This is a genomic window from Oceanobacillus sp. FSL K6-3682 (assembly GCF_037976165.1).
Lineage (GTDB): Bacteria > Bacillota > Bacilli > Bacillales > Amphibacillaceae > Oceanobacillus > Oceanobacillus sojae.
Map to the genome: position 1 here is coordinate 57,672 of NZ_CP150263.1, position 115,343 is coordinate 173,014.

Here is a 115,343-nt window from a genome sequence, read left to right on the forward strand (position 1 = left end):
GTAACAGAGGGGTCATCTGTAAGTATCAACTACGTTTCCGGATCGTCCCGAAAAATACAGACAATGGTATTGCCAAAACGAAGCTTGCCTGATGGAGCCAATGTATGTATTATTGATGATTTCATGAAAGCTGGAGGAACCATTACAGGTATAAAGAGTCTTTTAGAAGAGTTTTCTGCAACGGTACAAGCTGTCGGCGTGTTAGCAGAAGCAGATGATGAAGAAGATGAAAGAGTAATTACAGATTATATTTCATTATTAAAAATCTCTCCGGTTGATATACAGAATCATCAAGTTTCTGTACAGCCGGGAAATTATCAAATGGAAACCTGATATAGAAATGTCAGATAAAAACAGATCTTCAACTGTCTATCAGTCAAGGATCTGTTTTTATTTTTTGGAAGGATAATGTATTTCATTGGGAATAATACATTCGTAATTAGTTAAATTGTAATAATATATTCATATAAATTATAAATGATAATAATATCCAATACCTGGGATATTTGATTTTTCTTACAAAGGCTAAAATCTGATTGTTTTCGTCACTGTAAGAAAAAGGTGGATAATAATGACTAGATATGTCGAAAGGAAATGTAATTATAGGTACATGGAAGAATAAATTTAAAATATTTTATTTTTTTGGTATTTTTAAGAAGGATTTTTGTAATTTATGTTGAAGTACATAAGTATGAATAATGATTTTTGATTAGGACAAAGGTGGTGAAACATCATGGAGGTAACAGACGTAAGATTACGCCGCGTAAAAACAGATGGAAGGATGCAGGCTATTGCTTCAATCACATTAGATAATGAATTTGTAGTCCATGATATCCGTGTCATTGACGGGAATAATGGACTATTTGTTGCGATGCCTTCAAAGCGGACGCCAGATGGGGAGTTCCGAGATATTGCTCACCCAATTAATTCTGGAACACGCTCAAAAATTCAAGAGGCTGTTTTAGGGGAGTATCAACGTGAAAAAGAAGAAGGACTAGACTATAAAGAAGAAGCAGGCGTTTCCTGAAGTGACACTAGAGGGCGATTAGACGAGAAGGCAGAAATCTGGATAAAGATTTGCCTTCTTTTTCTGTGCATCAGACTATTTCAGGTATCATGCAGAATAATTTAGCGGCAGGGTCAACTATCTGCTGGCCGGGAAAAGTATTAAGCAGGATTAGCAGGATGTAGAAGCAGGTGTATTAGATGTTTATCTTTTTTGGTGGATTACCAATCAGGATAAATGTATGGACCTGGGAATCTTTTTTTATTTATTGCTAAAATCTGGAAATTAATATTGTAATAAATTCAGTGAAAGCTGAGGTTTCATGGAGTAAAAAATGGAGCCTCAGTTTTTTTGTTCGAAGTTATAAAGCTAATGGTCAAGCACTAGTTATTCAAAAGAAAGTATTAAATTGTTACTATAAATCAATTTCTGTTTACAGTTGTGTTTCGTATCAAACCACTAGAAACAAGCTCTATACAACAAGCTTTTCTACAAACCTTCTCCATTTCAAATATCCTTTCCTTATCAGGTTTTCATTAAATGCCCAAACCAGGACTGAATATTATGAAAGGCCCAGCGGCACAGTGTAAAAGGTCTGAACTTTCTATGTAAAATTTGGAATAATTTATCATATTAAAATGAATATATAAAAAACAGATTGCCAAAATAGAATCCTTAATCTATAATGAAAATGATTCTCATTATCAATTAGGTGGATGGGAGGTGGGAGGTGAAAATTTGAATACGGAAAAAGGCAGCAGTGTCAGACAAAAGCAAGTTTTTTATGTGTTTGCGTTGATTTTTCTTATCTGCGCTATCGCAATTACTGCAGTTTATTCGGTCTCCATTGGACAGGTTTCCATTCCGTTTCAGCAATCTATGCAGATTGTACTACATACCATTACTAACGGGCATTTGGGATCTTTAGATCAGGTGGAGAGTGATTCATATACCAATATTATTATGCAAGTGCGTATGCCTCGCGTTGTCTTCGCCTTACTCATTGGTATGGGTCTTTCTTTGTGCGGAGTGGTAATGCAGGCTATCGTGCAGAATCCGCTGGCTGACCCCTACATACTCGGGATTTCATCAGGAGGTTCATTGGGAGCTACCTTTGCTATCCTTGTAGGGTTTGGCAGCGGAACTGTATTGTCACAGTTTGGTGTGGCATTTGGTGCCTTTGCCGGAGCGATGGCTACTTCTATTCTTGTTCTTGTATTGTCAAGTATTGGCGGCAAGGTGACTTCCATAAAATTAGTATTGTCCGGTGTAGTTATCGGTGCTTTGTGCAGCTCCTTATCCAGCCTTGTTATTTTCTTCGCTAATGATGCAGAAGGAATCAAGAGTGTGACTTTCTGGACAATGGGAAGTCTGGCATCCTCAAGCTGGAGCAAGGTACCAATTATGGCGATTATTGTCCTGGCCGGCTGTTTTCTCTTTCTTTTCCAGCATCGTGTCTTAAATACGATGTTATTAGGTGACGAATCAGCGATAACTTTAGGGATTAACTTAAGTGTGTTTCGTAAATTATATATGATCATCGCAGCGTTGATTACCGGTACAATGGTTGCCTACTCTGGGATGATAGGGTTTGTCGGTTTGATCATTCCGCACATATGCAGGGGTTTGTTTGGCTCAGATCATAAACGGCTAATGCCGGCATCATTGCTCTTAGGCGGTCTTTTCCTTATGTGGGCAGATGTACTGTCAAGAGTGCTGGTAGAAAATGTAGAGCTTCCTATCGGGATTCTCACTTCGGTGATTGGGTCTCCGTTATTTATCTATATGATTGTGAAAAAAGGCTATAATTTTGGAGGGTAGTATATGCAGCTGGTAGTAGAAAGTCTGGAGACAAAATTGGGAAAAAAGGAAATTGTTAAAAATATTTCACTGCTCGTCGATAATCAGAAGTTTGTAGGCGTTGTAGGACCGAATGGCTGCGGGAAATCAACCATGCTGAAAAGTATTTATAAAAGTCTCCCTCCACATAAAGGGACAGTTGTTTTAGGAGATATTGACGTTTTAAAAACATCTCAAAAGAAGATTTCTCAAAAGCTTGGTGTGGTTGGCCAGTTTAATGAAATGCATTTTGATTTAACAGTAGAGCAAATGGTGCTGCTGGGGAGAACACCTCATAAGAGATTATTAGAGGTGGATAATCAAGTGGATATAGATATTGTTGAAGATGCGTTGAGACAAACCAACTTGTTGGATTATAAAGATAGAAGTTATTTGTCCTTATCAGGCGGGGAGAAGCAGCGAACGATTTTGGCCCGTACGATTGCACAGCAGCCACAATTTATGATTCTGGACGAACCAACCAATCATCTGGATATTCGTTATCAACTGGAAATTTTACAATGTGTTAAGAAATTAAATATAGGTGTCCTGGCGGCTTTGCATGATTTAGAGACAGCGGCCCAATATTGCGATTATCTCTATGCGATGAAGGACGGCAGAATCTATACGTCTGGAACACCGGAAGAGGTATTAACACCAGAAACGATCAGTGAATTATACCAAATCAAATGTGAAACATATAAAAATCCGATAACAAATCAGCTTGGATTTGTTTATCAAATATAACAGGAGGCCGGAACATGAAAAAATATTTACTTTTATTGACAGTTTTTTCTGTCATCACTATATTAGCAGCTTGCGGCAACAACACGAAGGGTAACGCAGTGGAAGAAGGGGAAGCAGCGGAGGATTATCCAGTAACAATCGGTAACTATTCTCTGCCTGAAGGCGGTTCGGCTTGGGAAGAAAAGGATCAAGTTTTTGAACAGGCCCCCGAACGGGTAATGGCAAATACAAGACCCGCAGCTGAGCTATTATTGCATTTAGGCTTAAAGGATAAAATTGCTGGTGTTGGTGCCAGTTTTGGTGCGCCAGATCCAACTGTAGAAGAGGATTATAATGACTTGAACATTTTAAGTGATTCTTATGTAGGCAAAGAAGTGGCCTTAGGAACAGATCCAGATTTAGTCTTTGGACGCGGCGGCTTATTTTCAAACGATGATTGGGGTGTTGGAACGGTAGATTCCTTAAATGAAATGGATGTGAATACCTATGTACTGGAATCTTCCATAGATGGAGCAACCTATGAATCTATCTATAAAGATATTGAGAATTTAGGAAGGATTTTTAACGTACAGGAAGAGGCAGAAGCATTTAGTTCGCAATTAAAAGAGCAGGAACAGTCTATCATTGATAATTTATCGAGTATTGAAGAAAACAAAACATTTGTCTATTTACACATGACGGATCCGAATGAGGTCTCTGTATATGCTGCAGGTGGTGAGAATTTCTTTAATGATGTATTTAGTAAAATAAAGCTTACAAATGCCTTTGAAGGTGAAACAGGAGAGGTAAGCATTGAGACATTAATTGAAACAGATCCGGATGTATTGATTATTCCTACCTGGATAGACAATGATCCTGAAAATGCAGAAAAAATAAAGGAAGGCTTATATAATAATCAGAAGCTTTCAAGTATGAAGGCCATTCAGAATGAACAGGTTTATGCAGTAGATTACAACTACATGTTTGGATATAGCTACAATGCGCTTGATGGAATGGAAATATTGGCGGAAGAAATGTATCCGGAATTATTTAAATAAATTTGATTGAAAAAGGAGAGGAAGCAAGCTCTCTTTCCTTTTACTATCTATTTTATTTTGAAAAGCACACAAGGAGGTTATCTGATGAAAAGTCCAGAGATTTATGATGTAACCATTATTGGAGCGGGCCCGGCAGGTCTCTTCTCTGCTTTTTACAGCGGATTGCGGGAAATGAAGACGAAAGTGATTGAATATCAGGAGCATCTGGGTGGAAAGGTTCATGTATATCCGGAAAAAATGATCTGGGATATTGGAGCGTTAACACCGGTTTCTGGTGAGCAGCTGATTGAGCAAATGATCGAACAGGCTAAAACCTTTCATCCAACGATTGTCTGTAATGAAAAAGTAACTGCAATCTCCAAGGATGAACAAGGGATATTTATACTTGATACTTCCTCAGGAGAAAAGCACTGTTCCAAGACAGTCATTCTTGCTATTGGCGGCGGTATTCTGAACCCGCAAAAACTGGAAATTGACGGAGCAGAGAAATTTGAGATTTCAAACTTGAGCTATACGATTAAATCACTGAAACGATTTAAGGATAAGACGGTGCTTATTTCAGGTGGAGGACATACAGCAGTGGATTGGGCAAATGAACTGGAGCCGATTGCACGAAAGGTTTATTTGGTGTATCGGAAAAATGAACTCAATGCCCACGAGGCGCATGTAACGCAATTAATGAATAGTTCCGTAGATTGTTTATTTGATACGGATATCCAGCGTTTAGTTGCCAACGAGACACGTGAGTATATCCAGCAGGTTGAATTAAAGCACAGTTTGACAAATCAATTATCCCATATTGAAATTGACGAATTAGTAGTTAATCACGGGTTTGTCCGGGAGAAGAAATTGCTGGAGGAAAGCGAGTTGCAGATTGAAATGGCTAATGAATATTTTATTGCCGGCAGCCCATTCAGCGAGACTTCTATACCAGGTATATATGGAGCTGGAGATGTGATTATGTACGATGGCAAGGTTCATTTAATTGCAGGAGCTTTTCAGGATGCCGTAAATGCAGTAAATAAAGCAAAACAGTTTGTAGAGCCTGATGCATTTGAATCAGGGATGGTATCTTCACACAACGATATATTTAAAAAACGTAATAAAAAATTAGTTGCTGAGCTGATAAAGTAAAGCTCTTTGCAGGGGGAGTTCTTTTCATCCCTACTATACTAAAGAAAAAGGCTAAGCTCGTGATGGACTTGGGCCGGGTCTGTAGTTACTCGCCTCTCAAAAAACGTTGTCGTAACATCTTTAAAAATTGCAGCCAGCTGCACAGTGATAAATTAAATAATGTAATCAGCTGATAAAAAGAGAATCAGAACTGGAAGGAGGTTCGTTCCTATGGAATATATTAAACGTTTCTTTTCTTATTATAAGCCTTACAAAGGGCTTTTTATTTTAGATTTTACTTGTGCTATTTTAGTCGGTTTATTAGAACTTGCTTTTCCGTTGGCGGTTAATCGGGTAATTGATCGGCTTTTGCCACAGGGGGATTGGTCGCTTATTATTTGGGCGTGTGTTGCCCTCCTGATGATTTATGGAATTAATACGTTCCTGCATTATGTTGTGACGTATTGGGGACACAGACTGGGGATTAATATAGAAACAGATATGCGTCAGAAGCTGTTTAGCCATATGCAGAAGCTGTCATTCGGTCATTTCGATAATAATAAAACAGGTCATTCCATTTCGCGTTTAACAAAGGACTTAGAAGAAATTGGAGAGATGGCTCACCATGGCCCGGAGGATGCCTTTGTTGCTATCATGACTTTGATAGGTGCTTTTATGATTATGATTGGTATCAATTGGCCGCTGGCAGTCATTTCCTTTATTGTTATTCCTTTATTGATGATCTTTGCGATTTATTTTAATAAATTGATGACGGGAACATTCCGTATGATGTTCAACGATATTGCAGATATAAACTCCAGAGTGGAAGACAGTATTGGCGGAATTCGTGTTGTTCAGGCCTTTGCTAATGAAGAATATGAACAGGATAAATTTGCGGAGAACAATGAGCGGTATCGTCAAACCAAGCTGGCTTCTTACAAGATTATGGCGAAGAATATTATGTCTAATTATTTTTTGATGCGTGTTGTTACTTTATTTACGTTACTGTTCGGAACCTGGTTTGTCATCAATGGTTCCATGACCTACGGTGAATTTGTTGCCTTTTTACTTTTATCGAATATTTTGTTAGCTCCTATACAGAAGATAAATGCAATTATTGAAAGTTATCCAAAGGGCTTCGCCGGCTTCAAGCGCTATACAGAAGTAATGGATATGAACCCTGACATTGCGGACAGCCCTGAAGCGAAGGATATTCCGGTTCATGGAGAGGTTCGTTATGAAAATGTATCTTTTGGTTATCATCCAGCAGAGCATATTCTCCATCGTATAAATCTGCAGATTCAGCCGGGAGAAACAGTTGCCTTTGTTGGTCCTTCAGGTGCAGGGAAAACAACGTTATGCAGTTTACTGCCACGTTTTTACGAGGTAATGGAAGGACATATTTATATAGACGGCCATGATATCCAGGACTTTACCCTGCATTCTCTGAGGAATCAGATTGGCATCGTACAGCAGGATGTATTTCTGTTCTCTGGTACGATCCGGGAGAATATCGCTTATGGCAGGCTTGATGCAACCGATGAAGAAATTATAGAGGCTGCAGAAAAAGCCCAGTTAAAAACATTTATTGATACACAGCCAGATGGTTTAGATACGGTAATTGGCGAGAGAGGCGTTAAATTGTCGGGCGGTCAAAAGCAGCGCTTATCAATTGCACGTATGTTTTTGAAGAATCCGCCTATTTTAATTCTGGATGAAGCTACTTCGGCTCTGGATACAGAAACAGAGCTGGCTATTCAGCAATCACTGGCAGAACTTTCTAAAGGACGGACAACATTATTCATTGCTCACCGGTTAGCAACTATAAAGAACGCAGATCGTATTATTGTGTTAACAAAAGATGGAATTGAGGAGCAGGGAGAACATCAAGAGCTATTGCAGCAGAAAGGGATGTACAGCCGCCTTCATCAGGCTCAGCTTGGCTAATGAATAATGCTTGAATAAAAACATCATATAGCATGTGATTTAAACAGTTAAAATAGACATGTTTAGTCAAAGCAGCAATGGAAGTTAATTAACTTCCATTGCTTTTTTATGTAGTATGAAGATACGAATTCCGGTTATAGTATTTTACTTTATCTGTAATTGGAATTTTTTTCAGGGTTTTTGACTTATTAATTTGTGAATCAATTACCACGAAAAAAATAAAATATGATAACATAGATAATAGAGGATGTTCAAAAAATCCAATAAAGATGACACGGCGAATTTCTTCGTTGACTAGCTTTTTCCGATACTCACGTATTATAATGCATACGCTCCGTTCGTAAAAAGCTAGTCGCCTTGAACTTCTTGGTCCTATTTATCGAATTTTTTGAACACGCACTAATAGAGATTAAATCTACAATTTTATTGAAATAAGGTTTTTTTTACGATATATTTTTAAATGGATATTTAGAGATGATGGAGGTTTCCGAATGGCGAATCGATTTGCTGTAATTTTAGCAGCAGGACAAGGAACAAGGATGAAATCAAAGTTATATAAAGTACTTCATCCTGTAGTTGGAAAACCAATGGTACAGCATGTTGTGGATCAATTGCAACAGACACAATTAGATAAGATAGTTACCATTGTTGGGTTTGGAGCAGATCAGGTAAAAACACAGCTTGGAGATTCGAGTGACTTTGTAGTACAGGAAGAGCAGCTGGGTACGGGACATGCTGTGATGCAGGCTGAACAACTGTTGCAGGATAAAGAAGGTGTAACCATTGTGGCTTGCGGGGATACCCCTTTGATCCGGGCAGAGACATTCCGAAAATTGTTTGAGCATCATGAACAAACGGGCTCTAAAGCAAGTATATTGACAGCTGTCGCAGATGATCCATCCGGATACGGACGAGTTATTCGAAATCAAGCGGGAGAAGTAGAGAAAATTGTCGAGCATAAGGATGCTACAGAAGCTGAATTAGAGGTTGAAGAAATTAATACAGGAACCTATTGCTTTGACAATAAAGCATTATTTGAAGCTTTAAAATCAGTTTCTAATGACAACGCACAAGGTGAATACTACTTACCAGATGTTATAAAAATCTTAGGTGACCAGGGTGAGCGCATCAGCGCTTATGTAGCAGCTGATTTTAATGAGACAATCGGTATTAATGACCGTGTAGCGTTAAGTGAAGCTGAAAAAATTATGAAAAGACGTATTAATGAGCTGCATATGCGTAATGGTGTAACCATCGCGGATCCTGATAATACGTATATTGGCCCTGATGTAAAGATTGCTTCTGATGTGTACCTCCACCCGGGAACGATTCTAACAGGTGAAACATCCATTGAGACCGGTTCGGAAATTGGCCCGCATACAGAAATTAAAGATTGTGAAATTGGAGAAGACACAAATATCCGATTTAGTGTTGCTGCGGACAGCCGCATAGGCAATCGGGTTAATATTGGCCCGTATGCACATATCCGTCCAGCGTCCAATGTCGGTAATGATACGAAAATCGGTAACTTTGTAGAGCTTAAGAAAACAAACCTCGGTGATAACAGCAAAGTTTCTCATCTTAGTTATATTGGCGATGCTAATGTGGGTGAGCGCGTAAATGTCGGCTGTGGTACAATTACAGTAAATTATGATGGTAAAAATAAATTCCTGACAACAATTGAAGATGATTCGTTTATTGGATGTAACTCAAATTTAATTGCACCAGTCACAGTTGGAAAAGGTGCTTACGTTGCAGCAGGATCGACAATTACAAAAGATGTGCCGGATGAGGCATTATCCATTGCAAGATCGAAGCAGGAAAACAAAGAAGGATATGCTAAAAAGTTTAAAAAATAAACTATAAAATCATGGAGGTTAATTGAATGTCATCCAGTTATAAGGATTCATCGTTGAAAGTATTTTCGTTAAATTCGAATGAAGCATTAGCAGAAAAAATCGCAGCTCAAATCGGCACAAAATTAGGGAAATGTACGGTAACACAATTTAGTGACGGAGAAGTACAAATTAATATTGAAGAAAGTGTCCGTGGATCTGACGTTTATGTCATCCAATCTACTTCTGCTCCGGTAAACCAGCATATTATGGAGCTGCTTATTATGATTGATGCTTTGAAACGCGCTTCTGCCAAATCAATTAATATTGTGATGCCATACTACGGTTATGCACGTCAAGATCGTAAAGCGAGAGCGCGTGAGCCAATTACAGCAAAATTAATAGCGGATTTAATTGAAAAAGCAGGAGCAAATCGTATGATTACGCTTGATTTGCATGCACCTCAAATTCAAGGCTTCTTCGATATTCCTATTGACCACTTACAGGGTGTACCAATCTTAGCTACTTATTTTGAGAAGAAAAATTTAGAAGATGTAATTGTTGTTTCACCGGACCATGGCGGTGTTGTCCGTGCCAGAAAAATGGCCGATCGCTTAAAAGCACCTATCGGTATTATTGATAAACGCCGTCCGCGTCCGAATGTTTCAGAAGTTATGAACATTATTGGTAATATTGAAGGAAAAACGGCTATTTTAATTGACGATCTGATTGATACTGCAGGAACAATTACTTTGGCAGCAAACGCATTAATTGAAAGTGGCGCCAAAGAAGTATATGCTTGCTGTACACATCCGGTACTTTCTGGTCCTGCAATTGAGCGGATTAATAACTCACAAATTAAAGAGCTTGTCATCACAGATTCGATTCCTTTACCAGAAGAAAAGTGTATTGATAAAATTACTGAACTATCGGTCGCTTCTCTTCTCAGCGAGGCAATTATCCGTGTTCATGAAATGCAATCTGTAAGTATTCTTTTTGATTAATAAATAAAATATGTTGTTTAGCAGAGGGAATTTCTTCGGCTGGAAATAGAGCTGTCCAGCTCCAAGCGCCAAAAACTAGGAGATTTCACGTCACGCCCTACGATAAGTCAACATCGGTTCGTTACCTCACCGTGTTTCCTTTATCTCAGTTGTGCCGCTCCAATCTCTACGTTTTTAACCAGGCGCTTTCCGCTTTTCTAAATTTAATGTTTAAGTTGTTCCATTTTGGGGTATGTATTATACTGACCGTTTATTTTATTGAGAAAAAGAAATGATGCAAAATCGCAATAAATGACGATGTTTCATATTATTTTTTTAATCAACTTGGAGGGTGATACGAATGGCAGTAAAATTAAACGCACAAAAAAGAGAAGATCTTGCAAAATCAGCAACAAACGAAATTAGAAACAACGGTAGAATCCCGGCGGTTGTTTATGGGAAAAATAAAGATCCCAAGACAGTTTCTGTGGATAGTGTAGATTTAGTCAAAACAGTTCGGGATGAAGGAAGGAATGCAGTCATTTCTCTTCAAGTCGAAGGCAGTGATTCTGTTGATGTTATGCTGCACGATTATCAAATTGATCCGATAAAGGATGATTTACTTCATGCCGATTTCTATATCGTAAATATGTCTGAAGAAATGGACGTTGAGGTTTCTCTTCGCCTGGAGGGTGAATCGAAAGGCGAAAAAGAAGGTGGCGTATTACAGCAGCCATTTTATGAAGTCCAAGTCCGTGCAAAACCAAACGATATTCCAGAGGAAATCGTAGTAGATGTCTCTGAACTGGATGTGAACGACAGCTTATCTATTTCTGACTTGAAAGTAACTGGAAACTATGAGTTTTTAGATGATCCAGATACAACAATCGCTTCAGTTGTACCTCCAACTACGGAAGAAGATTTAGAAACAGATACAGATGAGAATGCAGAACCGGAAGTTATTAAAGAGAAAGACGAAGCAGAGGAAGAATAATTTCTTTCATTTAACAATATATAGAATGTATAAGTAATAACTCCCTTCTTTACTCATATGATACAAATATGTGTAAAGAAGGGTTGTTGTGTTTTCAAGAAAATGTGTTTTTAGAAGTGAGGGCAAGGTAATGAAGTTAATCGTAGGGCTTGGGAATCCCGGCAGAAAATATAAAAAAACACGTCATAATATTGGTTTTTGTGCAATTGATGAGTTATTACAAAGACATGGCTGGAAATTAAACAATTCCAAGTTTCATGGAGAATATGCGATAGAACATTTCAACGGAGAAAAGATTGTATTATTACAGCCGCAAACCTATATGAACTTATCCGGAGAATCAATTCGGCCATTGATGGATTATTATAATATAGATACAGATGATGTTGTTGTGATTTACGATGATTTGGACTTACCCGCCGGCAAAATCAGACTGCGGCAAAAAGGCGGTCATGGCGGGCATAATGGTGTGCGTTCGACCATTGATCATTTAGGCACGAAGGAATTTAAGCGTGTGCGGTTAGGAGTAGGAAGGCCGGTAAATGCAATGCCTGTCGTGGATTATGTATTAGGGAAGTTTCCAAAGGATGAAAAAGAGGCTGTCAGCCAAAGTATCCAACAAGCAGCTGATGCTGTTGAAGCCTGGGTAAATGGTAAACCTTTTATAGAAGTGATGAATGATTTTAATCAATAAAGCATACCTTTGTTTTAAGCAAGGTATATTCTTATTCCCCTCGGTTAAAACTAAATAAAAAGTACAGAGATCCTTTCCAATAAGGAATATCCTGTGCTTTAAAACTTCTTAGTTTTAATCGAGGTGAATGAGATGGTTATCTACTATGGTTGCCGGCATTGCGGAAAAGAACTGGGTGTGTTGAATCATACAGAAATTGATCTGTCCTTACGTTTTCTTGACCTTATAGAAGAGCAGGATATATCAGAAATGATAGTCTTTGAAAAAGACGGTGATTTCCGTTTGGAAGTCATTTGCGAACACTGCCAACAGGCTCTTGAAACGCATCCGGATTATCATGAATTAGATCATTTCTTACAATAGATGAGTGATTATATTTATGATATTTTTAACATAAGCTGATTTTTATTCAGAAATAGCCACATTCAGCTTCAGCAAATAAAGCCTTGGAGCCGACAAGTGAAAGTTTGCAAGGGCTCTGCATTTCGGTTCTTGTAATCATTTTATGAATAAATATATGACCATATATACCATTTTCTTAAAAATTTTTATTATGTTTTTTTGATGATTATACGCAATCAGCGTTTTTTACGAATAGGAGGGGTAAAACCCTTCTTATTTGCATAGATTAAACGATTTTAACTGGCTGGTTAATCCCTAAAAGTCGGTCAATTCTGCGTCTTTTAAGGATTAACGGATGCCAAATTTTCTAAAAATACTTTAACAATTTAGAGGGGAAATACGAATGAAAGCAATTCATAGTTATTTAAAATCACAGGAAGATATACAGTCAATTATGGATGGATTGCTTGCAGGCATGAAAGAGCAGATGGTTGCCGGTTTAAGCGGTTCTGCCAGAAGTCTGCTCCTGTCCACTATATATCAATCAATGAATCGTCCTTTATTAATTGTTACGCATCAATTAGCTCAGGCTCAGCAGCTATATGATGACTTGGCGGAGCTGACAAATGATGAAGGTGTTTATCTTTATCCTGTTAATGAGTTAATAGCCTCTGAAATGGCTGTAGCCAGTCCGGAACTGCGTGCACAGCGAATTGAAGCATTAACAGCTTGGACGCGTAAAGATAAAGGGATATTAATTGCACCTGTTGCAGCATTAAAAAGGATGCTGCCTCCAAAATCATATTGGAATAAATATCAGCTTCTATTTCAAGTTGGCAAGGATATTGAAATGGAGGTTTACTTGCGTTCTCTGGTAGAGATGGGATATGAAAGCACCTCTATGGTTACTGCTCCCGGTGAATTCAGTCAGCGCGGGGGGATTATTGATATCTATCCAATCACGGAAAAGCATCCGATTCGTATTGAATTGTTTGACGAGGAGGTTGACTCTATCCGCTTTTTTGATGCGGAATCACAACGCTCTTTAGATAAGGTGGAAGAGGTAACCATCAATCCTGCCACGGAATTACTAATAGATAGACAAGAAATGTTGAAAGTGGCAGAAAGACTGGAAGATGCACTTTCAGATACATTGAAAAAAGTCAAAAAACCTGCTGATCGTGAAGATCTTGTTGAGATAATTGGTCAGGATATTGAACAATTTAAACAATTGACTCGTTTTCAGGGGATGTATAAATACATCGGCTATTTATATGACGAGCCCGCTAGTTTATTAGACTATTTGCCAAAGAATGGCGTTGTCTTTTTTGACGAAATGAGCCGTATTCAGGAAACAGCAACAAACTTAGATCATGAGGAACTGGAATGGTATACAGGGCTGTTGGAAGGAAATAAAATGGTCCGGGGCAGCCAGTTTTCTTTCGCGTGGAATACACTGATAGATGACATTTCGCATCCGCGTGTATATATGTCTGTATTTATGCGGCATATCCCGAATACCAATCCGCAAAACGTTATTAATCTATCGACCAGAACGATGCAGGAATTTCATGGACAGATGCCTTTATTTAAAAATGAATTAAAGCGTTGGGAAAAAGGAGATTATTCTGTTATTATTCTCACGCCAAGTGAACAGCGTGCCGAAAAAGTGCATTCCATTTTAGAAGATTATGATATTGAAACACAAGTGGAGAAAGAATTAAAACTCCCTATACAAAAGCCGACAATTATCGTTGGCCATCTGCACGGGGGTATTGAATTCCCGATGCATAAGCTGGCAATTATTACAGAAAATGAGCTATTCAAAAAGCGTATGAAACGCTCCAGAAAACAGCCGAAGATTTCGAATGCGGAAAGAATTAAAAACTATCAGGAGTTAAAAGTCGGCGACTATGTTGTGCATGCAAATCATGGTGTCGGGAAATACCTGGGAATTGAAACCTTAGAGGTTAATAAGCTGCATAAGGATTATATGCTGATTCGTTACTCTGGAGATGATAAGCTGTTCGTGCCGATTGACCAGATTGACTTAGTTCAGAAATTTGTTGGTTCAGAAGGAAAAGAACCGAAGCTTTACAAATTGGGCGGTACGGAATGGACAAAGGTAAAACGGAAGGTACAAAGCTCTGTCGAGGATATTGCCGATGATTTAATCAAGCTGTATTCGGAACGTGAATCCCGGAAAGGGTACGCTTTTTCACCTGATTCTGAATTACAACGGGAATTTGAAGCTTCCTTCGCTTATCAGGAAACAGAGGATCAGCTCCGTTGTATTGCAGAAATTAAAGAAGATATGGAAAAAGAAAGGCCAATGGATCGTTTACTTTGCGGAGATGTAGGTTACGGGAAAACGGAGGTAGCTATCCGTGCAGCTTTCAAAGCAGTAGCAGATGGAAAACAGGTAGCTATCCTTGTGCCAACAACAATTCTGGCGCAGCAGCATTATGAGACAATCCGTGAAAGATTTCAGGATTTTCCGATTAATATTGGCTTATTAAGCCGTTTTCGTACACGTAAGCAGTCAAACGATACAGTAAAAGGTCTGGCGGATGGAAATATGGATGTTGTTGTAGGAACGCATCGTCTCTTATCAAAGGATGTCCAATATAAGGATTTAGGTTTACTTGTTGTCGATGAGGAGCAGCGATTTGGTGTAAAGCATAAAGAAAAAATTAAACAGCTGAAAACTAATGTAGATGTTTTAACACTGACAGCAACCCCTATTCCGAGAACATTGCATATGTCTATGCTCGGTGTGAGGGATTTATCTGTTATTGAGACACCACCGGAAAATAGATTCCCGATTCAAACATATGTGATGGAATATAATCCATCCTTTATCCGTGAGGCAGTGGATCGGGAAATGTCCAGAGGCGGCCAGGTGTTCTTCCTGCATAACCGGGTGGAAAATATTGAAAAAATGGCTCGTGATATTGGGATGCTTGTGCCAAATGCGCGAGTGGCTATTGCCCATGGGCAAATGAATGAATCAGAACTGGAGAATGTTATTATCGGCTTCATTGAAGGAGAATATGACATTTTAGTCAGTACAACCATTATTGAAACAGGTGTCGATATTCCAAATGTGAATACATTAATTGTCAATCATGCTGATCATATGGGATTGAGTCAGCTTTATCAGTTAAGAGGGCGTGTCGGACGTTCCAATCGCGTAGCCTACGCTTACTTCACATATCAGCGTGATAAAGTATTAACAGAGGTTGCTGAGAAAAGATTGCAGGCAATTAAAGAATTTACGGAGCTCGGGTCTGGATTTAAAATTGCAATGCGTGATTTATCTATTCGTGGTGCCGGGAATTTATTAGGTGCGCAGCAGCATGGCTTTATTGATTCTGTAGGGTTTGATATGTACTCTCAAATGTTGAAGGATGCAATCGATGCCCGTAAAGAAGGAAAAGAAGTAGAGGATATCAAGCCGTTTGAGCCGGAAATCTCCTTGAAAATTGATGCGTATATTCCGGATGAGTACTTAAAGGATGAGAAGCAGAAAATTGAAATGTATAAGCAGTTCCAAAACTTGGATAGTCCAGAAGCAGTACAGGATCTGAGAGATGAATTAATTGACCGCTTTGGAGATTATCCTGCAGAGGTTGAAAATTTATTCACCGTGAGCATTATGAGAATGCACGCTAAACAACAGCGTGTCCAATCTATCACAGAGGCTCCAAAGAAAATTACGATGCTGATTGATGAAGGAAGAAGTCAGGAAATTGATGGCTCTAAATTATTTGAAGTGGCTAATCAATTTGATCGTCAAATCAGCCTGGGCACAGAAAATCAAAACTTAAAAGCAGGTATTAAATGGAGTAATGACAAGGCCTATAAACGTCACGATGTTGTGGTCGAATTTATTAAACAGTTAAGTAATGTAACTCGGTAAAAATATGGTTTACCAGTGAAAAGCTGCTCTCTATTCCAGGGAGCAGCTTTTTTAATACCTTCTCAAGAAAATATTGATTTTTTATTATCAAATGATTTAAGAGGTGTAAGCAAGGAAGAAGTAGAGCACTACTTGATAATCCGACCAGTATAGAGGGAACCTAATATACTTATTACATGGGGGACAGCGAGAGGCTATCAAGTAATTATGAATAAATAAGGTTTTAAAATTCTATTTTTGGCTTTCTTTTTCATCTCCTCCAAAAAAATAACAAAAATTTCATTTGGAATGTATAGTTATTTCTGGTTGATTAATACTATTACAACAACCGGTGATGAATTATGGAGGGAAGACTTTCCATCCAAGTCAGAATCGTCATTTAGAAAGGGAGGATACTTAGATGAAAGCAACAGGAATAGTGCGACGTATTGATGATTTAGGGAGAGTAGTGGTGCCAAAGGAAATTCGGAGAACCCTGCGTATCCGTGAAGGAGATCCCCTTGAAATTTTCGTTGATCGTGAGGGAGAGGTTATTTTAAAAAAATATTCACCAATCAGTGAGTTAGGCCATTTTGCTAAAGAATATGCAGAGGCATTGTTTCAATCTTTACAATCGCCGGTTATTATTACAGATCGCGATGAAATTATTGCAGTAGCAGGAGAGTCTAAAAAAGAGTACGCAAATAAATCATTAAGCAGCTATATTACTAATATTATTGAAGGACGTTCACCCGTTTATGAAGGTGATAAGTCTCAGGTAGAAATTGTAGATGGAAATGAGCAGGAGCTGCACTCTTATTCGGTTCATCCTATTATTGCCAACGGTGATCCAATTGGCTGTGTGATGATTTTCTCTAAAGAAGATAAACTGAGTAAGGTAGAGCAGAAGGCAGCAGAGACTGCATCTGTTTTTCTGGCTAAACAAATGGAATAGACCGCCCCTCATTCATACTTTTTCAAAAAGAAGCTTTCTCTAGGTTACCCTCCAATCTAGAGTACAAGCTTCTTTTTTGTAGGCAGATCCGAAAATATAGCAGAGAGATTGAGGTAGGCATCTTAGTGATTAGAATGTCAGGGTTTTAAAGACCAAGTGCTTTTCTCCCTGATATGATATACTGAGATAAATTCATTTGGAAAAGGAAAAATTCGTCATGTCAGATAATGAAACAAGCCGGTTGGTTAAAGGTGCGCTTTTACTGAGTATCGCCGGTTTGATAAGTAAAGTGTTTAGTGCCGTTTATCGTATTGTATTGCAAAACCTGACAGGGGATATTGGATTTTATATGTATCAACAGCTCTATCCGTTGTTAGGAATTGCGACGATGCTTGCATTATATGGATTCCCTTCAGCAATTTCTTCGTTGACGGCGACAGAAATCGAAAAGGGAAAAGTATTAACCTGGAAAGGCTTTTATCGCCCTATTCTTCTAATCCTTGGGAGTTTTCATATCATACTTACAGCAGTAATTTATGTTTCTGCACCATTATTAGCTGAAATGGCTGGTGATGAGCATTTTATTGGGTTATATCAGTTGGCTGCAATATTATTTTTGGTTGTTCCGGCTGTGGCAATACTCAGAGGAATACAGCAGGGCAGGTATGAGATGGCCCCTACTGCCCTTTCTCAAATTGGAGAACAGCTGATTCGTGTATGTATAATTATTGTGGGGGCGTGGCTGGTCGGCCAAGGAGTTTTGCAAATTTATGCTATTGGAATAACAGCGGTGCTGGCATCCTTGCTGGGAGGCTTTAGTGCACTCGCCATTCTTTTATTTTTAAACTATAAAAATCAAAATGATTCACATGAAGTGGTAGGCATACCTTCCTTGGAAGAAGCAGTTCCATGGAAGAACTATTTAAGAATCCTCCTGCTGTTTGGGATAGCTGCTGCGATGAATCATATGACACTTTTATTAATGCAATTAGCGGACGCGTTTACGTTTGTGCCGAAATTAATAGCAAGTGGAGCAGGAGAAATAGAGGCCAAGGAGATGAAGGGCGTATTTGACCGGGGACAGCCGCTTATACAGATGGTGACAATTATTGGGTCATCTATTGCCCTGGCAATTATACCGGCAATCAGTCACCAGAAATTAAAAGATCAGAAAAAACAGGTAACCAACTATATTCAGACAGCAATGCATGTTGGTATTTTTATCGCTGCAGGTGCGGTTTTGGGCTTATTTATTATTTTTCCAGAGGTCAATCAACTACTTTATAAGAATACGCAGGGAACGAGTGAACTAAGGTTATTAATTGTGGCTATTGTAATGTCTACCATCTCTATTATCGGTGCATCTATTTTACAGAGCCTGGGCATGATTGTGCGGACAGCCGTATTTATCGGCATCTCATTTGTGGTAAAGGTATGCAGCAACTTGATTCTAATACCGATTTATGGTGTCTATGGAGCGAGTATAGCCACGGTCTCCAGTCTGGGTGTGTTATTGTTGCTTGTAATTATAGAGCTATACCGGAAACTGCCAGGCATGCCATTATACCGTTCGATTTCCTGGAGAAGTTTAGCCGCGGCGAGCTTAGCGATGATAATTTATCTGTTGGTGGTACAAGGAATATTCTCTTCACATGTAATGGATGTAAGAATCCTGCTGCTTGTATATGTAATCTTTATCTCCATATCAGGAGCAGGCCTATTCCTCTTTGTCTTGCTTAAGACTGGCGGATTAACTGAAAATCAGATTAAGATTTTACCGAAATCAGAGTACTTGTTACGTATTTACAAAGGGAGGAAACAACCTTGAAGCAAATAGAAGTCATTGGACTGGGGGCAGGAGATTTAGAGCAGCTGCCGCTTGGTGTATATAGAAAATTAATAAAGACACAGCAGACGATTTATGCAAGAACATTAGATCATCCCGTAATTGAAGCATTGGAAGCAGAAGGAGTTTCTTTTACGTCCTTTGATCAGCTTTACGAAGAGGAAGAGCAGTTTGGAATGGTGTATGAGCGTATTACAGAAAAGCTGATAGAAGCCGCGAAAACAAGTGAGAATAATGTAATTTATGCTGTTCCAGGTCATCCCATGCTGGCGGAGAAAACCGTTCAACTTTTGCTGAGTCAACAGGAAATTAAAGTGTCAATTGCCGGTGGGCAAAGTTATTTGGATGATTTGTTCACAGCGATGAAGATTGATCCTATCGAAGGCTTTCAGTTCGTAGATGGAACAGATTTCAAACGTAATCAGCTTAATTTGCGAAATCATCTATTTGTTTGCCAGGTGTATGATACATTTATCGCGTCTGAGGTCAAGCTGACTTTATTAGAAGAATTGCCATCCGATTATGAAATTTATATCGTAGAGGCAGCTGGGAGCAACACAGAAAAAATTGAAAAAGTCTCATTGGAAGAGTTGGATCACCGGATGGAAATAAGTAATTTAACCACGCTCTATATTCCGCCAGCTCCAGAAGGATATCTTCATCATACGTTTGCATTTTTACGAGAGGTGATGGCGATTTTACGTGGTCCTGACGGATGCCCCTGGGATAAGAAGCAGACACATGAATCCCTCCGTCATCATACCATTGAAGAAGTTTATGAGCTGATTGAAGCGATTGATGAAGAGGATGATGAACATATTGTTGAGGAGCTTGGCGATTTGCTGATGCATATTTTATTGCATAGTCAGATTGGCGAGGATAATGGTTATTTTACGATAGATGATGTGATTCAGTCGATTTCTGATAAAATGGTTTATCGCCATCCGCATGTCTTTTCATCAACAGTAGCAGATACAGAAGAAGCGGTTCTGCAGAACTGGGAAGAGCTGAAGAAACAGGAAAAGGGAAAAGAAAGAGAATCTATATTGGATGGTATCCCGGCAAATCTTCCTTCCTTGGCAAAAGCATATAAACTTACCTCCAAAGCAGGGAAGGTCGGCTTTGAATGGGGACGTGTAGAGGAAGTTTGGGAGAAGCTGAAGGAAGAAATAAATGAGGTTATCGAGGCGGTCGAGGAAAAGGAATTTACGGATGTAGAAGAGGAGCTTGGGGATGTTTTATTTGTCTTAGCGAATATTTCCAGATACTATAAAGTAAATCCTGAGGTGGCATTAGAGCGTGCCAACCGGAAATTCATCAGCCGGTTTCAATATATAGAGGAAAAACTGAAAGAAAACCATCAAACACCTAAAACAGCCTCTCTGCAGGAAATGGATGCTTACTGGGAAGAAGCGAAGAAAAAACAAAAGCTAACAGAGGAGAATTGATGATGAGATTAGATAAATTTTTAAAAATATCCCGGATAATTAAGCGGCGTACTCTAGCAAAGGAAGTAGCGGATCAAGGAAGAATTACTGTGAACGGTAATGCGGCGAAAGCTTCTACTGTTCTTTCTGAAGGAGACGAGCTTATCATCCGGTTTGGTCAAAAACTCGTTACTATACAAGTGAACGCTTTGCGGGAAAATGTCCGTAAAGACGAAGCAGATACGCTTTATAAGATTGTTAAAGAAGAGAAATTAGAGCAGTAGAAATATAGTTCTATACTTGTCCCTCCCATCATAAGCTATTAACGATAGGGAGGGTTTTTATATGAATTATTATGAGAATAAAGATGTAAGAAATCATATTGAACAAGAGCATACCGTAAAAATAGACAAACGAAAAAACCTTGAAATTACAGGCGTTAAAGAAGTAGACAGCTTTGATAACGAAGCATTTCTGTTAGAAACAGTGATGGGGTATTTAATTATCCGCGGACAAAATTTACAGTTAAAGAATTTAGACGTGACAGAAGGGATTGTCACTATTAAAGGAAAAATATATGAGCTTTCCTATGTAGATGACCAGCAGCAGGAGAAAGCTAAAGGGTTCTTTAGCAAGTTATTCCGATGACTTTATCTACGCAATTTCTAACACTTATCACGATGGCTTTAAGCGGTTTTTATTTAGGTATTGCTCAGGAAACCTTCCGTCGCTTCACAGTTTACTGGAAGGGGCGGTTATTTTTAACGTACTTTTTAGAAATATTATTTTGGATGATGCAGGCGGGCATTTTATTTTATATATTATACCGGGTGAATCAAGGAGAGCTCAGAATCTATATTGTACTAGCAAGCCTCTTTGGTTTTTCTGCTTATCAGGCATTGGCAAAACAAGTATACAAAAGGTTATTAGAACGTTTGATCCGAATTTTTAAAGCAATTTATCAGGGAATAGAAAAATTGATAAAAATATTGCTTATTTCTCCTTTGCGGTGGATATTCTTCACGTTCTATCGTATGATAAAAGCAATACTAATCGGAGTTATGAAAATAATTATATGGTTGTTTCTTTTTTTATTTACTCCTTTGCGGTGGATAGGGACAGGCCTTTTTCGCCTTTTTCCAAAACCAATTCAAAATTTCTTTCTGCAAATTGCAGGATTTTATAGTAAAATACAGAATATAGTTTATAAATACGTGTTTAAAAAGTCCGATTAAAAGGATCAAGAAGTTTGAGGCAGCGAAGTATTGAGTAACGGAACGTATGCTTTTAAATACGTGAGTAATGGAGATGCAAGCTAACGAAGAAATTCGCCGTGTCATTTTAATTGGACTTTTTAAACGTCACTTAGATGGATTCAGTCTTATCGGAGGAGGTAACAGCTGTGGAAGAAAGAAAGAAGAAAGTAACAAAACTTCATTCTAAGTCCGTACACCAGTACGATGCGTACATAGAGCGACAGAATAGAAAAAAACAGCGCCTTACCAGAAGGTTGGTACTGTATGCATTAGTTGTTGCGGTGATCATAGGAAGTATGTCAGTCTATCATTTCAGTCAGCGGTCGATTAAAGCGGATAAAATGGACGAGTATGAACAGTTAGAGCAGCAGCTTGCAGATTTAAAGCAGGAAGAATCGGATTTAAATAATGAAATTGAGCTCCTGAAGGACGAAGATTATGTTCTTGAGATTGCCAGAACTAATTATTTCTTCTCAAATGAAGGAGAATTAATATTTAAATTGCCTGATGAAGACCCATCATATTGACACTTTTTATTTTGATTAATATACTATATATTGAAGAACATTTAATCTTTTAAGGAGGAGCATTTCTTTTATGTCAATTGAAGTAGGCAGCAAGCTGCAAGGAAAAGTAACCGGAATCACTAATTTTGGGGCTTTTGTGGAGTTAGAAGAAGGAAAAACAGGTCTGGTTCATATTAGTGAGGTTGCAGACAACTATGTCAAAGATATTAATGAACATTTAACGGTTGGAGATGAAGTAAAGGTTAAAGTCATTAATGTTGAAAAGGATGGCAAAATCGGCCTGTCCATTAGAAAGGCGAAAGATCGCCCGCAAGTACGTCAAAAGAGTCAAAAAGAACGCACGGAGAACTTCGAGTCCAAAATGAATCGTTTCCTAAAGGATTCCGAGGATCGTTTAGCCTCTTTGAAAAAGCACACTGAATCCAAGCGTGGTGGACGGGGTGCTAGAAGAGGATAGTGGTTGCTGTCTATTAATAATGCTCTATGGATAGATCAAAGCAGATGCTTCTTAAATTAAGGAGGCATCTGCTTTTTTAATATGTTTGGCAGGGCTGGGACAAGAGGAAAAGAGTTTAACCCCAATAACGGAGAATGTGTAAAAAATGCAGGAAATATATACGGGCTTTAGAAGAAAGTAAAGTATATATTCCTAATCGGTTATTCACATAATTTATGTTCGTTATAATTTGCTGGGTTAAAAGACTTCTACTGTCCTGGCTTTTTTGTGTTGGTTAATAATTTGTTAAATATTATTTCAATAAATTATAAATAATATTTAACTTTGTTTTAACTTTATTTAAAACTATGTTAAAATAAAATTAAATATTGAGGAGTGAGGCTATATGGATATCAAAAATGTACCAGATTGGATTTTATCCTTAGACGAGGAAGATTTAGAGTTCATTAAAAAATTCGTGATGAACTCCGGCTCATTAAAGGAGGTTGCGAAAATTTATGCTGTCTCTTATCCCACAGTAAGAATTAAGCTGGATAGGCTGATTGAAAAGATAAAATTAAATGATGCCAAGGATAATGAAGAGTTTATAAAATTTATTAAACAGCTTTCCATCGATGATCGTATCAATCTTGAAGAAGCAAAATTAATTATTGAAAAGTATAAACAGGAAAAGGAGGAAAAATAATGTTTGGATTTGGTATTTATGATGCGTTTATAATTGCAGGATTTCTGGCAATACAGTATTTTCTCTCAACCAGAAATAGTGTTTATTGGGGAGCGATTATTCCTGTTCTCCTTGTTTTCTGGTTAACATGGAGCTTATATATAGGAAGAATAGAAAGTGTCCTTGCCTATGCGCTGATTCTTTTAGTTGGGATGATTGTTCTGGCTATGGAATGGCATGAAGGAAGAGTAGCTCTTAGTAAACGTAGAAATAAAGAATTAGATAAAATGAAATCACAGGACATACAGTAAAACGACAGCATGGATAATCTCAAATGGATATAATCTAGACTATCAAATGAATATATTATGGTTAGATGTAATAAGTGGGGAACTTCATCGAAACATTTGATTTTATAAAATCAAATGATACTTAAAGTGAGAGTTTGCACCCACTGAGAACATTTGTAATTATTCACTTCCAATAATACTGTTGCATAATAACAAAAAAGCTTATTTCCTCGGTAAGGGAAATAAGCTTTTTTCAGGATAGCGGCGGAGGGGATCGAACCCACGACCTCACGGGTATGAACCGTACGCTCTCGCCAGCTGAGCTACGCCGCCATTAAAACCAACAAGAAAAATCATACAACAGACAATACAAAGTGTCAATAGTTTCCACGCATATTTTATAAGCTGATTTGTAAAAGCCCCGGAATATATAGCGGTCAATCTGAAAAAATACGTTTTCTGCTCTATTTTTTTAAGGATCGCCTATCTTGTCGAGCTTATAGAAAAGAACAGCTTTTCTCCCACCTTTTTCTACAAATGATGAAGCAATATCTAAAAAGCTGCGCAGATTTTAAATGATGGAAATGTATCAAACAGTAGCTTCAAATTAGCTGTATTCCCATCACTATAAACAAAAATTTATTGTTCGCCAGGTATACACCCTTTTTGTAAAACGATGTTAACTTACCAAAATTAAGTCGAACGATTTTTAGAAGCTGCCATGTTTTTTTGACAAAAAAAGAATACAACCTGTGTTTTACTAGTTGGAAAGATGGGAGTGGATAAAATGATAGGTTCAATTCCAAGGGTGGATTCGGGAAGCATTGCAATCGAGAAAGCACATAAAAAGAGAAAATGGAGAGAACAAATTATGGCGAAGATTAATCATGTATTGATCGCGCAAGGCTGGTTATTTTACATTACCGGTTTCTTATTAGGACGGGCTGTCATCCTGCAGGCGGTTTCTCCATTTGCTGTTGCGTTTATTGCCAGTATGTGGCTTGTCCATCGTGATAAATCATTCCGGTCTATGATTGCTGTTATTTTAGGAGCACTAACTTATTCCATGCAGCATGTTGTTTTTATCTTTCTTGCTTTTATCTTATTTATTTTCATATCGGCAGCAACAAAGTCTATCAAAAACCAGCAGTGGATGCTGCCTGTCACGGTTTTTTTAGCTACCAGCCTGCCGAGAATGTTTCTATATTCTATCCAGGATACAATATCGTCCTTCCAATGGATGATGTTAGCCATAGAAGGAGTACTTGGAGCAATTCTTGTACTTATATTTATGCAAAGCATTCCGCTATTATCACCAAAACGGTATAAACCTGCTTTAAAAAGTGAAGAAATTGTCTGCCTGATTATTCTTATTGCCTCTGTATTAACAGGATTCATTGGCTGGGAGGTGTATGGAGCCTCTTTAGAGCAGGTCTTTTCAAGATATTTTGTGTTAGTATTTGCTTTTGTCGGTGGAGCGGCAATCGGATCGACTGTCGGTGTTGTAGCAGGAATGATTTTATCATTAGCCAATGTTGCTAACCTCTATCAAATGAGTCTGCTTGCCTTTTCAGGAGTACTCGGTGGATTATTGAAGGAGGGAAAGAAGGCAGGGACGGCGCTTGGCCTCTTAATCGGGACAGGCTTAATTGGTGTCTATGGTGAAAATGTTGCTTTATTGCCGTCGTTAATAGAATCGCTTATGGCAGTGATGCTATTTATACTTACTCCGGCATCATGGTTTGAGCAAATTGCCCGCTATATACCGGGGACAGAAGCATATACAAATGAACAAGAGCAGTATTCGCAAAAGGTTCGAAACGTTACTGCAAAGCGAGTGGAGCAATTTTCAGATGTTTTTCAAGCACTCTCAAAAAGTTTTGCGGTAACAGACAGGACATTAAGTGATGAAAAGAGGGACGAGAAGAGAGATACAGATTACTTTTTAAGCCAGGTGACGGAAAAAACATGCCAGGGGTGTTTTCTAAAGAATAAATGCTGGCAAAAGGAATTTGATAAAACCTATTCTTTGATGGAGGACATGAAGCAGGATATAACTGCCGGACAGGATCCAAATCGGAATGTTATGAAGGATTTTGAGAATCATTGTGTGAAATCACGCCAGGTGGTGGAGGCAATGCGATCAGAAATGAGCTTTCACGAAGCAAATCAACAGCTCAGACAGCAGGTAACAGAAAGTAAGCGCTTAGTTTCTGATCAGCTCCAGGGTGTTTCTGAAGTAATGAATGATTTTGCTAAAGAAATACTAAAGGAGCGGCAGCACCACGAGCTGCAGGAATCGCAAATTATCCATGCTTTAAAGCAGATGGGAATAGAATTAGTCCGCTTAGACATTTATCACTTGGAAAAAGGAAATGTAGATATTGAATTGACAACAAGCTTTTATGAATATCATGGAGAGGGTGAAAAGCTGATTGCTCCTATTCTTTCAGAGCTGCTCGATGAAATGATTGTGGTGAAAACGGAGGATATTTCCTCTTTCCCGTACGGATATAGCCACTTCGTCTTCGGCTCAGCAAGAGATTTTGCGATTGAGACAGGAGCGGCAAATGCAGCAAAAGGAGGTGGACTTGTATCTGGAGACAGCTTTACAACCATTGAGCTTGGCGCAGGAAAGTTTGCCATGGCTATCAGTGATGGGATGGGGAATGGAAAACGCGCGAAAGAAGAAAGTACAGAAACATTGCGCTTATTGCAGCAAATTTTACAGACAGGGATACGGGAAAAGGTTGCCATCAAAACCATCAATTCGATTCTCGCTTTGCGTACTACTGATGAGATGTTTGCAACGCTTGATTTAGCAGTCGTTGATCTGCATAACGCATCTGCAGAATTTTTAAAGATTGGTTCGACACCGAGCTTTGTCCGCAGAGGAAACGCGATGCTGAAAATTGAGGCCAGTAATCTTCCGATGGGGATTATTAAAGAGTTTGACGTAGATATTGTCAGTGAACAGCTAAAGCCGGATGATTTATTAATTATGATGAGTGATGGAATTTTTGATGGGCCAAAAGACGTGGAGAATATCGATATTTGGATAAAACGTAAAATTAAAGAAATGGACACGGAGGATCCGCAAGAGATTGCTGATCTGTTATTAGAAGAGGTGATTCGGACAAGATCAGGAGATATTAATGATGATATGACAGTATTGGTTGCCAAGGTAAAGAAAAACACACCAAGGTGGGCAAATGTTCCAATTCATCATGGGAAGGTTCTTTCTATGTAGAGCGGGAAATATCTATCTATATATATAAACGGATGTTTTACTTAAAGAGAACCCTCTCTCTTCCTTTAAGTGTGAGTTCAAAAAGTAGCTAAATTAGAAGCAAGAAGGTCAAAGACACGTCAACGCAGAGATTCGCCGCTTATCATTTTGAGACTTTTTGAACATCCTCGTTAAGCAAATCTATCAAATATATGTATACAGAAAGTATTATTTGGTGATGATGGTAATGGAAGATGAGGGAGGTATACATCAAATGAATGCGGGAACGTTAAAACAAATTCTGCTGTTAACAGACGGCTGCTCTAACAAAGGTGAAGATCCTGCTGTTGTTGCCAGCTTAGCTAACCAGCAGGGAATTACCGTAAATGTAATTGGTATTTTAGATGATGATCAGACAGAACAGCCGGAAGGGCTCCGGGAAGTGGAGGATATAGCAGTGTCCGGCGGAGGTGTCAGTCAAATTGTCTATAGTGAACGCCTGTCACAAACAGTGCAGATGGTAACAAGGCAGGCTATGACGCAAACATTGCAGGGATTTGTGAATAAAGAGCTGCGCAGTATTTTAGGAAAAGATCAGTCAATGGAAGAGCTGGATCCTGAAAAACGCGGTGAAATTATGGAAGTTGTTGAGGATTTAGGTGAAACGAGCGATTTGGAAGTAGTTGTACTCGTCGATAGCAGTGCAAGTATGCGTGATAAATTAGAAACGGTGAAGGAAGCACTTTTTGATTTATCGATGAGCTTAAACGCACGTGTCGGGAAAAACCGTTTTTGTATTTACCGTTTTCCAGGCAGGCGGAGTGATATTGAGCTTGTACTTGATTGGTCGCCAAGGCTGGATGGTATTTCTAAAGTATTTCCAAAGCTGACAAGCGGCGGAATAACTCCAACTGGACCAGCATTACGTGCGGCGATGTACCAATTCAGTAAAAAGCAGCTGCGGAGGAATTCGGATGAAGAACCATTCGACATTGAAGAAACCGGCTATTAATTTACATGCTCAGCAAAAAGTGACTGGAAAATGGCATTATAAATCCTACACCGTAGTCAGAAAAATTGGCCAGGGTGCGATAGGATCTGTTTATCTCTGCATGTATAATGGACGGCCTGTTGCCTTGAAAATGAGTGAACAGGATGCAGCTGTAACAGTGGAAGTCAATGTGCTCAAAGCGCTGAAAAAGGTTCAAGGATACCGCCTTGGGCCTTCTTTATTGGATGTGGACGATTGGACAGCACCGAATGGAAGAGTGTATTCCTTTTATGTGATGGAATATATGGAGGGCCAAACGTTAGGTGCGTTTATTCAGGCGAGGGGTAAGAAATGGCTTGGCGTATTGATGGTTCAATTATTAGAGGATTTGGACCAGCTTCATCAGGCTGGCTGGACTTTTGGTGATTTAAAAACGGACAATATTCTTGTTGAATCGAATCCACCTAGAATTCGATTGGTGGATGTAGGCGGTACAACAAGGATGGGACGGTCTATTAAAGAGTATACTGAGTTTTTTGATCGCGGGTATTGGGGCTTGGGGACGCGTAAGGCAGAGCCAAGCTATGATTTGTTTGCTGTTGCGATGGTGTTTCTCCATATTTATTATCCGAGACGGTTTGAACGTATGACAGGGGAGCCTTCAGAGAAATTGTTGGAAAAAAAGCTGTATCGTGCAACTGACCTGCAATTACTTCACCCCATTTTAAGAAAAGCATTGAAAGGAAAGTATCATACAGCAGCAGAAATGAAAACGGAAGTTATGGACAAAATAAAACAGGTACAGCGCCGGCGCAGTCAATATCGTAAAAAGGTACAGCAAAAGAAAGCTTACCCTGTTAAAGAATCGTTTAGCATCTCTCTGATTGCTTCTGTTTTTTGGATTATTTCACTGCTGTTACCTTAATGAGGATATTTAAAAATGAAAATATGCTTTTTTGGCATCCTCTCTTTTGAACCGTTTCTTAAAAAGGAGTATGATAGAAGTGTAGTCAAAATACGGTTATTTTCTAATTTAGAATAACCGTATGACGCGGCAGAGAATTCGGATGGAGGAAGAATGAGATGGAGCAGAAGGTGTATGCGTTTATTCAGAGACATCAATTAATTCAAAAGCATACAACGATTCTTGTCGGAGTTTCAGGAGGACCAGATTCTATTGCCCTGTTACATTTTTTTAAAAAGCTTTCCTCCAATTGGGATTTAAATCTTGTGGCAGTAACAGTAGATCATCAGCTGCGTAAAGAAGAATCTGCTGAAGATTGCCATTTCGTTAAAGAAATTTGTCGGGATTGGGAAATTCCCTGTGTGACAAGAGCAGTAGATGTAAGGCAATACCAAAAAGAAAAAAGCGTTAGTGAAGAGGTTGCTGCACGCGAATTAAGATACAGTGTTTATCAAGAATTGATGCATGCAGAAAATGCAGATGTACTTGCCCTTGGACATCATGCTGATGACCAGATTGAAACGCTGGTTATGCGGATGGCCAGAATTGCGACATCCAATGCCTTAAAGGGGATTCCTGTACGGCGGAATTTTGCCGGCGGAGAAATCATCCGTCCTTTATTAGGTGTGACAAAGAATAATATTCTTGCTTATTTGGAAAAATATCAATTGAGCTATCGGGTAGATAAAACAAATGCAGATGAAGCTTATACAAGAAACTATTACAGGAAAAATGTCGTGCCATTGCTGAAGGAGAAAAATCCGGGTATTCATGAGACAATACAAACCCTCAGCGAGACGTTATCACAGGATGAACAATACTTGCAGGCACAAGCTGCGGAAATGGTAGAAAAAATAGTGGAATTCCGTGAAAATAACCGGGAAATTTGTTTTGCTGCAGAAGCTTTTTTAGAGCTTCCTCAGGCTTTACAAAGAAGGGCCTTTCATCTAATATTAAACTATCTATATGGAACCTTACCTAAAGACCTATCCTATATCCACGAAGTAAACTTTTTTGACCTGTTAAGGCGCCGGAATGGGAGCTCAAGTTTGGATTTTCCCTTGCGGCTCCAAATGACAAATATATATGGACAAATTTATCTGCAATTTGGTCATCAGCCATCCACGAAGTTAGCACATTCCTCTTTATTGACAGTACCGGGCGAAGTGCTGCTGTCGGACGGAACAAAGATCGAGGCATCAATGGTCAAAGAAACTCCGGCAGAGAATGAAGCTATTTTTGTCTTTCCGTCAGATTCTATTTCATTACCACTACATATCCGAGTAAGAAAAGCGGGAGATCGTATGTCTGTCAGAGGACTCAATGGTTCAAAAAAGCTTAAGGATATTTTTATAAACGCTAAAATACCAAAAAGTCTACGGGATAATTGGCCAATTATAGTGGATGATAAAGGAGTCATCCTTTGGGTTGTCGGTCTAAAAAAAGCAGAGACTGCACAGAATGGTAAAGGATTGAATATAAAGCTGGAATATAGTTCGAGAAGATAATTAGGAGGAGAAAACATGGCGCAAGGAACGATTCATGATGAGATTGAGAAGATTTTGGTAAGTGAGGAAGAGATTCAGGAGAAATGCAAGGAGCTTGGCGCTGTATTAACAGAGGAATACAAGGGCAAGTTTCCACTGGCTATCGGTGTATTAAAAGGCGCGTTGCCGTTTATGTCAGATATTCTTCGTCATACAGAAACACATCTGGAAATGGATTTTATGGATGTGTCCAGTTATGACGGCGGAACATCCTCGACAGGAGAGGTGAAAATTCTAAAAGATTTGAATACAAAAGTAGAAGGCCGCGATATTATCATTGTGGAAGATATCATTGATAGCGGACTTACCTTGAGCTACTTAGTGGATTTATTTAAATATCGTAAAGCTAACTCAATTAAAATCGTGACGCTTCTCGATAAACCGGCCGGAAGAACAGCAGATATCAAAGCGGACCTTATCGGCTTTGAAGTTCCGGATGAATTTGTTGTGGGCTATGGTTTGGATTATGCAGAAAAATATCGAAATCTTTCTTATATTGGTGTTCTGAAACCAGAAATTTATGGCGGATGATGAATACATTTAAAAGTGGGCAAGACAGTGGCTTAATTGGGACAGGCTGCAATGGAAATTGCTGAAAATATAGCTTTTCTCAGAAGCAGCATTACATGTATTTTAAAGAATAATCCTAGACGATTTGATTAGGAATTTTGCAATATTTCATTTCATAAAAAATAATTCGTCAAAAATGGTTAAATTATTTGTATAAAGCGATTTTACTATGATACGATTTACTATAGTTTTTCCCCATTTGGGAGGAGGTAAGCAATGAATCAGATATTTCGTAAGGTCTTCGTCTGGATGCTCTTATTTATTATCATTATTGGAGTAATCGGAGTGTTCAATGGACCAAGTGAAGATCAGGAGCAGTATGATGTACAGCAATTTATGAATGCTTTAAATAATGGTGAAATTAAGGAACTGACCTTTCAGCCGTCACATGGCATCATTCGTTTGACGGGTACGTTAACAGACGATGATGAGACAGAATTTGTTGCTCAGGTACCGGATAATGAAGCAATTGTCTCACAAATTACAAATAGAGCAAGCCAACAAAGTCAATTAACGGTAGAGGAAGAAGAACAGCCTAGTCCTTGGCTTACATTCTTAACTGGAATTATTCCATTCTTATTGATTGGTCTATTCTTATTATTCATCCTTAGTCAGGCACAAGGCGGCGGTGGCGGCGGCCGTGTTATGAACTTCGGTAAGAGTAAGGCGAAAATGTACTCTGAAGATAAGAAAAAAGTCCGCTTTAAAGATGTCGCTGGTGCTGATGAAGAGAAACAAGAACTTGTTGAGGTCGTGGAATTTTTAAAAGATCCGCGTAAATTCTCGCAGGTAGGCGCACGTATTCCAAAAGGTGTCCTTCTTGTCGGCCCTCCGGGTACAGGTAAAACATTACTGGCGAAAGCAGTCGCAGGTGAAGCAGGAACACCATTCTTCTCCATCAGTGGTTCTGACTTCGTAGAAATGTTTGTAGGGGTCGGTGCCTCCCGTGTACGTGATTTATTTGAAAATGCGAAGAAAAATGCGCCGTGTATCATCTTTATTGATGAGATTGATGCAGTCGGCCGTCAGCGTGGAGCAGGACTAGGCGGTGGACATGACGAACGTGAACAGACACTAAACCAGCTATTGGTTGAGATGGACGGATTTGGAGCAAATGAAGGAATTATTATGATTGCTGCAACGAACCGTGCTGATATACTTGACCCTGCTTTATTACGTCCAGGACGTTTTGATAGACAAATCATGGTAGACCGTCCAGATGTGAAAGGCCGTGAAGCTGTTCTGGAAGTACATGCAAGAAATAAACCGCTTGAAGATACAGTTGATTTAAAAACAATTGCAATGCGTACTCCGGGATTCTCTGGTGCCGATTTGGAGAACTTGCTGAATGAAGCGGCGTTAGTTGCAGCTCGTGCTGATCGTAAGAAAATTGGCCAGTTAGATATTGACGAAGCAATTGACCGTGTTATTGCGGGACCTGCGAAGAAGAGCAGAGTTATTTCCGAAAAAGAAAGAAATATTGTTGCCTATCACGAGAGTGGTCATACGGTCATCGGTATGGTCTTAGATGATGCTGATGTCGTTCACAAAGTTACCATTGTTCCCCGTGGTCAAGCCGGTGGTTATGCGGTAATGCTTCCAAGAGAAGACCGCTACTTCATGACAAAACCGGAGCTGTTTGATAAGATTACCGGTTTACTGGGTGGACGTGTCGCAGAAGAAATCATTTTTGGTGAAGTAAGCACAGGGGCTTCCAATGACTTCCAACGTGCGACAGGTATTGCGCATAAGATGATCACCGAATTTGGTATGAGTGATAAGATTGGTCCGCTTCAATTCAGTAATGGCGGTGGAGGTAATGTATTCCTTGGCCGTGATATTCAAAATGAACAAACATATTCTGATGCAATTGCACACGACATTGATCAGGAAATGCAGAATTTCATTAATTACTGTTATGACCGTGCAAAAACAATTCTTACAGAGCATAAAGCACAGTTAGAATTAATTGCTAAGACATTATTAGAAGTGGAAACACTAGATGCAAAACAAATCAAATCTCTTTTTGAAGATGGAAAGCTTCCTGAACCGGAAGAAGGTTCAGATGATTTGAAGGTAAGCATTCAATCAAAAGAAGATGATGAGGAAAAAAGAGGACTTTCTTTTGAAGAAGCAAAAGAAAAAGCCGAAAAGAAATCCGATTCTTATATAAACGATCCTATTATGAATAATGATTATGAGGAAAAAGAAACGCATAACTCTGACGAAAATACAGAGGACAACTCAGATTCAGATCGTAAAAATTAAGAAGTTGGGAAGTATATACATGAAGCAGCCTAAGATTGGAAAGGCTGCTTCTTTTTTTTGCAGACAGGCGAGTGTTTGCGCACGTGACACTGTAAACTTCTCAATTGTACTATGAAGCGATTGTCTCAAGAGCGTTTGAATAAGATTTTTGCATGGTTGTAATGCTTTTTTGGTTTTTCCTTAAAAAAAGTATGTTATATTAATTTTTAGGTAAAGAAGAAAGTTTCCTGTTTGCATAAATACAGCAATAATTAATAGGGCGGGCAGCCACAATGATTTTCGGTGGGGCGAGTAATCGCAGTCCCAGCCCCAGCCCCAGATCTCAACGAAGGTGACTTATTCTACGCTTTTAAGGCTTGGTTTGCCGAGTTTTCTTAAGAAACGAAGGAAGGTATGATGATAGATGTTATTTGTTCTTGACGTAGGGAATACTAATACAGTCTTGGGTGTTTTTGATAATGATATATTAATTCATGATTGGCGTATAAAAACAGACCGTTATAAAACAGAAGATGAATTTGGTATGTTAATTCATTCATTATTTGAATATAAAGGGTTAAGCTTCCAAGACATTACCGGGGTGATTATTTCTTCTGTAGTACCACCTATTATGTTTGCATTAGAGAAAATGAGCCGCGATTATTTTCATTTAGAAGCAGTTGTTATTGGAAAAACATCCTACGACAAGATGATTAAGATGAATTATCCAAATCCGTCTGAAATTGGAGCGGACCGGATCGTTAATGCAATAGCAGGTATTCATAAATACGGCGCACCATTAATTATTATTGATTTTGGTACAGCTACCACCTATTGCTACGTTGATGAAGAAGCGAGATATGCTGGAGGAATTATTACCCCAGGCGTCAATATTTCAATGGAAGCATTAAATACAAGAGCTTCAAAGCTGCCAAAAATCGAGATTCAAAAACCCCAGCAGGTTATTGGTTCTTCTACTGTTGAGGCGATGACATCCGGTGTCTTTTATGGTTATATTGGTCAGATTGATGGCTTGGTAAAACGGATTAAACAGGAAAAAAGGACAGACCCTACCGTTATCGCAACAGGCGGCTTGTCTAAACTGATTGCACATGAATCAGAGACAATAGATGCTGTGGAGCCGTATTTAACGTTGAATGGGCTGTATCTCATTTATAAAAAGTATTATCAATAAAATGGAGGAATGATGATTGTGAACGATTATTTAATTAAGGCTACAACATATAATGGCATGATTCGTGCATATGCAATTTCCTCAACAGAAACAGTGGAGGAAGCGCGCAGAAGACAAGACACATGGGCAACAGCTTCTGCTGCACTTGGCCGTACAGTTACAGTTACAGCAATGATGGGAGCGATGCTGAAGGGAGATGACTCTGTTACCGTAAAAGTAATGGGGAATGGACCGATGGGTGCTATTGTTGCAGACGGAGATGCAAAAGGTCATGTACGTGGATATGTAACAAATCCGCATGTTGATTTTGATTTAAATGAAAAAGGTAAGCTGGATGTAGCCAGAGCAGTCGGCACAGAAGGAAATATCAGTGTTATCAAGGATTTAGGGATGAGAGACTATTTTACAGGTGAGACACCTATTGTATCCGGCGAGATAAGCGAAGATTTCACATATTATTTTGCAACTTCCGAGCAAGTTCCGTCAGCAGTCGGTGCAGGGGTTCTCGTCAATCCGGATTTGAGTATTTTAGCTGCCGGCGGTTTTATTGTACAAGTTATGCCGGGTGCAGATGAAGCGATTATTGAGCGGTTAGAGGACCGTATCCAATCCTTCCCTGCTATTTCTTCACTTATCCGTGAAGGAAAGACACCTGAAGAGATTCTATACACATTGTTTGATAAAGATAATGTAAATATATTGGAGAAAATGCCGATAGAATTTCAATGCAAATGTTCGAAAGAAAGACTTGCGAATGCTATTATTGGATTAGGTGATGAAGAAATCCAGAAAATGATTGATGAAGATCATGGAGCAGAAGCAACCTGTCATTTTTGTAATGAGCGCTATATCTTTACAGAAGAAGAGCTAAAAGAGCTTAAACAATCATAAAAAATGTGTAAATAGCGGAGTCATGATACAAAATAGAAGTATGATGGGCCGCTTTTTTATATAGATGGAAATAGATGATGAATTCGGATTTGCTTCAGATTAGAAAAATGGGCATTTTTTTAACCTTTAGGATTGACATTTTTTCAATAAAGAAATACATTATATATAAATCATATAAAAATACTTGGCATTAGGAGGGGTTATATGACAGTTGCAAATAATATTGCAGGTCTAATTGGTGGAACACCTATTGTAAAGCTCCATAATATTACTGACGAGAATAGTGCAGATGTATATGTAAAATTAGAATTTATGAACCCAGGAAGTTCGGTAAAGGACCGTATCGCAGCAGCAATGGTCGAAGCTGCAGAGAAATCAGGAGATTTGAAGCCCGGGGATACGATTATTGAACCGACCAGTGGTAATACAGGAATTGGTTTAGCAATGGTTGCTACTGCTAAGGGGTATCAGGCAATTCTTGTTATGCCTGACACGATGAGTCAAGAACGCCGTAATTTACTGAAAGCCTATGGAGCGAAGCTTGTATTAACTCCTGGAGCTGAAGGAATGAAGGGTGCGATTGCTAAAGCGAAAGAATTGCAAGAAGAGAATGGTTATTTTATGCCACAGCAATTTAACAATCCCGCTAACCCGGAAATTCATGAAAAAACAACTGGTAAAGAAATCGTGGAACAAATGTCAGACGGTTTAGATGCTTTTGTTTCCGGGATAGGAACAGGCGGAACAATTACCGGTGCTGGGAAAGTGCTGAAGGAAAATTTCGATGGTGTTAAAATTTATGCTGTGGAGCCAAAGGATTCACCAGTGCTTTCAGGCGGAAATCCTGGACCGCATAAGATTCAGGGAATTGGAGCAGGCTTCAAACCTGAAGTACTTGATACATCCATTTATGATGAAGTTCTGCAGATTGGAAATGAAGAAGCTTTTGAAGCAGCACGAAAGGTCGCTACGACAAATGGAATCCTGGGTGGTATTTCTTCAGGAGCAGCAGTTGCAGCGGCAGTGAAAGTCGCAAAAGAATTAGGTAAAGGTAAAAAGGTTCTGGCGATTCTTCCTGATAATGGAGAACGTTACCTTTCTACAGCTCTTTATCAATTTGATGAAGAAAACTAAAAGTCGAAATGAAAAAGGAATCAGCTATCTTAAGGCTGGTTCCTTTTTTTATCTTTTTTAACCAGCGCTTTCCACTTTTTTTCTTTAACGTCTTAAGGTAGGATGTAGAATAGATGCGATTGATTTGATACGATGCTATATAAGAATAAACACATTCTTTAGGCGGCGAAGAGGAGGCGAAATAAGTGATACAGGCAAAAGAATTTCAATTAGACTTAACTAAGCGCACGCATATTATGGGAATATTAAATGTCACTCCTGATTCTTTCTCAGACGGCGGGCATTATACAAATATTGAAAAGGCAGTTGCCCAAGGAAAAAAAATGGCGGCAGATGGAGCGGATATAATTGATATTGGCGGAGAATCTACTCGCCCAGGACATACGCCTGTCAGTGCGGAAGAAGAGGCAGGTAGGATTATCCCGGTTATTGAGGCTTTAAAAGAGTCCTTACAAATCCCTATTTCAGTGGATACATTTAAGGCCTCTGTAGCGGAGCAGGCTGTACAAGCTGGTGCTTCTATCATAAATGACATTTGGGGAGCGAAAAGAGAACCGAAAATTGCAGAGGTTGCTGCCCGTTATCAAGTACCGATTATATTGATGCATAATCGAAAAGGTATGGATTATAGGGACTTTATTCAGGACTTAAAATCAGATTTACTTGAGAGTATAACGATTGCTAAAGATGCAGGTGTAGAGGACAGCCAGATTATTCTCGACCCGGGTATTGGGTTTGCAAAAACGATGGAACAGAATCAATATATAATTAAAGAACTTCAAGAATTAACATCATTCGGTTATCCGCTGCTTTTGGCAGCCTCTCGAAAAAGATTTATAGGCGATATTTTAGATGTTCCTGCAGATCAAAGAGATATTGGAACAGCGGCGACAACAATAATTGGAATTGCCAAAGGTGCACGCATTGTTCGTGTACATGATGTGAAAACCAACCTGGAAGCAGCTAAAGTAGCAGATGCAATTTATCAAACAAAGCTGTAGCTAAATAAAAAAACATGTTCAGAAGAAAAGGGGAACAACAATGGATAAAATTGTTTTAAAACGGATGCAGTTTTATGGATATCATGGGCTGTTACCTGAAGAAAATACTTTGGGACAACGTTTTTATGTTGATGCTGACCTGTACCTGTCTTTAAAGAAAGCTGGGGGATCAGATGCAATGGAGAATTCTATACATTACGGGAAAGCTTATGAAAAGATAAAACATGTCGTGGAAGAGAAACGCTTTAACCTTATTGAAGCAGTAGCTGAAGCAATTGCAGATGAGCTTTTTATTTCTTTTGAATTGCTGGAGGCGTGTACCATTCATGTAACAAAACCGGATCCGCCCATTCCGGGATATTATGAGTCGGTTGCTGTAGAAATTTATAGGGAGAGAACGAAATGAATCAAGCATTTATCGCACTGGGAACAAATATTGAACCGAGAAAAGAACATCTGAGACAGGCATTAGAAATACTGGAAGCAAATGAAGCTGTCAGGATTCAGAAAAGATCCTCTGTGTACGAAACTGCCCCGGTTGGATATCAGGATCAATCAGACTTCTTAAATATGGTATTAGAGATCCAAACAAGCTTATCAGCAATGGATTTACTTTTTTTTTGCCAGCAGATTGAAAAGGAACTTGGCAGAAAACGGAATATCCGGTTTGGCCCCCGAACCATTGACCTTGACATTTTGACATTTAATCATGAAAATAGTACAGTAGAAAGATTGATTATACCGCATCCTCGCATGCATGAGCGTGCTTTTGTATTAATTCCATTAGCAGAGATTGCTCCTGGTTTTATTATACCTGTACGTGAAAAATCTGTAGAAGCCTATTTAAAAGAACTTCCAGAGTCAGATAAAGCTGATGTAAGATTATTGGAGACAGAGATATAAGAGAAAACAACGAAGTTTTATTCTTCGTAGGATAAAGTAGTAATTGTCTTAACGCCCAGGTTAGAAGATATCATATTAACTATTTAAGAAGCGGAGTGGTAGAAGTGTCAGAAGAATTGAATGAACATATGCAGGTAAGACGTGATAAGCTCGCAGGATACATTGAAAAAGGATTGGATCCATTCGGCGGAAAATTTGAGCGTACCCATCTGGCGGCAGATTTAGTTGAAAAATACGATCAGTTTTCAAAAGAAGAGCTGGAAGACATTACAGATGAGGTAACGATAGCCGGACGTTTAATGACAAAACGCGGAAAAGGAAAAGCCGGGTTTGCGCATATGCAGGATTTAAGCGGACAAATCCAATTATATGTTCGTAAGGATGCAATTGGTGAAGAAGCATATGAAATCTTTAAATCAACAGATCTGGGCGATATTGTAGGTGTTACAGGCGTAATGTTCAAAACCAATGTCGGAGAATTGTCTGTTAAAGCAAAAGAATTTCATCTGCTATCCAAATCATTACGTCCTTTACCGGAAAAATATCACGGGTTGAAAGACATCGAGCAACGCTATCGTCAGCGCTATTTAGATTTAATCACAAATCCGGAAAGCAGAGATACGTTTGTAGCCCGCAGTAAAATTATTCAATCAATGCGTGAGTATTTAAACAAACAAGGCTACTTAGAAGTAGAAACACCAATGATGCACAGTATTCCGGGCGGCGCATCAGCACGTCCTTTTATAACCCATCATAATGCATTAGATACTGAACTATACATGCGTATTGCCATTGAATTACATTTAAAACGTCTTATTGTCGGCGGTCTGGAGAAGGTATATGAAATTGGGCGTGTATTCCGTAATGAAGGGGTATCAACAAGACATAACCCTGAATTTACAATGATTGAGCTATATGAAGCATATGCTGATTATCATGATATAATGAATCTTACTGAAAACTTAATTGCCCATATTGCGCAAGAAGTTTATGGAAAGACAACTATTCAATATGGTGATTATGAAGTAAATCTTGAGCCTCAATGGACAAGACTGCATATGGTGGATGCTATTAAACAGGAGACAGGTGTAGATTTCTGGCAGCACTTATCTGATGATGAAGCACGTGCGTTAGCGAAAGAACATAATATTGAAATAACAGATGCAATGACATTTGGGCATATTGTAAATGAATTCTTTGAGCAGAGGGTAGAAGAAACATTAATTCAGCCTACATTTATTTTTGGGCATCCTGTAGAAATCTCCCCACTGGCTAAAAAGAATAAAGAAGATGAGCGTTTTACAGATCGTTTTGAGTTGTTTATCGTAGGAAGAGAACATGCTAATGCCTTCAGCGAATTGAATGATCCAATTGATCAGCGTCAGCGTTTTGAAGCGCAGGTAAAAGAAAGAGCGCAAGGCAATGATGAAGCTCATTATATGGATGAGGACTTTTTAGAAGCATTAGAGTATGGTATGCCTCCAACTGGCGGATTAGGAATTGGAGTAGACCGTTTGGTAATGTTATTAACGAACTCTCCTTCTATTCGTGATGTATTGTTATTTCCGCAAATGAAAAATCGTTAATTGCATATGTCATAGAGAGCAAAGCCCTGAAGGAAGATTGTCTTCCTTCAGGGCTTTGCGTTTTAGTGAATGTGAAAAATGGCGGAAAAGCTTTGTAAACAGGGATTTATAAAAGGTTTATCAAACTGCTTCAATAAAATGAATTATAGAAATATTTGTCTTCTGTAATTTTATTTCAAAAAAGACTTGCTTTCATTTTGGAATCATGATAAATTAATTATCGTTGCATAACGCAATGTGCATCACATGAACGGTTCAACAAGATAACAACAAAATAAATTAAAAAAAGTTGTTGACAATGAATTGTAAATGTGATAAATTAATAAAGTCGCCAATTTGAAACGACGACAAAGAAATTGCTCTTTGAAAACTGAACAAAACAACCAGTACGAAAGAAGAAAAACACCTCGTTTTTCTTGAATATTTAAGTCAGAAGTTGACTTCTGAAAGCTAAAGAAACAAACACTTTTATGGAGAGTTTGATCTTGGCTCAGGACGAACGCTGGCGGCGTGCCTAATACATGCAAGTCGAGCGCGGGAAGCGGACAGAACTCTTCGGAGGGACGTTCGTGGAACGAGCGGCGGACGGGTGAGTAACACGTAGGCAACCTGCCTGTAAGACTGGGATAACTCGCGGAAACGCGAGCTAATACCGGATAATACTTATCATCTCCTGATGGTAAGTTGAAAGGCGGCTTTTGCTGTCACTTACAGATGGGCCTGCGGCGCATTAGCTAGTTGGTGAGGTAATGGCTCACCAAGGCGACGATGCGTAGCCGACCTGAGAGGGTGATCGGCCACACTGGGACTGAGACACGGCCCAGACTCCTACGGGAGGCAGCAGTAGGGAATCTTCCGCAATGGACGAAAGTCTGACGGAGCAACGCCGCGTGAGTGATGAAGGTTTTCGGATCGTAAAACTCTGTTGTCGGGGAAGAACAAGTATGATAGTAACTGATCGTACCTTGACGGTACCCGACCAGAAAGCCACGGCTAACTACGTGCCAGCAGCCGCGGTAATACGTAGGTGGCAAGCGTTGTCCGGAATTATTGGGCGTAAAGCGCTCGCAGGCGGTTCTTTAAGTCTGATGTGAAATCTTGCGGCTCAACCGTAAACGTGCATTGGAAACTGGAGGACTTGAGTGCAGAAGAGGAGAGTGGAATTCCACGTGTAGCGGTGAAATGCGTAGAGATGTGGAGGAACACCAGTGGCGAAGGCGACTCTCTGGTCTGTAACTGACGCTGAGGAGCGAAAGCGTGGGGAGCGAACAGGATTAGATACCCTGGTAGTCCACGCCGTAAACGATGAGTGCTAGGTGTTAGGGGGTTTCCGCCCCTTAGTGCTGAAGTTAACGCATTAAGCACTCCGCCTGGGGAGTACGGCCGCAAGGCTGAAACTCAAAAGAATTGACGGGGACCCGCACAAGCGGTGGAGCATGTGGTTTAATTCGAAGCAACGCGAAGAACCTTACCAGGTCTTGACATCCTTTGACCGCTCTGGAGACAGAGTTTTCCCTTCGGGGACAAAGTGACAGGTGGTGCATGGTTGTCGTCAGCTCGTGTCGTGAGATGTTGGGTTAAGTCCCGCAACGAGCGCAACCCTTGATCTTAGTTGCCAGCATTTAGTTGGGCACTCTAAGGTGACTGCCGGTGACAAACCGGAGGAAGGTGGGGATGACGTCAAATCATCATGCCCCTTATGACCTGGGCTACACACGTGCTACAATGGACGGAACAAAGGGAAGCAAGCCCGCGAGGTCAAGCAAATCCCATAAAACCGTTCTCAGTTCGGATTGTAGGCTGCAACTCGCCTACATGAAGCCGGAATCGCTAGTAATCGCGGATCAGCATGCCGCGGTGAATACGTTCCCGGGTCTTGTACACACCGCCCGTCACACCACGAGAGTTCGTAACACCCGAAGTCGGTGAGGTAACCTTTTTGGAGCCAGCCGCCGAAGGTGGGACGAATGATTGGGGTGAAGTCGTAACAAGGTAGCCGTATCGGAAGGTGCGGCTGGATCACCTCCTTTCTAAGGATATATAACGGAATTTTGTACTTGGTTGTTTGGTTCAGTTTTGAGAGAGCAATCTCTCTTTTTGTACCTTGAAAACTAAATAAGAGTAACAACGACATCAAACTTTAGAAATAAGGCAAAAAAGCTATTGATATAGCAACACAACTGATTACGAAGTAATCAGCAAACTTATTCCAAAACTTTAGTTAAGTGAATAAGGGCGCACGGTGGATGCCTTGGCACTAGGAGCCGATGAAGGACGGGACTAACACCGATATGCCTCGGGGAGTTGTAAGTAAACTTTGATCCGGGGATTTCCGAATGGGGGAACCCACTGTTCGTAATGGGACAGGACATCTATCTGAATACATAGGGTAGATGAGGCAGACCCGGGGAACTGAAACATCTCAGTACCTGGAGGAAGAGAAAGAAAAATCGATTTCCTGAGTAGCGGCGAGCGAAACGGAAAGAGCCCAAACCAAGAAGCTTGCTTCTTGGGGTTGTAGGACACTCCATTGGAGTTACAAAGAAATTCTTTAAACGAATCGACTTGGAAAGGTCAGCCGAAGAAGGTAACAGCCCTGTAGTTGAAAAGGAATTTCCTCCGGAGTGTATCCTGAGTACGGCGGAACACGTGGAATTCCGTCGGAATCCGGGAGGACCATCTCCCAAGGCTAAATACTACCTAGTGACCGATAGTGAACCAGTACCGTGAGGGAAAGGTGAAAAGCACCCCGGAAGGGGAGTGAAATAGAACCTGAAACCGTGTGCCTACAAGTAGTCGGAGCCCGTTAATGGGTGACGGCGTACCTTTTGTAGAATGGACCGGCGAGTTACGATTGTATGCAAGGTTAAGTGGAAGACACGGAGCCGTAGCGAAAGCGAGTCTGAATAGGGCGAATGAGTATGCGGTCGTAGACCCGAAACCGTGTGATCTACCCATGTCCAGGGTGAAGGTCAGGTAACACTGACTGGAGGCCCGAACCCACGTATGTTGAAAAATGCGGGGATGAGGTGTGGGTAGCGGTGAAATTCCAATCGAACACGGAGATAGCTGGTTCTCTCCGAAATAGCTTTAGGGCTAGCCTCAAGATCGTGAGTACTGGAGGTAGAGCACTGATTGGACTAGGGGCCCCTACCGGGTTACCGAATTCAGTCAAACTCCGAATGCCAGTTACTTCAACTTGGGAGTCAGACTATGGGTGATAAGGTTCATAGTCGAAAGGGAAACAGCCCAGACCGCCAGCTAAGGTCCCAAAGTATACGTTAAGTGGAAAAGGATGTGGCGTTGCACAGACAACCAGGATGTTGGCTTAGAAGCAGCCATCATTGAAAGAGTGCGTAATAGCTCACTGGTCGAGTGACGCTGCGCCGAAAATGTACCGGGGCTAAACGTATCACCGAAGCTGCGGATTGTTCTTACGAACAATGGTAGGAGAGCGTTCAAAGTGCAGAGAAGTCAGACCGTGAGGACTGGTGGAGCGCTTTGAAGTGAGAATGCCGGTATGAGTAGCGAAAAAAGAGTGAGAATCTCTTTCACCGAATGCCTAAGGTTTCCTGAGGAAGGCTCGTCCTCTCAGGGTTAGTCGGGACCTAAGCCGAGGCCGACAGGCGTAGGCGATGGACAACAGGTTGATATTCCTGTACCACCTCATGATTGTTTGAACAATGGGGGGACGCAGGAGGATAAGGAGTGCGCACTGATGGATGTGCGTCCAAGCATGCGAGGAAGTCAGATAGGCAAATCCGTCTGACATATTTCTGAGCTGTGATGGGGAGGGAAATAGAGTACCGAAGTTCCTGATTTCACACTGCCAAGAAAAGCCTCTAGTTAGATCATAGGTGCCCGTACCGCAAACCGACACAGGTAGGCGAGGAGAGAATCCTAAGGTGAGCGGGAGAACTCTCGTTAAGGAACTCGGCAAAATGACCCCGTAACTTCGGGAGAAGGGGTGCTCACTTGTGAGTGAGCCGCAGTGAATAGGCCCAAGCGACTGTTTAGCAAAAACACAGGTCTCTGCGAAGCCGAAAGGCGAAGTATAGGGGCTGACACCTGCCCGGTGCTGGAAGGTTAAGGGGAAGAGTTAGCTCTTCGGAGCGAAGCTTTGAACCGAAGCCCCAGTAAACGGCGGCCGTAACTATAACGGTCCTAAGGTAGCGAAATTCCTTGTCGGGTAAGTTCCGACCCGCACGAAAGGTGCAACGACTTGGGCACTGTCTCAACGAGAGACCCGGTGAAATTATACTATGCGTGAAGATGCGCATTACCCGCGACAGGACGGAAAGACCCCGTGGAGCTTTACTGTAGCCTGATATGGAATGTTTGTGCAGTTTGTACAGGATAGGTGGGAGCCTTTGAAGCGTGAGCGCCAGCTTACGTGGAGGCACCCGTGGGATACCACCCTAACTGTATGACCATTCTAACCCAGGACCGTAATCCGGTTCGGAGACAGTGTCAGGCGGGCAGTTTGACTGGGGCGGTCGCCTCCTAAAAGGTAACGGAGGCGCCCAAAGGTTCCCTCAGAATGGTTGGAAATCATTCGTAGAGTGTAAAGGCAGAAGGGAGCTTGACTGCGAGACCTACAAGTCGAGCAGGGACGAAAGTCGGGCTTAGTGATCCGGTGGTTCCGCATGGAAGGGCCATCGCTCAACGGATAAAAGCTACCCCGGGGATAACAGGCTTATCTCCCCCAAGAGTTCACATCGACGGGGAGGTTTGGCACCTCGATGTCGGCTCATCGCATCCTGGGGCTGTAGTCGGTCCCAAGGGTTGGGCTGTTCGCCCATTAAAGCGGTACGCGAGCTGGGTTCAGAACGTCGTGAGACAGTTCGGTCCCTATCCGTCGTGGGCGTTGGAAGTTTGAGAGGAGCTGTCCTTAGTACGAGAGGACCGGGATGGACACACCGCTGGTGTACCAGTTGTTCCGCCAGGAGCATAGCTGGGTAGCTACGTGTGGAAAGGATAAGTGCTGAAAGCATCTAAGCATGAAGCCCCCCTCAAGATGAAACTTCCCATCACTTCAAGTGAGTAAAATCCCTCAGAGACGATGAGGTTGATAGGTCCGAGGTGGAAGCGTGGCGACACGTGCAGCTGACGGATACTAATCGATTGAGGACTTATCTAAGTTTTTTGATGTCACGTTACTCTTATTTAGTTTTCAGGGTGCAAATTTAAAAAAAGTGTTGCATTTTTATTCTGAAGTGCATATAATATAACTTGTCCTTGTTTTTAAGGAAACATCTTCAAGTTACATATTGTATTGTCTGGTGGCGATAGCGAAGAGGTCACACCTGTTCCCATGCCGAACACAGAAGTTAAGTTCTTCAGCGCCAATGGTAGTTGGGGGCTTCCCCCTGCGAGAGTAGGACGTTGCCAGGCTTTAAATCCGGAGGATTAGCTCAGCTGGGAGAGCACCTGCCTTACAAGCAGGGGGTCGCAGGTTCGAGCCCTGCATCCTCCACCATTATGCCGGCCTAGCTCAACTGGTAGAGCAACTGACTTGTAATCAGTAGGTTGGGGGTTCAAGTCCTCTGGCCGGCACCATTTTCCTTTTAAGGAGCCATTAGCTCAGTCGGTAGAGCATCTGACTTTTAATCAGAGGGTCGAAGGTTCGAATCCTTCATGGCTCACCATTTGCGGGTGTGGCGGAATTGGCAGACGCGCTAGACTTAGGATCTAGTGCCTTCGGGCGTGGGGGTTCAAGTCCCTCCACCCGCACCATTAATTAAATAAAGGCAATACGCGGAAGTAGTTCAGTGGTAGAACATCACCTTGCCAAGGTGGGGGTCGCGGGTTCGAATCCCGTCTTCCGCTCCAAATATTGCCGGGGTGGCGGAACTGGCAGACGCACAGGACTTAAAATCCTGCGGTAAGTGATTACCGTACCGGTTCGATTCCGGTCCTCGGCACCATAAGCGCCCGTAGCTCAATTGGATAGAGCGTTTGACTACGGATCAAGAGGTTAGGGGTTCGACTCCTCTCGGGCGCGCCATCGGGAAGTAGCTCAGCTTGGTAGAGCACTTGGTTTGGGACCAAGGGGTCGCAGGTTCGAATCCTGTCTTCCCGACCATTACATGAATATAACATGGGGCCTTAGCTCAGCTGGGAGAGCGCCTGCCTTGCACGCAGGAGGTCAGCGGTTCGATCCCGCTAGGCTCCACTCAATAACTTTTAAATAAGTTGTTGACAATGGTTTTGAAACATGATATATTGATTTGGTCGCCGTTTTTAAAAGCGACAAAGAAATTGCTCTTTGAAAACTGAACAAAACAACCAGTACGAAAGAAGAAAAACACCTCGTTTTTCTTGAATATTTAAGTCAGAAGTTGACTTCTGAAAGCTAAAGAAACAAACACTTTTATGGAGAGTTTGATCTTGGCTCAGGACGAACGCTGGCGGCGTGCCTAATACATGCAAGTCGAGCGCGGGAAGCGGACAGAACTCTTCGGAGGGACGTTCGTGGAACGAGCGGCGGACGGGTGAGTAACACGTAGGCAACCTGCCTGTAAGACTGGGATAACTCGCGGAAACGCGAGCTAATACCGGATAATACTTATCATCTCCTGATGGTAAGTTGAAAGGCGGCTTTTGCTGTCACTTACAGATGGGCCTGCGGCGCATTAGCTAGTTGGTGAGGTAATGGCTCACCAAGGCGACGATGCGTAGCCGACCTGAGAGGGTGATCGGCCACACTGGGACTGAGACACGGCCCAGACTCCTACGGGAGGCAGCAGTAGGGAATCTTCCGCAATGGACGAAAGTCTGACGGAGCAACGCCGCGTGAGTGATGAAGGTTTTCGGATCGTAAAACTCTGTTGTCGGGGAAGAACAAGTATGATAGTAACTGATCGTACCTTGACGGTACCCGACCAGAAAGCCACGGCTAACTACGTGCCAGCAGCCGCGGTAATACGTAGGTGGCAAGCGTTGTCCGGAATTATTGGGCGTAAAGCGCTCGCAGGCGGTTCTTTAAGTCTGATGTGAAATCTTGCGGCTCAACCGTAAACGTGCATTGGAAACTGGAGGACTTGAGTGCAGAAGAGGAGAGTGGAATTCCACGTGTAGCGGTGAAATGCGTAGAGATGTGGAGGAACACCAGTGGCGAAGGCGACTCTCTGGTCTGTAACTGACGCTGAGGAGCGAAAGCGTGGGGAGCGAACAGGATTAGATACCCTGGTAGTCCACGCCGTAAACGATGAGTGCTAGGTGTTAGGGGGTTTCCGCCCCTTAGTGCTGAAGTTAACGCATTAAGCACTCCGCCTGGGGAGTACGGCCGCAAGGCTGAAACTCAAAAGAATTGACGGGGACCCGCACAAGCGGTGGAGCATGTGGTTTAATTCGAAGCAACGCGAAGAACCTTACCAGGTCTTGACATCCTTTGACCGCTCTGGAGACAGAGTTTTCCCTTCGGGGACAAAGTGACAGGTGGTGCATGGTTGTCGTCAGCTCGTGTCGTGAGATGTTGGGTTAAGTCCCGCAACGAGCGCAACCCTTGATCTTAGTTGCCAGCATTTAGTTGGGCACTCTAAGGTGACTGCCGGTGACAAACCGGAGGAAGGTGGGGATGACGTCAAATCATCATGCCCCTTATGACCTGGGCTACACACGTGCTACAATGGACGGAACAAAGGGAAGCAAGCCCGCGAGGTCAAGCAAATCCCATAAAACCGTTCTCAGTTCGGATTGTAGGCTGCAACTCGCCTACATGAAGCCGGAATCGCTAGTAATCGCGGATCAGCATGCCGCGGTGAATACGTTCCCGGGTCTTGTACACACCGCCCGTCACACCACGAGAGTTCGTAACACCCGAAGTCGGTGAGGTAACCTTTTTGGAGCCAGCCGCCGAAGGTGGGACGAATGATTGGGGTGAAGTCGTAACAAGGTAGCCGTATCGGAAGGTGCGGCTGGATCACCTCCTTTCTAAGGATATATAACGGAATTTTGTACTTGGTTGTTTGGTTCAGTTTTGAGAGAGCAATCTCTCTTTTTGTACCTTGAAAACTAAATAAGAGTAACAACGACATCAAACTTTAGAAATAAGGCAAAAAAGCTATTGATATAGCAACACAACTGATTACGAAGTAATCAGCAAACTTATTCCAAAACTTTAGTTAAGTGAATAAGGGCGCACGGTGGATGCCTTGGCACTAGGAGCCGATGAAGGACGGGACTAACACCGATATGCCTCGGGGAGTTGTAAGTAAACTTTGATCCGGGGATTTCCGAATGGGGGAACCCACTGTTCGTAATGGGACAGGACATCTATCTGAATACATAGGGTAGATGAGGCAGACCCGGGGAACTGAAACATCTCAGTACCTGGAGGAAGAGAAAGAAAAATCGATTTCCTGAGTAGCGGCGAGCGAAACGGAAAGAGCCCAAACCAAGAAGCTTGCTTCTTGGGGTTGTAGGACACTCCATTGGAGTTACAAAGAAATTCTTTAAACGAATCGACTTGGAAAGGTCAGCCGAAGAAGGTAACAGCCCTGTAGTTGAAAAGGAATTTCCTCCGGAGTGTATCCTGAGTACGGCGGAACACGTGGAATTCCGTCGGAATCCGGGAGGACCATCTCCCAAGGCTAAATACTACCTAGTGACCGATAGTGAACCAGTACCGTGAGGGAAAGGTGAAAAGCACCCCGGAAGGGGAGTGAAATAGAACCTGAAACCGTGTGCCTACAAGTAGTCGGAGCCCGTTAATGGGTGACGGCGTACCTTTTGTAGAATGGACCGGCGAGTTACGATTGTATGCAAGGTTAAGTGGAAGACACGGAGCCGTAGCGAAAGCGAGTCTGAATAGGGCGAATGAGTATGCGGTCGTAGACCCGAAACCGTGTGATCTACCCATGTCCAGGGTGAAGGTCAGGTAACACTGACTGGAGGCCCGAACCCACGTATGTTGAAAAATGCGGGGATGAGGTGTGGGTAGCGGTGAAATTCCAATCGAACACGGAGATAGCTGGTTCTCTCCGAAATAGCTTTAGGGCTAGCCTCAAGATCGTGAGTACTGGAGGTAGAGCACTGATTGGACTAGGGGCCCCTACCGGGTTACCGAATTCAGTCAAACTCCGAATGCCAGTTACTTCAACTTGGGAGTCAGACTATGGGTGATAAGGTTCATAGTCGAAAGGGAAACAGCCCAGACCGCCAGCTAAGGTCCCAAAGTATACGTTAAGTGGAAAAGGATGTGGCGTTGCACAGACAACCAGGATGTTGGCTTAGAAGCAGCCATCATTGAAAGAGTGCGTAATAGCTCACTGGTCGAGTGACGCTGCGCCGAAAATGTACCGGGGCTAAACGTATCACCGAAGCTGCGGATTGTTCTTACGAACAATGGTAGGAGAGCGTTCAAAGTGCAGAGAAGTCAGACCGTGAGGACTGGTGGAGCGCTTTGAAGTGAGAATGCCGGTATGAGTAGCGAAAAAAGAGTGAGAATCTCTTTCACCGAATGCCTAAGGTTTCCTGAGGAAGGCTCGTCCTCTCAGGGTTAGTCGGGACCTAAGCCGAGGCCGACAGGCGTAGGCGATGGACAACAGGTTGATATTCCTGTACCACCTCATGATTGTTTGAACAATGGGGGGACGCAGGAGGATAAGGAGTGCGCACTGATGGATGTGCGTCCAAGCATGCGAGGAAGTCAGATAGGCAAATCCGTCTGACATATTTCTGAGCTGTGATGGGGAGGGAAATAGAGTACCGAAGTTCCTGATTTCACACTGCCAAGAAAAGCCTCTAGTTAGATCATAGGTGCCCGTACCGCAAACCGACACAGGTAGGCGAGGAGAGAATCCTAAGGTGAGCGGGAGAACTCTCGTTAAGGAACTCGGCAAAATGACCCCGTAACTTCGGGAGAAGGGGTGCTCACTTGTGAGTGAGCCGCAGTGAATAGGCCCAAGCGACTGTTTAGCAAAAACACAGGTCTCTGCGAAGCCGAAAGGCGAAGTATAGGGGCTGACACCTGCCCGGTGCTGGAAGGTTAAGGGGAAGAGTTAGCTCTTCGGAGCGAAGCTTTGAACCGAAGCCCCAGTAAACGGCGGCCGTAACTATAACGGTCCTAAGGTAGCGAAATTCCTTGTCGGGTAAGTTCCGACCCGCACGAAAGGTGCAACGACTTGGGCACTGTCTCAACGAGAGACCCGGTGAAATTATACTATGCGTGAAGATGCGCATTACCCGCGACAGGACGGAAAGACCCCGTGGAGCTTTACTGTAGCCTGATATGGAATGTTTGTGCAGTTTGTACAGGATAGGTGGGAGCCTTTGAAGCGTGAGCGCCAGCTTACGTGGAGGCACCCGTGGGATACCACCCTAACTGTATGACCATTCTAACCCAGGACCGTAATCCGGTTCGGAGACAGTGTCAGGCGGGCAGTTTGACTGGGGCGGTCGCCTCCTAAAAGGTAACGGAGGCGCCCAAAGGTTCCCTCAGAATGGTTGGAAATCATTCGTAGAGTGTAAAGGCAGAAGGGAGCTTGACTGCGAGACCTACAAGTCGAGCAGGGACGAAAGTCGGGCTTAGTGATCCGGTGGTTCCGCATGGAAGGGCCATCGCTCAACGGATAAAAGCTACCCCGGGGATAACAGGCTTATCTCCCCCAAGAGTTCACATCGACGGGGAGGTTTGGCACCTCGATGTCGGCTCATCGCATCCTGGGGCTGTAGTCGGTCCCAAGGGTTGGGCTGTTCGCCCATTAAAGCGGTACGCGAGCTGGGTTCAGAACGTCGTGAGACAGTTCGGTCCCTATCCGTCGTGGGCGTTGGAAGTTTGAGAGGAGCTGTCCTTAGTACGAGAGGACCGGGATGGACACACCGCTGGTGTACCAGTTGTTCCGCCAGGAGCATAGCTGGGTAGCTACGTGTGGAAAGGATAAGTGCTGAAAGCATCTAAGCATGAAGCCCCCCTCAAGATGAAACTTCCCATCACTTCAAGTGAGTAAAATCCCTCAGAGACGATGAGGTTGATAGGTCCGAGGTGGAAGCGTGGCGACACGTGCAGCTGACGGATACTAATCGATTGAGGACTTATCTAAGTTTTTTGATGTCACGTTACTCTTATTTAGTTTTCAGGGTGCAAATTTAAAAAAAGTGTTGCATTTTTATTCTGAAGTGCATATAATATAACTTGTCCTTGTTTTTAAGGAAACATCTTCAAGTTACATATTGTATTGTCTGGTGGCGATAGCGAAGAGGTCACACCTGTTCCCATGCCGAACACAGAAGTTAAGTTCTTCAGCGCCAATGGTAGTTGGGGGCTTCCCCCTGCGAGAGTAGGACGTTGCCAGGCACATTAAAAAAGAGTTAAGCTTATGCTTAACTCTTTTTTGTATTCTTAAACCTTCTATATTAAATTTGGAATCATAAAATAATTAAATAAGCTTATTAAAAAAAGTAATCCAGAATAGATAATAAAATTTTCTTATTAGCAAATTAAAAGGATTAGAATATAATGGAAGTTAGACATGATAAAATTTAAAAATGATATTTTTGAGAGAGGAGATGGAGACAAGCTATTCTTTTCTATATATTCGAATATGCATAAAAGATGAAACGATCACGTAAAGATATAATTGCATTTTAAATTCTATACAAAGGAGTAAGTAAAATTGGAACAATTCATTGGTGGTGATTTTCTTGTTATTGTATCACGTTTATTTATTGCTTTGATATTATCTGGTTTAATTGGTTTTGAACGAGAAATTAATAATCATTCAGCTGGGTTCCGTACGCATATACTAGTAGGAGTAGGATCCTGTTTAATGATGATTTTATCAATTTTTGGTTTTATCGCTTTCATGGAACAATATGATAATATTCGATTCGATCCTGCCCGTATCCCTTCTTATGTAATTAGCGGTATCGGCTTTCTGGGAGCAGGTACAATTATTGTTTACGGAGGAACTATCAAAGGGTTAACAACAGCTGCTTCTATATGGGCTGTAGCAGGTATTGGATTAGTTGTCGGAGCCGGTATGTACAGCGTTGCTATTGTAACAACGCTTATTATTCTTGTCAGTTTAATTTTTTTAAATCAAATAGAGCATTTCTTCCCCCGATTTAAATCAAGCAATTTTATTGAGATTATTGCATCAGAGGAATTTGAAATACATGAAGCAGTAAAGTCAATTGAAAAGAATCATTTTAATATTAAACAAATGGAGATAAAATTGTTGGAAGGTAATCAACGCAGAATTCATATGTGGACAAATATGAAGGGGAATAAAAATTTAATTTATTTATTTGATGATATATCCAAGCTTCCAGGAGTGGTAAATATAACAAAACGAAGTTAAAATTTAAATATTTTCATAGAGTTTCTATAATTATGTTTTGATTTCTTGTCTGTTTGTCAAAAATAGAAATACCATCCATTTGCAACTTAAAGAATTTATATTATAATAAAGTCATAGTCAAAGTTAGTCAAAGTCAAAGGAACTGATTTATCGAATAAATTATTTGATTTGAGGTGCGAAGGATGAGTAACATTTCAGATATCATTGAACAATATTTGAAAAAAGTATTACAGGCAGAGGAGCAGCAAGCTATCGAAATTAAAAGAAGTGAAATTGCAGATCAATTTCAATGTGTACCTTCTCAAATAAATTATGTGATTAATACACGATTTACTGTGGAGAAGGGGTATATTGTGGAAAGTAAGCGCGGGGGTGGCGGTTATATTCGGATTATGCGTATACGTCATCAGAATCAATCAGAGTTAATCGATGAGATTATATTTTTAATCGGTGATTCGATCCCCCAACGTGCTGCCTTAGATATTTTAGATCGGCTTTTAGAGGAGGAGCTGATTACAGCACGTGAAGCAAAGTTAATGTTAGCAAGTATTGATAGAACAACATTGGCTTTTCAATTACCATTACGTGATGAATTGCGTGCACGTATACTCAAATCTGCATTAACTGCTCTTAAGTATTTGAACGATTAATTACCTGAAGGGGAGGAGCGTCGTATGGAATGCCAGGAATGCCGTGAAAGAAAGGCTACATTACATTTTAAACATATAATAAATGGCCAGGAGAAAAAAATCAGTCTTTGTGAAGTATGTGCCAAGAAGAAAGGGTATTTAAGCTATCCAGAAGAAGGATATTCTTTAAACGACCTTTTATCAGGGCTGTTCCAAAAGGATGGATTAAATTTGAGCTCTGCAGGAACAACAAAATCCAATCAGTCCCAAGAACTGAAATGCCCCTCTTGCGGCAGAACGTTTAGTGAATTTAAAAAGGCCGGGAAATTTGGCTGTGCAAATTGTTATGCTTCCTTTGGATCCAAGGTAGAACCAATTTTACGGCGTGTACATGCTGGAAATACAAAGCATACTGGCAGGATACCAAAGCGTGCAGGAAAGTATATACAGCAAAAACAATTAATTTCTTCTCATAAAGAAGAGTTAAAACAGCTGATTGAAGAAGAAGAGTTTGAAAAGGCAGCTGTTCTTCGTGATAAAATCAGAGAACTGGAGAAAGAAAATCACCAAAATAAGGAAGCGGGTGATAACACGTGACATTAGAATCATTTATAAACGAAGCGATTAGCCCATGGATGCTGAAGGATGGTCCAGATAAAGATATAGTGATGAGCAGCCGCGTTCGTTTAGCCCGCAACTTTGCTGATCAATTGTACCCGACATCCGGTAATCAAGAAGCATTAGAAGAAGTACTGCAGTTTATTAAGAAAAATTATACTCAGCAGGAAGATACGGAGCAGGATTCCATTTCATTTATACCAATGAATAATTTAAATATGATTGAAAAACTTGTTTTGGTGGAAAAACACTTAATAAGTCCACATTTAATTAAGCATAGTGATCATGCGGCTGTGTTATTATCTGCACAGGAGCAGACTTCGATTATGGTAAATGAAGAGGACCATTTGCGTATCCAGGTGTATTATCCAGGTCTACAGCTGAAAAAAGCATTGGAGGAAGCATACTACTTAGATGATTGGCTGGAAGAAAAGGCCGACTATGCATTCGACGAGACAAAAGGTTACCTCACCAGTTGTCCTACAAATATTGGAACTGGGATGCGAGCTTCTATTATGATGCATTTACCTGCTCTCGTGCTGACAAAGCAAATTAATCGGCTGATTCCCGCAATCAACCAGCTAGGTCTTGTTGTCAGAGGGATATATGGTGAGGGCAGTGAGGCAAGAGGAAATATATTTCAAATATCAAATCAGATTACGCTGGGCAAATCGGAAGAGGACATTATAGAAGATTTGGAGAGCATTGTTAATCAGCTCGTGGAGCATGAACGCATGGCTCGTGTATATATTTACGAACAATCAGAGATTAGCCTGGAGGATCGCGTCTTCCGTTCATATGGAACATTAAAAAATAGCAGGATAATTGATTCAAAGGAAGCTGCGATTTGTATTTCAAATTTGCGTTTAGGTATAGATTTAGGCATAATAGAAAACATTTCCGAGAATATACTGAATGAGCTGATGGTTTTAACACAACCTGGATTCCTGCAACATTATGCTAATAAAGCATTACGCTCTGATGAACGTGATATTCGAAGGGCTTCCATCATTCGTGAAAGATTAAATTTGAAAAAGTAGGAGGAAATAACATATGATGTTTGGTCGCTTTACAGAGAGAGCACAAAAGGTATTAGCATTATCTCAAGATGAGGCTGTACGATTAGGCCATAATAATATTGGAACAGAGCATATTCTTCTTGGTTTGGTACGTGAAGGAGAAGGCATAGCTGCGAAAGCATTGCAATCTCTCGGCTTGGAAGTATCTAAAATTCAAGAAGAAGTTGAAAAGCTGATTGGTGTTGGCAAGCAGCCTTCTCAATCCATTCATTATACTCCCAGAGCGAAGAAGGTCGTTGAATTATCTCAGGATGAAGCAAGGAAGCTGGGCCACTCTTATGTTGGAACAGAGCATATTCTCTTAGGTTTAATCCGTGAAGGAGAAGGAGTTGCTGCCCGTGTTTTAAATAACCTTGGTGTAAGCTTAAATAAAGCCCGGCAGCAGGTGCTTCAGCTCTTAGGGAGTAATGAGTCCCAGGCAGGGCGTCAAGGGCGCACAGGGCAACAGACAAACGCAAGCACCCCTACTTTAGATTCTTTAGCCCGTGATTTGACGGTCAGTGCGAAAGAAGGGAAGATAGACCCTGTTATTGGACGCTCCAAGGAAATTGAACGAGTTATTCAAGTACTGAGCCGCCGAACTAAAAACAACCCTGTACTTATTGGTGAGCCCGGTGTCGGCAAGACTGCTGTTGCAGAAGGATTAGCACAGCAAATTATTGATAATGAGGTTCCGGAAACGCTGCGCGATAAACGTGTGATGACATTAGATATGGGTACTGTTGTTGCAGGAACAAAATATCGTGGTGAGTTTGAGGACCGCTTGAAAAAAGTAATGGAAGAGATTCGTCAATCAGGGAACGTTATTTTATTCATTGATGAGCTCCATACCCTTATTGGTGCCGGTGGAGCAGAGGGTGCAATTGATGCATCTAATATTCTTAAGCCATCACTTGCCCGCGGAGAATTACAATGTATTGGAGCAACGACATTAGATGAGTACCGGAAATACATTGAAAAGGATGCTGCATTAGAGCGCCGGTTCCAGCCAATTCAGGTGGATGAACCGACACTTGATGAAACAATTCAAATTTTAAAAGGCTTAAGAGACCGCTATGAAGCGCATCATCGTGTAACAATTACAGATGAGGCAATTGAAGCAGCAGCAACCTTATCTGATCGATATATTACGGACCGTTTCCTGCCGGATAAGGCAATTGATTTAATTGATGAAGCTGGTTCAAAAGTACGCTTGAACTCATATACTGTTCCGCCAAACTTAAAAGAGCTGGAACAGAAATTAGAAGAGGTAAGAAAAGAAAAAGATGCTGCAGTACAAAGTCAGGAATTTGAAAAGGCAGCATCACTAAGAGATTCTGAACAGCGTTATCGGGAAAACCTTGAGAAAACAAAGGATGAGTGGAAGGAAAAGCAGGGGCAGACCGATTCTGAAGTAACCATGGAGGATATTGCTGCAGTTGTATCAATTTGGACAGGAGTTCCTGTTTCTAAACTGACGAAGGATGAGAGTGAGCGTCTGCTGAACATGGAAGAAATTCTTCATGATCGTGTTATTGGTCAATCCGAAGCAGTAAATGCTGTAGCAAAAGCAATTCGCCGTGCCCGCGCCGGGTTAAAAGATCCAAAACGTCCAATTGGCTCTTTCATATTCCTTGGGCCAACTGGTATCGGTAAAACAGAGCTTGCCCGTGCGCTTGCAGAAGTAATGTTTGCCGATGAAGATGCTATGATCCGCATTGATATGTCTGAGTACATGGAAAGGCATGCGACTTCCCGTTTAGTTGGGTCTCCTCCAGGCTATGTAGGTTATGAAGAGGGAGGACAATTAACAGAAAGAGTCCGCCGTAAACCATATTCTGTTGTTCTGCTGGATGAAGTGGAAAAAGCACATCCAGAAGTCTTTAACATTCTCTTGCAGGTACTTGAGGATGGCAGGTTGACGGATTCAAAAGGAAGAGTTGTTGATTTCCGTAATACTGTTATCATCATGACTTCTAATGTTGGAGCAAGCGAATTGAAGCGTAATAAATACGTCGGTTTCACATTAGATAATGAAGAAAGACAGCATCAGGATATGAAATCAAAGGTTCTGGACGAATTGAAAAAGGCATTCCGCCCAGAATTCCTAAATCGTATTGATGAGACCATCGTGTTCCATTCCTTGGAGAAAAAACACATGAAGGATATTGCATCATTAATGCTGAAACAGCTACAAAAACGCTTAGAAGAGCAAGACTTAACACTTTCTCTTACAGATAAAGCGATTGAAAAAATTGCTAATGAAGGCTTTGATCCAGAGTATGGTGCCCGTCCACTGAGACGCTCTATTCAAAGTAATATTGAGAATTTATTGTCAGAAGAGCTTTTAAAAGGTAACATTCAAAAAGAGCAAAAGGTAAAAATAGGCTTAAACAGCAAAGGAGAATTTATTATCCTTTCTTAAAAAGGACTTCCTAATAAAGTATCAAAAGCTAGAAGAACATGGTTCTTCTAGCTTTTCTCCATTATATTGAAAAAACTTGTGGCATAAATATGGAAGATAGTTTTTTAATTTGATGCTTTCCTGTAACCTATGAAAACCAGAAATAGTCTATAATAAGAAATATGGGTGGTTTCATGTATAGTGAATTGCATTAGACATGGAACATTGATTGAAGGAGGTTGCAAACGTTGGCAAAAAGGAAAACAAAATTTGTCTGTCAAGAATGTGGTTATGAATCGGCTAAGTGGATGGGAAAATGTCCAGCTTGCCATCAATGGAATACAATGGTAGAAGAAATTGAAGCTGCTGCTGTAAAAGGCAGAACAGGATATATGTCTGGTATAACCTCCTCACAAAAGCCTGAAAAAATCACCTCTATTGAATCGAAGAAGGAACCGCGTGTGACAACGAAAATGAGGGAATTTAATCGTGTGCTGGGCGGAGGCGTTGTTTTAGGATCACTGGTTTTAATTGGCGGAGATCCGGGTATTGGAAAATCAACCCTCTTATTACAAATATCTGCACAGCTGGCGGAGAAAGATTTACCGGTTCTTTATGTTTCAGGTGAAGAATCTACAAGACAAACAAAATTACGTGCAGACCGGTTAGATATAAAAACAGATAAACTGTATGTATTATCAGAAACAAATTTAATGGATATAAGCAGACAGATAGAAGAAATTAACCCCTCCTTTGTCGTTGTTGATTCTATTCAAACCATTTTTAAAGAAGAGATAACAAGTGCGCCCGGCAGTGTTTCACAGGTTAGAGAATGTACAATGGAGCTTATGAAAATTGCGAAGACCAAAGGTATTCCTATTTTTATTGTCGGTCATGTAACCAAAGAAGGCTCCATTGCAGGTCCCCGTTTATTAGAGCATATGGTAGATGCTGTATTGTACTTTGAAGGAGAACGACATCACACTTATCGTATTTTAAGAGGTGTGAAGAACCGTTTTGGAAGTACAAATGAAATGGGGATTTTTGAGATGAAGGAGGAAGGATTACGTGAAGTAATGAACCCTTCTGAAATCTTCCTGGAAGAAAGATCTCAAGGTGCTGCCGGATCGACTGTTGTTGCTTCGATGGAAGGAACGCGGCCGGTTTTAGTAGAAATACAGGCATTGATTTCACCGACAAGCTTTGGTAATCCGCGCAGGACGGCCACAGGGGTAGATCATAATCGGGTACCGCTTTTGATGGCTGTATTGGAAAAACGCGTCGGGCTTATGCTGCAAAATCAAGACGCTTATATTAAAGTAGCAGGTGGTGTAAAGCTGGACGAGCCGGCTATTGATTTAGCACTTGCGGTCAGTATTGCATCAAGCTTCCGGGATCAGCCGACAAAGCCAAATGATATTTTTATAGGAGAGGTTGGCCTTACAGGGGAAATTCGTCGTGTATCCCGTATTGAACAACGGGTACAGGAGTCTGCAAAATTAGGATTTAAGCGGGTAATTTGTCCGAAAAATAATTTAGACGGCTGGAATTATCCAGCAGGTATCGAAGTAATTGGTGTTTCCAATGTGCAGGAAGCTTTAGAAATTGGATTACATCAGTAGAGTTTTAAGAAAATGTTCAAAAAGTGCTGTGGCTGCTCATCCCATCGAAATTTGCGGGTCCGTTTTTTGAACATAAACTTTTCGAAGAATTCCAATCAGGTTAGCATATATTACGCATCATTTGGTAATACTACTAATACTAGTCAGGAGGTGTAAAGGAATTGATGAAAAAAGTAGTACACTTATTTTTTATTATATTGGGCGGTACCATGGGGTATCTCTATCTTCCGGCGATCGTTCAGTTATTAAACGTTTCTGAATCAAGCTGGTTAACTTCATCTATTTTGGGAATGATTGTTGGAGCTATTATATTTTTTATCTTGTCTTATTTACTAGTAAACTATATTGTGAATTTCTTTCGTTGGGTGGAAGATGCACTGGTCAAATTACCAGCCATGGATTTGTTTTTTGGCAGTATTGGATTAATTGTCGGTTTAGTTATAGCTTACTTTGTTAATATGCCTTTGCAAGATATGAGCATTCGTATTTTTTCGCAGGTTTTGCCGCTTTTCATTATGATTATACTTGGTTACTTAGGTTTCCAGGTTGGTTTTCGCCGGCGTGAGGAATTTATGAATATACTCAAACCTGCGAAAAAGGACAAGCGCCGCAGCAATGATGAAGAGGATGCGGATTCAAATGTGCAGTATCCAAGCCCTAAAATTTTAGATACAAGCGTGATTATCGATGGGCGGATTGCAGATATTTGTCAGACAAACTTTTTAGAGGGAACAATCGTTATTCCTCAGTTTGTACTCGGTGAATTACAGCATATCGCAGATTCATCCGATGCGTTGAAACGGAATCGGGGCAGACGCGGATTAGATATCTTGAACAGAATTCAGAAAGAGCTCGCTGTAAAAGTTGAAATCTATGAAGGCGATTTTGAAGATATTCCAGAAGTGGACAGCAAGCTGATTAAGCTGGCAAAAGTCATTGACGGGATTGTCGTGACAAATGATTTTAATTTAAATAAAGTATGTGACTTTCAGGGAGTGTCTGTTTTAAATATTAATGATCTTGCCAATGCAGTGAAGCCGGTTGTACTTCCGGGGGAAGAGCTGCATGTTCAAGTAATTAAAGACGGGAAAGAGCACAATCAGGGTGTTGCTTATTTAGATGATGGAACGATGATTGTTGTAGAAGAAGGCAGAGATTATATCGGCAAAAATATTGAGGTTGTTATTACGAGTGTTTTACAAACCTCTGCTGGCCGGATGATTTTTGCAAAACCAAAATTACTTGAAAAAGCTTTATAAAAAGGGTATAACTGATAAAGGATAAAAAAAGTGATAACATGGATATGTTATCACTTTTCGTATAGAACTTGTTAATAGGATAAAGATAGGGGAGCCCCTCTTCTGACAGGTGTTCAAAAAAGATTTCTATTAGATTTTTTGAACAGTTTCTCCGGAAAAACAGGCAGCGAAGCGATTTTATAAACAATGAAGGAGGCATTTTAAATGAGTAAGGAAGTTCGTGTACGTTATGCACCCAGTCCTACAGGGCATTTGCACATTGGTAATGCTCGTACGGCTTTATTTAATTATTTATATGCAAAACATTTTGATGGAAAATTTATTATTCGCACAGAAGATACAGATGATAAAAGAAATGTAGAAGGCGGCGAAGAGAGTCAGTTAAAATATTTAAAATGGCTCGGTCTGGAATGGGATGAAGGAGCAGATATCGGCGGGGATTACGGTCCTTACCGTCAAACAGAACGCTTAGATATTTATCAAAAGTACGTAGATGAACTGCTTGAGCGAGATTTAGCCTATAAATGCTACATGACAGAAGAAGAGCTGGAAGCAGAACGAGAAGAGCAGCGTACTAATGGACAAGTCCCTAAATACGCTGGAAAACATAGTAACTTAACAGAGGAAGAAATTCGGAGCTTTGAAGAGGAAGGCAGGAAACCGAGTATCCGTATTCGTGTTCCTAAAAATAAAACATATACCTTCCAGGATATCGTTCGTGGAGAAATCACATTTGAATCGAGTGATTTTGGCGACTGGGTCATTGTAAAGAAAAATGGTATTCCAACTTATAATTTTGCCGTAGCTATTGATGATCATTTTATGGAAATTACCGATGTATTGCGTGGAGAAGAGCATATCTCTAATACACCCAAGCAAATGATGGTCTATGATGCATTTGGATGGACAGCACCGCGTTACGGGCATATGACATTAATTCTTAATGAAGAACGTAAAAAGCTGAGTAAACGTGATGAGCATATCCTGCAGTTTATTGAGCAATACCGTAATCTGGGCTACCTTCCAGAAGCGATGTTTAACTTCATCAGCTTACTTGGATGGTCTCCGGTTGGCGAAGAAGAGATGTTTAGCCAGGATGAACTGATCGAAATATTCGATCCGGAACGGTTATCTACTTCTGCTGCTATTTTTGACCAGCATAAATTGAAATGGATGAACAATGAATATATTAAGAAATCAGATTTAAGCCGTGTAATTGACTTAGCATTGCCGCATTTAATTGAAGCAGGTAAGCTTCCTGAAGATATGGACGAGAAGACACGCGAATGGGCAGAAAATGTAATTAGCTTATATCGCGAACAATTACGCTATGGAGCAGAAATTGTAGAGTTGACAGAGCTGTTTTTCCAAGAGGATATTTCATATGGTGAAGCAGAGCGGGAAATCCTGAGTGAAGAACAGGTTCCAGAAGTATTACAGGTATTCACAGATAAATTAATCCATTTAGAGTCGTTTGATAAAGATTCAATTAAAGCGCAATTTAAAGCAACCCAAAAAGAAACAGGACATCGCGGTAAGAAACTTTTCATGCCTATCCGTGTGGCGACAACGGGACAAATGCACGGTCCGGAGCTGCCTTTTGCTATTGAATTATTAGGAAGAGATATTATCGTGAAGCGTTTGGATAAATTATTAAAGGAAATGGGAGCTTAAGAGTTCACATTTCTCACGTTATATAATATATTATCTTTATAAGATACGCCTATGATATGATGTCTATAAAAATCAAATAAATTTAAAACGTTGAAGAGGTAAAGTAAAAATGAATTTCTTACCCAGAGAGAATCACATTTGCTGCGAGTGATTTTAAGATTTCTTTTTGAAGTGCGCCTCCGAGTCTATTGTGGAACATAAAGTACATGATAGCGGTTCTCTGCCGTTAACAGAGCAAAGTGGAGAGGGATTTTTCTCTCTGAACAGAGTGGGACCGCGCAAAAGCGTCTCTGTGTTTGAATAACACAGAGGCGCTTTTCTTTTATTCAATAGAGGAAATGACGACACTCATGTTGTGAAAATATTTTAAACAAAAGGGGCTGTATATTGTGGTCTTTCGAAGAATGAAGGAGGATATGGAGGTTGTATTTGAACAAGATCCGGCCGCTCGAACATATTTTGAAGTTATGTTAACTTATTCTGGGGTACATGCAATATGGGCTCATCGCATAGCTCATTGGCTGTATAATAAGAACTTGAAATTTCTGGCTCGTTTTATTTCGCAATTCTCCCGTTTTATAACCGGTATTGAAATACATCCAGGGGCAAGAATAGGAAGACGATTGTTTATTGATCATGGAATGGGCGTTGTCATTGGAGAGACGTGTGAAATAGGGGATAATGTCACAATCTTTCAGGGAGTAACGCTTGGCGGAACAGGTAAAGAACAAGGTAAACGGCACCCCACGATTGAAGACAATGCGATGATATCGACAGGTGCCAAAGTACTTGGGGCAATTACTATTGGAGAGAACTCAAAAGTAGGAGGAGGCTCCGTCGTATTAAAAGATGTTCCTGCTAATTCTACAGTTGTCGGTGTTCCCGGCCAAGTGGTAGTCCAAGATGGAATAAGACTGAACAGGGATCTGGATCATCAGAACATTCCAGATCCGGTTTCGGAAAAATGCAGTGATTTACAAGACCAGATTACAGAACTAAAAGCGGAAATCGAGCTTTTAAAGAAAGGAAGAATAAACAATCATGACGATCCAAATATATAACACGTTAACAAGACAGAAAGAGGATTTCAAACCAATTGAACCAGGAAAAGTGTCTATGTACGTTTGCGGGCCCACCGTATATAACTATATCCATATTGGAAATGCACGTCCTGCCATTGTATTTGATACAGTACGGAGATATTTTGAATATAGGGGCTTTGATGTTCGTTATGTTCTTAATTTCACAGATGTAGACGATAAAATTATTAAAGCAGCCAAGGAAGCGGGGGAAGAGGTAGGTACGCTTGCTGATCGGTTTATTGATGCTTATTTAGAAGATGTGAAATCACTGGGTGTGAAAAAGGCAACCCAAAATCCGCGTGTTATGGATTCGATGGAAGAAATTATAGTCTTTATCAAAGAATTAGTTGACAAAGGCTATGCTTATGAAGCGGGCGGAGATGTGTATTTCAAGCCGCGCTCCTTTGAAGGATATGGAAAGCTTTCTCATCAATCTATTGATGAATTGCGTTCTGGCGCCCGCATTCAAGTCGGCGAGAAAAAAGAAGATCCTTTAGACTTTGCTTTATGGAAAAAAGCAAAAGAAGGAGAAATTGCATGGGATTCTCCTTGGGGAGAAGGGCGCCCGGGCTGGCATATTGAATGCTCAGCGATGGCGAAGAAATATTTAGGTGAAACAATTGATATTCATGCAGGAGGGCAGGACTTAACCTTCCCGCATCATGAGAATGAAATTGCACAATCCGAAGCACATAATGATAAAACCTTTGCAAACTACTGGATGCATAACGGCTATATTAATATTGACAATGAAAAAATGTCGAAATCACTCGGTAATTTTGTGCTTGCACGTGATTTAATTGAAAAGCACGATCCGAAAGTATTACGTTTCTTTATGCTTTCCGTACATTATCGCAACCCGATTAATTTCACAGAAGAATTATTAGAAAGTGCTAAAACAAGCTTGGAAAGAATTGAAACAGCTTATCACAATTTAGGACATCGCCGTAAAGCAAGCATGGATCTAAGAGAGGATAATAAAGAATGGCTGGCCCGTATTGAGGACCGTAAAAAACGGTTTGAAGCAGAGATGGATGATGACTTTAATACAGCGAATGCAATTTCCATTCTATTTGATTTATCTAAAGAGGCGAATGTTTATGTACAGGAGGAGCAAACAGCAAAAGAGGTGATTGATGCCTTTCGTGAAACGATTGACTCCATGCTCCAGGTATTAGGAATTGACATCAAAAATGAACAGGAAGAGCTTTTGGATGAAATTATCGAAGCGTTGATTGCGGAACGGAACGAGGCGCGTAAAAATCGTAATTTTGCCCGTGCAGATGAAATACGTGATCAATTGAAGAACGAAAAAATCATCTTAGAGGATACGCCGCAGGGTGTAAGATGGAAAAGAGGTAAATAATGAAAGACAGTGATGTCAGACAGATGAAAAGCCTCGCTCTGGCGTATATTGGTGATGCAATTTATGAAGTATATGTACGTGAGCTATTATTAGAGCGGGGAACCATTAAACCGAATCAATTACATCAGGAAGCTATTCAATATGTATCTGGCAAGTCACAGGCAAAGGTTATTCTCCATTGGCTGGAGGATAACCTTTTAACAGAAGAAGAAAGCAAAGTAGTAATCCGGGGAAGAAATGCCAAATCGGGCAGTACGCCTAAAAATATCAGTGTACAGACTTATCGGTACAGTACAGCGTTTGAAGCGTTGATTGGCTATCACTATTTATTAAAAAATGAGCAAAGGCTGCAGGAATTAATGACAAAAGCAGTGGATTTTTTAGAAGAAGGGAGTGCTTGAAGTGACACAGGAAAAGGAGTGGATTATGGGTAAAAATCCCGTAATCGAAGCATTAAAATCTGGCCGTTCTGTAAATAAAGTTTGGATATCTGAACAATTGCAGGGGACGGCTGCACACAAAATACAACAGCTTGCCCGTGAAGCTGGAGCGGTTGTTCAGAAGGTGCCAAGATCGAAGCTGGATAAGCTGCAGGAAGGAAATCATCAGGGGGTAGTAGCCTCGGTAGCCTCTTATCCTTATGCATCCATTGAAGATCTCTTCGGCAGGGCAGAGGAAAGAGGAGAGGCGCCTTTCTTTATTTTGCTGGATGAATTAGAGGATCCGCATAACTTAGGATCTATTTTACGTACTGCTGATGCAACTGGAGCGCATGGAGTTATTATACCTAAGCATCGTTCAGTCGGTCTGACAGCTACAGTGGCGAAAACAGCAGCTGGAGCGTTGGAATATATTCCTGTTGCCAGAGTGACGAATATTGCTAACACTATTGATGAACTTAAAGAAAGAAATATATGGATTGTCGGGACAGAAGCAGATGCTGATGAAGATTATCGGCAGCTTGACGGAACCCTGCCAATTGGACTTGTTATCGGAAACGAAGGAAAAGGAATGAGCCGGCTTGTCCGGAAAAAATGTGACTGGACGGTCAGCTTGCCGATGGTCGGACAAGTTTCCTCGTTAAACGCATCAGTTGCATGCAGTTTACTTCTTTATGAAGTATTACGAAAGCGAAAGCCCCTAGGGAGTTCCTAAATGGTTGTATTAATTGTAGATGGCTATAATATCATCGGAGCATGGCCAGAGCTTGAGTATCTGAAAGAAAAAGATATTGGTCAGGCAAGAGATCGGCTTATTGAGCTTCTGGCAGAGTACCAGGCGTTTACCGGCGACCGTGTGATTATAGTCTTTGATGCATACTATGTACGGGGATTGGAATCGAAGCAAGAACAATTTAAAGTTGAAGTTATTTATACCAAAGAAAAAGAAACAGCAGATGAATGTATTGAGAAGCTTGTCAGGAAAGTAAAAAATGTTGAGACTCAAGTGTATGTTGCAACATCAGATTATGCCGAGCAACGGACAATTTTTGGACAAGGGGCTCTGCGCAAATCAGCCAGAGAGCTCCAGATTGAGATGGACGATATGAATCAGGAGATCCGTATTAACCTTGAGGTACATCAGAAGGAAAAGCCAGCTGCTAAAATCCCGATAGACCATGATTTGCTAAAAAGGTTTGAAGAGATGCGGCGGGGGAAATAGAAGGATATGGAATGAACAGAAAGCAGGGAGTGCTTCTCAGAATGCTTAAGAGAAGTCATTCCTGCAAAAAAAGGCGTTACAGATAGAATGAATGCCCGGCACAGAACGCTCAAAATGAGAAGCTTTTTTCCATCTGGTATTTTTTTAATAAGCTCGACAGCTATTTGATGGTTTTCAATTAAAGTCAAATAGAAGAACCTGATATCGTTATGACGAAAAAATATTTTTTAAAATAAATAATTATAGCTCCAGATGGCTTTAGACAAAGCGATAAGCACGTTTTGCTTCATTTTATATTTAGGTAAAAAGGCTTGTTTCTTTTCACGGAAACGACAAATTACGACTACTTCTGTCATAAAAGGGTCGTTGACGATATTTCTGATCGTCTAGTATAATAGTGCCTATCGTGGATATATTTGGAGATATCGATTTAGGAGGGGATTATTGGTGAACGGTGGGCAAATCAATACACGCAGCAAGAAGTTGGACAAGCTAGAAGATATTCATTTGCTGGAATTAATCCATCAAGGTGACAGCTATGCATTGGACCTCCTGATACATCGGTATTTAAATTTTGTAAGATTAAAAGCAAGAACCTATTTTTTGGTCGGTGCTGATAAAGAAGATATTATTCAAGAAGGAATGATTGGGCTATATAAAGCTATTCGTGATTTTAATATGGATCAGCCGACTCCTTTTAAAGCGTTCGCAGAATTGTGTGTAACAAGGCAAATTATCACAGCGATTAAAACAGCGACCAGACAAAAACATGTCCCTTTAAATTCTTATGTTTCTCTTGATAAGCCAATTTATGAAGAGGAATCTGACCGGACGCTGCTAGATATAATCAGCAGCACGGAGGATAGTGATCCAGAGGAAATGCTTATTAACCGGGAAGAGTACGGTGCAATGGAATTCAAATTATCAGAATTGTTGAGCGGTTTGGAGAGACAAGTACTTCAGCTGTATTTAGATGGTTGTACCTATCAGGAGATTGCAGAGCAATTAAACCGTCATGTGAAATCGATTGATAACGCTTTAGTACGGGTGAAGCGGAAGCTGGAGATACTGCTAGAGGAAAATGGAGTTACTATTTAAAAGAGAGTGTTCAAAAAGAACAAAGTGTGAAAAAACCAGAGATAACATTGACATAACGATAGTGAAGTGCTATGTTAATATAGTCTATATCCCTATGTATTGGGGTGGAATATATGAATAAAAAGATAGTCTTATCATGTGCAGTATGTTCTAGCAGGAACTATTCAACGAACAAAAACGCAGCCAATCAATCGCAAAGATTAGAAGTGAAAAAGTTCTGTAAACATTGCAAAACACATACCCTGCACCGTGAGACAAAATAGATATAGATTGATGGATAGATTCGCGTAAGTTCGGGGGGATATCAGTAGATGTTTAAGTTCTTAAAGAATGTTTCAAGAGAAATGAAGAAGGTAAGTTGGCCAAAAGGAAAAGAACTGAGAAACTATACCGTTGTGGTAATCTCTACAGTCATTTTTATGGCGGTATTCTTTTTCGTTGTTGATTTAGGCATATCTCAACTTTTAGATGCATTTTTTGAATAATTCCGTTATAATATAGGTATAATGAACAGAAGATAAAAGTCAGCGAAAACCCGATTTATGCGGGTTTTTTAAATTGGAATAGAAAAGTAGAGAGCGCTCATGTGTTAGCTCCCTGGCTTCTGGCGCTTGTAGCTAGAAAAAAGAAGAATACATTGATTTGTGAAGAGGAGGGGACAGGGCAGTTTATTGTCCGATACAAATGGAAAAGAATTGGTACGTGGTTCACACTTATTCCGGCTACGAGAATAAAGTGAAGATGAATCTTGAAAAAAGAGTAGAGTCTATGGGAATGGAAGATAAGATTTTCCGTGTTATTGTTCCGGAAGATGAGGAAGCAGAAATTAAAAATGGTAAAAAGAAAATGGTAAAGAAAAAATCTTTCCCTGGCTATGTTTTAACAGAAATGGTTATGACCGATGATTCATGGTATGTGGTCCGTAATACTCCTGGAGTTACAGGATTTGTCGGTTCCAGCGGACATGGTGCAAAACCGACACCGTTATTACCGGATGAAGTAGATGTTGTATTGAAAAGAATGGGTGTCAGTGAGCCTGCTCTCCAAATCGACTTTGAAGTCAAAGAAAGTGTCCGTGTAACTGACGGTCCATTTACAGACTTTACAGGAACGATTGAGCAGATTGATGCAGATAAACAAAAACTGAAAGTACATGTTAATATGTTCGGGAGAGAAACACCGGTTGAACTGGACTTTTCTCAAGTAGACAAGCTTTCATAGGTTTTTCCTGGGAGATAAAAAAGAGCTATCCAACTAAATGTGAACGAATTGCTGAAATAGCAATTCGTTTCAGGTAAAGCTTTTTCATGAACCGAGGCTTGCTTTTTTTTTGAATTCATGCTAAGATTCTTTTGTTATTCTTGTTCTCAATTAAAAGGAGAACAGGAAATGAGTGGGAGGGTAAATAAAATCAAAGACCCTATTACCACATCACGGACTTTAAGGAGGTGTGTCTCGTGGCTAAAAAAGTAATCAAATTAGTAAAATTGCAAATTCCTGCGGGAAAAGCGAATCCAGCACCACCAGTTGGGCCGGCGCTAGGTCAAGCAGGTGTTAACATTATGGGATTCTGTAAAGAATTTAACGCTCGAACACAAGAACAGGCAGGTTTAATCATTCCTGTTGAAATCACAGTATTCGAGGATCGTTCATTTACATTTGTTACAAAGACTCCACCGGCAGCAGTGCTACTTAAAAAAGCAGCTGGAATCGAGTCTGGTTCAGGTGAACCTAATAAAACAAAAGTCGCTACTGTAAAGCGCGACAAAGTAAAAGAAATCGCTGAAACAAAAATGCCTGATTTAAATGCAGCTGATGTTGATGCGGCAATGCGCATGGTTGAAGGTACTGCGCGCAGTATGGGAATCACAATCGAAGACTGATTCGATATTCCGTAATCAGGCTTTCTGAAGTTAAAGAGGAAGTTCAAAAAGCTCCCAAATGATAGGCGGCGAATCTCTGCGTTGACGTGATTTTCTTGCTTCTAATTTGATCCCTTTTTGAACACGTACTTTAAGGGTTGCGGTTGTTTTCACCCGCAGCCTTATTCGTGAAAACGCCGGATGGAAAGATGATTTGTGTACTGGACAAGAGTGTTTGCTCTCGTCCCGTGGGAGGTACAACCGTTATAACCACAAAAGAGGAGGATATTAATATGGCTAAATATGGTAAGAAACATCAAGAAGCTTTAAAGCTGATTGATCGTACAAAAGCATATGAAATTAAAGAAGCTGTAGAGCTTGCAAAAAAGACTGCAAAAGCAAACTTTGATGAAACAGTAGAAGCTGCTTTTCGTCTTGGTGTAGACCCTAAGAAAGCAGATCAACAAATCCGCGGAGCAATGGTTTTACCGCATGGTACTGGTAAAACTCAACGCGTTCTTGTATTTGCTAAAGGTGATAAAGCAAAAGAAGCAGAAGCTGCTGGTGCAGATTATGTTGGAGAAGAAGATTACATCAACAAAATCAACCAAGGCTGGTTTGATTTCGACGTAATCGTTGCTACTCCGGACATGATGGCTCAAGTAGGTAAATTAGGTCGTGTTTTAGGACCAAAAGGCTTAATGCCAAACCCTAAAACTGGAACAGTAACTTTCGAAGTAGAAAAAGCTGTTCAAGACATTAAAGCTGGTAAAGTAGAATATCGTGTTGATAAATCTTCTAATATCCATGTTCCAATTGGAAAAGTTTCTTTCGATGAAACAAAATTAGTAGAAAACTTTACTGCACTTACTGATCAACTTGTAAAAGTTAAGCCTCAGTCTTCTAAAGGTACTTACCTTAAAAATGCTTCCATTGCATCTACAATGGGACCAGGAATCAAAGTTGACGTTTCAAACTTCCGTTAATTAGTAGTTGACTTTTAAGCCAACGTTCGATATACTAATTTTCGGTTTAATAAAATCGAATGTTATACCGTAGACAGCAGGGGCTATGCATGAGCTTAATTATCCTGCCGAGGTGTTTATTTATAGAAAGGCAAAACCGTTTTGCCGATCTAAGGTAAGCTCTCATGTCTGTATGAGAGCTTTTTTTATAGAAAAGCACGTTCGAACGGTGTAATAATAGCGACGGTTATTATAGGAGGTGGAAAGATGTCAGGGATTATTGAACAAAAGAAACAATTAGTAGAAGAAATTGCAGATAAGTTTCGTAATAGCCAAACTGCAGTAGTAGTTGACTATCGTGGACTTAACGTTTCAGAGGTTACTGCATTACGTAAAGAGCTTCGCGAAGCAGGTGTTGAATTCAAAGTATACAAAAATACAATGGTTCGCCGTGCTGTAGAAGCTGTTGAGCTAAACGAGCTTAGTGATGTATTAACTGGACCAAACGCAATTGCATTTAGTGAAGATGTTGTTGCTCCGGCAAGAATCTTGAACAACTTCAGTAAGGATCATGAAGCTTTAGAAATTAAAGGCGGAATTATTGAAGGAAATGTTGCTTCACTAGATCAAATTAAAGAGCTTGCAGATCTGCCAAACTACGAAGGTATGGTATCTATGCTGCTTAGCGTACTTCAAGCTCCAATCCGTAATCTTGCTTATGCTACAAAAGCTGTTGCAGAGCAAAAAGAAGAACAAGGTGCGTAATACACCAAACGGTTTAATAACGAAAAGCGCAGAGCGCCCGTTTAAAAACGTAGAGATTGGAGCGGCGTACCTGAGATAAAGGAATCACGGTGAGGTAACGAACCGACGATGACTTATCGTAGGGGGCTCACGTGTTAGCTCCCTAGTTTTTGGCGCTCGGAGCTGGATAGCTATATTTCAAGCGTAAGAGTAAAATTGTGATAAAACCACATGCTTGCTCACAAATAAAAAACAAACTTATATCAGGAGGAATTTAATCATGACAAACGAAGAAATGATTAGTGCAATTAAAGAAATGACTGTACTTGAATTAAACGATTTAGTAAAAGCAATCGAAGAAGAGTTCGGCGTAACAGCTGCTGCTCCAGTTGCTGCTGCAGGTGCTGCAGGCGGCGCTGCTGAAGAAGAAAAAACTGAATTTGACGTTGTTCTTACTGGAGCTGGTGCTTCTAAGATCAAAGTTGTTAAAGCAGTTCGCGAAATCACTGGCCTTGGCTTAAAAGATGCTAAAGACTTAGTAGATAACGCTCCTAAAGCAATTAAAGAAGCTGTATCTAAAGAAGAAGCAGAAGAAGTTAAAGGCAAACTTGAAGAAGCTGGTGCTTCTGTAGAAGTTAAATAATTTAACGAATATAAGAAAAAGAGCTCGTCGTATTTTAGACGGGCTCTTTTATCACGAATTCATAAAAGGTCACCTTTGTCACTAGAAAAAGTTCAAGTTTATATACGAGAATGATTTTTAGTTGAACAGGTGGCCTTTTTTTAACCAAGAAAATATTTGGGTTGTTTGTATTAGATGCAAGTTATAAGTAGGGTTTTTTGGCTGGCGCTCCAACTTCTTGGGACTACGGTTACTCGCCTCACCCAAACCGCTGTAACGGACATCGCTCTATGATTAGGAAGTGTACGATCGCAGCTCAGGTATTTTTCTTAATTAATATAAAGTGGGTGCTAATCCATATGACAGAGCATTATTATTCGAAGCAGCCTCAGGCGAAGTCATCTCCTCAAAGCTGGTCTTTTGATTTGCGGGGAAGGACATTTCAATTTACAAGTGATATTGGTGTCTTCTCGAAAAGTGAAGTGGATTTTGGTTCAAGAGTGCTTATTGAAACTTTTCAGGAGCCGGAAATTAATGGGCCGATATTAGATTTAGGGTGCGGTTATGGACCAATTGGATTGTCTTTAGCTTCCGATTTTTCTGAAAGACAAATTTTTATGATTGATGTAAATGAGCGGGCTGTTGAACTGGCTGCTAAAAATGCAGAAATCAATAAAATTACGAATACAACTATTCTTCAAAGTGATCTATATGAGAATTTGAATGAAAAATCTTTTGCTTCTATTGTTACCAATCCGCCGATACGCGCTGGTAAAAGAGTAGTGCATGCTATATTTGAAGAAGCTTATAATCATTTAGCAGATCATGGAGATTTATGGGTAGTCATTCAGAAAAAACAGGGAGCGCCCTCTGCAAAAGATAAGATGGAAGAGATTTTTGGTAATGCGGAAGTAGTTACAAAGAAAAAAGGTTATTTTATATTGCGAGCAAAAAAGTTTGACTAATGATTGGGACTATGCTAAGATTGGAAGATGCTAAGATGAGGATACGTTTGCCTAGGAGGTTTTTATTAGGTGAATGTATAAAATCTTTACAAATGGGAAAGGCTTGTAGAATCGGGAAAATCAAGATTCGACAAATTGCTTTTCTATAGTTTATCAAAATTCTTTCATCTGCACAATCTAAAATCACAATATCCTTAAAACAGTTGTTTTTTCAAAGGGTGAAAATAAAGTTTTACCGGAAGAAAGATAAGCTGTCAAACAGGAAAGTGATACATGGTGTGAATGATAGGATAATGAGTTTATAGTTTTATTTTTTAAAGAACAGATGATTTATTCAGACGTTCTTTTAAATATGAGTTACATTTTGTAGAAACAACTACCAAAATGGATGATTTAAGGGGTGAAGCAGTTGACAGGTCAACTAGTTCAGTATGGACGGCACCGCCAACGCAGGAGCTATGCACGTATTAACGAAGTGTTAGAATTACCTAACCTAATCGAGATCCAAACCGCTTCTTATGAATGGTTCTTAGAAGAAGGTTTGAGAGAGATGTTCCAGGATATCTCTCCAATTGAAGACTTTACAGGAAATCTATCACTTGAGTTTGTGGATTATAGTTTGGGTGATCCGAAATATCCTGTAGACGAAGCAAAGGAAAGAGACGTGACATACAATGCTCCCCTTCGCGTGAAGGTTCGTTTAATTAATAATGAAACCGGAGAAGTAAAGGAACAGGAAGTGTTTATGGGTGACTTCCCGTTAATGACAGATACGGGAACATTTATTATCAATGGAGCGGAGCGTGTTATTGTATCACAGCTTGTACGTTCCCCAAGTGTTTATTATAACGAAAAAATTGATAAAAATGGAAAACGCGGTATTACAACAACAGTTATTCCAAACCGTGGAGCATGGTTAGAATTTGAAACAGATGCAAAAGATGTTGCTTATGTTCGTATTGATCGTACTCGTAAATTACCAATTACTGTTCTATTAAGAGCTTTAGGATTTGGAACAGATCAAGAGATTGTTGATTTGTTAGGCGAGAATGAATATTTACGAAATACGTTAGAAAAAGATAATACAGAGAACGCTGAAAAAGCTCTTTTAGAAATCTATGAGCGTTTACGTCCTGGTGAACCGCCAACAGTAGATAATGCGAAGAGTCTATTAGTATCTCGTTTCTTTGATCCGAAACGCTATGATTTAGCGCATGTGGGCCGTTATAAAATGAATAAAAAGCTCCATATTAAAAATCGTTTATTCAACCAGGTGCTTGCTGAGCCTGTTGTAGATCCAGAAACTGGAGAAGTTATTGCGAATCAAGGCGATCGTCTGGAAAGAAAATTATTAGATAAGATTCTTCCATATCTTGAGCGTAAGGAAGATCGTTTTGGAGATAAAACTATTACACCGCATGACGGGGTTTTGGAAGAAGAAATCACGATACAATCTGTGAAAATTCTTGACCCTACAGATCCAAATGGAGAACGTGAACTGACTGTAATCGGAAATGGGGAAGTAACGAAAGAAATAAAAAATATCACACCAGCTGATATTTTAGCTTCTATCAGTTATTTCTTTAACTTGCTTCACCAAGTAGGAGATACAGATGATATTGACCATCTGGGGAATCGTCGCCTGCGTTCAGTCGGTGAATTATTACAAAATCAATTCCGTATCGGATTATCCCGTATGGAACGTGTTGTTCGTGAAAGAATGTCTATTCAAGATACTTCGAGCGTAACACCGCAGCAATTGATTAATATTCGTCCGGTTATTGCATCGATTAAAGAATTCTTTGGCAGCTCGCAGTTGTCACAATTTATGGATCAGACAAATCCGTTGGGTGAATTGACACATAAACGTCGTCTGTCAGCACTTGGACCTGGTGGTTTGACACGTGAACGTGCCGGTTTTGAAGTGCGTGACGTTCACTACTCTCACTATGGCCGTATGTGTCCAATTGAGACGCCGGAGGGACCGAATATCGGTTTGATTAACTCCCTATCCAGCTATGCACGAGTAAATAAGTTTGGATTTATTGAATCGCCATATCGTCGTGTTGACCCTGAAACTGGAAAGGTAACAAGTACAATTGATTACCTTACTGCGGATGAACAAGATAATTATGTCGTTGCACAGGCAAACTCGCCGTTAGATGATGATAACTTCTTTGTAAACGAGGAAGTAACTGCTCGTTTCCGTGAAGATAATATTATTGTATCCCGCGATAAAATTGATTATATGGATGTATCACCGAAACAGGTTGTATCTGCAGCGACTGCATGTATTCCATTCTTGGAAAATGATGACTCCAACCGTGCATTAATGGGAGCTAACATGCAACGTCAGGCAGTTCCATTGATGAATCCAAAGGCTCCAATCGTTGGTACAGGTATGGAATATGTGAATGGTAAAGACTCTGGTGCTGCTGTTATCTGTCGTCATGACGGGGTCGTAGAGCGCGTGGAAGCGAAGACCGTTATTGTACGTCGTATTTCAAATGTGGATGGCAAAGAAGTAGAAGGCGATGTAGATCGTTACGGATTACAGAAGTATAAGCGTTCCAACCAGGGAACTTGTTATAATCAGCGCCCGATTGTTGCTGAAGGAGATCGTGTAACAAAAGGTGAAGTTCTCGCTGATGGACCTTCTATGGAAGATGGAGAATTAGCATTGGGTCAAAACGTTCTTGTAGGCTTCATGACTTGGGAAGGTTATAACTACGAGGATGCCATCATTATGAGTGAACGACTTGTAAAAGATGATGTATATACTTCTATCCATATTGAAGAGTTTGAATCAGAATCTCGTGATACAAAACTTGGACCAGAGGAAATTACAAGAGATATTCCTAACGTTGGGGAAGATGCACTTAAAAACCTTGATGAACATGGAATTATCCGTGTCGGTGCAGAAGTAACTGACAGTGATATTCTTGTAGGGAAAGTGACACCTAAAGGAATGACGGAGCTTTCAGCAGAAGAACGCTTATTACATGCGATTTTTGGTGAGAAAGCACGTGAAGTAAGGGATACATCCTTACGCGTTCCTCATGGCGGCGGCGGAATCGTCTTAGATGTAAAAATCTTTAATCGTGAAGATGGCGACGAGTTACCACCAGGTGTAAATCAGCTTGTTCGTGTATATATCGTTCAAAAACGTAAAATACATGAAGGAGATAAAATGGCAGGCCGTCACGGTAACAAAGGGGTTATCTCCAAAATCTTACCGGAAGAGGATATGCCATTCTTGCCAGACGGTACACCAATTGATATTATGTTGAACCCGTTGGGGGTACCATCACGTATGAACATCGGACAGGTGTTTGAACTGCATTTAGGAATGGCTGCCAGACAGCTTGGATTACATGTAGCAAGTCCGGTATTTGATGGTGCAACAGAGGAAGATGTTTGGGAAACACTTGAAGAAGCAGGTATGCCGAGAGATGCGAAGACAGTTCTTTATGATGGGCGTTCAGGTGAAGCTTTTGACAACCGTATATCTGTAGGTGTCATGTACATGATTAAACTTGCGCATATGGTTGATGATAAACTGCATGCTCGTTCAACCGGACCATACTCTCTCGTAACACAGCAGCCGCTTGGTGGTAAAGCACAATTCGGTGGACAACGTTTTGGTGAGATGGAAGTTTGGGCATTGGAAGCTTATGGTGCTGCATATACACTTCAAGAGATCTTGACTGTTAAATCAGATGATACAGTTGGTCGTGTGAAGACATATGAAGCGATCGTAAAAGGTGATAATGCACCTGAACCGGGTGTTCCTGAATCGTTTAAAGTATTGATCAAAGAGCTTCAAAGTCTTGGTATGGATGTTAAGATGCTTTCTAGTACAGAAGATGAAATTGATATGCGTGAACTAGAGGACGACGACAGTCAAACGTCGACGAAGCTTAACATTGAAGTGGAAGAACCGTTAAATCAATAAAATTTGTGCAGCAATGGTTCAAACTTCTCATGTGATGTGGTGACTTCTACGTTGCCCACACGATGTGGGCAACATAGAAGTTCCTTTTCTTTTGAACCATTCTGCTCTTTCTATAAAATTTCGTTTAAAGAAATCCCAGACTTTCGCCAAGACATGACGATAAGCCAGGTTTTCTCAAACTTTCTTAACTTGTAAAAGAGGATGTTCAAAAAGTTCAACAAAAATGACACAGCGAATTTCTGCGTTGACGAGATTTTTCCGATGGGACTGCGATTACTCGCCCCACCAAGAGCGTTACTCACGTATTTAAAAGCATACGCTCCGTTCGTAAAAATCTCGTCGCCTTGAACTTCTTGGTCTTTTTCATCGAACTTTTTGAACATACATTAAAAGGGAGGATTGCCCCTTGTTGGATGTAAATAATTTTGAGTACATGAAAATAGGGCTCGCTTCACCAGAAAAGATTCGTTCTTGGTCTTATGGAGAAGTGAAAAAACCAGAAACAATTAACTACCGTACTTTAAAACCGGAAAAAGACGGGTTGTTCTGTGAGCGTATCTTTGGCCCACAGAAGGATTGGGAATGTCATTGTGGTAAATATAAACGCGTTCGTTACAAAGGTGTTGTCTGTGACCGTTGTGGTGTAGAGGTGACAAAAGCTAAAGTACGCCGTGAGCGTATGGGGCATATTGAACTTGCTGCTCCAGTATCACACATTTGGTATTTCAAAGGAATCCCGAGCCGTATGGGGTTAGTATTAGATATGTCTCCTCGTGCATTAGAGGAAGTTATCTACTTTGCAGCATATATCGTAACAGATCCGGGAAGTACACCGCTTGAGAAGAAGCAGCTGCTTTCTGAGAAAGAATTCCGTTCTTATTATGATAAATACGGCAATAACTTCAAAGCTCAGATGGGCGCAGAAGCTATCCGTAAATTATTGCAGGATCTTGACTTGGAAAAAGAAGTTGATGCATTGCGTGAAGAGCTGAAAACAGCTCACGGCCAACGCCGTACTCGTGCAATTAAACGTTTGGAAGTAATGGAAGCATTTCGTAACTCTGGAAACGATGCAAGCTGGATGATTTTAGATGTTCTTCCGGTTATTCCTCCAGAAATTCGTCCAATGGTTCAATTAGACGGCGGACGTTTTGCTACTTCTGATTTAAATGACCTTTACCGTCGTGTAATCAACCGTAACAACCGCTTAAAACGTCTGCTTGATTTAGGCGCTCCAAGCATTATTGTTCAAAATGAAAAACGTATGCTTCAAGAAGCTGTAGATGCTTTAATTGATAATGGTCGTCGTGGCCGCCCGGTTACAGGACCAGGAAACCGTCCATTAAAATCTCTTTCTCATATGCTGAAAGGGAAGCAAGGCCGTTTCCGTCAAAACCTATTAGGTAAACGTGTGGATTATTCCGGCCGTTCTGTTATCGTTGTTGGACCTCATTTGAAAATGTACCAATGCGGTCTGCCGAGAGAAATGGCATTAGAGCTGTTCAAGCCGTTTATCATGAAAGAATTAGTGGCTAGAGGTCTTGCGCACAATATTAAATCAGCGAAGAGAAAAATTGAAAGAGTGCACCCTGACGTATGGGATGTTCTTGAAGATGTAATTAAAGAGCACCCGGTACTGCTTAACCGTGCACCAACCCTTCACAGATTGGGTATTCAAGCATTCGAACCTACGTTGGTTGATGGCCGTGCAATCCGTCTGCATCCGCTTGTATGTACTGCATATAACGCTGACTTTGATGGAGACCAAATGGCTGTACACGTTCCCCTTGGAGCCGAAGCACAGGCAGAAGCCAGAATCTTAATGTTAGCAGCACAGAACATCCTTAACCCTAAGGATGGAAAACCAGTTGTTACACCATCACAGGATATGGTACTTGGAAACTATTACCTTACTTTAGAACGTGAAGGTTCAATTGGAGAAGGTTCTTACTTTAAAGACACTGATGAAGCATTAATTGCTTATCAAACTGGATATGCTCACCTGCATACACGTATTGCAGTGCAGGCATCCAGTTTAAATAACAAAACATTTACAGAAAAACAAAATAGCCAGCTATTATTAACAACTGTTGGTAAGCTGATCTTTAATGAGATTCTTCCGGATTCTTTCCCGTATATGAACGAACCTACCAAGGTGAATTTAGAAGAGAAAACACCGGAAAACTATTTTGTGGATCCTGGAACAGATATTAAAGAAGAAATTAAAAACCGTGAAGTGGTTAAGCCATTTAAGAAAGGCTTCTTAGGTGATATTATCGCTGAGGTCTTCAAGCGTTTCAAAATTACAGAAACCTCTAAGATGCTTGACCGCATGAAGGATTTAGGATTCAGTTACTCTACAAAAGCTGGTATGACAGTTGGTATCTCAGATATTGTTGTACTCCCAGAGAAACAAGGTATCTTAGACGAAGCTCAATCCAAAGTTGATAAGGTCTTAAAACAATTCCGTCGTGGTCTGATTACAGAGGAAGAGCGCTATGATCGTGTAATTGCTATCTGGTCAGAAGCGAAGGATGTTATTCAGGACCGCTTGATGGGGTCATTGAGCAACCGAAACCCAATCTACATGATGAGTGATTCCGGTGCCCGTGGTAACGCATCAAACTTCACACAGCTTGCTGGTATGCGTGGATTGATGGCTGACCCATCTGGTAAAATCATTGAAATTCCAATCAAATCAAGTTTCCGTGAAGGTTTAACCGTAATGGAATACTTTATTTCCACCCATGGTGCGCGTAAAGGTCTTGCCGATACAGCACTGAAAACAGCCGATTCAGGTTACTTGACTCGTCGTCTTGTAGACGTTGCACAGGATGTTATCATCCGTGAAGCAGATTGTGGAACGGACCGCGGCCTGAAAGTTGCTGCTCTTGTAGATGGATCAGAAGTTATCGAACCGTTGTTAGACCGTTTGATTGGCAGAACAGCATTCGAAGACGTAAAACATCCTGAAACTGGTGAATTCATTGTAAAGAAAAATGAACTCATCCATGAAGATCAGGCGAAAACGATTGTGGAAGCTGGTATCGAAGAAGTAACAATCCGTACAGCCTTCACTTGTAACACGAAACATGGTGTATGTCAGAAATGTTATGGCCGTAACTTAGCTACTGGGTCAGACGTTGAGGTTGGAGAAGCGGTTGGGATTATCGCAGCACAATCCATCGGTGAGCCGGGTACACAGTTAACAATGCGTACCTTCCATACTGGCGGAGTTGCCGGAGATGATATTACACAAGGTTTACCTCGTATTCAGGAGCTGTTTGAAGCCCGTAATCCGAAAGGGCAGGCGGTAATTACAGAAATCTCCGGTACGGTTCTTGAAATGAAGGAAGTTAAAGATAAACAAGAAATTGTTATTCAGGGTAATGTAGAGCAGCGCAGCTATGCTGTACCTTATAACGCCCGCTTGAAAGTTCAAGAAGGAGATCAAGTGGAAACTGGGCAAGAGCTCACAGAAGGTTCCGTTGATCCAAAAGAACTTCTTCGCGTCAAAGGTGTAGAAGGCGTTCAAGACTACTTGCTTAAAGAAGTACAACGTGTATATCGTATGCAAGGTGTAGAAATCGGAGATAAACACGTCGAAGTAATGGTTCGCCAAATGCTTCGTAAGATCCGTGTTGTATCTTCTGGAGATACAGATGTATTGCCAGGCTCTCTGCTTGAATTACATCAATTCAAAGATGCAAACCACAAAGTATTCAAGGAAGGCGCAGATCCTGCTACAGGCCGCCCGGTATTACTTGGTATTACAAAAGCATCTCTTGAAACTGACTCATTCCTGTCAGCTGCATCCTTCCAGGAAACTACACGTGTCCTGACAGATGCTGCTATTAAAGGAAAACGTGATGAATTACTTGGCCTGAAAGAGAATGTTATTATTGGTAAACTTGTTCCAGCCGGTACAGGAATGCCGCAATATCGTACTTTAGAAGCTGAACTTGATGTGCCGGAATCTGATGAAGAAATAACAGATGAAGAAAGCACACAAAGAGTATAAAATGAAATGTTGAACAGGAAGGGGATTATCCCTTCTTGTGATCACCTTGTAAGTTATTTTTGGGAGCACCGAAAAAATACCAAGAATATATTGACAAACAATATATAGGGTGGTATTATATTCAAGGTGCTTCTGATTATGCTTGCAAAAGTAATTTTCGGAGCAGACCATAATCGGAACTTCGGTTTACTTTAAACGATAATAACAAAAACAATCTGAGTATAGGTTAATTATTTTTCGCAAAAATTGTGAGAGATTTTTTTATCGCTAAAAATGAACCACCTGGATGTGTGGTATTACAAAAGGTTGTTATTTGATTACTAAATTGAAATTGAGAGGAGGAAGATTCAATGCCAACAATTAATCAGCTAGTTCGTAAAGGCCGTGTGACAAAGACAAAAAAATCTGACTCACCTGCACTTAATAAAGGCTACAACAGCTTTAAAAAGAAAATGACTGATCAGAGCTCTCCGCAGAAACGTGGTGTATGTACTCGTGTAGGTACATTAACTCCTAAGAAACCAAACTCTGCACTTCGTAAATATGCGCGTGTACGTTTGTCTAACAACATGGAGGTAACTGCATACATTCCTGGAATTGGTCACAACCTGCAAGAACACAGTGTTGTTCTTATCCGTGGCGGTCGTGTAAAAGACTTACCGGGGGTACGTTATCATATCGTACGTGGAGCACTTGATACTGCTGGAGTAGAAGGCCGTATGCAAGGACGCTCTAAATATGGAACGAAAAGACCTAAAAAATAAGTAATTTAAATAATATAAGGGAAAGGAGGATGTACAATGCCTCGTAAAGGTCCAGTACCAAAGCGTGATGTATTACCAGATCCGCTTTATAACTCAAAATTAGTTACACGCCTCATCAACCAGATTATGGTAGACGGGAAGCGTGGAAAAGCACAAAAAATCCTTTATAATGCGTTTGAATTAGTTGCTGAAAGAAGTGGCCAAAACGCAATGGAAGTTTTTGAGCAAGCAATGAAAAATGTTATGCCAGTACTTGAAGTACGTGCCCGCCGTGTTGGTGGTTCAAACTATCAAGTACCAGTGGAGGTTCGTCCAGAACGTCGTCAAGCTTTAGGATTACGTTATATTGTTAACTACTCCCGTCTGCGCGGAGAAAAAACAATGGAAGAACGTCTTGCTAATGAAATTCTTGATGCTTCTAATAATACAGGAGCTGCTGTTAAGAAAAGAGAAGATATGCATAAAATGGCAGAAGCGAACAAAGCATTCGCTCACTACCGTTGGTAATATAAATCTAACAAAAGCTTTCTATAGGAAGGAGAAGAATACATGGCTAGAGAGTTCTCCTTGGAAAAGACACGTAATATCGGTATCATGGCGCACATTGACGCGGGTAAAACCACTACTACTGAGCGTATTCTTTTCTATACAGGACGTATTCATAAAATTGGTGAAACACATGAAGGTGCATCTCAAATGGACTGGATGGAGCAGGAGCAGGAGCGTGGAATCACAATTACTTCCGCCGCAACAACTGCTGCTTGGAAAGACCACCGTATTAATATTATTGACACACCTGGACACGTAGACTTCACAGTTGAAGTTGAACGTTCTCTTCGTGTACTGGATGGTGCGGTAACAGTTCTAGATGCACAATCTGGTGTTGAACCACAAACGGAAACAGTATGGCGTCAAGCGACAACATACGGTGTTCCACGTATCGTTTTCATTAACAAAATGGATAAAACAGGTGCAGATTTCTTGTATTCAACCAATACATTAAAAGAACGACTTGGTGCAAACGCACATCCAATCCAAATGCCTATCGGTGCTGAAGACGAATTCAGTGGAATTATTGATTTAGTTAAGATGGAAGCTCATATCTATCTTGATGATCTAGGTCAAACTGATGAAACTACTGAAATCCCTGCTGAGTTAAAAGACGAAGCTGAAGAGCTGCGTGCTAACTTGGTGGAAGCAGTAGCTGAAACAGACGAAGAGCTGATGATGAAGTATCTTGAAGGAGAGGAAATCTCTAACGAGGAGCTTGCAAATGCAATTCGTCAGGCAACATTAAATGTAGACTTCTACCCAGTACTTTGCGGATCTGCATTTAAAAACAAAGGTGTTCAGTTAATGCTGGATGCAGTACTTGCTTATCTTCCGGCTCCAACAGACGTGCCTCCAATCGAAGGTATCGTTCCTGGAACAGAAGAAAAAGTAACTCGCCCATCATCTGATGATGCGCCGTTCTCTGCATTAGCATTTAAAGTTATGACGGACCCTTATGTTGGTAAATTAACATTCTTCCGTGTGTACTCAGGTACACTTAACTCAGGTTCTTACGTAAAGAACTCTGTAAAAGATAAACGTGAGCGTATTGGACGTATCCTGCAAATGCACGCAAACTCTCGTGAAGAGATCTCTGTTGCTTACTCAGGTGAAATTGCTGCTGCAGTAGGTTTGAAGGATACAACAACAGGTGATACACTATGTGACGAAAAGGATCTAGTTATTCTTGAGTCTATGGAGTTCCCTGAACCAGTTATCTCGGTTGCTATTGAGCCAGAAACAAAAGCAGACCAGGATAAAATGGGTATTGCTCTATCAAAACTTGCGGAAGAAGATCCAACTTTCCGCACAGAAACAAATACAGAAACTGGACAAACTATCATCTCTGGTATGGGTGAGCTTCACCTTGATATCATTGTTGACCGTTTAAAACGTGAATTTAAAGTTGGCGCAACTGTTGGTGCTCCACAAGTTTCTTACAGAGAAACTTTCCGTGCTGCTGCTGAAGTAGAAGGTAAATTCGTACGTCAGTCTGGTGGACGTGGACAATTCGGTCACGTTTGGGTTAAATTTGAGCCAAACGAAGAAGGCGCCGGATTCGAATTTGTTAACAATATTGTTGGTGGTGTTGTTCCTCGTGAATACATCCCAGCTGTTCAACAAGGTATCGAAGAATCCATGGAAAATGGTGTTCTTGCCGGATATCCGTTAATCGATGTGAAAGCTACATTATATGATGGAAGCTATCACGATGTCGATTCCAACGAAATGGCGTTTAAAGTAGCTGCTTCTATGGCACTTAAAGCTGCTAAAAATAAATGTAACCCAGTTCTGCTTGAACCAATGATGAGAGTAGAAATTGTTGTCCCAGAAGAATATATGGGAGACATCATGGGTGATGTAACATCCCGTCGTGGACGCGTTGAAGGTATGGAAGCCCGCGGAACTGCCCAGGTAGTTAAAGCGTTCGTACCACTTGCAGAAATGTTCGGTTATGCAACTGCATTACGTTCAAATACACAAGGTCGCGGAGTGTACACAATGCACTTTGACCACTATGAAGAGACACCTAAAAGCATTACAGAAGAAATTATCAAGAAAAATGCAGGTCAATAATTGATTTTTTCTTCAATCTGACGTATAACATTTAGTAAAGGCTGGGAAATTTTAACCGACTTTCCCGGCTCATAAAAATTGCTATATATTTAAAGGAGGAACTATAAATGGCTAAAGAAAAATTCGACCGCTCGAAAAGTCACGTAAACATTGGAACAATTGGTCACGTTGACCATGGTAAAACAACTTTAACTGCTGCAATCACTACAGTAATGGCAAAAAGAAATGGTGATGGCACTGCAATGGCTTATGACCAAATTGATGGTGCTCCAGAAGAGAAAGAACGCGGAATTACAATCGCAACTTCTCACGTAGAGTATGAAACTGAAACTCGTCACTATGCACACGTTGACTGCCCAGGTCACGCTGACTATGTTAAAAACATGATTACTGGTGCTGCACAAATGGACGGAGCTATCCTTGTAGTATCTGCTGCTGATGGTCCAATGCCACAAACTCGTGAGCATATCCTATTATCTCGTAACGTTGGGGTACCTTCTATCGTAGTATTCCTTAACAAAACAGATATGGTAGACGATGAAGAGCTACTTGAATTAGTAGAAATGGAAGTTCGTGATTTACTAAGCGAATATGACTTCCCTGGTGATGATGTACCAGTTATCGCTGGTTCTGCTCTTAAAGCACTTGAAGGCGTAGAAGAATATGAAGAAAAAGTTGTTGAACTTATGGCTGCAGTTGATGAATATGTTCCAACTCCAGAGCGTGATACTGACAAACCATTCATGATGCCAGTTGAGGATGTATTCTCTATCACTGGTCGTGGTACTGTTGCTACAGGTCGTGTTGAACGCGGACAAGTTCGTGTTGGAGACGAAGTAGAAATCATCGGTCTTAACGAAGAATCTTCTAAAACTACTGTAACTGGAGTAGAAATGTTCCGTAAGCTTCTTGACTATGCAGAAGCTGGTGATAACATTGGTGCATTACTACGTGGTGTTGCACGTGAAGATATCAACCGTGGTCAAGTACTTGCTAAGCCTGGTACAATCACTCCACATACTAACTTCAAAGCTGAAGTTTATGTATTGTCAAAAGACGAAGGTGGACGTCATACTCCATTCTTCACTAACTACCGTCCTCAGTTCTACTTCCGTACTACGGACGTAACTGGCGTAATCAGCCTTCCAGAAGGAACTGAAATGGTAATGCCTGGAGACAACATTGAAATGAGTGTAGAACTTATTTCACCAATCGCGATCGAAGACGGAACTCGTTTCTCTATCCGTGAAGGTGGACGTACAGTTGGATCTGGCGTTGTATCTACTATCGAAAAATAATAAATGATTAAATTAAAAAGACAGCGTGACGACGCTGTCTTTTTTGCATTTTAGAATATCTTACTAAGAATTTCATTAGAATATTAGAAATCAAACAGAAGACATGGGATGCTCTGTTGCTATATGACGATAGCATTTATTTAAACCATCTAAAACAATGGAATGTGTTGTAAAGACATTTTGATTATTTTCTATTCCCTGCAGCAGCATATTGCTGGTAATACTCGTAGCGATAAAAGCACATTCATTTGTGCCGACTAATTGATTATGAACAAGTGCTTCTTTAGGGTTTGTAATTCCCATCGATACACAACGCTCCCATTGTTCATTTGTTTTTGGAAGTAATCTTGCCTGCATTTCTCCTCCCAGGCTTTTCACTCCTACAGCCGCTAGAACCCCTTCTGGAGCGCCGCCAATTCCAATGAATAAGTCTATATCACTCCGGTGGATGCAAGTTGCTATTGCAGGAATGACATCTCCTTCTTCAAACAGCTCTGTTCTGACACCTAAAGCACGTGCTTCTTCTATCCAATGATTATGTCTTTCTCTATCCTGCACAATCATTTTTAATTCTTCAAGTTTTTTTCCCTTTGCATCTGCGATAATGCGCAGATTCTTCTCGAGTGGATAATCAATATCAATCTTCCCTGCAGCTTCCGGACCAGTTACAAGCTTCTCCATGTACATATCGGGAGCATGCAGCAATGTTCCTTTCTTTGCAGCGGCAATTACTGCGATGGCATTATTCTTTCCTTTAGAAGTAGAGGTAGTTCCATCAATTGGATCAACTGCTAAATCGATACCTGCACCATTTCCAGTTCCAACTTTTTCACCGATAAATAACATTGGAGCTTCATCCATTTCTCCTTCACCAATAACTACTTCGCCATCCATAGGAATTTTATTTAGTAAAGTGCGCATAGAATCTGTAGCTGCCTGATCAGCTTCTATTTTATTTCCTGTCCCAATCCACGGATATGTCGCAAGTGCTGCTGATTCAGTAACGTGCAGAAAATCTTGAATGAACTGATTCATAACTACCATCTCCTTTAGAGTTTTAGTTTCGTGAAATAGAAATATCTAACATTTAATATTCATTGTTTTCATTACATACAGCTAAATGAATATCTAATTTAATAGTAATATAATTATCGTTTTATATCAATATCTTTTATTTATTTTTGTTTATTATTTTTATCTTTTGTTTTGGAGGATAAAAATCGATGATTAGAGTATGCTGAATCTGGTACAAAAAGGTTGTATCCTTTTGAAATTTGATAAATCTCTTTCGCTCTACGAAAAGTAGCTCCTCCTACAGACAAGAATTTGATATGATAAAAGCGGCAGATTAAAAAGTTCTTATTTGGCTGAACAAGTATCATCAGATTCAGAAGAAATAATCTTGTTACTCAACTATTTATTTTTTCATTGCAGTAAGAGTAATAGGTAGAACGATAATTATGAACTTCGTGATGGGAGAGAGAAGATGCTGTTTAATAATACATACAGGGAAGAAATCATTGAAGCTGTTTTTGAAAAGACGAATTTTTGTTTTGTGGTTGTTAATGAACAGGGGTTAATTACGTATTTAAATAAAAATTACTGTGATTTTATTGAGGTACAACTAAAGGATGTACTCGGTAAACATGTAGCAGATGTTATTGAAAATACAAGAATGCATATTGTCGCACAGACGGGCAAAGAAGAAATTGCTGATCTGCAGTATATAAAAGGGAATCATATGATTGCTAATCGTATACCGCTGTTTGCTCACGGGAAGTTAGTTGGTGCGGTTGGAACAGTCCTTTATAAAGATACGGAAGAATGGAAGAAAATGAATTCTCATATTAAGGATTTATTAATGGAAATTGAAAACTACCAGAAAAAGTTAAGTAATCCAAGAGGAGCGAGTTATTCATTACAGGATGTTGTTGGAAGCTCTGTCCAAATAAATGAGATTAAAGAAAAGATAAAGAAGGTTTCGTCAGGAGACGCCTCTATTTTATTAGAGGGAGGAAGCGGTACGGGAAAGGAACTTTTTGCGCATAGTATTCATAATTTAAGTGAACGCAGTGCGAAGCCATTTATAAAAGTAAATTGTGCTGCGATCCCGATGGAATTGCTGGAGTCTGAATTATTTGGTTATGAGGGCGGTGCATTTACAGGAGCTAAGAAAGAAGGAAAGCTGGGTAAATTCCAATTGGCTGATGGAGGTACTCTTTTTTTGGACGAGATTGGAGACATGCCAATAAATGCCCAAGTAAAAATCCTTCGTGCTCTGCAGGAGGGTGAGATTGAAGTAATTGGTACAGAAAGGACACAGAAGATCGATGTACGTATTATTTCTGCAACAAATCAGTCCATTGAAAAGCTGATAAAGGAAAATCGCTTTCGGGAAGATCTTTATTATCGTATTAATGTAATTTCAATTAAGATTCCTTCTCTCAAGGAAAGGGTAGAAGATATTCGTGTAACTGCGAAGTTTTTACTTGATAAAATTACTCAAGGTACGGGAAAGCGGGTAATCAGCTTCAGTGATTCTGTCATGCAATTTTTTATGCACTATGACTGGCCTGGGAACGTTCGTGAACTGGAAAATGTGATTGAATCTGCGGTGCACCTGACAAACACAGAAATTATTGAATTGAAAGATTTACCGGATCATATGCAGCAGAGTCTTTATATAACGGAAGAGGGCATGGGATTAAAGGAGATTATGGCCAATGCAGAAAAACAGGCTATTACAGGTGCGATCAGTCAATCAAATGGAGATAAAATAAGAGCTGCTGGTTTGCTTGGTATCAGTAAATCCAGTTTCTATGAGAAAGCGAAAAAGTATGATTTATAAATTCCTGAAATATGGAATGTACTCCATGAATCTGGAAACGTCATAAATTCTACTTTGGAAGGGTTTACAAAAATATAAATTAGAAGAAAAAACCTATAGTCCAGGAATCTGGACTATAGGTTTTTTGGCTTTTAGCTTCTTTTGTTGACAGTTCTTTATTTTCTTATGTAATCAATTTTGGCATGTTTTTTGCTAGTATACTGTGGAGGGGGAGAAGCAGATGAAAACAATTTATACATCTTTTGAAGACGCAGTGAAAAATATTCAAGACGGCTCCACAATTATGGTAGGGGGCTTCGGACTCGTGGGCATACCTGAGAATCTTATTTTAGCATTAGTAAATTCACAGGTTAAGCATCTTACTGTTATATCAAATAATTGTGGTGTAGATGACTGGGGACTTGGATTACTTCTGAAAAATAAGCAGATTGATAAAATGATTGGTTCCTATGTTGGCGAGAATAAGGAGTTCGAGCGGCAGGTGCTGGCTGGTGAACTGGAGGTTGAGCTGACACCTCAAGGTACACTTGCAGAGAGAATCCGGGCAGGTGGAGCGGGAATTCCGGCATTTTATACACCGGCTGGGGTTGGTACACCAATTGCAGACGGAGGAGAGGTGCGCATCTTTGACAATAAAGAATATTTGCTGCAAACAGCACTAAAGGCAGACTTCAGTTTGATCAGAGCTGCTGTCGGCGATTATGCAGGGAATTTGGTTTATAACAAGACTGCAAGAAATTTCAATCCGATGATGGCAGCCGCTGGGAAAGTAACGATTGCAGAAGTGGAGCAGCTTGTTGAAACAGGTTCTATTGATCCGGATCATGTTCATACCCCAGGGATCTATGTTCAGGGGTTGATTGAAGGTAAACAGGAAAAACGTATAGAGCGTTTAACAGTAAGACAGGGAATGTAAATTTAGCGAAGGAGGACATAACAGATGATAAAACAATTAGATAAAATATCTGTCAGAGAAAGGATTGCAAGGCGGGCTGAGAAAGAAATTGAAAACGGTTACTACGTTAATCTTGGAATCGGAATGCCGACAATGGTTGCCAATTATATTCAGGAGGGGAAGCAAGTTGTTCTCCAATCGGAAAATGGTCTGCTTGGTATTGGCAAGTCTCCTTTAGAAACAGAGGTTGATCCCGATTTGATTAATGCGGGCAAGGAGACAGTAACAGCACAGGCAGGTGCATCCTACTTCAGTAATGCAGAATCATTTGCAATGATTCGGGGGGAGCATTTAAACCTTGCAATTTTGGGAGGTATGGAGGTTTCCGAAGCTGGTGATCTGGCTAACTGGATGATTCCGGGAAAAATGATTAAAGGTATGGGAGGTGCGATGGATATTGTGCATGGCGCGAAAAAAATTGTTGTTATTATGGACCATGTGAATAAGCATAACGAGCCGAAAATATTAAAAAAATGCAGTCTTCCATTAACAGGGGAACAGGTGGTGAACCGAATAATTACGGATCGTGCAGTAATGGATGTAGAAGAAAACGAGCTTGTACTGGTTGAAGTAGCAGAAGGGTGGACAGTTGAAGAGGTTATAGCATCAACAGAGGCAGAGCTCAAAATTAGCGACTATTTACAAACAGGAGCTTACTAAAATGATTCTTTGATGTGAAGGTATTTTTTAGATAAAAAGGGGGATCTTTGAAGTGGTGGAAAATAAGGTGGTTTTTATAACCGGAGCAGCAAGCGGTATTGGATATGAAATTGGTTGTGAATTTGCAAAGAATGGTGCAAAGGTAGTTTTATCAGATGTAAATGAGGAGAAAGTAAAGGAGGTTTCGGAGAATTTAAAACAGGAGAGCTATGACTGTATTGGTCTGAAATGCGATGTTACGAATGAAGAAGAGCTCAAGCAGGCTTTAGATGAAACGATAGAAAAATACGGAAGAATGGATGTTTTAATTAATAACGCAGGATTGCAGCATGTATCCGCTATGGAAGATTTTCCGACTGAAAAGTTTGAGTTCATGATAAAAGTAATGCTGACAGCTCCGTTTATGGCAACAAAACATATTTTCCCGGTTATGAAAGAACAGGGATTTGGAAGAATTATTAATATGGCATCGATTAATGGTCTGATTGGTTTCGCCGGAAAGGCGGCATATAACAGTGCCAAGCATGGAGTGATTGGTTTAACAAAAGTGGCTGCTTTAGAGGGCGCAGCGGAGGGCGTCACAGTGAATGCTATCTGTCCGGGATATGTAGATACACCACTCGTACGCGGGCAATTTGAAGATCTGGCAAAGAATCGGGATATCCCGGTTGAGAAAGTACTGGAGGAAGTATTATACCCGCTTGTACCGCAGAAACGTCTGTTGGAAGTGCAGGAAATTGCTGATTATGTGATGTTTTTAGCCAGCGAAAAAGCAAAAGGTGTTACTGGGCAGGCAATTGTATTAGATGGGGGATATACGGCGCAATAAGAAAAAATGAAGAGGTGAGAGAAAATGACTAATGTCTATCTGATTGAAGGGGCTAGATCACCGTTTGGTACATTCGGCGGCAGTTTAAAGGATATTGATCCTACGGAACTAGGTATAGCCGTCAGCAAGGAAGCAATACGTCGCAGCAATATTCGCGCCGAAGATATAGATGTAATTGTCTTAGGTAATGTCATTCATTCCGGAAAAAACGCGCCGTACCTTGCAAGGCATATTGCATTGCAAGCAGGACTGCCGCTATCCAGTCCTGCACTTGCGGTAAATCGTTTGTGTGGATCTGGGTTGCAGTCTGTGATCTCTGCAGCTCATTCCATTTTGCTTGGTGAAGGAAATGTAGCCTTGGCCGGAGGAGTCGAAAATATGAGTCAGTCTCCTTTTGCGTTAAGAGGAAGCAGATTTGGCACCAAATTAAAGACTCCGCAAGTGGATGATATGCTTTGGGCAGCTTTAACAGACGAATATATTGGCTCAGGAATGGGGGTTACTGCAGAAAACTTAGCAGAGAAATATCATATTTCCCGCGAGGATCAGGATGTATATGCTTATTTGAGTCATCAGCGGGCAGCAAAAGCACAACAGGAAGGAAGACTGGCTGAAGAAATTATCCCGATTGAATTAAAATCTAGAAAAGGCTCGATGATTGTAAATACAGATGAACATATTCGGGAAAGTACAACTGTGGAAAGGCTGGCTGGATTAAGAGCTTCTTTTAAGAAGGATGGAACGGTTACAGGAGGAAATGCAAGCGGGATTAATGATGGGGCGGGAGCTGCTATTGTAGCAAATGAAGGTTATATTGTGCAGCATCGGCTGCAGCCGCTGGCGAGAATCATATCCTGGGGCGTTGCAGGTGTGGAACCGGAATATATGGGAATTGGTCCTGTGCCGGCGATAAAGCAAGCTTTACAAAAGGCTGAGCTTACACTGGATGATATAGACTTATTTGAAGTGAATGAAGCATTTGCTGCACAATATTTAGCTGTAGAAAAGGTGCTCGGTTTAGATCGTGAGAAAGTAAATGTTAATGGTGGAGCTATCGCTTTGGGACATCCGATTGGAGCCAGCGGTACAAGGTTGCTTTATTCCTTGGTGAAAGAATTGAAGAGAAGAGGGAAGAAATATGGCGTAGCCTCGCTTTGCATTGGGGGAGGACAAGGGATTGCAATGATCGTTGAAGCTAGATAACCAGAGAAACGGCGGTGCAAATTTGTTTGCCGTTATTTTTTCATGGAGCTGACAGGCAAAAGGGGTGACAGGGGCAAGCAATCGTTATTGATGGAGGATTGTTTTGTAAGTGTATTACAGTTAGACAGGGGGGAGTGGAGTAAATGATTTTAAGTGCAATTGGACTTATTGGTGGTTTAACCTTATTAATTGTTCTAACAATGAGAGGAATGAATCTGCTGATTGCGGCACCTTTATCAACATTATGGTTAGCAGTTTTTAGCGGGATCCCACTGTTTCCGCAATTAGTTGAAGCAGATCAAGCCAGTATGCTGGATAGTTATATGACCAGTTTTTCTGGCTTCGTTGCCAGCTGGTTTATCATGTTTTTGCTTGGTTCCATTTTTGGTAAAGTGATGGGTGATGCCAGAGCAGCTGATAGCGTATCAAAATGGGTTGTTGATAAATTAGGAGTTAAATATGCTGTTGCGGCAGTAGTAGCAGCATGTGCGATTTTAACTTATGGTGGTGTTAGTTTATTTATTGTTGGTTTTTCAGTATTTCCATTAGCGTTAAGTTTATTTAAACAGGCGAACTTACCGAGACGTTTCATTCCTGCGACTTTGGCATTCGGATCGGTTACTTTTACGATGACTTCAGCAGGTTCACCAGAAATCCAAAACTGGATTCCGATTGAATTTCTTGGAACAACCGCTTATGCAGCCTGGGAAGTTAGTTTAATTGTTGCCATTTTTATGATTATATTTGGATATTGGTTATTAAAGCACTTAATTAATCGTGCGGTTGCTAAAGGTGAGCAGTTTGAAGTTAGAGAAGACGACCCGGTTGCAGAAGAAAAAGAATTACCCAATCCTTTATTATCAGCGGTACCGCTATTAGTCGTATTAGGAGTATCATTTATATTCCACGATACGTTAGGTACATCTGCCTTAATCATTGCCTTAACAGGAGGGATTATTGCAACATGGGCGTTGAACCATAAATATTTACCAAATGTTTGGGTGTCAGCCTCTAATGGTACGATGGGTGCATTGTTGGCTATTACGAATACGGCAGCCGTTGTGGGCTTTGGCGGGGTTGCCAGGGAAACGCAAGCCTTTAATGCGGCCGTGTCTGCTGTAACGGATATGCCAGGGAGTCCTTTAATTGGTGGAGCAATTGCGATTGGTGTTATTGCAGGACTAACAGGATCATCATCAGGTGGACAGCAGATAGCCTTGCCACTCGTTTCACCACATTATATAGATATGGGCGTAGACCCTGAAGCACTTCACCGTGTAGCAGCAATCTCATCAGGGGCATTAGATACATTGCCGCATGGCGGTTATGTTGTTACAACCATCAGGGCGATCTGTGGGGAAACGCATAAAGATGCCTACGCACCTTTTGCTGCAGTAACAGTTATCGTTCCGATATTAGGTGTCATTTTAGCCATTGCGTTATTTTCATTAGGGATGTAAGTGATCTGATTAGGTGAAAAAAGGCACTAGGGGGAATTCTATTGCGAGTTTTAACTTCGTTTTTTGACAGAATAGTACAACGATATTTACCAGATGCATTTTTATTTGCGATTATTTTAACGATTTTTGTGTATTTATTAGGTGTTTTCCTTACAAATAACAGCCCGATGGAGATGGTAGCCTATTGGGGAAATGGTTTTTGGGACCTGCTTGAATTTGGCATGCAAATGTCACTGGTTGTTGTTACAGGGTATATTTTAGCAAGCACTCCTGTGGTGAAGCGGTTTTTAGCTAAACTCAGCAGGATAGCGAAGACGCCGGGGCAAGCGGTGATGCTTGTGACATTTGTTGCTTTAGTTGCCTGTTTAATAAATTATGGTTTTGGTCTTGTTGTGGGAGCATTATTTGCTGTTCATGTGGCAAAACGAGTTCCTTCAGTGGATTACCGAATACTAATTGCCAGTGCGTACAGCGGCATGGTTATCTGGCATGGCGGTTTTTCCGGATCCGTACCACTTCTTATTGCTACTCCAGGACATTTTTTAGAAGATGCGATTGGAATAATTCCTGTTACAGAAACATTGTTCAGTTCATTTAATCTATTTATTGTGATTACACTATTAATTACACTTCCGTTTTTTAACAGGTATCTATTAAAAGGGGCAGATTCTTTAGGTAAAATAGATCCTTCATTATGGAAGGAAGAATCAGAAGAGGAAACGGGATCTCATCCGGCGGAAACACCGGCAGAAAGATTGGAGAACAGTCAGCTCTTGTCTCTTTTGATTGGCTTAATGGGTCTCGTTTTTGTCGGGTATCATTTCGTAACGAATGGATTTGATCTGAATATAAACATCGTCAATTTTATTTTTCTTTTCTTAGGGATTCTTCTTCATAGAACACCGAGACGTTTTCTGGAAACAGTAGGGAACGGTGTAAAGAATGCCGGTGGAATTATCGTACAATTCCCATTCTATGCAGGGATTATGGGAATGATGGTAGCGTCTGGATTATCCGATAAAATATCCTTATTGTTTGTCAGTTTTGCAACAGATTACACCTTGCCGATTTTTACATTTCTTAGCGCCGGATTAGTTAATGTGTTTGTTCCCTCCGGCGGCGGCCAATGGGCAGTGCAGGGTCCGATTATGATACAAGCCGCTCTTGAAATAGGTGCAGATACGGCTAAAACAGCAATGGCAGTTGCCTGGGGTGATGCCTGGACCAATATGATTCAGCCATTCTGGGCTCTCCCTGTGCTTGCTATTGCCGGGTTAAAGATCAGGGATATTATGGGGTTCTGTGTCATGATTTTATTCTTTAGCTTTATTCCAATAGCAATCGGGTTTCTACTATTATAATAGTTACTATTAATCATTAAATATTGCGGAGCGGTGAAACAGCCGGCTCCGCTTATTTGTATTGTATGTAAATAAATGAATATCTTAAAACAGCGTTCATTTTATTTAAGCCCAAGATTCAAGTGAATCATAAAACGGCATATGAAGCACTCACAGTAATATTCTGGTCAGTTGATTTATCTATATTATTGGAAGGTTATTGGAGGTGCTCCAAAATAAAAAAAGAGTAGAAATGCATCTATTACATAAGGAAGAAAAAAACTTTTAAATTTTGCTTGCAATCGTACAAGGAACTATGTATAATATAAAAATGTGCAAACTTATAGATGCTTATTTACAAGCTTGCTATGACCAAACAATTCTAGTATAATGTAATAGTTGGTCAATTAATGCGATGATGCGGAAGGTTGTTGGCACACCCGGCCCCTTTGTCATGGCGAGGTGCTAAGAAAATTTTCGCGGAGAATGTCTATAATGATATAGGCGAGAAGGAGGGAAAATGATGGCAAAAGAGAAAATCAGAATTCGTTTAAAAGCATACGATCACCGTATTTTAGATCAGTCTGCTGAAAAAATAGTGGCTACTGCAAAACGTTCCGGAGCAAAAGTGTCTGGTCCGATTCCACTGCCGACTGAAAAAGCTATTTACACAGTTCTTCGTGCGGTCCATAAGTACAAAGACTCTCGTGAACAGTTTGAAATGCGTACGCACAAGCGTCTGATCGATATTCTTGAGCCTACACCAAAAACGGTTGATGCGCTTATGCGTTTAGATCTTCCATCAGGTGTAGATATTGAAATTAAATTATAATTTGTTTTAAATACAGGAGGTGTAACGGATGACGAAAGGAATCTTAGGTCGTAAAATCGGCATGACTCAGCTTTTCTCTGAAAATGGAGAACTTGTACCAGTAACAGTTGTTCAAGCTGAGGCAAATGTTGTGTTGCAAAAGAAGACATTAGAAAATGATGGTTATGAAGCGTTGCAAATCGGTTTTGCTGATAAAAAGGAATCACGTACAAACAAAGCGGAAAAAGGTCATGCTGAGAAAGCAGGCACTGCCCCTAAGCGCTACGTTCGTGAAATCCGTGGCGCAGACGTTGAAGGCTATGAAGTTGGCCAGGAAATCAACGTTGATATCTTTGAAGCCGGAGAAAAAATTGATGTGACAGGTACATCTAAAGGTAAAGGATTCCAAGGTGCTATCAAGCGTCACAATCAACAACGCGGACCAATGTCCCACGGTTCTCATTACCATAGAGGCCCTGGTGCAATGGCTGCAATTGATGCAATGCGTGTTTTCAAAGGTAAAAAATTACCAGGTCATATGGGTTCTGAACAAAAAACAATTCAAAACCTTGAAGTGGTTAGTGTAGATGCTGAAAAGAATTTAATTCTAATCAAAGGAAATATTCCTGGTGCAAAAAAATCTTACGTGAAAATTACTAGTGCAGTAAAAGGTAACTAATCACATAAACGAAGGGAGGATATGTCATGCCTAAAGTAGCACTTTTAAAACAGGATGGAAGTAATGTTGGAGAAATCGAATTAAATGACGCTGTTTTTGGTATTGAGCCAAACACACATGTACTTCATGAAGCAGTTGTTATGCAACGTGCGTCTTTACGTCAAGGTACACACGCTGTAAAAAACCGTTCTGAAGTTCGTGGTGGAGGCCGCAAACCATGGCGCCAAAAAGGAACTGGCCGTGCACGTCAAGGATCTATCCGTTCACCACAATGGGTTGGCGGTGGAACTGTTTTCGGACCAACTCCGCGTAGCTACAGCTACAAATTACCAAAGAAAGTTCGTCGCTTAGCGTTGAAGTCTGCATTATCTTCTAAAGTGAAAGAAGAAGGCTTGTTTGTTTTAGAAGCTATCACAATTGATGCTCCAAAAACAAAAGAAGTTATTAACATCTTAAACGGATTGAAAGTTGAAGAGAAAGCACTAATCGTTCTTTCAGAGAATGATGAAACAGTTGCACGTTCTGCAAACAACTTACAAAACGTGAAGGTATTAACTGTAGAAGAATTGAATGTACTTGACTTGCTTACGCATGACAAGCTGATCATCACTAAAGATGCAGCTGAAAAAGCAGGGGAGGTGCTCGCATAATGAAAGATCTACGCGATGTAATTAAACGCCCTGTCATTACAGAGAATTCTGCTGACTTAATGGCAGAGAAGAAATACACTTTTGAAGTAGCTGTAAAAGCTAACAAAACGCAAATCAAAGATGCTGTAGAAACAATCTTTGGTGTAAAAGTAGAACAAGTAAACACAATGAACCTTAAAGGTAAATTTAAGAGAATGGGCCGTTACGGTGGATATCGCCCTGACCGCAAAAAAGCTATCGTTCAATTGACTGAGGATAGCAAAGAATTAGATTTCTTTGAGGCTTAATAAAACGAATAAATAAATTTTAGAAGTAGAAGGAGGGACAACGATGGCGATTAAAAAGTATAAACCAACCTCAAATGGTAGACGTAATATGTCTGGTTCAGATTTTGCAGAGATTACTACGAGTACCCCTGAGAAATCCCTTTTAGCTCCATTATCTAAACGTGGTGGGCGTAATAACCAAGGGAAATTAACGGTTCGTCATCACGGCGGCGGTCACAAGCGCCAATATCGTATTATCGACTTCAAACGCGATAAAGACGGTGTGCCAGGACGCGTTGCTACAATTGAATACGATCCTAACCGTTCAGCAAACATTGCATTAATTCACTATGCTGATGGTGAGAAACGTTACATCCTTGCTCCAAAAAACATTAAAGTAGGGCAAGTTATTGAATCTGGTGTGGATGCAGATATTAAAGTAGGTAACGCATTACCGCTTGGAAGTATTCCAGTAGGTACAGTTATCCATAATATTGAATTGAAACCTGGACGCGGAGGACAATTAGCACGTTCTGCTGGTGCAGAAGCTCAAATCCTTGGACGCGAAGAAAAGTACACTTTAGTACGTCTTGCTTCTGGAGAAGTTCGTTTAATCTTAACAACTTGCCGTGCTACAATTGGTCAAGTGGGTAACATTGAGCATGAACTTATCCGTGTAGGTAAAGCTGGTCGTTCCCGTTGGAAAGGTATCCGTCCAACAGTTCGCGGTTCTGTAATGAACCCTAATGATCACCCGCATGGTGGTGGTGAAGGACGCGCGCCAATCGGACGTAAATCACCAATGTCACCTTGGGGCAAACCAACACTTGGTTATAAAACACGTAAACGTAATAAACCATCTGATAAGTATATTGTTCGTAAACGTAAAAAATAAACGGAAAAACGGGCGGGCTAAAGCACCCGTCTCTAATCCCTGGAAGGAGGCTTATCCATGGGCCGTAGCTTGAAAAAAGGACCTTTTGCAGATGATCATCTATTGAAGAAAATTGAAGTGTTAAACACGGAAGACAAGAAACAGGTAGTAAAAACCTGGTCTCGCCGCTCTACAATTTTCCCGCAATTCGTAGGTCACACAGTTGCAGTATATGATGGACGTAAGCATGTGCCAGTATATATCACTGAAGATATGGTGGGTCATAAATTAGGTGAATTCGCACCAACTCGTACGTATAGAGGACACGCTGGTGACGATAAGAAAACAAAACGCTAATGAGAGGAGGTACTAGGCATGCAAGCTAAAGCCGTTGCGAAATCAGTTCGTATTGCTCCTCGTAAGGTTCGTTTAGTTGTAGATCTAATTCGAGGAAAAGAGGTTGGCGAAGCAATCGCTATTTTAAAATATACACAGCGCGGAGCTTCCCCGGTCGTAGAGAAAGTATTAAATTCTGCAGTTGCTAACGCAGAGCATAACTATGAAATGGATGCAGACAACTTAGTAGTATCTGAAGTATTTGTTAACGAAGGCGCTACTTTGAAACGTTTCCGTCCACGTGCACAAGGACGTGCAAGCAAAATCAATAAACGTACTAGCCACATCACAGTTGTGGTAACTGAAAAGAAGGAGGGATAGTCAGTGGGTCAAAAAGTAAATCCAACAGGTCTACGCGTAGGTGTCATTAAAGACTGGGAGTCTAAATGGTACGCTGGTAAAGACTATGCAGACTTATTGCATGAAGATATTAAAATCAGAGAATATCTTGAAGGACGTCTTAAAACGGCTGCTGTTTCTTCTATTGAAATTGAACGTGCAGCAAACCGTGTAAACATTACAATTCATACTGGTAAGCCAGGAATGGTAATTGGTAAAGGCGGATCTGAAGTTGAAGCTTTACGTAAATCTTTGAACAACTTAACTGGCAAACGAGTTCATATCAATATTCTTGAAATTAAAAAAGTAGATATTGATGCAACACTTGTAGCTGATAATATTGCTCGTCAATTAGAAAATCGTATTTCATTCCGTCGTGCTCAAAAGCAAGCTATCCAACGTGCGATGCGTGCTGGAGCTAAAGGAATTAAAACACAAGTATCTGGACGTCTAGGCGGTGCGGATATCGCTCGTGCAGAACATTATAGTGAAGGAACAGTGCCACTTCATACTTTACGTGCTGACATTGACTACGGTACAGCAGAAGCTGATACTACTTATGGTAAATTAGGTGTTAAAGTATGGATCTATCGTGGAGAAGTCCTTCCAACTAAAACCAATAAATAAGGGAGGGGGCTCATTACTATGTTAATGCCTAAACGTGTTAAATATCGTAGACAACATCGTGGTAAAATGAGAGGTCAAGCAAAAGGCGGTACATCTGTTTCTTTCGGAGAATACGGTTTACAAGCTCTTGAGGCTTCTTGGATTACAAGCCGCCAAATCGAGGCAGCGCGTATTGCAATGACTCGTTACATGAAGCGTGGCGGTAAAGTTTGGATCAAAATCTTTCCAGACAAACCTTACACTGCAAAGCCTTTAGAAGTTCGAATGGGTTCCGGTAAAGGTGCTCCAGAAGGATGGGTAGCAGTAGTAAAACCAGGTAAAATTATGTTTGAAATCGCAGGTGTATCTGAAGAGGTAGCTCGTGAAGCACTTCGCTTAGCTTCTCATAAATTACCTATTAAAACGAAATTCGTAAAACGTGAAGAAATTGGTGGTGAAAGCAATGAAGGCTAAAGAAATAAGAGATTTAACCACTGCCGAAATTGAACAAAATGTAAAATCATTAAAAGAAGAGTTATTTAATTTACGTTTTCAATTAGCTACTGGCCAATTGGAAAACACTGCACGTATCCGTGAAGTACGTAAATCAATCGCTCGTCTTAAAACAGTAGTTCGCCAACGCGAACTAAGCGCAAATAACTAAAGATTCCAGAGGGGAGGTTAACCTCAATGTCTGAACGTAATGATCGTAAGGTTTATACTGGTCGTGTTGTATCCGACAAAATGGATAAAACTATTACAGTTTTAGTTGAAACTTACAAATTCCATAAGCTTTATGGAAAACGTGTTAAGTATTCAAAGAAATTCAAAACGCATGATGAAAACAATGTTGCAAAAACTGGCGACATCGTACGTATCATGGAAACTCGCCCGCTATCAGCTACAAAACGTTTCCGTCTGGTAGAAGTAGTAGAAGAAGCGGTAATTATTTAATAAAGTTCGCTCGGAAGGTATCCGAAGGGAGGTCACAGTGTTATGATTCAACAAGAAACTCGTTTGAAGGTTGCAGATAACTCTGGTGCTCGTGAAGTATTAACCATTAAAGTATTAGGCGGTTCCGGTCGTAAAACTGCCAACATTGGTGATGTAATTGTTTGTACTGTCAAACAAGCAACACCAGGGGGCGTTGTCAAGAAAGGCGACGTTGTAAAAGCAGTAATTGTACGTTCTAAATCTGGCGCTCGTCGTAAAGATGGTTCTTATATCCGTTTTGATGAAAATGCTGCCGTAATTATTCGTGATGATAAAAGTCCAAGAGGAACTCGTATTTTCGGACCTGTTGCACGTGAATTACGTGATGCTCAATTCATGAAAATCGTATCTCTAGCTCCAGAAGTTTTATAATAAGAAATTTCCTCATCAAGGAGGTGCGTAAAGCATGCATGTAAAAAAAGGTGATAAAGTCAAAGTTTTATCCGGTAAAGACCGCGGTAAAGAGGGTACTGTATTAGAAGCATATCCGAAGAAAGAGCGCGTATTAGTAGAAGGCGTGAACATGATTCAAAAACATGCGAAACCTTCTCAAGACAACCCGCAAGGCGGAATCTTGAATATCGAAGCTCCAATTCACGCTTCTAATGTATTGCCAATCGATCCGAAGTCCGGAGAACCAACTCGTGTTGGCTATGAAGTAAAAGATGGTAAAAAAATCCGTATTGCAAAAAAATCCGGTGAAGCATTAGATAAATAAGTTTTTCTGTGAAAGGAGGGCTAACGCATGAACGAATTAAAACAAAAATATCAGGATGAAATCACTTCATCTTTAATGAATAAATTTAATTATGATTCCGTAATGGAAGTACCTAAAATAGAGAAAATCGTGATCAACATGGGTGTTGGTGACGCAGTACAAAATTCAAAGGCATTAGATAGTGCTGTTGAAGAATTAGCTTTAATTTCTGGTCAAAAACCATTAGTTACTCGTGCTAAGAAATCAATCGCAGGTTTCCGTCTTCGTGAAGGAATGCCAATCGGTGCAAAAGTTACTCTACGTGGAGAACGCATGTATGAGTTCCTGCAAAAACTGATTGCTGTTTCTCTTCCACGTGTACGTGACTTCCGTGGTATTTCTAAAAAAGCATTTGATGGTCGTGGAAATTACACTCTAGGTGTGAAAGAACAGTTGATTTTCCCAGAAATTAATTACGATAAAGTAAGTAAAGTTCGTGGTATGGATATTGTTATCGTAACAACATCTAACACTGACGAAGAAGCTCGTGAACTTTTAGCTGGATTGGGCATGCCTTTCCAAAAATAGACATGAGCTAATAAAAGGAGGGAAAATTTTGGCTAAAAAATCTATGATAGCGAAACAAAAGCGCCCGCAAAAATATAAAGTACAAGAGTACACACGCTGTGAACGATGTGGACGCCCGCATTCAGTAATTCGTAAATTCAAACTTTGCCGTATTTGTTTCCGTGAACTTGCCTATAAAGGTCAAATTCCTGGTGTCAAAAAAGCAAGTTGGTAATCCCCGATTCGGGAAGGAGGTAATTAGTAATGGTTATGACAGATCCAATTGCAGATATGCTTACTCGCATTCGTAATGCGAACATGGTAAAACATGAACAATTAGAGCTTCCTGCTTCTAATATTAAAAAAGAGATCGCTGATATCCTAAAGCGCGAAGGCTTTGTAAAGGATTATGAGCTAGTCGAAGACAACAAGCAAGGTATATTACGTATCTTCTTAAAATACAGTGCAAACGAAGATAGAGTTATTACAGGAATTAAACGTATCAGTAAACCAGGTTTACGCGTATATGCTAAAGCAAATGAAGTACCTCGTGTATTGAACGGTCTTGGCATTGCTATCGTATCAACTTCTAACGGAATGCTTTCTGATAAAGAAGCACGTTCCCAGGCAGTTGGCGGCGAAGTATTAGCGTACGTTTGGTAATCACTATTTTTTAATGAGGAGGTGTAGGGAATGTCTCGTGTCGGACTTAAGCCTGTAGAAATTCCAGAAGGTGTAGAGTTGAAATTCAATGGAACTACACTAACAGTCAAAGGACCAAAGGGTGAATTAACAAGAGATTTTCATCCAGATATTAAAATTAACGTTGAGGGTAATATTTTAACTGTAGCTCGCCCGAGTGATCATAAAGACCACCGCGCACTACATGGTACTACTCGCAGCCTAATCAATAACATGGTGGTTGGAGTAAGCAAAGGTTTTGAAAAATCATTGGAAATTAACGGTGTTGGTTACCGTGCTCAAAAGCAGGGAAACAAAACTGTTGTTAACGCTGGTTATTCACATCCTGTTGAACTTGAACCCATTGACGGTATTGAAATCGAAGTACCTAAAAACACACAAATCATTGTTAAAGGTATCGATAAAGAATTAGTAGGAGCAGTTGCTGCTAATATCCGAGCAATCCGCCCGCCAGAGCCTTATAAAGGTAAAGGAATTAAATATGCGGATGAATATGTACGTCGTAAAGAAGGTAAAACTGCTAAGTAAGTTTTTTAGCCCGAGAAAGGAGTGACCCAGATGATCACAAAGCCTGACAAAAATGTTACTCGTAAAAAACGTCACAATCGTGTACGTAAAACATTATCAGGAACTGCAGAGCGTCCACGTTTAAACGTGTATCGTTCTAACAAAAATATTTATGCTCAATTAATTGATGATGTAAATAATGTAACCCTGACAAGCGCTTCTACAGTAGATAAAGAGCTTGAAATTAACGGCGGCAATGTTGACGCTGCGAAAGAAGTAGGGACAGCTATTGCAAAACGTGCAATTGATAAAGGATATAAATCCATCGTATTTGATCGTGGAGGTTATTTATATCATGGACGTATCAAAGCTTTAGCAGAGGCTGCTCGTGAGGAAGGCCTTGAATTTTAAAAGTAAAAGGAGGTAACCATCTATAATGATTACGAATATTGATCCGAGCAAATTAGATCTTGAAGAACGTGTTGTTACGGTCAACCGTGTTGCAAAGGTTGTAAAAGGTGGACGTCGTTTCCGCTTCGCAGCATTAGTAGTTGTCGGTGACAAAAACGGTCATGTAGGTTTCGGTACTGGTAAAGCACAAGAAGTACCTGAAGCTATTAAAAAAGCAGTAGATGATGCAAAGAAAAACTTAATTACTGTACCAATCGTAGGCACAACCATTCCACATCAAATTCATGGACAGTTTGGTTCTGGTAACGTATTGATGAAGCCGGCTTCTGAAGGTACTGGAGTTATCTCTGGTGGTCCAGTACGTGCGATTTTAGAGCTTGCTGGTGTAGGTGATATCCTGACTAAATCATTAGGATCCAACACACCAATCAACGTAATCCGTGCTACATTGAACGGTTTAACTAATTTAAAAACAGCTGAAGACGTAGCTAAATTACGTGGAAAGTCTGTTGAAGAACTGTTAGGATAAGGAGGGAAACACAATGTCTAAAAAATTGGAAATAACCCTCACTCGTAGTGTTATCGGCGGCACTGACGTTCAACGTAAAACTGTTGAGGCGTTAGGGTTAAAGAAAATTCGTCAATCGGTTGTACGTGAAGATACTCCAGCCGTTCGCGGTATGGTCAACAGAGTGTCCCACTTATTGACAGTTAAAGAAGTTTAATTAAATTTTGTGTAAAGAGGAGGTGCTCGCATGAAACTTCATGAATTAAAAGCAGCAGAAGGATCCCGTAAAGAAAGAAACCGTGTAGGTCGCGGAACATCTTCAGGTAACGGTAAAACTTCTGGTCGTGGACATAAAGGACAAAAAGCACGTTCCGGTGGTGGAGTAAGACTTGGTTTTGAAGGTGGTCAAATGCCTTTATTCCAACGTTTACCAAAACGTGGTTTTACTAACATTAACCGCAAAGAATATGCGATTGTGAACCTTGACACGCTTAATCGCTTTGAAGAAGGAACTGAAGTTACTCCAGAGCTATTATTAGAAACTGGTGTCGTAAGCAAATTGAATGCTGGAGTTAAGATTCTTGGAAAAGGGCAATTAGAAAAGAAACTGACTGTTAAAGCTCATAAATTCTCTGCATCTGCAAAAGAAGCAATTGAAGCAGCGGGCGGTCAATCTGAGGTGATCTAATTTGTTTCAGACACTCTCCAATTTTTTGCGTGTAGCAGATATAAGAAATAAAATTATATTTACACTGCTTATGCTTATTGTATTCCGTATCGGCACGTTTATTACCGTGCCTTTTACAGATAAAGCTGCTATTGATTTTATGATGAATCAGCAAAGCATGTTTGGCTTTATCAATACATTTGGCGGCGGGGCATTGCAAAATTTCTCTATCTTCGCGATGGGAATTATGCCTTACATCACCGCATCAATCATCATGCAGCTGCTGCAAATGGATGTTGTTCCGAAGTTTGCTGAATGGAAGAAGCAAGGAGAAATGGGACGTAAGAAAATTGCACAAGTAACACGTTATGCGGCTATTGGTATAGCGTTTGTTCAAGCGATTGCTATGTCTATTGGCTTTAATGCCATGGCAGGCGGATTACTGATTCATGATCCTGGCGTAATGAAATTCTTAATGATTGCTATCGTGTTAACAGGCGGAACAGCTTTTCTAATGTGGTTAGGGGAACAGATTACTGCTCACGGTGTTGGTAATGGTATTTCTGTCATTATCTTCGGCGGTATCGTTGCTGCTATTCCGAACGGCGCTGGACAACTGTACAACCAATACTTCTCTAATCCGGGAAGTGAGTTGTTTATCAATATCGTTATTGTAGCATTAATTGTACTGGTTATCATTGCGGTTACGGTCGGAATTATTTTCGTAAACCAAGCATTACGGAAAATTCCAGTGCAGTATGCGAAGAAATTAGTAAATCGTTCACCTGTAGGAGGTCAATCAACACATTTGCCTATTAAGGTAAATGCGGCAGGGGTAATTCCAGTAATTTTTGCGATTGCCTTTATGATTGCTCCATCTACTATTGCTGGATTTTTTGAAGGAAACCAAGTAGCAAATATCGTGACATACATTTTTGATTACACACAGCCTGTTGGTATGGTAATCTATGTTGCACTGATTATTGCTTTCTCATATTTCTATACATTTGTTCAGGTTAACCCGGAGCAAATGTCAGAGAACTTGCAAAGACAAGGTGGCTATATCCCTGGTATTCGCCCGGGACACAATACAGAAGAATATTTAACAAGGGTTATTAACCGACTGACCTTTGTTGGGGCGCTATTCTTAGCAGCCGTCTCTGTATTCCCAATTATCTTGGGCAGTCTTGCAAATTTACCATCGACAGTACAGATCGGCGGTACTAGCTTAATAATCGTTGTCGGTGTCGCATTAACAACGATGAAACAGTTAGAAGGTCAGCTTGTGAAACGACATTATAAAGGGTTTATTAAGTAAATTTCCTGCCTACAAAAGCGAGGGGAAACAATTGAATTTGATCTTAATGGGATTACCTGGTGCCGGTAAAGGCACACAGGCCGAAAAAATTAATGAAAAATACAATATCCCTCACATTTCAACTGGGGATATGTTCCGGTTAGCTATTAAAGAAGGTACAGACCTTGGTAAAAAAGCGAAGGAATATATGGACCAAGGAAATCTTGTTCCAGATGAAGTAACAATCGGTATTGTCAAAGAGCGCCTGGCGAAGGATGATTGTGCAGGTGGGTTTCTATTAGACGGATTCCCGCGTACAATTGCTCAAGCTGAAGCACTGCAAGAATTGACAGCTGATTTGAATAAAACCATCGACTATGTATTACATGTGGATGTACCAGAAGAAAAATTGGTAGAGCGTTTAACTGGACGGAGAATTTGTCCGACTTGCGGAACAACTTATCATGTCGTTTACAATCCTCCAAAAGAGGAAGGTATTTGTGATAAGGATGGCTCCCAGTTAATTCAGCGAGATGATGATCAACCTGAAACGGTGAAGAAACGGTTAGCCGTTAACGTAGAGCAAACACAGCCATTACTTGATTTTTATCAAGATAAAGGATATCTTGTGAAGGTGGACGGTGATCGTGATATCGACGACGTCTTCTCCGACATTGAGTCCATTTTGGATAAATAAGTCAACTATTTAATGAACAGATTAGGTGCAAAACTCAGGTCTGAGAGTTATAATAGGTGAGATAATGTGTAATGCTTTTATCAAATACGCTAAAAAATTGGTTCATCAACCTTTTGATATAAAACGAACAATTGCCTAGGTGATGGTGAGTGCTGATATACGTTAACAAATTGATTCTCTTAACAAGATTCCATTTGTACGTATGATGCAGGATAGTGATTCAGGTCAGTACAATTGATATCTCGGTTGTGAACGGCCGGTTGTCCTACGCTGGCCAATGGAGGAAGCAGTGTTCTAATAAATCATTTCAAATGATGATAGTACGCTAAATGTACGTTTAATATTTCCCTGCAGGGTGCCGTTGATTAAGAACGGCTTTTCACAAAAGGGGAATGAGGCTTTATCCTTGATTTAGATAAGGTTGTAACTGATTTGAAGAAGGGAGATCACACACAATGGCGAAAGATGATGTTATTGAAGTAGAAGGTACAGTGACAGATACATTGCCGAATGCGATGTTTAAAGTTGAGCTTGAGAATGGCCATACAGTATTGGCACATGTATCTGGTAAAATCCGTATGCACTTTATCCGCATTTTACCAGGCGATAAAGTAACGGTTGAACTTTCTCCGTATGATTTAACCAAAGGACGAATTACGTACCGTTATAAATAAACGAGCTCCGATCTAAAAGGAGGTAATGATGATGAAGGTAAGAGCATCTGTAAAACCAATTTGCGAGAAATGCAAAGTCATCAAACGCAAAGGTAAAGTAATGGTAATTTGTGAAAATCCAAAACACAAACAAAAACAAGGCTAAAAAACAGGAGGTGCTAGCATTCTATGGCACGTATTGCAGGTATTGATGTTCCACGTGATAAACGTGTAGTAATTTCTTTAACTTATATTTATGGTATTGGAAAAACTACCGCACAGGAAGTCCTTAAAGAAGCAGGCGTTTCTGAAGATACTCGTGTCCGTGATTTAACGGAAGACGAATTAACAAGAATCCGTCAAGCGATTGATAGCTACACTACAGAAGGTGACCTTCGTCGTGAAGTATCTTTAAATATCAAACGTTTAATTGAAATCGGCTCATACAGAGGTATTCGTCATCGTCGCGGATTACCAGTTCGTGGACAAAAGACAAAGAACAACTCTCGTACTCGTAAAGGCCCACGTAAAACAATGGCTAACAAGAAAAAGTAATGTAAGGAGGTAAGCTTACAAATGGCACGTAAAACAAATACGCGTAAACGTCGTGTGAAAAAGAATATAGAATCGGGCATTGCTCATATCCGTTCTACTTTTAACAATACAATTGTTACAATTACGGATACTCAAGGTAATGCTATCGGCTGGAGCTCTGCTGGTGCTCTAGGATTTAAAGGATCAAAAAAATCAACTCCGTTTGCTGCACAAATGGCTGCTGAAACAGCTGCTAAGTCTGCAATCGAAAATGGCATGAAAACATTAGAAGTTACTGTTAAAGGACCTGGCGCTGGGCGTGAAGCTGCAATCCGTTCTTTACAGGCTGCTGGATTAGAAGTTACTGCAATTGTTGACGTAACTCCAGTTCCTCATAATGGTTGCCGCCCACCAAAACGTCGTCGTGTTTAATTTAACCGTATAGAATTTGTCAGCCTTGGTCATAATGGTTGATAAAACGTACGGTTATCTACATGTTGTAGATAAACAGATTCCAAAGACAGTTCGTACGAAAGATTTTTAGGTAGAGCAGAAACGCCAACTGCCTATTTGAGGAATTTCGGTTAGACTTTGTGGTCTAGCCGGGGTTTCGACGTTTTAAAGGAGGGTTTGTTAAATGATCGAGATAGAAAAGCCAAAAATTGAAACGCTTGAAATTAGCGATGATGCTACTTTTGGTAAATTCGTAGTTGAACCGCTAGAACGTGGATATGGTGCCACACTTGGAAACTCCTTGCGTCGTATCTTACTATCCTCACTACCAGGTGCTGCTGTGACAACCGTTCACATCGACGGAGCACTGCATGAATTTTCAACGATTGACGGGGTTGTGGAGGATGTAACAACTATCATTCTTAACTTGAAAAAACTTGCACTTAAAATCTACTCTGATGAGCCGAAAACATTAGAAATTGATGTTCAAGGCGAAGGAGTCGTAACAGCTGCAGACTTAACGTATGATAGTGATGTAGAAGTGATGAACCCAGAGCTTCATATTGCTACATTAAACAGTAAAGCTAACCTTCATATGAAGTTAACTGCTGAAAGAGGTCGCGGTTATCGTCCGGCAGATGAAAACAAGTTTGATGATCAACCGATTGGCGTTATCCCAATTGATTCGATTTTCACACCAGTATCACGTGTTACGTATCAGGTAGAGAACACACGTGTAGGTCAAATTGCTAATTATGATAAACTGACATTGGATGTTTCAACTGACGGTAGTATTCGCCCTGAAGAAGCTGTTTCTCTAGGCGCGAAAATTATTACGGAGCATTTGAATATTTTTGTCGGCTTAACGGATGAAGCACAGAACGTGGAAATTATGGTTGAAAAAGAAGAAGATCAAAAAGAAAAAGTAATGGAAATGACCATTGAAGAGCTTGATCTTTCTGTTCGTTCTTACAACTGCTTGAAGCGTGCTGGTATCAACACCGTTCAAGAGCTTGCAAATAAATCTGAAGAAGATATGATGAAAGTTCGTAATTTAGGACGTAAATCATTAGAAGAAGTAAAAGTAAAATTAGAGGATCTAGGATTAGGTCTTCGAGATGATGACTGATAAACCAGTCACCTGTAGAGTTTCGAAAAGGGAGGGATAGTCCGTGGCTAGAAAATTAGGACGTACAACAGATAGTCGTATGGCTCTTCTTCGCAACCTTGCATCTGATTTAATTATTCATGAACGCATTGAAACAACAGAAGCAAAAGCGAAAGAGTTAAGATCGATTGTAGATAAAATGATTACTCTTGGAAAGCGTGGCGATTTACATGCACGCCGTCAAGCTGCAGCATTTTTATACAACAAAGAAGCGGATGAAGAAAACAACGTAGTTCAAAAATTATTTGATGATGTTGCTGCGCGCTATGAAGATAGACAAGGTGGATATACACGCGTTCTTAAACTTGGTGAACGCCAAGGCGATGGCGCTAAAATGGCAATCATTGAGTTGGTTTAATTACTAAAACGGCAAGGGGCAGGACTCAATCTCTCTCAGAGGTTATCCAAGCCCTTTTTTTGTATTGAAAAATTATATGATTTTTACGAAGAGAGTTCAGAGGGCAAGTGAAGTTGATAATTGCCGCTACAGAAATACACTACGCTTTCCGTGGGCTTGTCCTCAGCCTCCTCGAAAAAAAGAAGTTCACTTTTTTTCTGCGGGGTCTTCACACTGCGCATTCCCACAGGAGTCTCCGTGTATTTCTTCCGCTAGATATATACTATTAATTTTATTTTTCAATAGCAATAATAAAACATTTATTTATAACAAATACTTTCTTTCATCAAATAAAATCGATAAAATAACCATGATAGATAAAGCAAATTACATAATAGAAAAAACAGGAGAAGGGGGTGTCTGGATGGATAGAAAAAAGCTGGTAGAGTTTAAGAATGTTTCCTTTCAATATGAGGAAGAAGGAGCGCTTGTTTTAGATCAGGTTTCTTTTGACATCTATGAAGGTGAGTGGGTTGCTATTATCGGTCATAATGGCTCTGGAAAATCAACCATTGCCAAGCTGCTTAATGGACTGCTAATGCCAAAGGACGGGGAAATCATTGTTGATGGCAAGAGAGTAGATGATGATACTGTCTGGGATATACGGAAAGATGTAGGGATGGTCTTTCAAAATCCAGATAATCAATTTGTTGGTGCAACAGTTCAGGATGATGTCGCATTTGGTATGGAAAACAGAGGCGTACCCAGAGAAGAGATGAGAGAGAGAATCCAGCGCACCTTATCCGCTGTACGTATGCAGGATTACTTAATAACAGAGCCGCACCGTCTATCTGGTGGACAAAAGCAGCGTGTAGCCATTGCCAGTGTCTTAGCAATAGCTCCTAAGGTATTAATTTTGGATGAGGCAACTGCTATGCTCGACCCGACAGGCAGAAAAGAAATTATGCACACGGTGAATGATATTCAGGAATCAGAAGGGCTTTCCCTGATTACCATAACGCATGACCTGCAGGAAATTGTTCAGGCAGACCGTGTGATTGTCATGAATAAGGGGCAAATCTGGGAGGAAACAACGCCAAGAGAGCTTTTTTTACAGCGGGGAGAATTACGTGAAATTGGGCTGGATGTGCCATTTGTTGCCCAATTAACCGATGAGCTGAGGAAGCAGGGAGTTCCATTAAAAGAAGCAGCATTAAACCACGAAGAGTTGTTGGAGGAATTATGGAAATTCAATTCAAAGATGTAAGTTATATTTATCAAGAGAATACGCCTTTTGCCCATAAAGCCCTTGAGAACATCTCCTTTACGGTAAATTCTGGTTCGTTTGTGGCGGTTATCGGTCATACCGGCTCAGGGAAATCAACGCTCATTCAGCATCTCAATGGACTGAGCCTTCCGAGCAGGGGAGAGATAAACATTGGTGATTTCCATCTGAGTGCAGACGGGAAGCCAAAGAATATCCGTGATTTAAGAAGAAGAGTCGGGGTCGTTTTTCAATATCCGGAGCATCAGTTATTTGAAGAGACAGTTGCCAAAGATATCGCCTTTGGACCAAAGAATTTTGGCGTAGAGCAGGAGGAAATCGATCGCAGGATAGAGAAGCTTCTTCCTGCTGTCGGTCTGCCAAAGGAAATATTAGAGCGTTCCCCATTTGATTTAAGTGGCGGACAGAAGCGGCGAGTCGCTATTGCAGGAGTGCTGGCAATGGCTCCGCAAGTTCTTGTGCTGGACGAGCCGACTGCGGGACTTGATCCACGTGGACAACGTGAAATTATGGATATGTTTTATCAGCTGCACCAGGAGCAAAATCTGACAACGGTATTAGTGACACATAGTATGGAGGATGCACTGGCTTATGCAGATAAAATAATTATCTTAAATAAAGGACAAAAATATATGGAAGGTCATCCGCTTGACGTGTTTAAACAAGCAGAGAAGCTGCAGGAGGTACAATTAGGACTCCCGGAGGTCATTCACTTTCTAAACCAGTATAATGAGCGTTTTGGCACTTCTTTAACCTATCAATATCAACCCATGCCGGAGTTAGCAAAAGAGATCAAGAAGCGGCTGGAGGTGGGGTCTCATGAATAATGCTCTGATTATTGGCCAGTATGTTCCTGGAAACTCCCTTATTCATCGGCTGGATCCAAGAACGAAAATTACGGTAGTTTTTTTCTTTGTTATTATTGTATTCTTTGCAAATAATGTACCAACATATAGCTTGTTAACGGCATTTTCGGTGCTCTGTGTACTTATTTCACGGGTACCGCTGCAATTTATTCTAAAAGGACTGTTGCCCGTCTGGTTTTTAATTATTTTTACATTTATCCTGCATTTAATTATTACAAATGAAGGGAATCTTTTAGTTGATTGGGGATTTATTAAGATTTACAGCGGTGGAGTTATCCAGGGTTTTGCGATTTCCTTACGCTTTTTCCTGCTGATCCTGACGACTTCTTTATTAACATTAACAACAACGCCGATTGAAATTACCGACGCGATGGAGGAAATGCTTCACCCACTGAAAAAGATTAAGTTCCCTGTTCATGAGCTGGCATTGATGATGTCTATTTCCTTGCGCTTCATTCCAACACTGATGCAGGAAACGGATAAAATATCCCGCGCGCAGGCGGCCCGGGGCGTAGATTTTCGGACAGGACCTGTCAAGGATCGGGTGATGGCAGTTATTCCACTGCTGGTTCCGTTGTTTGTCAGTGCATTTAAACGCGCTGAGGATTTGGCAATGGCGATGGAAGCCCGCGGCTATCAAGGCGGGGAAGGAAGAAGCAAGCTCCGTGAATTACATGTAGGTACAAAGGATATTCTGGTTTTAACCGGTTTTGTACTGATGCTTGTGGCGTTGTTTGTCTTAAGACAGTAATGGAAGGAAAGGAACTGTACAAATGGAAAGGTTAAAATGCACGATTTCTTATGATGGTTCAGGCTTTGCCGGCTTTCAAGTACAGCCCAGGCAGCGGACTGTCCAGGGTATGCTGGAAAAAGCCTTAGCAAAAATCCATAAGGGGGAAGCAATCCGGATTCAAGCATCAGGAAGGACGGATACAGGAGTCCATGCAGTCGGCCAGGTTATTCATTTTGATACGCCTCTAACGATTCCTGAGCATAATTGGAAGCAGGCTATCAATACACTCTTGCCTGATGATGTCCATATATCTCATGTCGAGCAGGTCAGTGATTCATTTCATGCCCGTTATAGTGTGAAGCAGAAAGAGTATCATTATATGGTTTTAAACAGGGACGAACCGGACGTATTTCGCCAGAACTATGCATTGTATTTTCCCAAAAGCCTCAATATAGAGGCCGTACAGGCTGCCTGTGAGTATTTAGAGGGCACACATGACTTTACTACCTTCTCTTCTGCGAAATCGACTGTGAAAGGCTCAAAAGTGCGGACATTGTATCATGCCTCCTGCAGGAAAAAAGGAAATGATATTGAATTTATTTTTCGTGGGAGCGGCTTTTTATACAACATGGTGCGGATCATGGTCAGCGCGCTGCTGGATGTAGGAGTTGGGAAACGTAATCCAGAGGATATACCGGTGCTTTTAGCCGCAAAAGAAAGAGGGAAGCTCGGCAAGACAATTTCTCCAAATGGACTGTATTTATGGGAAGTAAGTTATCATGAACAGGCAGATGTGAAGCATTTCAAAGATTGAATGAAAAAGAGGAAGAAAAAACGAGAATTTTTTAAATTACTTTCATACTAGGCTTGACTTTTGGTTGTGAAAGTTATAATATGATATATGGCATTTTATTTCTAAACCATGATTAGCCCCGGAATCTAATTATGTTAAGAATAAAAATATGATTACGAATAGTAAAGAATGATCGATATATGGAGGGAAAAAATTATGCGCACAACTTTCATGGCAAATGAAGCAAATATTGAACGCAAATGGCTAGTTGTGGATGCGGAAGGGCAACGTTTAGGACGTTTAGCAAGCGAAGTAGCTGCTATCTTACGTGGTAAACATAAACCTACGTACACACCACATGCAGACACTGGTGATTATGTAATTATCATCAATGCAGATAAAATTGAATTATCAGGGAACAAAATCAACGACAAAATGTACTACAATCATTCCCATCATCCAGGTGGATTGAGAGCTCGTAACGCATACGAAATGCGTACGAAATATCCTGAAGAAATGCTTGAAGTTGCAATCAAAGGAATGCTTCCAAAAGGACCTTTAGGACGTAAAATGAAGAAGAAATTGTATGTATATAGAGGCGCTGAGCACAACCATCAGGCTCAAAAACCAGAAGCTTACGAACTTCGTGGATAATTAAAGGGAGGTAAATGAATTGGCACAAGTACAATACTACGGCACAGGACGCCGTAAAAAGTCAACTGCCCGCGTACGTCTAGTACCCGGTACAGGAAACATTACAATTAATGGTCGCGATGCTAGAGACTATTTTCCATATGAAACACAATTACTAATCTTGAATCAGCCGCTTGCTACTACAGAAACTCAAGGAACTTATGACGTTCTTGTAAATGTACACGGCGGTGGATTCACTGGTCAAGCAGGTGCAATCCGTCACGGAATCGCACGTGCATTATTACAAGCAGATCCTGAATATCGTGGATCACTTAAAACTGAAGGATACCTTACTCGTGATGCTCGTATGAAAGAACGTAAAAAATACGGTCTTAAAAAAGCTCGTCGTGCTCCTCAGTTCTCAAAACGTTAATAAATCAACACTTACAAATCCCTCAACCACGTGTGGTTGGGGGATTTTACTGTATATGCGGTGCTTTAAAAACAGGGGAAAATTCACACGTAGCATACACGTAACATACAAGTAGCAGACAAATAATTTAGAGAAAAAGAAGCTGTGATTTTGAAATTAAGTTTGATACAATTACATTGGGGTAATGCAACAAACGGGCCATTATCTTGAAGACTTGATTTCGAGATAAAAGTGAGTTTCACTCCAGATAAGGACCATATAATGGAATAATCCTTTATAGGTGATTTCGTACTTGGATGTTAAAATAAAGAGATCTTGCAAAGAAATGTACTTCAACTAAAGAGGCAAGATTGTTTAATAAGTATTGGATACATTATCAGTTGGTGAAGGTGAATAGTTATGAGCAAACAAATTACAGGGGTAGTTTTCGGAATAATAATTTCTTTAATTACTGCATTGTTATTTATGCTAATAGGACAAGCGTGGGCTGGTGGAATAACCTCATTCTGGGGTGAAAGCTGGCTTTACTTTTCAGTGATAATCCCTTTTTCATTCCTAGAGTAGAGGAGGTTATGATTGTCAGATATGAATTTAATCCAGAGGTAAAGCTATTACTCGTGAACCATTCGGATGAAAAAGTAAAGATGGTTTACATGGAGGATTCTTGGTTAATGCCCAAAATTGGGCTTAGATCCCCTTATTATTGCTATCCAATTTACAAACTTAATTATCCAATAATCTAAATAATTTACAGGTAAAAAGAGGCTGGGACAAAAGCCAGTAAAAATAGAAAAAGTGACTTTCTACTATGATTTTAAGTAGGAAGTCACTTTTTTAATTTGATTAAAAAATGAAATAAACGTACAAAAAAAGGATACCTTCTGATAAAGTTAAAGTACCACTACAAAAACAGAATCGAGGTATCCTTATGTTTAAATATTATAACGTAAATCAAGTCGTTTTGCCATTAGATTTCGAGATGAAATTACAAGAAAATGATATTGCTTATACCATCCATGAATTTATCGAACAGATTCCAGAAGAAGCTTTCACCGGTTTTACCCGTCAAACAGGCTGTCCCGCCTATCACCCGCGTATGATGATGAAAATTATTTTATGTGCTTATACCCAGTCGGTGTTCTCTGGCCGAAAAATCGAAGCATTATTAAAAGATAGTGTGCGAATGATGTGGCTTGCGCAAGGATATGAGCCGAGTTACCGTACTATCAACCGTTTTCGTGTGAATCCAGAAGTAAAAGAACTATTGCGTCAGTGCTTCGTCCAATTTCGTTGTCAGCTGGTGGAAAAAGAGTTGATCGATGCGGAGGCTATCTTTATTGACGGGACCAAAATTGAAGCCAATGCCAATAAATTCACCTTTGTCTGGCGAAAATCGATCGAGCGTTATCAAACGAAACTTGTAGAGAAGTCCCATGCCCTCTATGAAGAATTAGTGGAAAAAGAAATTATTCCAGAAATCAACCGGGAAAACCCGGAAGCTCTATCGACGCAAGAACTTCAACAGATGGCAGCGAATTTGGATAAGTCAGTCCAAACGTATACGAAACAAATCGAATCGATTGAAAAAGCACAAGACCGAAAAGCCCTGCGTTCGGAACGAAAGCAGCCAAAACAAGCCTTAAAACAGGTGCACGATTTCATCTGTCGTCAAGAAAAATATGAAGAAGCCTTGGAGATTTTAGAAGAACGTAACAGCTATTCCAAGACGGATCACGACGCAACCTTTATGCGATTGAAAGATGACCATATGAAG

Annotated in this window: 108 protein-coding genes, 10 tRNA genes, 6 rRNA genes and 2 other annotated features (2 of these 126 cut by a window edge); of the genes, 122 read left to right on the forward strand and 2 right to left on the reverse strand. The window is 40.6% G+C overall.

All coding sequences use genetic code 11. The features are described from left to right. The 23 genes from purR to MHH51_RS00415 all read left to right on the forward strand — a co-directional run. Positions 1-333, forward strand: partial view of a pur operon repressor gene (gene purR / locus MHH51_RS00305; RefSeq protein WP_147212238.1) — the 3' portion only. The gene continues 486 nt to the left of window position 1, outside the view; the window shows 333 of its 819 coding nt (coding positions 487-819); its start codon lies beyond the left edge, outside the window; its stop codon occupies positions 331-333. Between the two features lie 400 nt (positions 334-733). After that, on the forward strand, positions 734-1,027 hold the full coding sequence (gene spoVG / locus MHH51_RS00310) for a septation regulator SpoVG (RefSeq protein WP_077602842.1): 294 nt from the start codon (positions 734-736) through the stop codon (positions 1,025-1,027). A 717-nt stretch (positions 1,028-1,744) separates the two neighbouring features. Next, on the forward strand, positions 1,745-2,827 hold the full coding sequence (locus MHH51_RS00315) for an iron ABC transporter permease (RefSeq protein ID WP_147212237.1): 1,083 nt from the start codon (positions 1,745-1,747) through the stop codon (positions 2,825-2,827). A 3-nt stretch (positions 2,828-2,830) separates the two neighbouring features. Beyond that, positions 2,831-3,592 carry an ABC transporter ATP-binding protein gene (locus MHH51_RS00320; protein WP_147212236.1) on the forward strand — a complete coding sequence of 254 codons (762 nt, stop codon included), beginning with the start codon at positions 2,831-2,833 and terminating at the stop codon, positions 3,590-3,592. A gap of 14 nt (positions 3,593-3,606) precedes the next feature. Further along, positions 3,607-4,629 carry an ABC transporter substrate-binding protein gene (locus tag MHH51_RS00325; RefSeq protein ID WP_156988802.1) on the forward strand — a complete coding sequence of 341 codons (1,023 nt, stop codon included), beginning with the start codon at positions 3,607-3,609 and terminating at the stop codon, positions 4,627-4,629. A gap of 84 nt (positions 4,630-4,713) precedes the next feature. Then, the gene (locus tag MHH51_RS00330) at positions 4,714-5,763 is read left to right on the forward strand and encodes an NAD(P)/FAD-dependent oxidoreductase (protein ID WP_156988800.1); all 1,050 of its coding nucleotides are present in this window, start codon (positions 4,714-4,716) and stop codon (positions 5,761-5,763) included. A 210-nt stretch (positions 5,764-5,973) separates the two neighbouring features. After that, entirely contained in the window at positions 5,974-7,689 is a 1,716-nt protein-coding gene (locus MHH51_RS00335; RefSeq protein WP_339283936.1) for an ABC transporter ATP-binding protein, read from the forward strand. A gap of 491 nt (positions 7,690-8,180) precedes the next feature. Beyond that, on the forward strand, positions 8,181-9,548 hold the full coding sequence (gene glmU / locus MHH51_RS00340; protein WP_339283937.1) for a bifunctional UDP-N-acetylglucosamine diphosphorylase/glucosamine-1-phosphate N-acetyltransferase GlmU: 1,368 nt from the start codon (positions 8,181-8,183) through the stop codon (positions 9,546-9,548). 26 nt (positions 9,549-9,574) lie between these two features. Continuing rightward, positions 9,575-10,528 (forward strand): ribose-phosphate diphosphokinase, encoded by a 954-nt coding sequence (locus tag MHH51_RS00345; RefSeq protein ID WP_147212231.1) that lies wholly within the window; start codon positions 9,575-9,577, stop codon positions 10,526-10,528. Positions 10,529-10,868: 340 nt separating this feature from the next. Beyond that, positions 10,869-11,501, forward strand: coding sequence for a 50S ribosomal protein L25/general stress protein Ctc (locus MHH51_RS00350; RefSeq protein WP_339283940.1), 633 nt, complete (start codon positions 10,869-10,871; stop codon positions 11,499-11,501). Between the two features lie 130 nt (positions 11,502-11,631). Next, positions 11,632-12,195: an aminoacyl-tRNA hydrolase gene (pth, locus tag MHH51_RS00355; RefSeq protein ID WP_147212229.1), complete on the forward strand. Its 564-nt coding sequence runs from the start codon at positions 11,632-11,634 to the stop codon at positions 12,193-12,195. A gap of 132 nt (positions 12,196-12,327) precedes the next feature. Beyond that, complete coding sequence (locus MHH51_RS00360; RefSeq protein ID WP_147212228.1) at positions 12,328-12,558, forward strand: anti-sigma-F factor Fin; 231 nt, start codon at positions 12,328-12,330, stop codon at positions 12,556-12,558. Between the two features lie 382 nt (positions 12,559-12,940). Further along, positions 12,941-16,459, forward strand: a complete 3,519-nt coding sequence (gene mfd / locus MHH51_RS00365) for a transcription-repair coupling factor (protein ID WP_339283942.1) — start codon at positions 12,941-12,943, stop codon at positions 16,457-16,459. A gap of 400 nt (positions 16,460-16,859) precedes the next feature. Beyond that, positions 16,860-17,393 carry a stage V sporulation protein T gene (spoVT, locus tag MHH51_RS00370; RefSeq protein WP_339283943.1) on the forward strand — a complete coding sequence of 178 codons (534 nt, stop codon included), beginning with the start codon at positions 16,860-16,862 and terminating at the stop codon, positions 17,391-17,393. A gap of 217 nt (positions 17,394-17,610) precedes the next feature. After that, a complete protein-coding gene (locus MHH51_RS00375) occupies positions 17,611-19,221 on the forward strand; it encodes an oligosaccharide flippase family protein (protein WP_339283944.1) in 1,611 nt (536 codons plus the stop codon). Beyond that, positions 19,218-20,687, forward strand: coding sequence for a nucleoside triphosphate pyrophosphohydrolase (gene mazG / locus MHH51_RS00380; protein ID WP_339283945.1), 1,470 nt, complete (start codon positions 19,218-19,220; stop codon positions 20,685-20,687). The genes MHH51_RS00375 and mazG overlap by 4 nt, the downstream gene beginning before the upstream one ends. A 2-nt stretch (positions 20,688-20,689) precedes the next feature. Further along, positions 20,690-20,950 carry an RNA-binding S4 domain-containing protein gene (locus MHH51_RS00385; RefSeq protein WP_147212275.1) on the forward strand — a complete coding sequence of 87 codons (261 nt, stop codon included), beginning with the start codon at positions 20,690-20,692 and terminating at the stop codon, positions 20,948-20,950. Positions 20,951-21,011: 61 nt separating this feature from the next. Continuing rightward, on the forward strand, positions 21,012-21,314 hold the full coding sequence (gene yabP / locus MHH51_RS00390; RefSeq protein WP_147212224.1) for a sporulation protein YabP: 303 nt from the start codon (positions 21,012-21,014) through the stop codon (positions 21,312-21,314). After that, entirely contained in the window at positions 21,311-21,901 is a 591-nt protein-coding gene (gene yabQ, locus MHH51_RS00395) for a spore cortex biosynthesis protein YabQ (protein WP_147212223.1), read from the forward strand. The genes yabP and yabQ overlap by 4 nt, the downstream gene beginning before the upstream one ends. Before the next feature lie 167 nt (positions 21,902-22,068). Next, on the forward strand, positions 22,069-22,449 hold the full coding sequence (locus MHH51_RS00400; protein ID WP_147212274.1) for a septum formation initiator family protein: 381 nt from the start codon (positions 22,069-22,071) through the stop codon (positions 22,447-22,449). 70 nt (positions 22,450-22,519) lie between these two features. Then, positions 22,520-22,906 carry a S1 domain-containing RNA-binding protein gene (locus tag MHH51_RS00405; protein ID WP_077602862.1) on the forward strand — a complete coding sequence of 129 codons (387 nt, stop codon included), beginning with the start codon at positions 22,520-22,522 and terminating at the stop codon, positions 22,904-22,906. Between the two features lie 385 nt (positions 22,907-23,291). Further along, positions 23,292-23,591 carry a DUF2089 family protein gene (locus MHH51_RS00410; RefSeq protein ID WP_339283947.1) on the forward strand — a complete coding sequence of 100 codons (300 nt, stop codon included), beginning with the start codon at positions 23,292-23,294 and terminating at the stop codon, positions 23,589-23,591. Then, positions 23,591-23,881: a hypothetical protein gene (locus MHH51_RS00415; RefSeq protein ID WP_339283949.1), complete on the forward strand. Its 291-nt coding sequence runs from the start codon at positions 23,591-23,593 to the stop codon at positions 23,879-23,881. The genes MHH51_RS00410 and MHH51_RS00415 overlap by 1 nt, the downstream gene beginning before the upstream one ends. Positions 23,882-24,119: 238 nt before the next feature. Here MHH51_RS00415 and MHH51_RS00420 read toward each other — a convergent pair. After that, positions 24,120-24,193: transfer RNA gene (locus tag MHH51_RS00420), tRNA-Met, on the reverse strand. A 454-nt stretch (positions 24,194-24,647) separates the two neighbouring features. Between MHH51_RS00420 and spoIIE the strand changes: the two genes are divergently transcribed. The 56 genes from spoIIE to tuf all read left to right on the forward strand — a co-directional run bounded on the left by spoIIE (position 24,648) and on the right by tuf (position 84,719). After that, positions 24,648-27,110: a stage II sporulation protein E gene (spoIIE, locus tag MHH51_RS00425; RefSeq protein WP_147212221.1), complete on the forward strand. Its 2,463-nt coding sequence runs from the start codon at positions 24,648-24,650 to the stop codon at positions 27,108-27,110. Positions 27,111-27,363: 253 nt separating this feature from the next. Then, the gene (locus tag MHH51_RS00430) at positions 27,364-28,101 is read left to right on the forward strand and encodes a hypothetical protein (protein ID WP_339283951.1); all 738 of its coding nucleotides are present in this window, start codon (positions 27,364-27,366) and stop codon (positions 28,099-28,101) included. Continuing rightward, positions 28,064-29,005 carry a protein kinase gene (locus MHH51_RS00435; RefSeq protein WP_339283953.1) on the forward strand — a complete coding sequence of 314 codons (942 nt, stop codon included), beginning with the start codon at positions 28,064-28,066 and terminating at the stop codon, positions 29,003-29,005. Before MHH51_RS00430 ends, MHH51_RS00435 begins: the two co-directional genes overlap by 38 nt. A gap of 158 nt (positions 29,006-29,163) precedes the next feature. Beyond that, positions 29,164-30,552, forward strand: a complete 1,389-nt coding sequence (gene tilS, locus MHH51_RS00440; protein WP_339283955.1) for a tRNA lysidine(34) synthetase TilS — start codon at positions 29,164-29,166, stop codon at positions 30,550-30,552. 30 nt (positions 30,553-30,582) lie between these two features. Further along, positions 30,583-31,122 carry a hypoxanthine phosphoribosyltransferase gene (gene hpt, locus MHH51_RS00445; protein ID WP_186813720.1) on the forward strand — a complete coding sequence of 180 codons (540 nt, stop codon included), beginning with the start codon at positions 30,583-30,585 and terminating at the stop codon, positions 31,120-31,122. 255 nt (positions 31,123-31,377) lie between these two features. Beyond that, positions 31,378-33,429 carry an ATP-dependent zinc metalloprotease FtsH gene (gene ftsH, locus MHH51_RS00450; protein WP_147212216.1) on the forward strand — a complete coding sequence of 684 codons (2,052 nt, stop codon included), beginning with the start codon at positions 31,378-31,380 and terminating at the stop codon, positions 33,427-33,429. A 403-nt stretch (positions 33,430-33,832) separates the two neighbouring features. Next, positions 33,833-34,603, forward strand: coding sequence for a type III pantothenate kinase (locus tag MHH51_RS00455; RefSeq protein ID WP_339283957.1), 771 nt, complete (start codon positions 33,833-33,835; stop codon positions 34,601-34,603). A gap of 18 nt (positions 34,604-34,621) precedes the next feature. Next, positions 34,622-35,494, forward strand: a complete 873-nt coding sequence (hslO, locus tag MHH51_RS00460) for an Hsp33 family molecular chaperone HslO (RefSeq protein ID WP_339283959.1) — start codon at positions 34,622-34,624, stop codon at positions 35,492-35,494. Between the two features lie 204 nt (positions 35,495-35,698). Then, positions 35,699-36,628, forward strand: a complete 930-nt coding sequence (cysK, locus tag MHH51_RS00465) for a cysteine synthase A (protein WP_339283961.1) — start codon at positions 35,699-35,701, stop codon at positions 36,626-36,628. A 236-nt stretch (positions 36,629-36,864) separates the two neighbouring features. Continuing rightward, on the forward strand, positions 36,865-37,629 hold the full coding sequence (gene folP / locus MHH51_RS00470; RefSeq protein WP_339286222.1) for a dihydropteroate synthase: 765 nt from the start codon (positions 36,865-36,867) through the stop codon (positions 37,627-37,629). A 40-nt stretch (positions 37,630-37,669) separates the two neighbouring features. Next, a complete protein-coding gene (gene folB, locus MHH51_RS00475; RefSeq protein ID WP_147212213.1) occupies positions 37,670-38,035 on the forward strand; it encodes a dihydroneopterin aldolase in 366 nt (121 codons plus the stop codon). Beyond that, positions 38,032-38,532 (forward strand): 2-amino-4-hydroxy-6-hydroxymethyldihydropteridine diphosphokinase, encoded by a 501-nt coding sequence (gene folK / locus MHH51_RS00480; RefSeq protein WP_339283963.1) that lies wholly within the window; start codon positions 38,032-38,034, stop codon positions 38,530-38,532. The genes folB and folK overlap by 4 nt, the downstream gene beginning before the upstream one ends. A gap of 104 nt (positions 38,533-38,636) precedes the next feature. Next, positions 38,637-40,118 carry a lysine--tRNA ligase gene (gene lysS, locus MHH51_RS00485; RefSeq protein WP_339283965.1) on the forward strand — a complete coding sequence of 494 codons (1,482 nt, stop codon included), beginning with the start codon at positions 38,637-38,639 and terminating at the stop codon, positions 40,116-40,118. A 467-nt stretch (positions 40,119-40,585) separates the two neighbouring features. Next, positions 40,586-42,148 (forward strand): 16S ribosomal RNA (locus MHH51_RS00490). 189 nt (positions 42,149-42,337) lie between these two features. After that, a 23S ribosomal RNA gene (locus MHH51_RS00495) occupies positions 42,338-45,258 on the forward strand. Positions 45,259-45,396: 138 nt separating this feature from the next. Next, positions 45,397-45,512 (forward strand): 5S ribosomal RNA (gene rrf / locus MHH51_RS00500). 9 nt (positions 45,513-45,521) lie between these two features. Next, positions 45,522-45,597: transfer RNA gene (locus MHH51_RS00505), tRNA-Val, on the forward strand. 4 nt (positions 45,598-45,601) lie between these two features. After that, positions 45,602-45,677 (forward strand) — tRNA-Thr (locus MHH51_RS00510). A gap of 13 nt (positions 45,678-45,690) precedes the next feature. Then, a tRNA-Lys gene (locus MHH51_RS00515) sits at positions 45,691-45,766 on the forward strand. A 3-nt stretch (positions 45,767-45,769) separates the two neighbouring features. After that, a tRNA-Leu gene (locus MHH51_RS00520) sits at positions 45,770-45,854 on the forward strand. Between the two features lie 21 nt (positions 45,855-45,875). Then, a tRNA-Gly gene (locus MHH51_RS00525) sits at positions 45,876-45,950 on the forward strand. A 6-nt stretch (positions 45,951-45,956) separates the two neighbouring features. Continuing rightward, positions 45,957-46,045 (forward strand) — tRNA-Leu (locus MHH51_RS00530). A 3-nt stretch (positions 46,046-46,048) separates the two neighbouring features. Further along, positions 46,049-46,125: transfer RNA gene (locus MHH51_RS00535), tRNA-Arg, on the forward strand. Position 46,126: 1 nt separating this feature from the next. Beyond that, positions 46,127-46,203, forward strand: a tRNA-Pro gene (locus tag MHH51_RS00540). Between the two features lie 17 nt (positions 46,204-46,220). Further along, a tRNA-Ala gene (locus MHH51_RS00545) sits at positions 46,221-46,293 on the forward strand. A gap of 197 nt (positions 46,294-46,490) precedes the next feature. After that, positions 46,491-48,053, forward strand: a 16S ribosomal RNA gene (locus MHH51_RS00550). A 189-nt stretch (positions 48,054-48,242) separates the two neighbouring features. After that, positions 48,243-51,163 (forward strand): 23S ribosomal RNA (locus MHH51_RS00555). A 138-nt stretch (positions 51,164-51,301) separates the two neighbouring features. Then, positions 51,302-51,417, forward strand: a 5S ribosomal RNA gene (gene rrf, locus MHH51_RS00560). The 16S, 23S and 5S rRNA genes sit together here with 9 tRNA genes alongside, the layout of an rRNA operon. Before the next feature lie 319 nt (positions 51,418-51,736). Further along, positions 51,737-52,423 carry an MgtC/SapB family protein gene (locus MHH51_RS00565; RefSeq protein WP_246145191.1) on the forward strand — a complete coding sequence of 229 codons (687 nt, stop codon included), beginning with the start codon at positions 51,737-51,739 and terminating at the stop codon, positions 52,421-52,423. 182 nt (positions 52,424-52,605) lie between these two features. Beyond that, positions 52,606-53,073: a CtsR family transcriptional regulator gene (locus MHH51_RS00570; protein ID WP_147211559.1), complete on the forward strand. Its 468-nt coding sequence runs from the start codon at positions 52,606-52,608 to the stop codon at positions 53,071-53,073. Between the two features lie 24 nt (positions 53,074-53,097). Next, positions 53,098-53,649 carry a UvrB/UvrC motif-containing protein gene (locus MHH51_RS00575; protein WP_339283967.1) on the forward strand — a complete coding sequence of 184 codons (552 nt, stop codon included), beginning with the start codon at positions 53,098-53,100 and terminating at the stop codon, positions 53,647-53,649. Further along, complete coding sequence (locus tag MHH51_RS00580; protein WP_339283968.1) at positions 53,646-54,710, forward strand: protein arginine kinase; 1,065 nt, start codon at positions 53,646-53,648, stop codon at positions 54,708-54,710. The genes MHH51_RS00575 and MHH51_RS00580 overlap by 4 nt, the downstream gene beginning before the upstream one ends. Positions 54,711-54,723: 13 nt before the next feature. Beyond that, positions 54,724-57,153: an ATP-dependent protease ATP-binding subunit ClpC gene (gene clpC / locus MHH51_RS00585; RefSeq protein ID WP_147211556.1), complete on the forward strand. Its 2,430-nt coding sequence runs from the start codon at positions 54,724-54,726 to the stop codon at positions 57,151-57,153. Between the two features lie 227 nt (positions 57,154-57,380). Next, a complete protein-coding gene (gene radA, locus MHH51_RS00590; RefSeq protein ID WP_339283969.1) occupies positions 57,381-58,754 on the forward strand; it encodes a DNA repair protein RadA in 1,374 nt (457 codons plus the stop codon). 161 nt (positions 58,755-58,915) lie between these two features. Continuing rightward, complete coding sequence (locus MHH51_RS00595) at positions 58,916-60,013, forward strand: PIN/TRAM domain-containing protein (protein WP_147211554.1); 1,098 nt, start codon at positions 58,916-58,918, stop codon at positions 60,011-60,013. A 204-nt stretch (positions 60,014-60,217) separates the two neighbouring features. Further along, the gene (gltX, locus tag MHH51_RS00600; protein ID WP_339283971.1) at positions 60,218-61,687 is read left to right on the forward strand and encodes a glutamate--tRNA ligase; all 1,470 of its coding nucleotides are present in this window, start codon (positions 60,218-60,220) and stop codon (positions 61,685-61,687) included. 81 nt (positions 61,688-61,768) lie between these two features. Next, positions 61,769-61,982: a binding site (T-box leader), on the forward strand. Between the two features lie 109 nt (positions 61,983-62,091). Beyond that, a complete protein-coding gene (gene cysE, locus MHH51_RS00605; protein WP_147211567.1) occupies positions 62,092-62,748 on the forward strand; it encodes a serine O-acetyltransferase in 657 nt (218 codons plus the stop codon). Next, positions 62,729-64,135: a cysteine--tRNA ligase gene (gene cysS, locus MHH51_RS00610; protein WP_156987987.1), complete on the forward strand. Its 1,407-nt coding sequence runs from the start codon at positions 62,729-62,731 to the stop codon at positions 64,133-64,135. Before cysE ends, cysS begins: the two co-directional genes overlap by 20 nt. After that, entirely contained in the window at positions 64,135-64,536 is a 402-nt protein-coding gene (locus MHH51_RS00615; RefSeq protein WP_147211551.1) for a ribonuclease III domain-containing protein, read from the forward strand. Before cysS ends, MHH51_RS00615 begins: the two co-directional genes overlap by 1 nt. 25 nt (positions 64,537-64,561) lie before the next feature. Continuing rightward, a complete protein-coding gene (gene rlmB / locus MHH51_RS00620; protein WP_147211566.1) occupies positions 64,562-65,290 on the forward strand; it encodes a 23S rRNA (guanosine(2251)-2'-O)-methyltransferase RlmB in 729 nt (242 codons plus the stop codon). After that, a complete protein-coding gene (locus tag MHH51_RS00625) occupies positions 65,291-65,797 on the forward strand; it encodes an NYN domain-containing protein (protein ID WP_147211550.1) in 507 nt (168 codons plus the stop codon). A gap of 444 nt (positions 65,798-66,241) precedes the next feature. Then, positions 66,242-66,895 carry an RNA polymerase sporulation sigma factor SigH gene (gene sigH / locus MHH51_RS00630; RefSeq protein ID WP_147211549.1) on the forward strand — a complete coding sequence of 218 codons (654 nt, stop codon included), beginning with the start codon at positions 66,242-66,244 and terminating at the stop codon, positions 66,893-66,895. Positions 66,896-67,008: 113 nt separating this feature from the next. Then, complete coding sequence (gene rpmG / locus MHH51_RS00635; RefSeq protein WP_077605138.1) at positions 67,009-67,158, forward strand: 50S ribosomal protein L33; 150 nt, start codon at positions 67,009-67,011, stop codon at positions 67,156-67,158. 48 nt (positions 67,159-67,206) lie between these two features. Then, positions 67,207-67,380 (forward strand): preprotein translocase subunit SecE, encoded by a 174-nt coding sequence (gene secE / locus MHH51_RS00640; RefSeq protein WP_147211548.1) that lies wholly within the window; start codon positions 67,207-67,209, stop codon positions 67,378-67,380. Between the two features lie 199 nt (positions 67,381-67,579). Beyond that, the gene (gene nusG / locus MHH51_RS00645; protein WP_147211547.1) at positions 67,580-68,116 is read left to right on the forward strand and encodes a transcription termination/antitermination protein NusG; all 537 of its coding nucleotides are present in this window, start codon (positions 67,580-67,582) and stop codon (positions 68,114-68,116) included. Between the two features lie 236 nt (positions 68,117-68,352). Continuing rightward, positions 68,353-68,778: a 50S ribosomal protein L11 gene (rplK, locus tag MHH51_RS00650; protein WP_139344913.1), complete on the forward strand. Its 426-nt coding sequence runs from the start codon at positions 68,353-68,355 to the stop codon at positions 68,776-68,778. Positions 68,779-69,050: 272 nt separating this feature from the next. Beyond that, positions 69,051-69,743, forward strand: coding sequence for a 50S ribosomal protein L1 (gene rplA, locus MHH51_RS00655; RefSeq protein WP_147211546.1), 693 nt, complete (start codon positions 69,051-69,053; stop codon positions 69,741-69,743). 49 nt (positions 69,744-69,792) lie between these two features. Further along, positions 69,793-69,938 (forward strand) — a sequence feature (ribosomal protein L10 leader region). 51 nt (positions 69,939-69,989) lie between these two features. Continuing rightward, positions 69,990-70,487 carry a 50S ribosomal protein L10 gene (gene rplJ / locus MHH51_RS00660; protein WP_147211545.1) on the forward strand — a complete coding sequence of 166 codons (498 nt, stop codon included), beginning with the start codon at positions 69,990-69,992 and terminating at the stop codon, positions 70,485-70,487. A 259-nt stretch (positions 70,488-70,746) separates the two neighbouring features. Then, the gene (rplL, locus tag MHH51_RS00665; protein ID WP_077605132.1) at positions 70,747-71,109 is read left to right on the forward strand and encodes a 50S ribosomal protein L7/L12; all 363 of its coding nucleotides are present in this window, start codon (positions 70,747-70,749) and stop codon (positions 71,107-71,109) included. 338 nt (positions 71,110-71,447) lie between these two features. Continuing rightward, on the forward strand, positions 71,448-72,053 hold the full coding sequence (locus tag MHH51_RS00670) for a class I SAM-dependent methyltransferase (protein WP_339283973.1): 606 nt from the start codon (positions 71,448-71,450) through the stop codon (positions 72,051-72,053). Between the two features lie 409 nt (positions 72,054-72,462). Continuing rightward, positions 72,463-76,008 carry a DNA-directed RNA polymerase subunit beta gene (rpoB, locus tag MHH51_RS00675; RefSeq protein WP_147211543.1) on the forward strand — a complete coding sequence of 1,182 codons (3,546 nt, stop codon included), beginning with the start codon at positions 72,463-72,465 and terminating at the stop codon, positions 76,006-76,008. 406 nt (positions 76,009-76,414) lie between these two features. Continuing rightward, on the forward strand, positions 76,415-80,029 hold the full coding sequence (rpoC, locus tag MHH51_RS00680) for a DNA-directed RNA polymerase subunit beta' (protein ID WP_147211542.1): 3,615 nt from the start codon (positions 76,415-76,417) through the stop codon (positions 80,027-80,029). Positions 80,030-80,379: 350 nt separating this feature from the next. Further along, positions 80,380-80,793 carry a 30S ribosomal protein S12 gene (rpsL, locus tag MHH51_RS00685; protein WP_077605128.1) on the forward strand — a complete coding sequence of 138 codons (414 nt, stop codon included), beginning with the start codon at positions 80,380-80,382 and terminating at the stop codon, positions 80,791-80,793. Between the two features lie 36 nt (positions 80,794-80,829). Further along, entirely contained in the window at positions 80,830-81,300 is a 471-nt protein-coding gene (rpsG, locus tag MHH51_RS00690) for a 30S ribosomal protein S7 (protein WP_077605127.1), read from the forward strand. Between the two features lie 42 nt (positions 81,301-81,342). Beyond that, a complete protein-coding gene (gene fusA, locus MHH51_RS00695; protein ID WP_147211541.1) occupies positions 81,343-83,421 on the forward strand; it encodes an elongation factor G in 2,079 nt (692 codons plus the stop codon). Positions 83,422-83,528: 107 nt separating this feature from the next. Beyond that, positions 83,529-84,719, forward strand: a complete 1,191-nt coding sequence (tuf, locus tag MHH51_RS00700; RefSeq protein ID WP_339283977.1) for an elongation factor Tu — start codon at positions 83,529-83,531, stop codon at positions 84,717-84,719. A 90-nt stretch (positions 84,720-84,809) separates the two neighbouring features. Here tuf and glpX read toward each other — a convergent pair whose 3' ends face one another. Continuing rightward, a complete protein-coding gene (gene glpX, locus MHH51_RS00705; protein ID WP_339283978.1) occupies positions 84,810-85,754 on the reverse strand; it encodes a class II fructose-bisphosphatase in 945 nt (314 codons plus the stop codon). 451 nt (positions 85,755-86,205) lie between these two features. On the opposite strand from glpX, the gene MHH51_RS00710 reads away from it, so the two are divergent. From MHH51_RS00710 to MHH51_RS00920, 43 genes are all read left to right on the forward strand, one after another. Further along, the gene (locus tag MHH51_RS00710; protein ID WP_156987991.1) at positions 86,206-87,567 is read left to right on the forward strand and encodes a sigma 54-interacting transcriptional regulator; all 1,362 of its coding nucleotides are present in this window, start codon (positions 86,206-86,208) and stop codon (positions 87,565-87,567) included. 220 nt (positions 87,568-87,787) lie between these two features. Next, positions 87,788-88,483 carry a CoA transferase subunit A gene (locus tag MHH51_RS00715; protein ID WP_147211538.1) on the forward strand — a complete coding sequence of 232 codons (696 nt, stop codon included), beginning with the start codon at positions 87,788-87,790 and terminating at the stop codon, positions 88,481-88,483. Between the two features lie 24 nt (positions 88,484-88,507). Beyond that, a complete protein-coding gene (locus MHH51_RS00720; RefSeq protein WP_339283981.1) occupies positions 88,508-89,182 on the forward strand; it encodes a 3-oxoacid CoA-transferase subunit B in 675 nt (224 codons plus the stop codon). 52 nt (positions 89,183-89,234) lie between these two features. Then, the gene (locus MHH51_RS00725; protein WP_147211536.1) at positions 89,235-90,011 is read left to right on the forward strand and encodes a 3-hydroxybutyrate dehydrogenase; all 777 of its coding nucleotides are present in this window, start codon (positions 89,235-89,237) and stop codon (positions 90,009-90,011) included. 24 nt (positions 90,012-90,035) lie between these two features. Next, complete coding sequence (locus MHH51_RS00730; RefSeq protein WP_339283983.1) at positions 90,036-91,214, forward strand: thiolase family protein; 1,179 nt, start codon at positions 90,036-90,038, stop codon at positions 91,212-91,214. Between the two features lie 146 nt (positions 91,215-91,360). Then, a complete protein-coding gene (locus MHH51_RS00735; RefSeq protein ID WP_339286224.1) occupies positions 91,361-92,674 on the forward strand; it encodes a GntP family permease in 1,314 nt (437 codons plus the stop codon). A gap of 41 nt (positions 92,675-92,715) precedes the next feature. Beyond that, positions 92,716-94,035, forward strand: a complete 1,320-nt coding sequence (locus MHH51_RS00740) for a short-chain fatty acid transporter (protein WP_147211534.1) — start codon at positions 92,716-92,718, stop codon at positions 94,033-94,035. A 502-nt stretch (positions 94,036-94,537) separates the two neighbouring features. Beyond that, a complete protein-coding gene (gene rpsJ, locus MHH51_RS00745) occupies positions 94,538-94,846 on the forward strand; it encodes a 30S ribosomal protein S10 (protein WP_077605122.1) in 309 nt (102 codons plus the stop codon). A 28-nt stretch (positions 94,847-94,874) separates the two neighbouring features. Further along, positions 94,875-95,504, forward strand: a complete 630-nt coding sequence (gene rplC / locus MHH51_RS00750) for a 50S ribosomal protein L3 (protein WP_077605121.1) — start codon at positions 94,875-94,877, stop codon at positions 95,502-95,504. Between the two features lie 26 nt (positions 95,505-95,530). Further along, positions 95,531-96,154: a 50S ribosomal protein L4 gene (gene rplD / locus MHH51_RS00755; protein WP_147211533.1), complete on the forward strand. Its 624-nt coding sequence runs from the start codon at positions 95,531-95,533 to the stop codon at positions 96,152-96,154. Beyond that, positions 96,154-96,441, forward strand: coding sequence for a 50S ribosomal protein L23 (gene rplW / locus MHH51_RS00760; RefSeq protein WP_147211532.1), 288 nt, complete (start codon positions 96,154-96,156; stop codon positions 96,439-96,441). Before rplD ends, rplW begins: the two co-directional genes overlap by 1 nt. Before the next feature lie 43 nt (positions 96,442-96,484). After that, positions 96,485-97,315, forward strand: coding sequence for a 50S ribosomal protein L2 (rplB, locus tag MHH51_RS00765; RefSeq protein ID WP_147211531.1), 831 nt, complete (start codon positions 96,485-96,487; stop codon positions 97,313-97,315). Between the two features lie 57 nt (positions 97,316-97,372). Then, positions 97,373-97,651: a 30S ribosomal protein S19 gene (gene rpsS / locus MHH51_RS00770; protein ID WP_077605117.1), complete on the forward strand. Its 279-nt coding sequence runs from the start codon at positions 97,373-97,375 to the stop codon at positions 97,649-97,651. An 18-nt stretch (positions 97,652-97,669) separates the two neighbouring features. Next, the gene (gene rplV, locus MHH51_RS00775) at positions 97,670-98,011 is read left to right on the forward strand and encodes a 50S ribosomal protein L22 (protein WP_077605116.1); all 342 of its coding nucleotides are present in this window, start codon (positions 97,670-97,672) and stop codon (positions 98,009-98,011) included. Between the two features lie 3 nt (positions 98,012-98,014). Further along, positions 98,015-98,656, forward strand: coding sequence for a 30S ribosomal protein S3 (gene rpsC, locus MHH51_RS00780; RefSeq protein ID WP_147211530.1), 642 nt, complete (start codon positions 98,015-98,017; stop codon positions 98,654-98,656). An 18-nt stretch (positions 98,657-98,674) separates the two neighbouring features. After that, entirely contained in the window at positions 98,675-99,109 is a 435-nt protein-coding gene (rplP, locus tag MHH51_RS00785) for a 50S ribosomal protein L16 (protein ID WP_147211529.1), read from the forward strand. After that, the gene (rpmC, locus tag MHH51_RS00790; protein ID WP_077605114.1) at positions 99,099-99,299 is read left to right on the forward strand and encodes a 50S ribosomal protein L29; all 201 of its coding nucleotides are present in this window, start codon (positions 99,099-99,101) and stop codon (positions 99,297-99,299) included. Before rplP ends, rpmC begins: the two co-directional genes overlap by 11 nt. Positions 99,300-99,325: 26 nt before the next feature. Beyond that, on the forward strand, positions 99,326-99,589 hold the full coding sequence (gene rpsQ, locus MHH51_RS00795) for a 30S ribosomal protein S17 (RefSeq protein WP_077605113.1): 264 nt from the start codon (positions 99,326-99,328) through the stop codon (positions 99,587-99,589). A 42-nt stretch (positions 99,590-99,631) separates the two neighbouring features. Continuing rightward, positions 99,632-100,000, forward strand: coding sequence for a 50S ribosomal protein L14 (gene rplN / locus MHH51_RS00800; RefSeq protein ID WP_077605112.1), 369 nt, complete (start codon positions 99,632-99,634; stop codon positions 99,998-100,000). A gap of 34 nt (positions 100,001-100,034) precedes the next feature. Continuing rightward, positions 100,035-100,346, forward strand: a complete 312-nt coding sequence (gene rplX / locus MHH51_RS00805; protein ID WP_077605111.1) for a 50S ribosomal protein L24 — start codon at positions 100,035-100,037, stop codon at positions 100,344-100,346. A gap of 27 nt (positions 100,347-100,373) precedes the next feature. Next, the gene (rplE, locus tag MHH51_RS00810; RefSeq protein ID WP_147211528.1) at positions 100,374-100,913 is read left to right on the forward strand and encodes a 50S ribosomal protein L5; all 540 of its coding nucleotides are present in this window, start codon (positions 100,374-100,376) and stop codon (positions 100,911-100,913) included. A 28-nt stretch (positions 100,914-100,941) separates the two neighbouring features. Next, positions 100,942-101,127, forward strand: coding sequence for a type Z 30S ribosomal protein S14 (locus tag MHH51_RS00815; RefSeq protein WP_010652082.1), 186 nt, complete (start codon positions 100,942-100,944; stop codon positions 101,125-101,127). 29 nt (positions 101,128-101,156) lie between these two features. Then, positions 101,157-101,555 (forward strand): 30S ribosomal protein S8, encoded by a 399-nt coding sequence (gene rpsH, locus MHH51_RS00820; protein WP_147211527.1) that lies wholly within the window; start codon positions 101,157-101,159, stop codon positions 101,553-101,555. A 30-nt stretch (positions 101,556-101,585) separates the two neighbouring features. Further along, the gene (rplF, locus tag MHH51_RS00825; RefSeq protein WP_077605108.1) at positions 101,586-102,122 is read left to right on the forward strand and encodes a 50S ribosomal protein L6; all 537 of its coding nucleotides are present in this window, start codon (positions 101,586-101,588) and stop codon (positions 102,120-102,122) included. 30 nt (positions 102,123-102,152) lie between these two features. Next, positions 102,153-102,512, forward strand: coding sequence for a 50S ribosomal protein L18 (rplR, locus tag MHH51_RS00830; protein ID WP_188737116.1), 360 nt, complete (start codon positions 102,153-102,155; stop codon positions 102,510-102,512). Positions 102,513-102,540: 28 nt separating this feature from the next. Then, positions 102,541-103,041, forward strand: coding sequence for a 30S ribosomal protein S5 (rpsE, locus tag MHH51_RS00835; protein WP_139089182.1), 501 nt, complete (start codon positions 102,541-102,543; stop codon positions 103,039-103,041). Between the two features lie 13 nt (positions 103,042-103,054). Further along, positions 103,055-103,237: a 50S ribosomal protein L30 gene (rpmD, locus tag MHH51_RS00840; protein ID WP_077605106.1), complete on the forward strand. Its 183-nt coding sequence runs from the start codon at positions 103,055-103,057 to the stop codon at positions 103,235-103,237. 30 nt (positions 103,238-103,267) lie between these two features. Beyond that, complete coding sequence (gene rplO / locus MHH51_RS00845; RefSeq protein WP_077605105.1) at positions 103,268-103,708, forward strand: 50S ribosomal protein L15; 441 nt, start codon at positions 103,268-103,270, stop codon at positions 103,706-103,708. A 1-nt stretch (position 103,709) separates the two neighbouring features. Next, positions 103,710-105,005, forward strand: coding sequence for a preprotein translocase subunit SecY (gene secY / locus MHH51_RS00850; RefSeq protein ID WP_156987998.1), 1,296 nt, complete (start codon positions 103,710-103,712; stop codon positions 105,003-105,005). 31 nt (positions 105,006-105,036) lie between these two features. Beyond that, a complete protein-coding gene (locus MHH51_RS00855; RefSeq protein ID WP_339283993.1) occupies positions 105,037-105,681 on the forward strand; it encodes an adenylate kinase in 645 nt (214 codons plus the stop codon). A gap of 455 nt (positions 105,682-106,136) precedes the next feature. Continuing rightward, positions 106,137-106,355, forward strand: a complete 219-nt coding sequence (gene infA, locus MHH51_RS00860) for a translation initiation factor IF-1 (protein ID WP_040985051.1) — start codon at positions 106,137-106,139, stop codon at positions 106,353-106,355. A gap of 31 nt (positions 106,356-106,386) precedes the next feature. Then, positions 106,387-106,500 (forward strand): 50S ribosomal protein L36, encoded by a 114-nt coding sequence (rpmJ, locus tag MHH51_RS00865; protein WP_010095733.1) that lies wholly within the window; start codon positions 106,387-106,389, stop codon positions 106,498-106,500. Between the two features lie 23 nt (positions 106,501-106,523). Beyond that, the gene (gene rpsM / locus MHH51_RS00870; protein ID WP_147211525.1) at positions 106,524-106,889 is read left to right on the forward strand and encodes a 30S ribosomal protein S13; all 366 of its coding nucleotides are present in this window, start codon (positions 106,524-106,526) and stop codon (positions 106,887-106,889) included. 21 nt (positions 106,890-106,910) lie between these two features. After that, on the forward strand, positions 106,911-107,300 hold the full coding sequence (rpsK, locus tag MHH51_RS00875) for a 30S ribosomal protein S11 (RefSeq protein ID WP_040985036.1): 390 nt from the start codon (positions 106,911-106,913) through the stop codon (positions 107,298-107,300). A 205-nt stretch (positions 107,301-107,505) separates the two neighbouring features. Continuing rightward, a complete protein-coding gene (locus tag MHH51_RS00880; protein ID WP_077605101.1) occupies positions 107,506-108,450 on the forward strand; it encodes a DNA-directed RNA polymerase subunit alpha in 945 nt (314 codons plus the stop codon). 43 nt (positions 108,451-108,493) lie between these two features. Beyond that, positions 108,494-108,847, forward strand: a complete 354-nt coding sequence (gene rplQ / locus MHH51_RS00885) for a 50S ribosomal protein L17 (RefSeq protein WP_147211524.1) — start codon at positions 108,494-108,496, stop codon at positions 108,845-108,847. Positions 108,848-109,250: 403 nt separating this feature from the next. Then, positions 109,251-110,093, forward strand: coding sequence for an energy-coupling factor ABC transporter ATP-binding protein (locus MHH51_RS00890; protein WP_339283996.1), 843 nt, complete (start codon positions 109,251-109,253; stop codon positions 110,091-110,093). Then, the gene (locus tag MHH51_RS00895) at positions 110,069-110,938 is read left to right on the forward strand and encodes an energy-coupling factor ABC transporter ATP-binding protein (RefSeq protein WP_339283997.1); all 870 of its coding nucleotides are present in this window, start codon (positions 110,069-110,071) and stop codon (positions 110,936-110,938) included. The genes MHH51_RS00890 and MHH51_RS00895 overlap by 25 nt, the downstream gene beginning before the upstream one ends. Continuing rightward, entirely contained in the window at positions 110,931-111,728 is a 798-nt protein-coding gene (locus MHH51_RS00900) for an energy-coupling factor transporter transmembrane protein EcfT (protein WP_339283999.1), read from the forward strand. Before MHH51_RS00895 ends, MHH51_RS00900 begins: the two co-directional genes overlap by 8 nt. Positions 111,729-111,750: 22 nt before the next feature. Beyond that, positions 111,751-112,524 carry a tRNA pseudouridine(38-40) synthase TruA gene (gene truA, locus MHH51_RS00905; RefSeq protein ID WP_339284001.1) on the forward strand — a complete coding sequence of 258 codons (774 nt, stop codon included), beginning with the start codon at positions 111,751-111,753 and terminating at the stop codon, positions 112,522-112,524. Positions 112,525-112,719: 195 nt separating this feature from the next. Then, the gene (rplM, locus tag MHH51_RS00910) at positions 112,720-113,157 is read left to right on the forward strand and encodes a 50S ribosomal protein L13 (RefSeq protein WP_077605095.1); all 438 of its coding nucleotides are present in this window, start codon (positions 112,720-112,722) and stop codon (positions 113,155-113,157) included. 19 nt (positions 113,158-113,176) lie between these two features. Next, the gene (rpsI, locus tag MHH51_RS00915; protein WP_077605094.1) at positions 113,177-113,569 is read left to right on the forward strand and encodes a 30S ribosomal protein S9; all 393 of its coding nucleotides are present in this window, start codon (positions 113,177-113,179) and stop codon (positions 113,567-113,569) included. Between the two features lie 928 nt (positions 113,570-114,497). Next, positions 114,498-115,343 carry the 5' portion of an IS1182 family transposase gene (locus tag MHH51_RS00920; RefSeq protein WP_339282663.1) on the forward strand. Its footprint extends 816 nt past the window's final position, so 846 of the gene's 1,662 nt are visible here — the first part of the coding sequence; its start codon is at positions 114,498-114,500; its stop codon lies beyond the right edge, outside the window.

Excerpts from the sequence above, each read along its gene's own strand:
- spoVG (WP_077602842.1), top strand. The coding sequence starts at position 734 with ATGGAGGTAACAGACGTAAGATTACGCCGCGTAAAAACAGATGGAAGG.
- MHH51_RS00320 (WP_147212236.1), top strand. The coding sequence starts at position 2,831 with ATGCAGCTGGTAGTAGAAAGTCTGGAGACAAAATTGGGAAAAAAGGAA.
- MHH51_RS00325 (WP_156988802.1), top strand. The coding sequence starts at position 3,607 with ATGAAAAAATATTTACTTTTATTGACAGTTTTTTCTGTCATCACTATA.
- MHH51_RS00330 (WP_156988800.1), top strand. The coding sequence starts at position 4,714 with ATGAAAAGTCCAGAGATTTATGATGTAACCATTATTGGAGCGGGCCCG.
- MHH51_RS00335 (WP_339283936.1), top strand. The coding sequence starts at position 5,974 with ATGGAATATATTAAACGTTTCTTTTCTTATTATAAGCCTTACAAAGGG.
- glmU (WP_339283937.1), top strand. The coding sequence starts at position 8,181 with ATGGCGAATCGATTTGCTGTAATTTTAGCAGCAGGACAAGGAACAAGG.
- MHH51_RS00345 (WP_147212231.1), top strand. The coding sequence starts at position 9,575 with ATGTCATCCAGTTATAAGGATTCATCGTTGAAAGTATTTTCGTTAAAT.
- MHH51_RS00350 (WP_339283940.1), top strand. The coding sequence starts at position 10,869 with ATGGCAGTAAAATTAAACGCACAAAAAAGAGAAGATCTTGCAAAATCA.
- pth (WP_147212229.1), top strand. The coding sequence starts at position 11,632 with ATGAAGTTAATCGTAGGGCTTGGGAATCCCGGCAGAAAATATAAAAAA.
- MHH51_RS00360 (WP_147212228.1), top strand. The coding sequence starts at position 12,328 with ATGGTTATCTACTATGGTTGCCGGCATTGCGGAAAAGAACTGGGTGTG.
- mfd (WP_339283942.1), top strand. The coding sequence starts at position 12,941 with ATGAAAGCAATTCATAGTTATTTAAAATCACAGGAAGATATACAGTCA.
- spoVT (WP_339283943.1), top strand. The coding sequence starts at position 16,860 with ATGAAAGCAACAGGAATAGTGCGACGTATTGATGATTTAGGGAGAGTA.
- MHH51_RS00375 (WP_339283944.1), top strand. The coding sequence starts at position 17,611 with ATGTCAGATAATGAAACAAGCCGGTTGGTTAAAGGTGCGCTTTTACTG.
- MHH51_RS00385 (WP_147212275.1), top strand. The coding sequence starts at position 20,690 with ATGAGATTAGATAAATTTTTAAAAATATCCCGGATAATTAAGCGGCGT.
- yabP (WP_147212224.1), top strand. The coding sequence starts at position 21,012 with ATGAATTATTATGAGAATAAAGATGTAAGAAATCATATTGAACAAGAG.
- yabQ (WP_147212223.1), top strand. The coding sequence starts at position 21,311 with ATGACTTTATCTACGCAATTTCTAACACTTATCACGATGGCTTTAAGC.
- MHH51_RS00405 (WP_077602862.1), top strand. The coding sequence starts at position 22,520 with ATGTCAATTGAAGTAGGCAGCAAGCTGCAAGGAAAAGTAACCGGAATC.
- MHH51_RS00410 (WP_339283947.1), top strand. The coding sequence starts at position 23,292 with ATGGATATCAAAAATGTACCAGATTGGATTTTATCCTTAGACGAGGAA.
- MHH51_RS00415 (WP_339283949.1), top strand. The coding sequence starts at position 23,591 with ATGTTTGGATTTGGTATTTATGATGCGTTTATAATTGCAGGATTTCTG.
- spoIIE (WP_147212221.1), top strand. The coding sequence starts at position 24,648 with ATGATAGGTTCAATTCCAAGGGTGGATTCGGGAAGCATTGCAATCGAG.
- MHH51_RS00430 (WP_339283951.1), top strand. The coding sequence starts at position 27,364 with ATGAATGCGGGAACGTTAAAACAAATTCTGCTGTTAACAGACGGCTGC.
- MHH51_RS00435 (WP_339283953.1), top strand. The coding sequence starts at position 28,064 with ATGAAGAACCATTCGACATTGAAGAAACCGGCTATTAATTTACATGCT.
- tilS (WP_339283955.1), top strand. The coding sequence starts at position 29,164 with ATGGAGCAGAAGGTGTATGCGTTTATTCAGAGACATCAATTAATTCAA.
- ftsH (WP_147212216.1), top strand. The coding sequence starts at position 31,378 with ATGAATCAGATATTTCGTAAGGTCTTCGTCTGGATGCTCTTATTTATT.
- MHH51_RS00455 (WP_339283957.1), top strand. The coding sequence starts at position 33,833 with ATGTTATTTGTTCTTGACGTAGGGAATACTAATACAGTCTTGGGTGTT.
- cysK (WP_339283961.1), top strand. The coding sequence starts at position 35,699 with ATGACAGTTGCAAATAATATTGCAGGTCTAATTGGTGGAACACCTATT.
- folP (WP_339286222.1), top strand. The coding sequence starts at position 36,865 with ATGGGAATATTAAATGTCACTCCTGATTCTTTCTCAGACGGCGGGCAT.
- folB (WP_147212213.1), top strand. The coding sequence starts at position 37,670 with ATGGATAAAATTGTTTTAAAACGGATGCAGTTTTATGGATATCATGGG.
- folK (WP_339283963.1), top strand. The coding sequence starts at position 38,032 with ATGAATCAAGCATTTATCGCACTGGGAACAAATATTGAACCGAGAAAA.
- MHH51_RS00570 (WP_147211559.1), top strand. The coding sequence starts at position 52,606 with ATGAGTAACATTTCAGATATCATTGAACAATATTTGAAAAAAGTATTA.
- MHH51_RS00575 (WP_339283967.1), top strand. The coding sequence starts at position 53,098 with ATGGAATGCCAGGAATGCCGTGAAAGAAAGGCTACATTACATTTTAAA.
- clpC (WP_147211556.1), top strand. The coding sequence starts at position 54,724 with ATGATGTTTGGTCGCTTTACAGAGAGAGCACAAAAGGTATTAGCATTA.
- gltX (WP_339283971.1), top strand. The coding sequence starts at position 60,218 with ATGAGTAAGGAAGTTCGTGTACGTTATGCACCCAGTCCTACAGGGCAT.
- cysE (WP_147211567.1), top strand. The coding sequence starts at position 62,092 with ATGAAGGAGGATATGGAGGTTGTATTTGAACAAGATCCGGCCGCTCGA.
- cysS (WP_156987987.1), top strand. The coding sequence starts at position 62,729 with ATGACGATCCAAATATATAACACGTTAACAAGACAGAAAGAGGATTTC.
- MHH51_RS00615 (WP_147211551.1), top strand. The coding sequence starts at position 64,135 with ATGAAAGACAGTGATGTCAGACAGATGAAAAGCCTCGCTCTGGCGTAT.
- rlmB (WP_147211566.1), top strand. The coding sequence starts at position 64,562 with ATGGGTAAAAATCCCGTAATCGAAGCATTAAAATCTGGCCGTTCTGTA.
- MHH51_RS00625 (WP_147211550.1), top strand. The coding sequence starts at position 65,291 with ATGGTTGTATTAATTGTAGATGGCTATAATATCATCGGAGCATGGCCA.
- rpmG (WP_077605138.1), top strand. The coding sequence starts at position 67,009 with ATGAATAAAAAGATAGTCTTATCATGTGCAGTATGTTCTAGCAGGAAC.
- secE (WP_147211548.1), top strand. The coding sequence starts at position 67,207 with ATGTTTAAGTTCTTAAAGAATGTTTCAAGAGAAATGAAGAAGGTAAGT.
- nusG (WP_147211547.1), top strand. The coding sequence starts at position 67,580 with ATGGAAAAGAATTGGTACGTGGTTCACACTTATTCCGGCTACGAGAAT.
- rplA (WP_147211546.1), top strand. The coding sequence starts at position 69,051 with ATGGCTAAATATGGTAAGAAACATCAAGAAGCTTTAAAGCTGATTGAT.
- rplJ (WP_147211545.1), top strand. The coding sequence starts at position 69,990 with ATGTCAGGGATTATTGAACAAAAGAAACAATTAGTAGAAGAAATTGCA.
- rplL (WP_077605132.1), top strand. The coding sequence starts at position 70,747 with ATGACAAACGAAGAAATGATTAGTGCAATTAAAGAAATGACTGTACTT.
- MHH51_RS00670 (WP_339283973.1), top strand. The coding sequence starts at position 71,448 with ATGACAGAGCATTATTATTCGAAGCAGCCTCAGGCGAAGTCATCTCCT.
- rpsL (WP_077605128.1), top strand. The coding sequence starts at position 80,380 with ATGCCAACAATTAATCAGCTAGTTCGTAAAGGCCGTGTGACAAAGACA.
- rpsG (WP_077605127.1), top strand. The coding sequence starts at position 80,830 with ATGCCTCGTAAAGGTCCAGTACCAAAGCGTGATGTATTACCAGATCCG.
- fusA (WP_147211541.1), top strand. The coding sequence starts at position 81,343 with ATGGCTAGAGAGTTCTCCTTGGAAAAGACACGTAATATCGGTATCATG.
- tuf (WP_339283977.1), top strand. The coding sequence starts at position 83,529 with ATGGCTAAAGAAAAATTCGACCGCTCGAAAAGTCACGTAAACATTGGA.
- glpX (WP_339283978.1), bottom strand. The coding sequence starts at position 85,754 with ATGAATCAGTTCATTCAAGATTTTCTGCACGTTACTGAATCAGCAGCA.
- MHH51_RS00710 (WP_156987991.1), top strand. The coding sequence starts at position 86,206 with ATGCTGTTTAATAATACATACAGGGAAGAAATCATTGAAGCTGTTTTT.
- MHH51_RS00715 (WP_147211538.1), top strand. The coding sequence starts at position 87,788 with ATGAAAACAATTTATACATCTTTTGAAGACGCAGTGAAAAATATTCAA.
- MHH51_RS00720 (WP_339283981.1), top strand. The coding sequence starts at position 88,508 with ATGATAAAACAATTAGATAAAATATCTGTCAGAGAAAGGATTGCAAGG.
- MHH51_RS00730 (WP_339283983.1), top strand. The coding sequence starts at position 90,036 with ATGACTAATGTCTATCTGATTGAAGGGGCTAGATCACCGTTTGGTACA.
- rpsJ (WP_077605122.1), top strand. The coding sequence starts at position 94,538 with ATGGCAAAAGAGAAAATCAGAATTCGTTTAAAAGCATACGATCACCGT.
- rplC (WP_077605121.1), top strand. The coding sequence starts at position 94,875 with ATGACGAAAGGAATCTTAGGTCGTAAAATCGGCATGACTCAGCTTTTC.
- rplD (WP_147211533.1), top strand. The coding sequence starts at position 95,531 with ATGCCTAAAGTAGCACTTTTAAAACAGGATGGAAGTAATGTTGGAGAA.
- rplW (WP_147211532.1), top strand. The coding sequence starts at position 96,154 with ATGAAAGATCTACGCGATGTAATTAAACGCCCTGTCATTACAGAGAAT.
- rplB (WP_147211531.1), top strand. The coding sequence starts at position 96,485 with ATGGCGATTAAAAAGTATAAACCAACCTCAAATGGTAGACGTAATATG.
- rpsS (WP_077605117.1), top strand. The coding sequence starts at position 97,373 with ATGGGCCGTAGCTTGAAAAAAGGACCTTTTGCAGATGATCATCTATTG.
- rplV (WP_077605116.1), top strand. The coding sequence starts at position 97,670 with ATGCAAGCTAAAGCCGTTGCGAAATCAGTTCGTATTGCTCCTCGTAAG.
- rplP (WP_147211529.1), top strand. The coding sequence starts at position 98,675 with ATGTTAATGCCTAAACGTGTTAAATATCGTAGACAACATCGTGGTAAA.
- rpmC (WP_077605114.1), top strand. The coding sequence starts at position 99,099 with ATGAAGGCTAAAGAAATAAGAGATTTAACCACTGCCGAAATTGAACAA.
- rpsQ (WP_077605113.1), top strand. The coding sequence starts at position 99,326 with ATGTCTGAACGTAATGATCGTAAGGTTTATACTGGTCGTGTTGTATCC.
- rplN (WP_077605112.1), top strand. The coding sequence starts at position 99,632 with ATGATTCAACAAGAAACTCGTTTGAAGGTTGCAGATAACTCTGGTGCT.
- rplX (WP_077605111.1), top strand. The coding sequence starts at position 100,035 with ATGCATGTAAAAAAAGGTGATAAAGTCAAAGTTTTATCCGGTAAAGAC.
- rplE (WP_147211528.1), top strand. The coding sequence starts at position 100,374 with ATGAACGAATTAAAACAAAAATATCAGGATGAAATCACTTCATCTTTA.
- rpsH (WP_147211527.1), top strand. The coding sequence starts at position 101,157 with ATGGTTATGACAGATCCAATTGCAGATATGCTTACTCGCATTCGTAAT.
- rplF (WP_077605108.1), top strand. The coding sequence starts at position 101,586 with ATGTCTCGTGTCGGACTTAAGCCTGTAGAAATTCCAGAAGGTGTAGAG.
- rplR (WP_188737116.1), top strand. The coding sequence starts at position 102,153 with ATGATCACAAAGCCTGACAAAAATGTTACTCGTAAAAAACGTCACAAT.
- rpmD (WP_077605106.1), top strand. The coding sequence starts at position 103,055 with ATGTCTAAAAAATTGGAAATAACCCTCACTCGTAGTGTTATCGGCGGC.
- rplO (WP_077605105.1), top strand. The coding sequence starts at position 103,268 with ATGAAACTTCATGAATTAAAAGCAGCAGAAGGATCCCGTAAAGAAAGA.
- infA (WP_040985051.1), top strand. The coding sequence starts at position 106,137 with ATGGCGAAAGATGATGTTATTGAAGTAGAAGGTACAGTGACAGATACA.
- rpmJ (WP_010095733.1), top strand. The coding sequence starts at position 106,387 with ATGAAGGTAAGAGCATCTGTAAAACCAATTTGCGAGAAATGCAAAGTC.
- rpsM (WP_147211525.1), top strand. The coding sequence starts at position 106,524 with ATGGCACGTATTGCAGGTATTGATGTTCCACGTGATAAACGTGTAGTA.
- rpsK (WP_040985036.1), top strand. The coding sequence starts at position 106,911 with ATGGCACGTAAAACAAATACGCGTAAACGTCGTGTGAAAAAGAATATA.
- MHH51_RS00880 (WP_077605101.1), top strand. The coding sequence starts at position 107,506 with ATGATCGAGATAGAAAAGCCAAAAATTGAAACGCTTGAAATTAGCGAT.
- MHH51_RS00890 (WP_339283996.1), top strand. The coding sequence starts at position 109,251 with ATGGATAGAAAAAAGCTGGTAGAGTTTAAGAATGTTTCCTTTCAATAT.
- MHH51_RS00895 (WP_339283997.1), top strand. The coding sequence starts at position 110,069 with ATGGAAATTCAATTCAAAGATGTAAGTTATATTTATCAAGAGAATACG.
- MHH51_RS00900 (WP_339283999.1), top strand. The coding sequence starts at position 110,931 with ATGAATAATGCTCTGATTATTGGCCAGTATGTTCCTGGAAACTCCCTT.
- truA (WP_339284001.1), top strand. The coding sequence starts at position 111,751 with ATGGAAAGGTTAAAATGCACGATTTCTTATGATGGTTCAGGCTTTGCC.
- rplM (WP_077605095.1), top strand. The coding sequence starts at position 112,720 with ATGCGCACAACTTTCATGGCAAATGAAGCAAATATTGAACGCAAATGG.